This is a genomic window from Alteromonas oceanisediminis, assembly GCF_018474025.1.
Classification (GTDB): Bacteria; Pseudomonadota; Gammaproteobacteria; order Enterobacterales; family Alteromonadaceae; genus Alteromonas_E; species Alteromonas_E oceanisediminis.
In genome coordinates this window covers 192,041-307,383 of the sequence record NZ_JAHCTA010000006.1, presented here as the reverse complement: position 1 = coordinate 307,383, position 115,343 = coordinate 192,041, and the positions used below count along the sequence as shown (strand labels likewise).

Genomic DNA, 115,343 nt, shown 5'->3' with positions numbered 1-115,343 from the left:
GCGAAGCGGCGAGAGCCGATATTCTCATTGCGGTCGATCAGGAAGGTGGGTGCGTACAGCGTTTTAAGCAAGGATTCACGCGAATTCCGGCCATGGGACAACTTGAGCAGCTGGCCAATCAGGCTGCCGATGCAGGCGCATTGGCGTATGCCTGTGGTGTGACGATTGGCTTCGAACTTCGCCAGCACGATATTGACTTGAGCTTTGCGCCGGTTCTGGACTTATCCGGCGTATCAGACGTTATCGGCGATCGGGGCTTTGCCGACAATGTGGATGATGTTGTTGCGCTGGCCAGCCAGTTTATTCGAGGGTTAAGAACGGTTGGCTTAAAAAGTGTGGGGAAACACTTTCCGGGGCATGGTGCGATTAAAGCTGACTCTCACATTGCAATGCCAGTTGATGAACGCAGCTTTGCACAGATTGATCAGGAGGATATGCAGGTTTTCAGGCGCTTGATTGCCCAGTCTCAATTGGATGCAGTAATGCCTGCGCATGTTATTTACTCGCAAGTCGATAGCCATCCGGCAGGATTCTCTGCGCAGTGGCTTCAGCGTATTTTACGTCAGGATTTGGGGTTCTCAGGCACGGTATTTTCGGATGACTTGTCGATGCAGGCGGCTACCGTCGCTGGCGATGCCTGCGATCGTACAGAAGCTGCGCTATCAGCCGGTTGTGATATGGCGCTGGTGTGTAACAGCCGAGACAGCGTCATCAACGTGCTGGATAATCTACCTCAGGATTTCTACCGCACGTCACGGGCAGGGCAGTTAAAACCACAACCCGCGTTTACCGCTGCGAGATTTAACGCAGAATATCAACGCGCTAAGCGGTTGCTCAGTCAGATGAGTGAGAACGCGCAATGACGGCTTTACCGCAAACGCAAGTTAAACCAGCAATGCTTGGGGTAGCGACAGGCGCCAGTGTCGTTATGTTCGTCTGTCTGACCGTAATGGACCAACCCTATGATATTGCGGTTACGGCGGCAATAACATTATTGGTGGCCATCATGTGGGTCACCGAAGCATTACCCATCCCCGTAAGCTCTCTCGTTCCCTTTTTTGCGTTTCCGCTGGCAGGAGTGCTCACGCACAGAGAAGCAGCAGCCGCGTTGGGTAGCCACGTTATCTTGTTGCTGATGGGTGCATTTATGCTTTCAAAGGCATTGGAGAAGTCAGGCGTGCATGAACGGCTCGCGTATTCGATGTTACGCCTCACCGGTGCTCAGAGTGCCAAGCGACTGGTGTTAGCCTTTATGCTAACGGCCGCTTTTTTAAGCATGTGGATATCCAACACGGCAACGGCGCTGATGCTAATGCCCATCGCGCTGGCGCTTATCGCCAAGCTGGGTGATGCCCGTCTAGCCACCGTTTTGCTTTTAGGCATTGCGTATGCTGCCAGCTTAGGCGGCGTAGGAACGCCCATCGGTACTCCACCGAATATTATCTTTATGAGCGTTTATGAAGAGTTCACCGGTCAGCAGGTGTCGTTTGTCGAATGGATGAAAACGGGTGTGCCGATTGTTTTCATTGCGATCCCGCTGATGGCGCTGTGGTTAACGCGTGGTTTGGGCTCGTTACCCGCGCTGTCAATACCGGTGATGGGCAGATGGCGTAGCGCCGAGAAGCGCGTTTTTATCGCGTTTGCGGCCGTGGCAATGGCGTGGGTGTTGCGACCGCAGTGGACAGCGCTATTGGGTGTGGAGGGCGTCAGTGATAGCACTGTCGCACTGGCCGGTGTGGTGTTGATGTGCATTATTCCTTCGGGTGGCAGTCAATCAAAAAAAGACTATTTGCTGGATTGGGATACAGCGCGAGATATCCCTTGGGGTATGTTGTTGCTGTTTGCCGGCGGCATCTGTATTGCGAGTGCATTTAAAGCAAGCGGGTTGAGTCAGGTGCTGGGTGATGCATTGAGCGGTCTTACGGTGTTGCCTATTTTTCTGCTGGTTCTGGGTTTATGTTTAGCGGTGAGTTTTCTCACCGAAATTACGTCAAACACGGCGACCGCGACGTTGCTAATGCCGATTTTAGCCAGCGCGGCACTCGCCAATCAAATTGACCCGCGCTTACTGATGATCCCAGCTGCAATCAGTGCCAGTTGCGCGTTTATGTTGCCAGTCGCGACGGCGCCGAATGCGATCGTGTATGGCACTGGAAAAATCAGTATTCAGCAAATGGCGAAAGAAGGCGCTATGCTGAATGTGATGGTCGGTGTGGTGGTTGCCTGCGTGATAGCGATGCAGTATTAAATAGGAAAATCACGCTGTTCATAATCGCGCAATTTAGCTTGCGCGTCATCGCTCATATCGGCATGGGTTTTCACGCCCAATGGATGCTCTGAAATTTTATCCGCAATCAGGTGATTGACTTCCCTGTGTGTCATTTCGTCGGCGCGAATAACGCGGATCACATCAAGTAGTTTTGCGTCGTGGGGTAAATCCCAGTAGTCGAGTGCAACTTGTGGCGCATCAACGTTCTCCACATCACCAGATTTTACCCTGTCAGCGTACTGGCTGTAACTCACAACAGCCTCTTCTTCCAAATACCCTACCACCCGGTGCGCCGTTTTTGCAGAGATGAGGTACAACAGCAAGTAACTGACATAGAAAATCATCTGAGTAACGATCACAAGAAATCGCTCAAATCGGGTTGGTTTGGCAATTTCGATAAACGTCATTAAGTGCATTCGCTCATTTTCGGCTTCATCCAGCAACGTGTGGATCCACCCTTCATCATCGCGCAGTTTACGCAAACTCTTTAAATGCAGCATCGCACCGCCAACCATTCCCGGAACGGCTGCAACGGTTTCCAATACAACGGCCCGGTGACCGTAACGCTTGGCGAAGAATGCGTCTGCGAACACACGCAGAAATTTGACAAAATACAACGCGACTTTATCTGAAAAAGTGCGTGGTTTATGGTGGATAAGCGTTTCCTCTCTGCGTTCTTCGTCAGATTTACTTTCTACACTCATAGTGACTGAATACCCGTAATCTAAATTAAACTGTTTGTGGCGCAAGTACTAACACGTGTTCATCTATGTACTGCCGCACGCGCTGATTAGAACAAAAGGAAAAGCAAAATTAGCGCCATGACGTCGAACGAAGACGCAGGGCTCACGGCGACTGTGTTAGCGGAGACTGTGTTAGAGGAGACTGCTTAGCGAGATGGCATTACCCAGTCGGTAAAAACTACGCAGCGATTGGCAGTTTGGTTACACTGGAACATCAGCCACATCATGAAGGTGGTTTAGATAACGGGCCTGCACAAACCAATAATCTGATAATCGGTTGATATAGGCAATGGCTTTGCTGTCGACGTCATGTTGCTTGCTTAATGCGACCATGACACGTTCACAGCGTCGGCAAACAGTACGGCAAATATGCGCGTGGCAGGCCATAACACAGCCTCCTGGCAGGATAAAATGCGTTTGGGCAGGCAGCATGGCTTGTAAGTGGTCAATGTGGTTTTCCAGTGCCACTGTCTGACCGGCGTCGATTTGACTGCTGTCTGAAATACCAAAGCCAATCTGAAACAGCGCTCGCTGGATTGCCCGATTAGTGCTTAAGAGCGGTTCTAGCGCCTCTTGCTTCTGCTGAGAAAGAAGACTGCAAAGCATACCCACTTGGGCGTTGAGTTCATCTAAGGTGCCATAGCATTCCAAAATGATGTCATCTTTGTCGACACGCGTGGCTTTGTGCGTGTAAATTTGTGTGTTTCCGCCATCACCGCCGCGTGTGTAAATTTTCATCAGTCAGCACCCTGATTTAGCAAGTCGGGATCCGGGCGCTCATAGCGGCGGATCTGCACTACTAACCCGAACAACGGGTGGTCAAAATAGTGGATCTGTTGGCTGATCACGCGGCGCAACTGATTGAAAGAAACCGCTTGAAGTCGGAAGTTTCCGTCGGTGCTGCCGTCAGCGACCCTGTGCTGATAGACAAGTTCGCTGTCGATATGCAAATACGGTACGCGGTTAATGTACTGCAGATAGACTTTAAATTCGCCATCGACAGCCCACAAAGGCGATTCGTTATTGGTTTGTTGACCACTTTTCTGTGTGGCACCGCCCACCAAGTCTTGCACAAGTTGTGTCTGCTGATGGTCATCAACGTGAGCGTCAGTGGCATTAAGTGACGCATATAAATCGGCAAAAAAATCAACCGAGGGTGAGGATGTCTGCACCTCATAGCTTCTGTCTGCCAGCGATATGCCCTTACGATAATCAGGCGTCATGGATGCAGGGTCAGACACGGAAGCAGCTATGCCATGGCGATAATTATCCCCGGCGATCAGGCGCATGGCAGGCGCAACATCACGGCCAAAGACGACTTCCTGACGCCAGGCACTGTGATTGAGCACACGATGGTCACGCAAGCGGTTAATTTGCTTAGCGAAATCCGTCAGTTCTAACGAGCTAGCGGGAATAAAATGCGGATAGTTGGACAAGGGCAAATGCCGCCCGTCAATCCGTTTAGGCACTTGCGCCGGTGCTGCCTGGTGTGTGTCTGGCCAGCGCAGCTGACCTTCGTTGGTAGCAATAACCTCAGTCTCTGCGATGCATCCACGCGCAGAAGCCCGCCATTCACTGGGCTGCGTGATACGTTGTTCTGATAGGGTGTGCAACAGCTTATCTTGGCGCTGGATAACAGATTGTAACGGTGAAAGAGCAGCGCCAAATAGCGGCGGCTTCTGCGAACTAGCGGGTATCGCCAAAGGAGTGGTATCAGTTGCTGGAATGGAACTGATTGAATCGGATGTTGGCGCAGAAGGTTCAGCTGATTGTGCTAATTCCGTTGCATGGTCGGCGATTATATCGGTGAGTGTCTTGTAAGGTTGATGCGGCGAACACAATGGCAACCCGCCCAACACGCCAGTAATGTCAGGAGTGAGATAGTCTGTGAATAAGTCGTAGACATAATTCGACGGGGTATTTTCGACCGTTTCAAAGGTCTCTTTAACCGGCTCGCTGCTACTGCGCTCAAACACGATGACTTCAATATCAAACCACCATTGTTCCTGAGCGGCAAGTGGCGCTGTGAACGCCAGTAAAAATGCAGTGCAGGCCCAGCAAACGGCATTGTTGCCGACAAAAACATGCTTCATGCCGCTTTAATTTCCTTAGCCATTGACTCGAGAATAGACGATACCATATCAATACGCTGCTGAGCAGCCTCCGGAGTGTTAACCAGTTTCAACTTGGTTGGACCATCAAATCGAAATTGTTTAGATTGTTTCTGTACCAACTGAATAATGTAGCCTGGGTCGATTTTGGTGTCTGGCGCAAACTCTATACTGCCGGACTGATAGCCGGTTTCAATTTTCACAATACCGATCTGTTGCGCGATTAATTTCTGCTCGGCGATAGCCACTAAATTTTTGGCAGCGTCGGGCAATAATCCAAAGCGGTCAATGAGCTCAATTTGAAACGCATCAATATCGACTTTGGTTTTACAACTGGCCAGCTTTTTGTACAGCGAAAGCCGCGTGTTAACATCGCCCACGTAGTCCTCCGGTAGCAAAGCCGGAACGCGAAGTTCGATTTCTGTTTGCTGCGAGGTGACTGACTCCAACGATGGCTCCTTGCCATTCTTCAACGCTTCAACCGCTTTATCAAGCATGTCCATGTACAGCGTGAAGCCAATACTGGCAATTTGGCCGGATTGGTCATCGCCGAGTAATTCTCCTGCGCCACGGATTTCAAGATCATGGGTCGCGAGTTGGAAGCCGGCGCCTAAATCTTCAAGATTGGCAATGGCTTCAAGGCGTTTTTGCGCATCACGTGTCATCCGCTTGGGGTGAGGTGTGAGTAGATACGCGTAAGCTTGATGATGAGAGCGGCCTACACGCCCACGTAGCTGGTGTAACTGAGCGAGGCCGAGATGGTCAGCTCTATCCATGATGATGGTATTCGCCGAGGGCACATCAATTCCCGTTTCGATGATGGTTGTACAGACCAACACGTTGAAACGTTGATGATAAAAATCGCTCATCACCGTTTCCAATTCCCGTTCGCGCATTTGCCCGTGACCTATGCCGATGCGAGCTTCGGGCACGATTTCAGCGATTTCCTCGGCGGTACGCTCTATGGTGTCTACTTCGTTGTGCAGAAAATAGACTTGCCCGCCGCGTAAGATCTCGCGCATGATAGCTTCGCGCAATACGTCCTTGTGGCGCTGCTGTACAAAGGTTTTAATGGACAGTCGTTTCGCAGGTGGTGTGGCGATAATCGATAAATCCCGCATGCCACTTAACGCCATGTTTAACGTTCGTGGGATGGGAGTTGCGGTTAAGGTGAGAATATCGACATCAGCGCGAAGCGATTTAAACTTATCTTTCTGGCGTACGCCGAAGCGATGTTCTTCGTCAATAATCACTAAGCCCAAGTCATGATATTTCACATCGTCTTGAATAAGCTTATGAGTGCCGACGACAATATCCACTTTACCGTTTTTAAGCCCTTCCAACACGCTTTTGGTGTGTTTCGCGCCGACAAATCGAGACATGACTTCAATATTAAAAGGCCAATCAACAAATCGGTCTTTGAAATTCTCATAATGCTGTTGCGCCAGCAACGTGGTCGGGACCAGGATAGCGACTTGCTTACCCTGACTCGCGGCCAGAAACGCCGCGCGCATGGCGACCTCAGTTTTGCCAAAACCAACATCGCCACAAACCAGTCTATCCATGGCATTGGGGCTGCCCATATCTTGCATGACTGCGTTGATCGCTTGCAATTGATCGGTGGTTTCTTCAAACGGAAAACTGTCGGCAAAGCGTTGATAATCTTCCCACTCTATGTTGTAGGCATAACCCGGCTTAGCGGCACGCCTTGCGTAAACATCGAGCAATTGAGCGGCGACATCTCGTACTTTTTCGGCTGCTTTTCGTTTTGCTTTACTCCATGTATCTGAGCCTAACCCGTGCAATGGGGCATGGTCAGGGTCGCCGCCACTGTAGCGGCTGATCAAATGCAGACTGGCTACAGGCACATATAACTTGCTGCCTTTCGCGTATTCGATGGTTAGATACTCTGTGGTGACACCGCCGGCATCCAAGGTTTGTAAACCTAAATAACGCCCAACGCCATGATCAATATGTACCACCGGCTGGCCGATGGCCAGTTCTGCAAGATTGCGAATGACCGCAGATTCGTCGGTGGCTTTCTGTTTTTCACGCCGACGGCGCTGGCTGACTTTGTGCCCGAGTAATTCAGTCTCGGTAATGAACAGTAGTTCACCCTGTTTGCCACAAAAATGAAAGCTATGTTCAACGAGACCCACGACTAAACCCACGGCGTGTTCAGACTGATAAAACTCCATCACGGATTTGACCGGCGTTGGAGCAAGTTTGGCTTTTTTTAAGATGGAGAGTAGATTCTCTTTGCGGCCTTGTGTTTCTGCGCAAAACAGCACTTTTCCCTGTCGCGCCAATACGGCTTCTACCGCAGCACGAAGCTGTTGTGCAGGTTCCTTTGCTTGCGGTTTGATTGCAATATCGCCAATCGGGCGAGTGTCAAAATTAAATCTGCCCGCTTTATGTTCAACACTGCCAGACTGCAATGCGACCCGAGGCCACTGTTTAAATTCCGCAAATACTTCATCGATGCTGAGGTAAATTTCGCGCGGAGGCAGCAAGGGGCGATCAGGATCATAACGGCGCTGCTCATACCGATGATTAATGTCTGCCCATAAGAATTCGCTCGCGCCAACTAAATCACCATTCAATAGCAACAACGTATTGTCGTTTAAATAATCGAACAGCGTTGCGGTGTGCTCAAAAAATAACGGCAAATAGTATTCGATGCCCCCCGGTAGTATCCCTTTGCCCGAGGTCACTTGATGCAACAACGCATTTTTGCCGGCAGTTGCGTCGAAACGCTCTAGGTATTCGCTTCGAAAGCGTGCCAGCGCGTGTTTATCGGTTGGAAACTCCCGCGCAGGCAATAACTTGATGGCGTCCACCTTTTCGCCTGAACGCTGGTCTTCTGGGTCAAACAAGCGAATAGAGTCAATTTCATCATTAAATAAATCAATGCGGTAGGGGTGTTCGTTACCCATAGGGTACAAATCGATAATGCTGCCACGCACTGAGAACTCAGAGTGACTCATCACCTGATTGACATGCAGATAGCCGGCTTTTTCAAGCTTTCGTCTGAACGAGGCCACATCCAATTGTTGGCCTGTTTTCAATAGCAACAGGTACTGACCTAGATACTCTACCGGGCACAACCGCTGGATAAGCGTGTTAATCGGCACGATAAAAATAGCATTTGCTTTACTGGACAATGCATCCAGCGTTTCAAGCCGTTGCGATACAATATCCTGATGAGGTGAGAATGTATCGTAGGGCAAGGTTTCCCAATCGGGGAAGATATTGATTTTTTGCTGCTTGTCCTGGCTGAAAAAGGCGATCTCTTTTTCAAGACGATTCGCGCTCGGGGTGTCTGCGGTAACCAGGAGCACGGGACCATCATGTTTTTCAGCGGCCTTGGCAATGGCTAACGCGGCACTACACCCGGTAAGTTCACCCCACTGAAAAACATCTGCGCCATTGGCTTTGCGCTGCGGTAGGGTAGGGTTGAATAAAGATTGGCTCATAAATGTCGTGTGATTTCTAGGTTTGACTCATTGTTCGTTTGACGAAACAAAAGGCATGGTTACTGTACTCTATTACTTTCAGATCGTTTTCGTAGTTGCTGTGCTTGCAGGTGTAAGCTGGCGCGAACCAGTAACTCCTGATCAGATTCGCGTATGCGACTGAAAATAAACGCGATCTGATAACCGTCTTCGATAGTCTCGCAGCTGATCACTTCTGCATAGCAAAATACCGCTGCCGCTTCTTCGCTCAGGAAAATTTTCAATTCAACACTGGTGCCAGCATCAAGGGGGTGGTCGCTGTGTACTTCGATACCGCCGCCGCCAAAACGAACACTTTTATAGCGCATGGATTCGTCATCTTGCTGATGCAAAATGTACGACATCATGATGTCGATTTTACGCGCTTGGGCATTGAGAAATTCTGCCAGTTCCGCTGCATGTGAACTCAAATTTCGTAGCGGTCGTATTGCCTGAGCTTCAACACTGGCAAGCTCACCGGCAATTTTGAAGGCGTAAGGCATGTGTTCTTCAAGTTGGTCGACAGCGGGAATTTCTGCTTTATCAATGGTGCGAAAATTCACGTTCAATTGATGCTTGATCAAAAAAAACTCAGTAAATTGCTGCTGTTTTTCGTCGTTGCTCAATGCATCAAATGGTGTCGTCATTGGGTAATAACCTTGTGTCGAGATAAAGATATTCGTATCATCGCAACGCATTGTCGCATTAACGGTAACTTTCGCAACAACTAACCGCCGAGAATCTATGTTTCAGCCTCTTTTCGCGTCTATCGGATTGCGTTATACGCGAGCCTCACAGAGCAGTAGTTTTGTGTCATTCATCAATTTTTTCTCTGTCGCCGGTATTACGTTGGGGATCATGGCACTGATTGTTGTGCTGTCTGTGATGAATGGTTTTGAAGGGCAATTAAAGCAGCGGGTACTGGGGATTGTGCCGCACATCACGGTTTCAGCACCGATCGCAGAAACCCGCCGCGTGGATCATCCCGCCATCGTGACACGCAGTGCTTACTTGCAGGCCGAAGGGGTTTTGCAAACACCGCAGGCATTACACGGTGTGATGATGCAAGGGGTTGTGCCTGAAGATATGACGCAATTCTCGATCGTTGCTGCGAAGATGGTTGCAGGCCGGTTTAGTGATCTCACTGAAGGCAGTTATCGCATCATAATCGGCCAGGCCCTAGCGACTACGCTGAATCTACGACCCGGCGATCGCGTTAGGTTACTGGTCGCGGGAGCAACGCTTTACACCCCTATGGGGCGCGTGCCTAGCCAACGAGTTGCCGAAGTCGCAGGGATTTACGCGGTCGGATCTGCGCTGGATGACAAAGCGATATATTTGCATGTTAACGACTTACAGCGACTGATGCGCCAACGCGCTGAGCAGCAACATACTCGCGTCTTTCTCACCGATCCTTTTGATTACCAGCAAGTGGCCGACACATTTGAACAACAAGAATTTAGCTTCACCACTTGGCGCAGTCAGCAAGGGCCGTTATTTGATGCCGTAAAAATGGAAAAAAACATGATGTTTTTACTGTTAGTGCTGGTGATAGCCGTGGCGGCATTCAATATCGTGTCGGCGTTGGTGATGGTCGTCAATGAAAAGCAAAGTGACATTGCTATTTTAAAAACGCTCGGTATGCGCAAACGCAGTGTCATGGCGATATTTTTGTTTAACGGCGTGTTTAATGGATTTAAAGGCGCCATCTTGGGCACGTTATTGGGGCTAGTTGTGGTCTGGCAATTAAATCCGTTATTGCATGCGGTCGGCATTAACATGGGCTATTCCGATTCTGGCGGTTTGCCCATCGAGCTAGAGCTTTATCAGGTTGTTGCTGTTGCCGTGTTTGCCATGCTGTTGTGCTTTCTCGCGACTCTGTACCCAGCCTATCGGGCATTATCTACTCAGCCAGCTCGCGCCTTACAATACGAGTAAACACGCCACTCGAATGGCAATTTGCATGCAATTCTCTGCCGTTTTCACTATACTGCGGCGTTCTTAGACACAATCGGAATGTTGCATAATGCAAAAAACCTTCATTACGGCGCAGTCTTTACTGGAAGATTCTTTTCGACTCGCTTCGATGGTCTTTGACGATGGTTTTCGTCCTGACTTTATCATTGGTATTTGGCGGGGCGGCGCACCTATTGGGATTGCGGTTCAGGAATTCTTTGAATTCAAAAATACGCCGACCGATCATATCGCTGTGCGCACGTCGTCATACTATGGTATCGACCAGCAATCAAAAGAGATCCGCGTACACGGCCTGCATTACCTGATTGAGAATGCTAATGCGGATGATCGGATCCTAATCGTCGATGACGTGTTCGATTCTGGGCGAAGTGTTGATGCGCTGATCAAACAAATCAAGACCTTAATGCGTCTCAATATGCCAACAGATATGCGCATTGCGTGCCCTTGGTACAAACCGAAAAATAATAAAACTAACCTAACGCCGCACTACTATGTGAACGAAAGCGAAGAATGGCTGGTTTTTCCGCATGAGTTAGCAGGACTTACAGAAGCCGAAATTCGCGAGGGCAAACAAGAGCTCTCGGGTGTGATGGATGTGCTATTTAAATAACCCAAACCTCGACGGCGTTACTTGCCGTCGATATAAAATTTGTCGTGAAAAGTGTATACCCAATCTGGCTTGTAGATGATCAGCAGTGTCATTGTCATGCCGTTTAGCATTCCCTCAGGAAACAACATTAGGGGTATCAACACGATAAAATTGTCTTTTACGGTTAGCCAATCATAGGTGCCTTCGAGTACGTAATAGCCTCCCAGTAATGCCATTTTGGTTGCGATAACCAGCGCCCCCGGGAAGAACGCACACACAAAAATGTACACGAATAGATTTCGTGGCAGGCGATGAAATGACACACTAAAGAAAAGGTGCGTAAGAAGCAGCGGAACAGTAACGCCCAGCAACCCATTGACGCCGAGCATCTCCCAGCGCTCATAACCCAATGCCGTTACTGCCACCAACGCCGCCGTGGCGACCAGCATTGACCAGCGCAGTCCGAGCAACAGAGCCAGTGCGCTGAGCCACAGAAAATGCACGTACAGTCCCTCATAGATCCCAGCCCTGAAAATCCATAAAATGAACAGGCTGGCAGTAGCACCAAACACCAAGTGTTGCTGCTTTTTTGAAGAACACAGGTGCGACCAATCAATGTGTTTTACAACCATGGTCAACAGCAGCACCATCCCAAGTGCCGCTAGGATTTGCAACAATGTCATGCGCTATGCCTTAAACTCTGCCCAGATCGGCGCATGGTCCGAGGGCTTTTCGATACCTCTCAATTCGTAGTCGATGCCACTGTCAATCAGCTTTTCGGTCAACGGCGCTGTGGTGAGGATAAGATCAATACGCAGCCCTCGGTTATCATCAAAACCCTTTGAACGATAGTCAAACCAACTGTATTGGTCGGTCACATGCTCGTTCAGGCTCCGAAACGAATCGGTGAAACCCCAATCGATGATGGTGTTTAGCCACTCTCGTTCCTCGGGCAGAAAGCTGCATTTGCCACTGCTTAACCAGCGCTTGGCATTTACTTCGCCGATACCGATATCGGCGTCGGTGTGCGAGATATTGACGTCACCCATCAATGCGATGGGTTGGTCTTTGCGACACTGATTTTTGAGATGTTCGTTCAAATCGGCATAAAACTGGCGTTTGGCTGGAAATTTCGTCTCATGGTTGCGGTTTTCACCTTGAGGGAAATACCCATTCATGACGGTAACGGTCGTGCCATCAATATCGTAGTCGGCCATGATCATCCGTCGCTGCGCATCAGCTTCATCGCTTAAAAAACCATACTGCACAGAAACAGGGGCCTGCTTAGATAACAGGGCGACACCGTAATGACCTTTTTGACCGTGGTAAACAACATGATACCCCATGGCTTCAACGTCTTTGAGCGGAAACTGCGGGTTATCGACTTTGATTTCCTGTAATCCAATAACATCAGGATCATGCTTATCGACCAGGGCTTGCAGTTGGTGTAACCGAGCACGAATACCGTTAATGTTGAACGAAACTAATTTCATATTATTCTCACATCCTATTCTGTGCCTGATGATAGCAAGTTTCCGCGATATCGAGAACTAATGCGAAACAATTGCCCGGGGCAGAAAAGCGAGCAATAGCCAAGAATTAAACCACCCACTAAGGTTTTTACGTATAATGACGCTAAGCCATTGAATTAAAGCACTGCGTAACATGAAAATAGATGGAATACTGCAAACAGATACGACACTGAATAGCGATGAATTCGTGCGAGTCGTCAAGTTGTCTCCGGAAGAACGATTTGATTATTTTCTTCAAAGCCTTAGCCAAACACCGCATTTTTGGGGGTTGTACGGTGAAAATGGTTGGGTGATGGTCGAAAGTGACGGTGATTTGTGTTTACCCATTTGGCCCAACGACGCCTTCGTGGTGTCCTGGGAACGAGAGGATTTTCCGAAATGCGAGCCAAAACAGATCCTGCTCAACGATTTTTTAGCATTTTGGGCAGCCGGTTTAGTTAAAAACAATACATTGGTTTTGCTATTTCCTTGTGGAGAGGAAGAGGAAGGAATAGTGATGGCTGCGGATGAGTTTGCTGCCTGCATTACTGAGTCATCAAACCCCTAATGACTCCGCACTTTAGGCATTTATTTCCCTATTTCGCTGATCAGAGGCGCGGCGTTTATGCCGACAGTGCAGCCACAAGCCACAAGCTAAACGCGGTTGTTTCGGCCACTCAACAGTTTTTACAGAATGAATATGCGACCGTGCATCGCGGCAACTATTCAACAGCGTCGGCAGCGACATCACGATTTGAGCAAGTGCGCCGAGATATTAGTGAGTTTATTAACGCGCCTTCTGCTCACACCATTGTCTTTACCAAAGGTGCTACCGAGTCACTTAATCTCATCGAGGCCGGATTGCAGGCCGCGTGTTTACAAGGCGACGAAATTCTGATTTGCGGCAGTGAACATCATGCCAATTTTGTGCCTTGGCAGCGCTTAGCGTTAAGGCTGGGCTTAACGTTGTCGGTTTTTCACCTGCGTGCTGATGGTTCATTGGATCAGACTGGGTTTATCGAAGCGATAACCCAGCGCACGGCGCTTGTGGCCATTGCGCATGTCTCGAACGCGCTGGGCAACCTGTACGCCGTTGAAAAGGTATGTCGGCGCGCAGCACAGATGCAAGCCGTTTCTGTGATTGACGGCACGCAGGCAATCTCTCACCTAAGCGTTGATGTACAGGCGATGGGGTGTGATTTTTACGTGTTTAGTGGTCACAAAATGTATGCATCCACCGGAACGGGAGTTCTATACGGCAAAGCAGAGAAGTTAGCGCAGCTACGCCCGTATCAGTTGGGTGGCGAAATGGTGAGTAAGGTCGATGATTATTCCGCTGAGTATCAACCCGTACCGTATCGCTTTGAGGCGGGTACACCCAATGTGGTCGGCGTCATAGGCTTGGGTCAGGCCGTTGCTTTTTTACGAGACAATATTGCCGCGATTGCCGCGCACGAGAATGCATTGGCTCGCCACTTACGCCGATCGCTTCTTGAGCTACCCGATGTGCAGCTTTATGGTGATTGCCGAGTGGCAGACCCAACCGTGCCTATCGCCAGCTTTACAATCCACAATGTGCATGCCAATGACGTTGCGTTATCGCTTAATCAGCAAGATATTGCCGTGCGTCAAGGCCATCACTGCGCGATGCCGCTTATGCAGCAATTGGGTGTTTCTGGCACCGTAAGAATTTCGCTGGCAGCTTACAACACCGAAGACGATATAGACGCCATTGTGACCGCCTTGCGCAAAGCGATTGTGCAATTACGTGCTGGCGAGAGTGCACACCTGATTGCAAAGCACGCGGCTGACACACCACAAAGCCTCGGCGACAAAATCACGAGGCAAAAAAGCTGGGATGGTGTTCTTAGGGAAGTGATATTGGCCGGCAAGTCACTTAACGTACTCTCTGCGGAGCATCGCAATGACAGCACTCTGGTGTCAGGTTGTGAAGCCGACGTCTGGCTGGCACGGTCGTCGTTGACAGAAGGCGAAGCGCCGGTATGGCAAGCCTATTCTGGGTCAAAAATTGTGCGAGGTCTGTTGGCGGTGGTGCTCGAAAAAGCGAATTATTCATCAATCGAGCGCCACAGCCCCGCCGACTTTCATCAGTACCTTGTCGATATTGGATTGTCACGCTATTTGAGCGAGTCGCGCCGAAATGGCCTCAATGCCGTTATTGCTCAGATTTGCGCTGACGATCCTCGCTAGCGGGTCAATCAGGCGCATTCTTAGCCGCTATCCATTGTGTCATATAACGCGTCGAAGCGAGTGAATGGTGGCGCAACATGGCGCCAAGAAAATTGTTTTCGCGATGATAGGGTAGCGAAGCCATTAACGCAGTGAGCCGGTTAATCAAGGAGCGCTGGTCATCCTCAGTGTGGTTTTGGCTGTGCAAAAGGGATTGGCAGCGCGCTTGAGCGATTCCCCAAACGCTCTGATCCTGGTAAAGCTCAACGGCGGCATCAATGATCTGCTGCTCTTGATCGGCGCAGATACCTGGCCAATTTTCTGGTGTGGTAATACCCTCGCAACCGATCGAGGTGGTTACGCTGGGCGTTAATGTCTGAATAGCATCCAAAAATTTACCCTTCACACCGGCGCCGAATCGCAATGGCGCAAGACAGACTCTGGCATTACTGAGCACAGCATGGGCGCTATCAGCCCAGCCTTGAACAAAGAAGCGCCGCTTCGGTGAATGTAATTGCATCGCTTTTGCCGGTGGGTATGCGCCATAAACGTGTAATTGTGCATCGGGTAAGCGTTGGCTTATTTGCGGCCATAGTGACTGCGCTAACCACAAGACGGCATTCCAGTTTGGCTCGTGGCGAAAATTACCAATAAACACGAAATGCTGGCGTTCAGAAAACCCGCTCAATGCTTCATCCTTCTGCGACGTGATGGCACTGCGCAGTGGCCAGTGATACAGCAGGTCTGTGCTGACGTCACATCGCTGTTGTAAAAACTGTATCTCATGCGCTGATAACAGCAGGGTGAGATCACTGCGCAAAATAGCTGCAATCTCGCGATAAAATAAATCGGTGTGGATTGATAAATCAGGAGATTCCGCATGGGTTACGGCCCGGTTACTCAGTTTCTGACGGGCATCACGTAAGGCGTGAAGATCTTCAATATTCAGCACCCGCAGGGCATTAGGGCAACTGTCGACCACTCTGCTGGAAAACTGCTCTTCAACCGTAAACCGGTCAAATACGACGATATCCGGTGCGAGTGACGTCAAGAGCGTATTAGTGGAATCGCAGTTCAACTCGATGCGCTGCGATGTGACTCCCAGAGCGGTTAAATCGATCGCGTACTCAGAGTAGCGTGCGGCACACAAAAATGACACTTGCCACCCGTGCGTTACAAATGTTGTAAGCAGGTTGACCATATTCTGACCGGCTGCAGACGAATTGGGTTCTGGCCAGACATAGCCAATGACGACAACATGCATAAATAGGGCGGTGTAACCTGTCGAAAACGTTGGAATTCGTCGTATGATATAGGTTAATTTACAATGACTACAGCCATTTGGTAACTAAATACACATGACTCAGCACGTGGTTTTCGGATCAGGCTTGATTGGTAGCTTTCTTGGCGGTGTACTGTCTTTGTGCGCAAAACACGCTGATCGTGTGACCTTAGTCGGGCGACAAACAGCAGTGCAGACGTTGTCGAAAGGTATTTGCCTGACTGATTATCATGGCAATACGGTGTCAGCCAATTCGCTCAATGCTGTTGACACTCAAGCAGATATCGAAACCTGTGTGAGTGCGGCTGAGTTTATCTGGCTAACGGTTAAATGTACGGCTGTACGTTCGGCGATTGAACAGCTTAAACCGATGCTAGCACCGCAGGCTGTCATCATTTGCTGCCAAAATGGCATTGGCGTGGCGGAGTTAGTCAAACAGGATTTGCCTCGCCATCAGGTTTTGTCACTGATGGTGCCTTTTAATGTGGTCCAGAAAACTGACGGGCATTACCACCGGGGCTCAGAGGGAACATTGGCAATAGAGCGGTCGGAGCACGACGAGGTGCTAACACGGTGTTTGAGCGGTGCTGCTAACACCGGGATGGCTGATGCTATCTTGCCGTTTGCGTTTCATCAGGATATGAGGGCAGTGCAATGGGCCAAATTACAACTTAATTTAGGCAACAGTGTAAATGCGCTGGCGAATATTCCGGTGAAGGCTATGCTTGAACAAAGAGGCTTTCGTTTGGTTATCGCGGCGATGATGAAAGAATTATTGGCCGTGGTTGAACGAAACAATATTGTGTTGCCCAAGTTGACGTCGGTGCCGGCTCACCGAGTGCCAACATTGCTCAAGTTACCTGATTTCCTGTTTCGACGCATTGCCAGTAAAATGCTGGCAATCGACCCAACAGTTCGAACGTCCATGTGGTGGGATTTGCAGCAGCAACGCACAACTGAAATTGATTTTTTGAACGGCGCTGTGGTAGCGGCAGCGCGTGAAGTGGGCGTTGATACGCCCGTTACTGCTGCTGTGATCGATTTGATAAAACAATGTGAAAGCAAGTCTGTCGCGGTGCGTGAACCGATGGAAGCAAATGCGCTTTGTCGGCGGGTGGGAGTTCGTTGATTTTGGTTTGTGTGAGTAGCAAAAGATGAATGTAGTCGAGTACGCCAGAGAAGCCGCCGAGGTTTTCGTATTGCCTGATACGGTGACCACGTTAAAGTCGGTTATTGATGATGATCAGACAACGGTTGATGATATTGCAACATTGATCGCGTTTGACCCAACACTCAGCGCACAGTTGCTGAAGCTCGCTAACAGTGCGTTATACAAATTTCCAAACCGTATTGATACGATTTCAAAAGCTATCCAAATCATTGGTACCAAGGCACTGTACGATCTTGCCGTGTCTTATGGAGTGGCTAAAACCTTTGCGTTGGTGCCTGCCAATGTGATTGATTTGGATAAATTCTGGGAGCAAAGCCTAAGTTGTGCTTTGTTAGCTAAGCACCTCGCTGAAGTAAAGCGTGTTCGTGAACCAGAACGTTTGTTTGTTGCGGGTTTACTGCACAACATTGGTGAACTGGCGATGGTACAAACTCACCCTGAAATGGCAGCCCAGTGTACTTCAATCACCAGCAGTACTACGCCAAGAGTGATGCAGCAAAGTTTATGTGGTTTCACATTTGCACAGTTATCGGCTGAAATTATGACCGCATGGAATTTGCCGGATAGTCTGATTGACCTTGTGACCGGCGTGCATCACAAACTTTTTCCTGCCGATTCTGTGGATCTGCAAATTATTCAACTCGCGTATGTGCTATCGCTCGACAACATTAACCAAGATGTTTACGACAGTTACGCTAACCTGCAACCCTTCTTGCATGAGAGCTTATCGCTTAAACGAGAAGATATGGAAACCGCATTAGACACCACCAATTTGCAGTGCATTAACGTAATATCCTTGTTCAACCCAAGTGCCTTTTTAGTGTACTAATGCTTGCCCTAAAGCGTGCTAATCAAAAATCGCGACGGTTTGACGACTGATTGCGACTAAACTGCCAGAAGCATCCCAGATGTTCGCTTCTGTATGACCATAACCATCTGCTGCGTGCCGTGTATGCGCTTGATAGGCAAACCAGTCGGTTGGTTCAACGGGCTTGTGAGGATGGATAAATTCAATATTCCAACTGACAGTGCTGGCAGGTGCAGGCCATTTCAACATTTGCAGCAGGGTAGGTGGCCATGCATCAATAAGGGTAATCAAATGCACATCTGTTATCGATTCCGGCGGTTGCTTGAACCGCATCCAGCCATGATAGTGGGCGTCTTTGCTATTCAGAAAGGGGACACCACCGGCTTGGATGGACAAATCAAAATTACGTAGAAATCTCGGCGTGATCTTTGGGATCTGCGGAATGAATTTGGCTTTGGTGGGTTGCGGCATTCCGTGCGTGTCTGTATTTTCAACCTTGACGGCAGATGTTCTGGCCACACCAAAGCAGACTTGAGCGATCAAGCTCACGTTATCCTGCTGAACAATTTGAACGGAAAGTTGCGACACATTTTTGCCACTGCGCAATCGAACCGCTTTGATTTGAAAAGGAACATCGTACATTAATGGCCCAACGAAATTCACCGTCAATGAACGCAACACCCGATCATCATCAACCAGCGGTTTACACACCACGTAGGCTAGCCCCGCAGAGAGACCACCAAACAGCGTGCGCCCTTGGGCCCATTGGTCAGACACGCTAAGCTCCGCGACATTCTGATTTTCACTGAGTACCTGTGTGCGGACAACCGTATTAATGAGTTCGTCAATGTTCATGCTTTCTCTTACTGGTCAGATGTGTTGCCGCTATCTTCGACGATTCGCCGCCGCAGCGCAAACAGTTTTGCTTATGATCACAAATCATTAACAATAAGTTGTTCTTCGTTAACAAGGTTCCGTAGACTAGTTGTACATGGAAAAATTATAAGTCGTTCAATGAGCCAATCTGAGACGAGATCAACTCCCTCCTCAGACGCATCAACCGGTGTGTCAAATGGGTATCGGAATTATGTGCTGTTTATCTTAACGCTGGTGTATGCCTTTAACTTTATTGATAGGCAAATCATCGGGATTTTAAGTCCTTTCATCAAGGCAGATTTGGGTCTTGATGATGCACAACTGGGGTATCTTAAAGGGATTTACTTCGCCTTGCTGTATACCCTTGTTGGGATACCGGTGGCGTGGCTGGCCGACAAATACAGCCGTGTGAATATTATTGCGGTATCTTTGACTCTGTGGAGTGGTTTCACTGCGGTGTCAGGCTTAGCGACTAATTATCTTCAGTTGGCACTAGCGCGCATCGGTGTAGGCATTGGAGAAGCAGGCGGTAGCCCTCCTTCTCACAGTATTATTTCTGATCTTTTTCCAAAGGAAAAACGCGCGGGTGCACTCGCCATTTACTCCTTGGGTATCCCGTTTGGGATCATGGCGGCCTTTTTCGCCTCAGCCTTCTTTTTACAAGGTGGCAGTGCAGATTGGCGTATTGTGATGATCAGTGTAGGTTTGCCAGGCATCGCGCTGGCGATCATTATGAAATTGACCATCAAGGAACCTGTGCGCGTTCATAGCGTGTTAGCAGCGGCTCAGCAAGCAGCTCAACCGAGTATGCTGCATTCAGTCAAGGTGCTGTTGCGTATACCCTCTTGGTGGGGAATGTGTTTAGGCATTTCATTTGCGTCGTTCGGCAATTATGCGATATCGACGTGGATCATTGATTTTTATGTTCGCGTCCACCCAGATTATCCGATCCAAGACCTTCTTATCGCATTTGGTGTGATCAACGGCACAGCCTACGCATTGGGTGTTTGGCTGGGTGGCGTGCTGGCCGATAAGTGGGGGCGAAGCGATCGTAGGGCTTATGCGCTATTACCGGCAATCGCTTTGTTTATTGGAGTACCGGCTTTTTATTTTACATTGCAAGCGGAAAGTGTGATGTGGTCGTTAGCGTTGATTACTTTGTTTTTGTTCACTAGCGGTTCTTATCTGGGGCCGTCGTTTGCGATGGCGCAAACCTTAGCGCCAAGCAATGTTAGAGCGATGTCGACGGCGTTGTTCTTTTTTGTACTCAACATTATTGCTCTGGGAGGCGGCCCAACGCTGGTCGGCATCCTTAGCCAGTCGCTGGTCCCTGAGCTGGGCGAGACACAAGCGCTAAAAGTTGCTCTTGAGTATCTGGTCGTGATGTATGTGTTGTCGATTGGTATGTTTGTATGGACATCAACGCGGCTGAAGAAAGACTGGGAAGATGCGAGTGCAAGGGGTAGCTAATCCCTTGCACTAAGTTGCTGTGCCAGCAGTTGACGTTCCTGTTCATTGGCATAACGTACATCCCAATCGTTTAATTTGGGCTGCATGATTTTACGCCACAATGGCGGAATTAATGTCAGTAACAGTGTCGCCATATAACCATTTACCATGGTGGGCGCTTCAGGCATTGGCTGCAATCGGTCGAATGGCACTGCGCCCTGAGCATGATGATGTGAATGACGACACAGGTTAAACATGGTCCATGAGCTGACCCGTCGGTTGGTATTCCACGAATGCCGTGGTTGAACACGTTGTTTCGGGTCGCGCACAATACCGTAATGTTCCATATAGTTAACAATCTCCAGCACGGCCTTAGCAACCAGGCCTGCACCTGAAACAAACAGCACCGCATAGCCGCCCGCGATTAGATACACTGCTGCAAGCCAGCACACCGACATCGCATAACCACGCAAACAGCGATTAGACCAACTCATCGGCCGCTTTTTCTGGCGTGCAAGGCGTTTCTTCTCTATGTTCCATGCACTGATATTGCCATACCAGGTTGACAACACGATGTGGCTGTACACGTTTCTACCGCGCGGAGCCGTGGCAGGATCTTCTGCTGTCGCGACGTAACGATGATGGCCAAACACGTGTTCAATCGAAAAATTCGCATCAAAACTGAGCGCCAATATCCATCGTCCGATAGTGACGTGTACTCGGCTACCTACACGGTGAACCAGCTCATGGGCACTGATCGTGCCGACACCGCCGACCATTAATCCACAAAATAGCATGGCAAATATCACTTCATGAAAATCAGTGGCCTCACGACCGGTCATTACAGCAATGTCCAGTAAGTTCGCGCCTGACAAAACCCCATCAGAGAGTACCGACTCACCAATGGGTGTAACGAGCCAGGCACCACTGAGCATCACGAGTATTGACATTGGTAGTGCCAGCCAGAGCGCCGCTGTGAGTAAACGCGGATAGCGGTAATCCGGTGTCGAAATGTCATCGCCAAATAGTGCGTCACCGAGCACAAAGAAACTCATAAAGGTAAGATACCCAATGATCACCCAGTGATCACCGGCTAAAATAGCTAGCATACCCAGCAGTGCAAATAGGTAATAGCTAAAGAACTTAATGTGGTGGAACAACATAATACACCTCGACAGATAGTTTTATCCGCTAGGCTATCGAGTTGCGCTATTGTGCACAGTGCAATTCATGACAGGGTGGGGTCATTTACTGCCAGTGGCTGTTAATGACCCCTTTGTTGAGGCATGGTAGCCCAAGGTACTTTGTAAAGAATTAACATGAGCCACTTTCAACCGACTCTGAATAACACGCGCGTGACGCTCAACTACTTGAATCATGTGGCGGATATTTTGCGCAGTCACCACATTTCGGTCGAACACTGGTTGCAGGCCGAGGGGCTAACCGAGGCTTCATTATTGGACGCCCAATGTATGGTCTCGTTTGATACCTATTGCACATTAATCACACGCGCGATTTCGTTGTCTAAATTGCCCCACCTTGGTTTGATCGTCGGCGCGCAATTGTCGATTAACCATCATGGCGCTCTGGGTTTTGCGCTACTTAACTGTGGCAGTATCCGTGAAATGTTAAGTTTTTTTCATCGCTATTTAGTCACGCGCACACCATTGTTTGAATTGCGGGTAGAGCGAGGGAAGACAAGTACACGTGTGATACTGGACAGCAATGTGACTTCGCTTGAGATACTGCGTCCTCTCACGGAAGTGTTGGTGGCGACGCTCATTTCCACCCTGCAAACGGCCGGTGGTCGGGTAGTGAATTCCGCGCGCAAATCGTTGGCCGATAGATCAGTCATCAGCGGCGTACAGTTCAATTACCCGCAACCTGACTATGTGGAAAAATACCGCCAACTGTTCAATTGCCGCCTTCAATTCTCACGCATGACAACCGTGATTATGTTAGCGAATGAGGCGGTTGATGAGCAATTACGGGCAGTGGACCAACACAGTTTGCTGCAGGCCCGTCAGTTTTGTGAACAGGAATTAGCCAGCGTCTCAATTCATGCAACATGGCGAAGCAGAGTATTGATGGAAATCATTCGTCAACCAGATACGTACCCTGATATCAGCCAGATTGCCGCATCATTAAATTTAAGTTCGCGAACCTTACACCGTTATCTACGCGCGGAAGGAACTCAATTTAAGCACATCGTGGATGAAACGCTGTGTGCATTAGCGCAACAATATTTGCGAGAACATGGTGAGACTATCAAGTCGGTCGCCTATCGGTTAGGCTATTCCGATGTCGCCAATTTCCGCCGCGCATTCAAGCGCTGGATGGGCGTTAGTCCTCAGCAGTTTGTTCAGCAACAACCGCCACCGAAAAGGTAAACGAATGGTACAAAAAGGTATCCTGCACTTTGCGCACGCTAATGGCTTTCCAGCCGGTAGTTATCGCAAATTCTTCAATGCGCTGCCAAGCGGATACACAGTGCATGCTCACCACAAGTTTTGTCATTCCGAACGGTTTCCAGTATCAGATAATTGGCACAGCCAGGCGCGTGAACTCATTGACTACCTGTCGCAGGTAGCACCTAATGACAAGGTGGTTGCGGTAGGGCATTCGTTTGGGGCGGTGATTTCCTATATTGCCGCCTGTCTTGAGCCTGCCCGGTTTAGCGGATTGGTGATGTTAGATCCTCCTCTCGTGAGTGGTTTCAGTCGTTATCTGGTCGCATTGGCGAAACGCGGTAGGCTGATGAATAAGATTACGCCCGCAGATTTAGCGGAGATACGCAGACGAAAGTGGCCGAAGGGCACTGATCTGGTGGCGTATTTTGCCAATAAGGGACTTTTTAAAGACATGGACAGAGACTGCATTAACGATTACGTGAATGCGGTTATCGATGAACATGAACACGGCTATGAGCTAAACTTTGACCCTGATATTGAGGCAAGGGTATTTCGTACCGTGCCGCACAACTTGCATCAATACTCAGGGAAGTTGAAATGCCCAGCAACCCTTATAACAGGGTCTCATACGCAAGTGTGTTTACCCTTACTGCGAAAAGCCTTTATCAAGGATAATCATTTAACGCACATGACAGCGTCAGGCGGGCACATGTTTCCACTGGAAAACCCAAAAGAAAGCGCTGATGCAGTGGTCACTGCAATCAACGCAATGTCAGGTTCAGGGGGTTAGAAACCGACCGGTTGCCCTAACATTCCGCGAGTGACAAGCACTACGCCCTTCTCCGACACCCTAAATCCTCGCGCGCGATCTTCATCATGGTTATAGCCAATAACTGTGCCCTCTGGTAATACACAACCGCGGTCGAGTATCGCCTTTTTGACCTTGCAGTGCCGTTTGATCTCCACATCAGGTAAAATTACCGTTTCTTCAATTTGACTGTACGAATGCACTCGCACATTGGAAAAACACAGGCTACGGCGCAGTGTGGCGCCTGAAACAATGCAACCGCCAGACACTACAGAATTAATCGCCTCGCCACGCCGGTCTTGTTCTTCCCATACGAATTTGGCGGGTGGCAATTGTTCTTGATAGGTCCAGATTGGCCAGCGACGGTCGTACAGATTCAGCGCAGGAACCGGTGAAACCAATTCCATGTTTGCCTCCCAAAACGAGTCTAGCGTACCGACGTCTCGCCAATAGTTAGCACCGGCATCACCCTCTGCGAACGGGTAGGCATAAACGGGATGGTCGGCGATAATTGAGGGAATAATGTCTTTCCCAAAATCACGCTGGCTACCGGAGTTTTCAGAATCACGTTTTAGTTCTTTAAATAAAAATTCTGTATTGAAGACATAGTTTCCCATCGAGGCCAAACAGCGACTGGGATCATCGGGCAGTGGAGTGGGGTGTGCTGGTTTCTCTTCAAAACCCAATATGCGCATATTCTCGTCCACAGAAAGTACCCCAAATGCATTCGCGGCTTCCTCAACCGGCACGGACATGCAGCTAACCGTCATTTTTGCGCCACTTTCTTCATGAGCTGCGAGCATTGCGCCATAATCCATTCGGTAAATATGGTCGCCTGACAGGATCATCACGTATTTCGGTAATTCATCTCGAATAATATCGATGTTTTGAAACACAGCATCGGCTGTGCCTTCATACCAGCTTTCAGAAAAACGCTGAGAGGCGGGCAAAATCTCAATTGATTCGCCCAGTTCCTTTTTAAAATGCCCCCAACCACGCACAAGATGACGGATCAAGGAGTGAGACTTATACTGGGTGACCACACCCACTTTGCGGATACCGGAATTAATACAGTTCGACAGAGGGAAATCAATGATGCGAAACTTGCCACCAAAATACAGTGCCGGCTTAGCACGCCAGTCAGTCAGTTCGTGTAGCCTGGAGCCTCTGCCTCCGGCTAATATAAGCGCATAGGTTTCCTTTGTTAGGTTACTGATATAGCGTGTTTTCGTGTCTGACATTAGGCGGCTCTCGGTAACAGTCATATAACAACCATACTACACAGCTTGTGATCAAAGGCTAGGGTCTATTGCTCGTTGCTGCAAAATTGAACAGCCGAGATCAATAGACCCTTGCGATAAGGATTGAAAAATGAACAAAATAGCGGTGCTTTTCGATCACGATGGTGGCATCGATGATTTAATTTCTTTGATGTTGCTGCTGCAAATGCCACATGTGGAATTAAAGGCAATTTGTATCACGCCGGCAGACTGCTACGCGAGCGATGCGCTCATCAGTACGCAAAAGCTATTAACATTGACTGGCAATACGCAAGTGCCTGTTTCGATAGGCGATAAGCGCGGCGTAAATGCGTTTCCTGCTGAGTGGCGGGCGCAACCAAAAATCTGCAACTACTTACCCACAATGCTGCGCACAGATGTCAGTGATATGCCGCCCGTTGAGCCGGATGCGCTGGCCATGATGTCGCGTGTTATTGAGCAAACGCCCAACTTACATATTCTGGCTACCGGGCCGTGTAGTCATGTTATTGGGGCGTTGCAACAGTGTCGCTCAGTAGAGAATATCGCTCGGGTTGTGTGGATGGGCGGTGCCATTGAAACGAGAGGCAATGTGGTTACTTATAACCATGATGGCAGCGCTGAATGGAATGCATTTTGGGATCCCGCCGCGACGCAAAAGTTGCTCGCTGCTGACATTCCCTTGCTTTTAGTTCCCTTGGATGCCACCAACCAATTGCCCATCGGACGCGATTTTTTGTACACACTCGCGTTGAACAGCGATCAAGGGTTGTGTGATTTGGCAGGGCAGTTTTGGGCGATGACGACCAATAACTTACCTAGCTACGAATTTACCTACTATATGTGGGATGTGCTCGCGACGTTGATGCTGGATGATCAGCTTGATGGCGTTGAAATCGCGACGCTACCGTTAGCCGTATCGGTAGCTGAGCCCAGTGCCGGGCGCATCTACCCAGTCGGTGAGTCGGATCGTCAGAGTGTGCCGTATCGGGTTGTTGAGGTGGTCAAACGCGTTGACGCTGACAGCGTTTTGAGCCGGGTTATCAGTCTGCTAAGTAGAGCGCCGTAAGATAATCCGATTGGCTGTGTTAATAAGTTGTTATAAACTATTCCATACGAATTATGCGTGCATGCGAAGGAGATGAGAGAATGGCTGTGCTCAAGAAACTGGTTATTGGTATCGCACTGATATTTATGGCGTTTATTGTGGTGGGTCTGTTGTTACCGTCCTCCTTCGAGGTGAAACGAACTGTGGTGATTGAAGCAGAACCCAGTACCGTGTACGAAAATATCGTCGATTTGCAGGAATGGCAAAGTTGGGGAGTGTGGTTCAAGCGCGATCCTAACATGGTGGTGACATATGCCGGGCCAGATCGCGCGGTGGGAATGCGTTCAGCGTGGAAAAGCGAGACCGAAGGGAATGGTGAAATGGAAATTACCGCATTGGAACATAATCGCAACGTAACCTATGCGCTTCGGTTTCCTGATATGGACATGGCGTCGCAGGGAGAATTGACGTTAGAGCCTATTGATGCTGGGACACGCGTCACATGGCGAGATTACGGTGATGTCGGCAGTAACATTGTATATCGCTATTTCGCGCTATTTATGGATAGCCTGATTGGCCCCGATTTTGAAGATGGGCTCGCCAACCTGAAAACGGTGAGTGAAAATAAAATTACCTAATGGAGTTAAACAATGCAGTCTTACCAGCAACAGTTGCGTCATTTAACACTTAGACCCTTTATGCAACGCTCAGATGCAAAGGCGCTGAGTATGCTGTTGGTAAACTATGCGTTGATTGTGTTGGCGTTAAGTATTCCTGTCCTGATTGAGCAATGGTGGGCGCTGCTGGTTGCTGTAGTGTTACTGGGTAACCGCCAGTTGGGTCTTGGAATACTGATGCACGATTGTGCGCACAACGCGTTGTTTAAAACAAAGTCGTACAATACATTGGCCGGCGAGTGGTTGTGTGCGGCTCCTCTATTGGCCCAGTTTGAAGGCTACCGTACGTACCACCTCAAGCATCATGCAAAGGCAGGTACTACACACGATCCCGATTATCCCAACTATGCGCCTTATCCGGTTCAGCAGCGCAGTGTTTTGCGCAAATTTTTCCGCGATATCGTCGGGATAACGGGCCTGAAAAATATCGGAATTTTGTTGATGATGCACGCAGGTGTTGTGAATTACGACATGGCCTACAAGTCGGTTAACGCAAAACGTGGGCTGTCGTTGACCGAAGTAATTCGAAACCTTGCGGTTAATCTGTACCGCGCCGTTATGGTACACGCACTGTTTGTCAGCATCCTCCTCGTGCTCGGGCAGACGTGGCTCTATGGGGTGTGGTGGGCTGCGTATTTGACGACGTTCTCACTCTTTTCACGTATCCGAAATGCCGCTGAACATGCCGCTGTTCCCAATTTGCTCGATGCTGACCCTCGCCTACATGCGCGGACGGTAACTGCCAGTTGGTTAGCGCGTTTAACCGTTGCGCCTAATCATGTGAACTATCATATTGAGCATCACTGGCTGCCGCAGGTGCCGCCCTACAACCTTCCAGCATTACATCGGTACCTGATCGAGCACAATGCACTTGAGGGAGCCGAAATACTGCCAGATTACTGGGCGGTGATCCGAAAGTTAGCCTAATCCTTATTGATAGCAGGTGTTTATCACAGGATATTGAATGAGTCAGGCAGTGATGAGATTATTGGCGGCGCTGACCGCCAATAAAGGTGCTGACGTATTAGTATCGCCCAAAACAATCCTACCCAGCTTAGTGCTAGGTATAGGCCTGGCACCCTGGGTAGTCGCTTGGCTTGTCCCTATACGTGAAGCTTTCGCGCTGATCCCTCAGGGGTTTTTAAGTGTCTATTTACGTCGCCACCCTAATCGTTACAAAACCTGGCGATTGGGCATGCTGCTGCAAATTGCGGCAATGAGCGCTATTCTGATGACCTCATTCCTGACCTACCAAGATTTGATAGGCCGTAGTCAGGTTGATAAGGCGTTGATTGGTTTCGTGATTTTGGCGTTTCTACTGGTTTTTAGTGTGGGCCGTTCCTGTTGCTCGCTGACCTTCAAAGATATTCAGGCTGATACCGTGTCGAAGGGCCATCGAGGCGACTTAATTGGCCGAGCGAGTATGTTGTCAGGTTTGATCACGTTGATCATCGCTGCGCCAATTGTGTGGTTTCAACAAGCTCAAACCACCACCGCCGTCATGCTTATTGTGCTGACTGCAATCAGCTTCTTCACTGTCACCTTGCTGCTAATGTGGCCCGTGAAAACCGTCGTTGCCAATGAACAGAGCACTCAGTCGACCGATTATCATGCACACTGGTGGCAAAACATTATTCCCGATTTAGACAACGAAGCCTGGGTATTTATCGCCGTACGCAGCGTGTTTGTGCACAGTGCTTTGGTTGCCCCGTATTTTATGCTTACCAGCCAGTTTGAGGCGAAGCAGTTAATGGCATACTATCTCGCCGCCGAAGCATTGGCTGCATTGTTAAGTGCCAAGATTTGGGGGCGCTTAGCTGATCGCAGCGCGCGCTCAACGCTGAGATTGGCTGGTATTATGGCAATCATCGCCTGTGTCGGCCTTATGTGGCTAGTGCCTGATTCTCTCTGGCTATCGGCGTTACTGTTTTTTCTTTTATCTGTGGCGCACACTGGGGTCAGGACTGCACGCAAAACGTACACACTGGATATCAAGACGGGTCAAGAGAGAACCGAACTGGTTGGCAGTGCCAACTCACTCATTGGTGTGGTGCTGATACTGTTAGGCAGCCTATATGCTGTCATGCAAACTCAGATAGGCGAGAATGTGGTGTGGGTAATGACCGCCATGCTGGCGGTCGGTGTGGTCAGTACGTTTCTGCTCGCGCCAGAAAAAGAGTAACACGCCCTACGCTGGTGTAATTGCGTTAGCGACCTTGGATTGATTCGGCTTTCCTAACGCGGCGCTAATGCGCATACCTGCTGCGGCCACCTTATCCAGTTCAATGCCTGTGGTAATTCCCATCCCGTGTAACATGTACAGCACGTCTTCAGTCGCGACGTTGCCGCTGGCCCCTTTGGCATAAGGGCAGCCACCCAGACCGGCTGTTGCAGCATCGATGGTGGAGATACCGTGTTCTAGCGCAACTAACAGGTTTGCCAGTGCCTGACCATAAGTGTCATGAAAGTGCACTGCGACGGCGTCGCGTGGCACCTGTGCCAAAACAGCGTTCAGCATGTTTGCTGTTTTACGTGGCGTACCCACGCCAATGGTGTCGCCAAGCGAGATCTCATAACAGCCCATCTCGTAGAGTTGCTTACTCACCTGAGCAACCTTAGTACTGCTTATATCGCCCTCGTAAGGGCAGCCGAGTACGCACGAAACATAACCCCTGACACGAATGTTGTGTTTTACCGCCAGCTTCATCACGTCGTCAAAGCGCTTAAGGCTCTCTTCAATAGTGCAATTGATATTGCGTTGTGAGAATGCTTCTGAGGCAGCGCCAAAAATAGCAACTTCATCAACTCCTGCCGCCATGGCAGATTCGAAGCCCTTCACGTTTGGCGTAAGTGCAGAATAAGTCACTCCGGGTTGGCGCGAAATACTGGCAAACACGTCAGCACTGTCAGCCATTTGCGGAACCCATTTGGGTGACACAAAACTTCCACCTTCAATACGGGTCACACCCGCATCGGCAAGATCATGGATCAGACGAACTTTATCTTCCAATGCGATCACAGAAGATTCGTTTTGCAAACCATCGCGTGGGCCAACTTCGAATAGGCTGACGTGAGCGGGTAGGTCAGTGCTGGGAAAATCATTCATCGGCATTAAAATCCAGTAACGCAGCGCCACCATCAACTAATTGCCCTTCGCTGAAATAAAACTCAGCCACGGAGCCTGCCGCAGGTGCCTTAATGGTATGCTCCATCTTCATCGCCTCCATAATCACCAATGGAGTCCCTTTTTCCACCGTTGTGTTGGTTTCAACGAGTAGTGAAACGATAGTGCCATTCATGGGAGCGGTAAGACCACCGGCACTATCCTGTTCGGTATCAATTCCCAGATCAGGCAGCACTTGTGTAAATTGGAGAGAACTTTTTTCACCAAACAAATGGTAGTGATTATCAACATTGGCGACGGTCAAACGTTGCCGGTGCCCGTCAATTGTTGCATCAAGTTGCCCGTCGTTGAGCTCGCCACTGCAAAAGTACGTCTGGTCGTTGACGGTAATTTTCCATGTGTCTAAGCGGTGTTTCGGCGCATACTGGGCGATAATATCCAGCTCATCCTCCCCCTGCATAGACAGTGTGATGTGCTGAGTGTGTCGTTCATTTGCGCGCCAGCCGTCAAAGATGAGTGCGGGAGATCGCCATCCTGAGCGAGTATGTGCATTGTGCTGTTTCAACAACACTGAGAGCGCCGCAAACGGAACTAATTCGTCATTGTCCGATAGGCTGGTCGAGAATAATTTATCGTAATGTTGCTCAATGAAGCGTGTGGTAAAATCAGCAGCTTTAAAGGCAGGGAAGGTCGCGATGTTATACAAAAACTCAATATTGGTGACCACGCCATGAATATGATAATCGCGTAGCGCAATCCCCAAACGTTCCAGCGCTTTGTCACGATCTTCATCCCACACAATCAGCTTGGCAATCATTGGATCGTAGAATACGGAGACGCTGTCACCTTCCACGACACCCGTATCCACTCGAACGTAGCGATTTTCTTCGGGAGGGCGTAGGGTGGATAATGTGCCCGTTGCAGGCAGAAATTCGTTATTGGGATCTTCAGCATAAATGCGAGCTTCAAAAGCGTGCCCGTGGATCTTGAGTTCATCCTGCGCTAAAGGCAGCGGCTCACCGCTGGCAACCCGAAGTTGCCATTCGACCAGATCTTGCCCAGTGATCATTTCAGTCACAGGGTGCTCTACCTGCAAGCGCGTATTCATCTCCATGAAGTAGAAAGCCCCATCATGATCCAGCAAAAACTCAACCGTGCCTGCGCCCACGTATTGTATTGCTTTGGCAGCTTTTAGCGCTGCTTCGCCCATTTCCTGACGTAACGAAGCACTCATACCGGGAGCCGGGGCTTCCTCAATCACTTTTTGGTGGCGTCGTTGCACCGAACAGTCACGTTCAAATAGATACACCCCATTTCCATGCTCGTCGCAAAATACCTGAATTTCAACGTGACGCGGCTGGGTGAGGTACTTCTCAACCAGCATGATGTCGTCGTTAAAGCTGGCCATTGCTTCGCGTTTGGCCGCACCTAATGCCTGATTAAATTCGCTCTCTGAATGCACCTGACGCATGCCTTTCCCGCCACCGCCTGCCGCCGCTTTGAGCAGCACGGGAAAACCAATCTCTCGCGCAGATTTTAGTAGCAGTTGTTCAGACTGGTCATCACCGTGATAACCTGGAACGAGTGGTACGTTGGCCTTTTCCATAATCGTTTTCGCGGCTGACTTTGAACCCATTGCTTCAATGGCCCCGACGGGAGGCCCGACAAAAATGAGCTCATTGCTGGCGCAGCGCGACGCAAAATCTGCGTTCTCCGATAAAAAACCGTATCCAGGGTGAATCGCCTGCGCGCCGGTTTGTTTAGCGACGTCAATAATCTTGTCGGCACGCAAATAGCTGTCTTTAGATGCAGAACCGCCTATGTGTACCGCTTCATCCGCTAATTGCACGTGTAAAGCCTGCGCATCGGCGTCGGAATAAACCGCCACAGTAGCAATGCCCAACCGTTTGGCGGTTTTGATGATCCGACAGGTAATTTCGCCACGATTGGCAACAAGCAGTTTAGTGATCATGAGGAAACTCCTGTCCAGTCTGGGCTACGTTTATCTAAAAATGCACCTAAACCTTCTTGCCCTTCTGCCGAGACACGCACTTGCGCAATAATATCGCTTGTGTGTTTAAGCAATGCGTCGTCAATCGGCTTATCGTGAATGTGTTCAACTAACTGTTTGGATAGGCGTACCGCTTGAGGGCCATTTTTTAGAACGTGAACAAGGATGTCGTCAATGGTGCTATCGAGGCTATCTTCGCTGACCGCTTCGCTGATCAGTCCCAAGCGTCGCGCACGGCGTGATGAAAAGGCCTCTGCCGTCATAAAGTAACGTTTAGCAACACGAGCGCCCATGGCAGCAATGACATAAGGAGAAATGGTTGCAGGCACTAAACCAATTTTGACTTCGCTTAAACAAAATTTGCTCATTTTATTAGCCACTGCGATATCGCAGCATGCGATCAAGCCAATTGCACCACCAAATGCTGCACCTTGCACGCGTGCGATGGTCAGCACGTTAATGTCGTATAACGCTTTGAACATGGTGGCGAGTTGTTGCGCATCTTGTTGGTTTTGCTCGTAGCTGAAGGATGCCATTTCACGCATCCAGTGAATGTCGGCACCCGCACAAAAACTTTTTCCAGTAGAGGCTAAAACAACGGCGCGTACAGTAGGGTTTAAATTTGCTTGTTGAAACGCGTAGGTTAACTCTGCAATCATTTCGCTGTTAAATGCATTGTGTTTTTCTGCGCGATCCAGCGTGATCGTCATGACGCCACGAGCGTCGGTTTCTATTCCAATGTTGTGTAGTTGCATAATCAATCCACTCCCTGACTACATTCTGAAAATGCCAAATTGAGTGTCCTCAATCGGTTTATTTAGTGCCGCAGAGAGTGAAAGGCCTAACACTCTGCGCGTATCTGCAGGGTCAATGACGCCATCATCCCAAAGTCGTGCAGACGCGTAGTAAGGGTGACCTTGCTTTTCATAGGTGTCGATAATGGGTTGCTTGAATGCGGTTTCTTCCGAATCGCTCCAACTGTCACCAGCTCGCTCTTTTTGATCACGCTTGACCTGCGCTAATACACCGGCGGCTTGTTCACCACCCATCACGGATATGCGCGCATTTGGCCACATAAACAGAAAGCGCGGGTCATACGCGCGACCGCACATGCCATAATTACCGGCGCCAAAACTACCACCAATTAAGACCGTTAGTTTAGGGACTTTTGCACACGCAACGGCGGTCACCATTTTGGCACCATGCTTAGCAATGCCGCCTGCCTCGTATTGTTTGCCGACCATGAACCCGGTGATATTCTGTAAAAACACTAAAGGGATTTTTCGCTGTGCACAGAGCTCGATAAAATGTGCGCCTTTTTGTGCAGATTCTGAAAACAATATGCCGTTATTGGCGACAATGCCTACCGGAAAGCCGTAAATCCGCGCGAAACCGCACACGAGCGTATTGCCATACAGTGCTTTAAATTCGTCGAACTCTGAACCATCAACAATGCGCGCGATGACTTCGCGCACATCGTAAGGCTGGCGTGTGTCCTTGGGCACCACACCGTATATCTCTTCGGGTGCATAATGTGGCTCAATCACCGGTGCGATATCCATTGTATAGGATTTCTTGCGATTCAATCGGGCGACGGCATTGCGTGCAATCGACAGTGCATGATGATCATTGTTAGCAAGATGGTCAACCACACCTGAAGTGCGGCAATGCACGTCGCCACCACCAAGCTCTTCAGCGGTGACCACTTCACCGGTTGCCGCTTTGACCAACGGCGGGCCGCCTAAGAAGATAGTACCTTGCTGTTTAACAATGATTGACTCATCAGCCATGGCAGGAACATAGGCACCGCCAGCCGTGCAGGAGCCCATGACGACCGCAATTTGGGGGATGTTTTGCGCTGATAGATTCGCCTGATTATAAAAAATCCGGCCGAAATGCTCTCGATCAGGAAACACCTCATCCTGTTGAGGCAGGTTAGCACCGCCTGAATCCACCAAATAGATGCAAGGCAGATGGTTTTGTTCAGCGATAGTTTGAGCACGTAGGTGTTTCTTGACAGTCAACGGGTAGTAGGTCCCACCTTTGACGGTCGCATCGTTTGCAACAATCATGCATTCAACGCCGTTGACCACGCCTATGCCAGCAATCACGCCGGCACAAGGTACATAATCGTCATACACCTCCCACGCTGCGAGCTGGCCTATCTCAAGAAAAGGCGAGCCGGGATCCAATAAAACATTGATCCGTTCGCGGGGTAGAAGCTTTCCGCGGTCAATGTGACGCTGGTTAGCTTTTTCACCACCGCCTAGTTTGATCTGCGCCACTTTTTCACGCAGATCATCGACCTGTGATTGCATATGACTGACGTTGTCAGAGAATGCCTGGCTGTTGGTATTAATTTGACTGATTATTCTTGGCACCTACGTTCTCCCCAAAGCGATTAAGCGGACTCGTTGAACAATTCGCGACCAATTAACATGCGACGAATTTCTGAGGTGCCTGCACCAATTTCATACAATTTCGCGTCGCGCAATAAACGCCCGGTTGGATACTCGTTAATGTAGCCATTTCCGCCAAGCAATTGGATCGCATCCAACGCCATTTTGGTTGCCAATTCTGCTGAGTAAAGGATAGCACCAGCGGCGTCTTTACGCGTGGTTTCGCCGCGATCGCAGGACTTAGCGACCGTATACACGTAGGCCCGAGCTGCGTTCATTTGCGTATACATATCGGCAATTTTGCCCTGCACGAGCTGAAATTGACCGATTGATTGGCCGAATTGGGTTCGGTCATGTATGTAGGGCACGACCACATCCATACACGCCTGCATAATGCCTAACGGCCCGCCAGATAACACGAGACGTTCGTAGTCTAACCCACTCATCAAGACCCGCACGCCACCGCCTTCGACACCGAGAATATTCTCCTCTGGCACTTCACAGTCTTCAAACACAAGCTCACAGGTATTTGAAGAACGCATGCCTAGCTTATCCAGCTTTTGTGCTTGGCTAAAGCCCTTGGTGCCGCGCTCGACGATGAACGCAGTAATTCCTTTGGCACCGCCATTCACGTCTGTTTTCGCGTAAATAACAAAGATGTGTGCATCAGGGCCATTGGTGATCCACATTTTATTTCCATTCAGGATGTACCGGTCGCCTTTTTTATCAGCGCGCAGCTTCATGCTGACAACATCAGAGCCGGCGTTGGGTTCACTCATGGCGAGTGCGCCAATATGTTCACCTGAAACGAGTTTAGGCAGGTATTTTTCTCGCTGCGCATCGTTCCCGTTTTTATAGATTTGGTTAACACACAGATTGGAATGGGCACCATAGCTTAGCCCAATACCGGCAGAGGCACGGCTCACTTCTTCCATGGCAATGGTGTGTGCAAGATAGCCCATGTCAGAACCGCCGTATTGCTCTGAAACGGTGACTCCCAGTAAACCCATTTCACCCAGCTTCGGCCAGAGTTCGTTCGGGAAACTATTCGCTTCATCGGCTTTTTCCGCTAGCGGCGCGATCTCACCTTGAGCGAACTGATAAACATGTTCACGCAACATGTCAATGTCTTCACCGAGACCAAAATTAAGCGTTGGGTAGGGCGTATTCATGCGATTTTTCCTCGTTCTAATTCAAGTAATTCTTCTTGGCAGCGGCTTTCGACGTCGTCTAGCTCATTCATCAACATCTGGATGTCGTCAAGTTGTTGCCTAAGCATAGCGCGTTTCAGCTCAGTCATTGAGAGCATCGCTTTAAGCTGAGCCGCTGAATTTGGGTTGGAGTCATATAGCTCAAACAGGTTTTTGACTTCGGCAAGCGAAAAGCCGAGTCGCTTACCGCGCAAAATGAGCTTCAGTCGTACTTTGTCTTTGGTGTGATAGATGCGCGTCTGACCTACACGCTCAGGCTCGAGCAAGGCTTGTTCTTCGTAAAAACGGATCGATCGTGGTGTCACGTCGAACAGGCGGGCAAGCTCTCCAATCGAATAGGTCTGTTCTGACATCGCGGTGGCTTTCCTTTCGAGTTAAAACGTAGCGATTAAAAAAGCGTTTTTACGCTTGTCGATCGCTTCATTTAGCGCTAAGTTTACGTTTACGTAAACCTCTATTAACGTAAAGGTAAAGTAGCTGACTAATTTCGTCAATATTTTGTCTGGTGCGAAAGCTGGATAACACCAAAGTGGTGTGTCAAATATGGTGTACGAGTGCTACTGTCAATCAAATAGCAAACAAGTAAGGGTGAAATTTATGAGTCAACAAAACGTTGTTATCGTGTCAGCCAAGCGTACCGCGATGGGTGGATTTATGGGCGCACTTTCAGCGGTGCCAGCGACAGAGCTAGGCGCAACAGCGATCAAGGCGGTCGTTGCAGATATCAAATCAGATAGTGTCGACGAAGTGATCATGGGATGTGTGTTACCGGCGGGACAAGGGCAAGCGCCAGCGCGTCAAGCGACCTTAGGTGCTGGATTGGCGCTATCTACTGCGGCAACAACCATCAATAAAGTGTGTGGCTCAGGCATGAAAGCGGTGATGATGGCAACCGATTTTATCCGTGCAGGCAGCGCAAATATAGTGGTTGCTGGGGGTATGGAAAGCATGAGTAATGCCCCTTATCTGTTACCAAAAGCGCGCGGTGGTATGCGCATGGGGCATGGCACAGTGCTTGACCATATGATGTTGGATGGGCTGGAAAATGCCTATGACGGTAAAGCAATGGGATGTTTTGCTCAATCAACCGCTGATAGTGAAGGGATCACCCGTGAACAAATGGATGAATTTGCGCTCAGTTCGTTGTCTAAAGCTGCCAAGGCAATCGAAGACGGTACGTTTAGCGATGAAATTGTTGCTGTTACTGTCAGTACCCGAAAAGGCGATGTGACCGTTGATACTGACGAAGGCCCAGGCTCTGCGCGTCCGGAAAAAATTCCTTCACTACGTCCTGCTTTTGCTAAAGATGGCACAGTCACAGCGGCTAATTCCAGTTCGATTTCAGACGGCGCGGCAGCGTTGTTGCTGATGTCAGAAGATAAAGCACGCGAATTGGGGTTAACACCACTGGCAACGGTGGTAGCGCATGCCACCAACGCCATCAAACCGGAAGACTTCACGGTTGCACCGGTGGGTGCGATAGAAAAAGTATTGACTAAGGCCAGCTGGTCAAAAGATGACGTGGATTTATTTGAAATCAATGAAGCATTCGCCATGGTAACCATGTTAGGCATCAACCAACTTGGACTGGATGCTAACAAGGTCAATATTAAAGGCGGTGCATGCGCGCTTGGGCATCCTATCGGGGCGTCTGGTGCACGTATTTTGGTCACACTATTGCATGCCTTAAAGCAGCAAGGTAAGCGCAAAGGGATCGCCGCATTGTGTATCGGTGGCGGTGAAGCGACAGCGATTGCGGTTGAACTGTGCGCCTAACGTATTGATTATCCGAGTGCGACAGGGTAAAAAGAGGCACAGTGCGTGCCTTTTTTTATTGAGAAAAAATAGTGACGATTCATAACAAGAAAAATACCAGGTTGAGTCAATTGTGTTCTGCCCTCATCGGGATGACTCTGACGGTCGCCGTGGTTGCGCAGGAAACGGGGTCCTCCTCGACAGAGACAGTGGTTGATAACAACGTCAGTTTTTCTGCGGTGCTGGCCTTAACGTCATCACCTAAAACGACGACACTGCATTATGGAGAAAGTGCTGAACAGCGTATCGATATCTGGGCCGCAAGCGGTCGTGACGATGTGCATGCTTATATGCCTGGTATTTTGCTGGTGCATGGCGGTTGTTGGTTAGCTCAGTATAGTGTTGACCACGTCAAGCCGCTCGCCAGCGCATTGAGTCAACAGGGCTTTAATGTGTTTGCTATTGAATATCGGCGTACAGGGCAACCAGGCGGTGGTTGGCCCGGTAGCTTAGATGACGTCCGCAACGCAATGAAACTGGTGCGTGAGACCTATCCCAAAATGGCGCTGACAAGCGTTGGTCATTCTGCCGGTGGGCATCTCGCCTTATTGGCAGCGACCGATGCATCCCTGCAACTCGCTGCCGTCATTGGCATGGCGGCGATTACCGATGTGACGGCGTATTCGCGTGGTGACAACAGTTGTCAACAAGCTACTGTTGAGTTTATGGGAGGCACCGTTGACGAAAAACCCGACGCGTATCGGCTGGCTAATGTGACCGACAAGCGAATTGTGGCTCCCCTTTATTTGCTGGGCGGTAAAGCCGATAGCATCGTTCCAATTACCCAAAATACCCACCGTCAGGCGCGTCGATTCAGTGGTGATGATATCGGTCACTTTGACTGGATCCACCCCCAAACCCAAGCGTATCAACATTTGCTGAATACCTTGGCGCAGTTATATGACTGAGCCTTTGCAGCATCTATTGACTGAATCCAAGCGGCGTGATCGCAGCGATATCCTGTTCGAAAAACGACAGGCATTTGATTTACCGGCAGACCTTGTGTACCTCGATGGGAATAGCTTAGGGCCGCTGACACTGGCCGCAAAACAACGCATTGAGCAGGTTGTCAGTAAAGAGTGGGGCCACGATTTAATTCGCAGTTGGAATACGGCAAATTGGATTGATCTACCCGTGTCTGTTGCGGAAAAAATTGCACCACTTATCGGTGCTGCACCGCATCAGGTGATTTGCTGTGATTCCATTTCGGTTAATCTTTTTAAATTGCTTGCAGGTGCGCTCCGGCAGTGCTTAGCGCTAACGCCTGTGCGCCGGCGCATTGTGACCACGGTAGATAATTTCCCAACAGATGGATACATCGCGCAAGGACTTGCTGACTTGTTGTCTGAACACGATGTGAAAGTTGACTGCGTTGCCGAAACAGATATTGAGCAGGCATTATCTGACGATGTCGCCGTTTTGCTATTGACGGAGGTTAACTTTCGCACAGGCTATCGATTCGACATACAAAAGATTACCGCATTGGCGCATCAACACAATATATTGGTCATTTGGGATTTGGCGCACAGTGCAGGTGTGATGCCGCTTTCTTTGGATGAGTGGCACGTTGATTTTGCGGTTGGATGTGGTTATAAATATCTTAACGGTGGCCCCGGAGCACCGGCATTTATGTATGTGGCCGCTCGTCATCAGGCTCAATTCAGGCAGCCGTTGCAAGGTTGGATGGGGCATGCAAAGCCGTTTGATTTTGACGCTACCTATCAACCGCAATCGGGCATAAAGCAAAGCCTTGCTGGCACACCAGGAATATTATCAATGGCAGCACTCGATGCATCATTGTCGGTGTTTGACTCGGTGAGCGTTAATCAGTTGTACGAGAAGGCAATGGGGCTAACCGAGTGGTTTGTCGAATTACTAGAGGCACATCAGCTCCACACACAATTCACCAATATATCACCCCGCCAGCGAGCGCAACGCGGCGCACATGTCGCGCTGGCTCATGAGCATGCTTACGCCATTTGTCAGGCCTGGATTGCCGACAATGTTATTGCTGATTTCAGAGCGCCAAATATTCTACGCGTTGGCTTTTCGCCGTTGTTCTTGCGCTATGAAGACGTGTACATAGCGGTCAAAAAACTGCACCGCATTGTCACGCAACAACAGTACCTCAATGCTGAATTTAACGTTAAGCAAGGTGTCACCTAATATGCGTTTTATTGTTCTGGCCCTGATGATACTGATGAGTGCATCCAGTGTGGCACAGGATACACCACCGATTGAGCATCCGCGCCCTGTGCTACATTACTGTGTTGACCCAGACTGGATGCCCTATGAGGCGATCCGCAATAACGTTCACGTCGGTATCTCTCACGATTATATTCGCCTGTTTGAACGCACCATGCCCTACCAATTCAAATTGATTGTGACTGAATCATGGGCGCAAACGCTGGAAAAGGCCAAACTGGGCGAGTGTGACTTTGTTCCTTTACTTAATCGCAGCCCGTCACGAGAAGATTTTTTAGTGTTTACTGATAGCTACTTTACGTCGCCGAATGTGCTGGTGTCCACGATAGGGTCCCCCCACATCCAAGGTTACGAAGGTATAGAAGACCAAGTCATTGGTGTAGTGAAGAGTTATCGGCACGGTGAATACATTTCACGCTATTACCCGCATATTGCCTTACGCGAATACGCTACCGAGAATCAAGCCTTGCAAGCGTTAGCCGATGGTCGCGTCGACTTAACCGTTGGCTCACTTTTATCGGTCAATACTTACGTTAAAAACAAAGGCTTCGAGAACATACAGGTCGTCGGATTAGCACAACCGCATGATCACCTTAGGGTCGGGGTGTCTAAGCGCCTAAGTCAGGCAGCAGAGCAAAACCTTTCCGCTGACACTCTGGTTGAGCAATTTAACCAAACCATTGATCGTATTCCTGAGCAAAGTCATGTAGAAATCTATAAACAATGGAACAACATCCGCATCGTTGAGCATCGAGATTATCAAATGATGATCTGGCCGATTGTGGTGCTACTGGTCTTTTTAATGATGTTGCTATGGCGTACACGGTCAGTTGACACCGTCAATAAAGACCTGATAGCGACTAACGAGCGTTTGGAATCGCTGCGTAATGAACTGCTGGAAAAAAACGCCAAGCTCGAATTTTTATCGATGCATGATCCTCTTACCGGCTTGTACAACCGTAACTTCATGATCCAGCGCGCTGAAGAGGCGGTGAATGCGTTTGAGCGATTCCAACAGCCCGTGGCGATCATGATTATTGACGTTGATTTTTTTAAAGCCATTAACGACAAATACGGGCATGCCGTAGGGGATAAAGTGCTAAAACGAATCGCACACAGCGTTCAGCAATGCTTACGCGAGGTTGATATTATTGCCCGCTGGGGCGGCGAAGAGTTTTTGGTACTTTGCCCTAACAGCGATTGCGCCGATGCGAAAGTGCTCGCTGAGCGAATGCGTAATGCGTTGCGCGGCACACCGATGGGGATCGATGATCAAGTGACCTGTAGCTTTGGCATTGCGCAAATGGTGACAGGAAATGATTTTAATGCGTGGTTTGAAGCCGCAGATAGCGCTATGTATCGCGCCAAAGATAGCGGTAGAAATCGAATCGAAGTGATTCAGTATGGTGTCTAGAATGCTTCTGCTAGGTGTCGTCTTTGTTTTACTGCTGAGTGGTTGCAGCGATTCCACGTTACCGACGATTGGCCGAACCAAGGGTAATTTCGCCATGCAAACACTGCTTAAAGAACAACAGGACTGTTTTCAGGTTGAGCGGCCGATTTATTTTGAGGCGCCTTTCGCTACCGGTATGTCATTTTCTCCGCCTGACTGTTTAGACAAACAACGAAAAATCGGCAGAAAGTCCGTTGCCGAAGTGGCGCAACTGCGTGTCACGATAACCTATGATGGTGACTACTACATCATCAAGCATGGGCACTAAGCGCGCCGTTACACGATAGGCTCGCAGGTCCATTGATGATCATCATAACTCACCTTGGATCTGCCGTATTCACGCTCTGAGCGCCAGTTTCGATTGTTTAGCTTGGCCGCGACGCCAGAATAGATACGTTTATTGGCGATGAGTTTGATGTCTTCAGTATAGGCTTTCTTCGCTGTTTTCATCTCAAGCGCTTTTATTTCAAGCCAATTGAGCATTTGCGATTCATTTTCAAACAATTCAATGGCGTCATCCACTTTGCCGCGTAAGTTTTTGGGGATCAGTTTTGCTTTGATAAAATCAATTTTTTCTTTGTGCTTTGAGTTACTTTTTCGTAGATGTTTAAGCATCTCATCCAGTGCCTCTTTACGCTCCATAAGCTGCTCAAAACCTCGTGAGAAATCGATGGTTAGGTGGCTGCCGGATACGGCACCTAACGTGCCTGCAACAATCGATTTTTGACTGATAATGTCGCAGGCAAACAGATTGCCCATCGGATTATCAATCTGACCCACGATGATATCGCCCTTACAGTCGAGTTTACTGTACGCCAGTTGACGGCCTATCGTGATGTTGCCGCCACATGTTATGTCGATCCCCTGACCATGTTGAACATGAACGCTACCGCTCGCTTGCAAGTTACAACTAAACTCGGTGGCTTCGTCATTCACTTTGCCCATTGCACCTTCGGTGATCACAATATCACCACCGGCATGTATGGTGGCGGACTCTACAAAGCCGTTGACGGTGACGTCACCCGTGGCAGTGATCACCATTTTTTCCGTGACATCGCCGTTAACTAACACGGCGCCGTCGTAATTAATATTGCCAGTACCCACGTTAACCCCCTGACAGGTAAACGTGTCATCAACAGACATGATCAAATCTTTAAACTTAGGCATTCCCGCTATGGTGGCAACCACGATGTTTTCGTTGCTGTCACTGACGGCCGTGCCGTCACCGAGCTTAATCGGCTGCCAATCACCGGGTTTGGACTCCAGTACTTTACCCTTGACGGTGAAGCCAGAACGGCCTTTGCCCGGCGCTAGGCGCTCAAGAACCGGCGTGTTTGCTTTGACGCATATCACATCACCCAGATTGCGCATATCGACGCGCGATGACCCGCTGGCTTGCGGGCGTAGCACACGCTCTAATGCATTGGGAACCAGCGGTTTCAGCTTGGATGAAACTCCGTCTCGAGCCGGAAGGCCTTTTGCCACCACGGTTTCAATGACTTCACCCGGTGCTGTGTTGGATAATTTATCCAGCGCGTTTGCAATATGTCTTTTACCCAGACCGCGCACAATCCCCTGAGATTCTGCCATTTTTTGGATTGCATCAGTGCTGGGCACAGCGCCGCCAAACGGTGCGGTTAAGCGAAGCAACGCCGTCATTGCGTCTTCCGACACGGTAAATTCAACCTCGGCGTTGCGTTTTTCACCAATATTGCTGCTCACCACATCGGATGATTTAGATTTGAAGTGGTGATTGGCTTTCTCTGTGGCAGATTTTATTTCAGTTTCAGAACTGTATAGGTGGCTGTATTCGCTGGTGCGAACAAACTGAAGAACCGCCTTGCTTTCAATCGCTTTATTAAATTGACTGGGGTTCAGAGTCAGCACTAACGCGTTTGAACTTTCATCGTACTTGAGAGAAGCACCTTTCATATCGTAAATACCACGCTATTGTTAACAAGTTTGTATCGGCAGCACTTAAATAATCTTTTACCTTACTATGATGGCTAATTACAAGTTTTGTGCGTATTCGACAAGTGCACGTAAGATCGCTTGCTTATTGGCATCGCCCTTTGTGCGCTCAGCCAATAGTTCGATTTCCTGCATGTATTGGCCTGCATTAATGCCATTGGGTGAGTCTGGTTCGAACAGGCGAGCTTGCCGGAATGCTTGCCACCGCTCCAGTTCCGACGCTGTTAACGTTTGCGGGTAATTACGTGCTCTGTAGCGAAACAGTTTATGCTTCAAACGGGCAGATGGCGCGTCATCAGACAGTAAATGCAATGTCTCTGGTGGAGCGTCTATGACCTGTTGCGCCCAGTTTTTTTCCTGAGTACTGGCAAACCCATCAGAATACAGGCTCTGATCGATATCTCTAGGTTCTTCATCACGATGAGTGTCGGCCTCGAATACACGGGTTAATGTGGCGACCAGGCCATCCACTGTACTCAGTTGAGTCGCACGCTCAACCGCGGTATTGATGTCGATACCCAATGCAGTTGCACGTGCTTCGCTCAGCGTGTTTAAAGGCGCAATAAACGGGCTCTTGTTGATGTGTAACGTCCTTATACCGGGACGTTGATTAGCGTGCTCCAAGTCTTCCGTTTTGGTGTAGAGCCGCTGACGAAGGGTGTCTACGTCGACATTGATGATAGATTCGATCGGTTGTAGCAAGTCAACACAAATCAGCGCATTGTTATTTTGCGGATGAAAGCCAATCGGTAGAATAATACTGCAACAACCTCTGTCGGCTTTGTACATGCCGCTAATATGCACCAACGGTTGCATATTTTGCAGTTTAAGTCGCGCTAATACGGTTTGCTTGTGCCGCATGGCAAACGCGTATTCATACAGTTTTGGTTGTTGCTGTTCAATTAATCGGGCTAACGCGATGGTGGCATGTACATCCGACAACGCATCGTGTGCGTCGCCATGGTCAAGCTGGTTCGCCTGGGTCAGGTGTTCAAGCTTAAATGATGGAGAACCCTGTTCATTTTGAGGCCAGACCACGCCGTCGGGTCGTAATGCATAACACGCTCGCACAAGATCGATGATATCCCAGCGGCTATTACCATTTTTCCATTCGCGTGCGTAAGGGTCATAAAAATTTCTGAACAGTGCGAAACGCGTCACTTCATCATCAAAACGAATACTGTTATAGCCACAAACACAGGTTTCAGGTTGGATCATCTCAGCGTGAATTTTGGCCACAAAGTCGGCTTCAATGTAACCGTCCCGCAATGATTGCTGAGGGGTTATTCCGGTCACCAAACAGGCTTCAGGATGCGGAAGCTGGTCGTTGGGAATACGGCAAAACCAATTCATCGGCTTTTGTGCGGCACTTTTCAATTCATTCAGAGATAAATCGGTACGCACGGCGGCGAACTGGCAGGGCCAGTCCTGACGAGGGCTGACACCCCAGCACTCGTAATCGTGCCAGAGCATTGTGGGTTGATGATGTGCTTGCAAAGTACCTGCTTATTCTAGCGATTCCGCTTCCATATCCAGACCCAGTTGCTTAGCGTAAGCATCACGCTTGGCTTCCTGAGCGGGGGATAACGACGCAGAATTGATTAAACTGATGGCTTTTAACGCTTCTTCGTGTTGTTCAGGATTGAGCCTATCACTCTTGGCTATCTGTGTTAGCACTTTTAACAGGCTCATGGCAACCTGCTTATTCTGGGGCGACAATTTCAGCGCTTGTTTAAGATTTTGAAACGCGGGGCCAAAACGGTTTTCTTTATAATTGACGGCTGCCATTTCTTTGAGTTCTTTGGCGGTAAAGTTGATTTCCCTGCGTTCGATGGATTCTTGCTTTAAGTATTCATTGACCACATGACTGGAAAATGAGTCACCGGCAATTTGTTTACCGAGTCGATCTAATATCGCCAGAGACTTTTCTTTTTGCCCTAATTCGTGAAATGCCTTCATCTTGTCTAAGTTGTCTTCCAATGACGCATTGTCACGAATATTGACTTCGTTTTCCATAACCTTCTCTGCGCCTTTTTTGTCATCACGAACACACAGCATTCGGGCTTTTAATACCGCTAACTGCTCATTATCGACCGCCATGGCTCCGCGCTGATTCTTTAATATCTCAATATCTCTGTCGGCTTTCCTGAGAAAGGGAACAGCCTCTTCCTGGCTCAAACTGGTGGCTAGGTCGATTCCCGAACGGATAACGTTGAGTGAAAGCTCTGGAGAATCATGAATCGAGTTTTTGGCATACTTTGCCATATTCTGCGTCGCCAGATATTGCCCCATTTTGTCGTGATTCAAGCGGGCTAAATCCCACAATTTTTTATTTCGGTTAATGTTGCGCGGCGCCAGTTTACTGGCTTGCTTCATCTGCTCATAAGCTTCTTCATACTGCTCATGCTCAATATGATACTGCGCTAGCAAATCATAAGCGGCAAATCGTGTGTCGTCACGCTCGAGCATTTCATCAATAAGCAGGTCGGCTTCTTCTTTTTTACTCTGTTTCAGTAGGGCTCTGGCCATACCAATCGATACCCAACCGTATTTGTAGGTTTCGAGTAGCTGAGTAAAGTAATGTTGTGCTTCTGAAAACTCGTGAAGATTGATCAGGCACTCGCCAATAATCCGCTTAATTCGAGGCACTAAATCTTTCATGCTGGGATCAAGCAGTTGGCGTTCAGCGTGATAGATTGCCGCAGCATAATCTTGCGTATCAAGACAATGGAGTAGTTTGTGTAACTTGCTGCGGATGTTAAGCAAATAGCGCAGTCTGGTTTCAACTTTATTGCGATCCAACGGCTTCACCCAAAAGTCGTCTGGTTGCAATTCGATAATGCAATTGACAAGTTCCGGGCTGGTCTCCGCGCTGAGAAATACCACGGTGGTTTCTCGATTGATATGGCCTTTCATTTTCAACTCTTCATAGAGATGAAAACCATCTTTATCACTGGCTACATCAAACGCTACCATCACCATATTGAACTGGTGTTGTTCGCACAGTCGCAACGCGTAAAACGCGTTCTGCGCGTTTTTCACATTACGTATGCCCACTTGATGAAAGGCATTTTTAATGCTGTCTTGAACAAGACTCTGGCCGTCAATAATCAAGACGTTGATTTCTTCGGGGCTCAATGGCGGTGGTATTTTTTTCAATCCAATCCTCGGTTCTTAATACGCGACAGCGTGGAGGCTACCGATGTTTTTGTTCATTGGTGACGTGAGTCACGTGCGCCTTATTCCTTTAAGTTTACGATAATAGCTACATTCTCTGGTTTCGACAATAGCCTTACACGGTCGGGTAAACCAAAGCCATTGCTCTGGCGTACAAATCGTTGCGTCATTATTGATGTTGATGACAGTAGATTACCCTGACGTTTATCGGTATGTTTGTTATACACACATTATGGGTTGGTTATTGTATGAAAAATGTTATTCAACGGGTTTCTCGCATCGCATTGATGGTTGCCGCTGTCGGTTGGCAGTCGTCGGTACAGGCGCATCAAGCACATCCGATCGCCATTGCGTTACACGGCGGTGCTGGCACAATCACCAAAGCTGACCTTAGCGAGTCTCAGGAGCAGGCATACAAGAATGCATTGTCGCTAGCTTTAAATACGGGCTACCAACTTCTGGAAAACGGCGCGAACGGCGAAGACGCAGTGGTTGCTGCTATACAGATTATGGAAGAGTCTGCACTGTTTAATGCCGGTGTTGGCGCGGTTTACACGTACAACGAAGAGCACGAGTTAGACGCATCAATTATGCACGGTGCGTCGCGCAACGCAGGCGCAGTTGCCGGCGTTAAAACGATCAAGAGCCCCATAGCGGCAGCGCTTGCGGTGATGAATCATTCTCCTCATGTGATGTTGACGGGCGAGGGCGCTGAACAGTTTTCTGTGGAACAGGGTTTAGCACAGGTTGAAAACAGTTATTTCAATACGCAGCGTCGTTTGGATGCGCTTAAAAAAGCGAAAGCGTCGTTGCAAACGTCTGTTACCTACGACCATTTATTCAGCGCTGATGCCGAGTATAAATTTGGCACCGTCGGTGTTGTTGTGCTCGATAAGGCCGGGAATTTAGTCGCAGGCACATCAACGGGTGGCATGACGGCGAAGCGTTACGGCAGAGTGGGAGATTCGCCCATTATCGGTGCAGGTACGTTTGCCGACAATCAAAGTTGCGCGGTGTCTGCGACAGGTCATGGTGAATATTTTATCCGCTACAACGTGGCTGCTGATATTTGTACACGTATGGCCTATCAGGGGGTATCACTTAAAGAAGCTGCCGACACAGTCATTCATAAAGTACTTAAGCCTGCCGGCGGAGATGGCGGTATTGTTGCTGTGGATAAATTTGGCAATGTGGCCATGCCATTCAATACTGAAGGGATGTATCGGGCGAGCATTGATGCCATGGGCACGCAGGTGATTGCAATTTATACTGATGAGAAGATGTAAATTGATGGCTTTCCATCTACGCTTAAGATGAGACACAGGGTAGCCAGTAAAGTCGAATAAGAAACCGCGCTAGGAGAAAAGATGGAGTCGTTATTAGTATCTGATTATATGAACAATCGTCCGGTCAAGCTGCACATCGATATGCCCGTGGCCGAAGCGGTAGAATTGCTTGTCCAGAGCAAGCAAATTGGCGGTGCGGTAGTTGATTCGCACATGAAGGTTGTGGGTTTTTTGTCTGAACAGGATTGCTTGGCGCAAATGATCACATCCAGCTATTATCGCGAACAGGTTTGTCGTGTGGCTGACATCATGAAATCCGAGGTATTGTCGGTGAAACCGTATTCTTCGGTATTGAATCTCGCCCAGCAAATGTTAAAAGCGAAGCCGAAGGTTTACCCGGTTGTGGATGATGACGGTATTTTGGTCGGGTCAATTAATCGCACCGAAGTGCTCAATGCCATCGACGTGCAGCTACGCTCAGGGTATTCCGCCAAAGCAAGCTAGCAATTTTGCGTCAGTTCCCCTACGATCGCGCACCTTAATGTTTGATAAGGTGTGCTCGTTTGTCGTTACCGTCTGAACCGTCTACGTTTTTAACGCGTCAGCAGGCGCTTGATGCGCTGCCCAGTGTGATGAAACGCGATGAATTTCGTTTTTCACGGCAAATTAAGCGATTTAACGAAAAAGCGATTTCTTCCTCAAACGATAAGTGGCTGGCATTGTGCGAACACATTGCAGCCTCGCAGGCACACGTGTCACGCCGTCACAGCGCGATCCCAGCAATCACGTATCCCGACCTGCCCGTCAGTAGTGAAAAAGCCACTATTCAGCAAACGATTCAAGAAAATCAGGTGGTTATCATTGCCGGTGAGACCGGCTCCGGTAAAACGACACAGATCCCGAAAATGTTGCTGGAACTCGGGTTTGGTTGTCGAGGATTGATTGCACATACTCAGCCGCGCCGTCTTGCCGCCAGAAGTGTGGCAAATCGAATTGCTGACGAATTAGACACCACGCTGGGTGATACAGTCGGGTTTAAGATTCGATTCAGTGATTCGGTCAGTGATACGACGTACATTAAACTGATGACCGACGGCATTCTGCTCGCTGAAATGCAGAATGACCGATTTCTGAATCAATATGACACCATTATTATCGATGAGGCGCACGAGCGCAGCTTGAACATTGATTTCATTCTGGGCTATCTGAAGCAACTGCTACCTAAGCGGCCTGATCTACGCGTGATTGTGACGTCGGCGACCATTGATCCCCAGCGTTTTTCCGAACACTTTGACGGTGCGCCGATCATTGAAGTCAGCGGGCGTACTTTCCCGGTGGAGATACGTTACCGCGATTCAGGCAGTAGCGACGATGACCAAACCCAGCAGATTATCGATGCGGTTGATGAATTGAGTCGGGAAAAGCCCGGCGATATTCTGGTTTTTTTAAGTGGTGAAAGAGACATTCGTGATACGCAGTATGCGTTGGAACGCCAGCAGTACAGGCACACTGAGATTGTTCCGTTGTACGCACGGTTATCCGCCAGTGAACAAAACCGTATATTCCAATCCCATTCCGGTCGGCGGATTGTGTTGGCCACTAATGTGGCAGAAACCTCTTTAACCGTGCCGGGCATCAAATATGTGATTGACCCCGGTACGGCGCGCATCTCGCGCTACAGCGCGCGCAGTAAGGTTCAACGACTTCCTATTGAAGCCATTTCACAGGCGTCTGCAAATCAACGCGCAGGTCGTTGCGGACGAACATCTGACGGTGTGTGCATTCGACTGTACAGTGAAGAAGATTATCTGGGCCGCCCCGAATTTACGGACCCAGAAATTCTCCGCACCAATCTGGCCTCAGTTATTTTACAAATGCTCGGGCTGGGGCTTGGCAGTATTGAGGCCTTCCCTTTTGTCCAAGCGCCTGATGGGCGTAATATTCGTGACGGTTTTTTATTACTGGAAGAACTTCAAGCGGTTTCTCAGGACAAACGAGGCCCTGTTTTAACTGACGTAGGCAAGCGCCTTACGCGTCTTCCCATTGATCCTCGTTACGCCAGAATGATTGTCACGGCAGGTGAGTTCGATGCCGTCACTGAGGTTGCCGTGATTGCTGCCGGACTGTCTATTCAAGACCCACGTGAGCGGCCACAGGAGTTTCGCCAAAAAGCGGATGAGGCGCACAAAATGTTTGAGGATCCAGTCTCCGATTTTATCGGCCTACTGAATCTTTGGAACACGTTCAAGCAGCAACAACGAGCGCTTAGCAATAGCCAATTGCGCAAGTGGTGTAAAACACACTTTGTGCATTACTTACGGATGCGTGAATGGCAGGACATCGTCAGCCAAATCAAGCACTCGCTCGTGAGTTGTGGGTTGCGTTTAAATAGCCAGCCTGCCGATCCTGACAACGTGCACAAAGCGATAGCGAGTGGATTACTCTCTCAGATAGGGCAATTGGATAGCGATCGCCAATATCTGGGGGCCAGAAATACTCACTTTATGATTTTTCCGGGATCAGGGCTGGCGAAAAAAACACCGAAATGGGTAATGGCCGCGGAGTTAGTGGAAACCAGTCGATTATTTGCAAGATTGGTGGCGAAGATTGACCCCAGTTGGCTTGAACCATTGGCGCGCCATTTGACCAAATCAAGTTATTCTGAACCGCGATGGTCGAAAAAACGGGGTGCAGTGATGGCTGATGAAAAAGTGCTGTTGTATGGACTCCCTATTGTGCCAAAGCGTGCAATTAACTATGCCAGTATTGATCCCGTCACCTGTCATACCTTATTCGTGCGAGAAGCTTTGGTGAATGGCGTGACTCAGTTAAATTATGCTTTTTTGCAGCGCAATCAGGAGCTGCTGGCTGAAATTGATGAGTTAGAACAAAAGACTCGGCGACGCGATTTATTGGTCAGTGAGGATGAGCTGGCGGACTTTTATTTTGCGCGTATTCCCGATCATATTGTGAGTGAAGCCAGTTTCAAGAAATGGATTAAAACCCAGTCAAAATCGCAGATTGACGAACTCATATTCAGCCGTGACGATGTCACAAAAGTCGACGTGGCCGCGGATGCCGCCATATTATTTCCTGAATATTGGCGTCAGGACAATGTGACTTTGCCGTTAACGTATCACTTTGAGCCTAGCGCTGAGGATGACGGCGTCAGTGTGATGGTGCCATTACCGTTATTAAATCAAATTAACGATATCGGGTTTGAATGGCAGGTGCCGGGTTTGCGTGCTGAACTCATCGTGGCGCTGATAAAGTCTCTACCAAAACGTTTGCGCCGACATTTCGTGCCTGCACCTGATTTTGCGAATGCGTGCCTTGTGAGTTTTAAAGATGACCAAGTAAGCACAAGTGTACCGCTGACTCAGGCATTATCCGCAAAACTGCATAAAATGACTGGCGTAGCAGTGGAAGATTCGGAATGGCAGTGGCAGGATGTGCCGCGCCATCTTCGTATGACATTTAAGGTGGTTGATACTCGGGGTAAAGTGATCAGTAGCGGCAAACAATTGCTGGCCTTGCAAAATGCGTTACAGGGGCGGGTTCAAGACACCTTAAATCAGGCTGCTACGCCTGAATTCGAACGCAGCGGTTTGACCGAGTGGGATTTTGAGCAGCTACCGGATAAGTTTGTTCAGCGTACTGGTCAGTTTGAGGTTAAAGCCTTTCCGGCACTGAAAGCGCAAAAAAACGCCGTGGATATTCGTTTATTTGACTCTCCGCAAGAAGCCGATGCCGCCCATGCTGAGGGAGTACGCACCTTGGTTCTGCTTGCGATCCCGTCACCCATTAAATACTTACAGAATGCGCTACCGAACAAAGCCAAGCTGGGTTTGTATTTCAATCCGTTCGGCTCCATTCAAAGCCTTATTGAAGATTGCGTCAAGGCGGCCATCGATCATTTTTGCCATGCTCAGTTCGACGGGTACACTCATGTACGGTCAAAAGCGCAATTTTCGCAGCTGTGTGAGTTTGCAAGGGCTAATATCAATGACGAGGTTTTCCAAATAGCCCTTAGTGCAGAAAAGGGGCTCGTCATTGCTGCGGCGATCCAGAAAGCGTTAAAAGGCAAAATCGATATACGATCTATTAACGCGATGGCAGATATTAAGTCTCATCTGCAACGCCTGGTGTATCCCGGTTTTGTGAGTGATATCGGTGCTGGACGACTAAATGACTGGCAACGGTACTTAAGTGCATTGCAAAAGCGGTTAGAAAAAGTCCATATCGATCCCAATCGTGATCGCCTGCATGCGCTGGCAATAGAAAAAGTAACGACGCTGTTTCAGCAAAAATGTGATGCCTATCGCCTGCATGCAGAAATACCGCCAGCGCTGCTTGAAACTCGCTGGATGATCGAAGAGTTTCGGGTTTCGTTGTTTGCGCAGCAATTGGGCACTCAATATCCCATCTCGGCAAAGCGGATTGAAAACCATCTGGCAAATTTCTAGATTGACAACGGCCGCATAGCGCCCTATAACTTGAACAGGAATTCGACCACGGTTTTGGAGATGCAGTAATGCTAGGATATGACGACAAGCGTAATTTCTTCCGGATGATGATTAATTCGCCGTGTGAAATGACCATCAACGACAATGAATCGAGCCGCACATTACAGGCTATCTGTCGCGATATCAGCGCTACCGGAATGTCGTTAGAAGTGGCAGAAAGCTCAGTCGAACTGGGCACGCAAGTGTCAGTGTCGATTGAGTCAACCAGCAGTCAAATTCCGTCACTGTCAGCACGTGCCAAAGTCGTGCGATGTGTGCCTGAGGGTGACGACGCCTGTATCGTTGGCGTCGAAATCACCGAGATGAAATAGCGTTACCACACCTGGCAGAGTAGCCCCTTTAGATAGTACCCTTCCGGATAGTTGCTTGATACGGCGTGATCAGGCGCTTGCTCCAGTCGCTGCAATATCTTGACGTCTCGTTTTGCATCAAGCGCCGCATCGGCAACAATTTTAGCGAATAAATCCGCAGGCATGAGTCCTGAACAACTAAAAGTGGCTAAGTAACCGCCGGGTTCCACGGCTTGAATGCCGTAAAGATTGATGTCTTTATAACCACGCGCTGCGCGTTTCAACGTGGCTTTACTATCAACGAATTTTGGTGGGTCCAGCACCACCACGCCAAATTGACGCTTTTCATCGCGGAAGTCACGCAATAAATTAAACACATCTTTTTCAACAAATTCTGCCTGTTCATCGCTTAGATTATTGATGGCTAAGTTGCGTCTGGCTGTGGCTAATGCATGCGCTGAAACATCGACGTTCGTCACATGTGTCGCGCCTGCTTTCAGTGCATGACTGGCGAAAGTGCCGGTGTAGCAAAAGCAATTCAGCAGTGTTTTACCGGTTGCGTATCGGCCAACGATGGCACGATTTTCGCGCTGATCAAGGTAAAAGCCGGTTTTGTGACCATCAACTAAATCAACGATAATCTGGATACCGTGCTCTGATATAGTGACCTCGCGTGGCAGTTCACCCTGATGAGTTTCGACGACAGGCGATAAACCTTCTTTTTCACGCACCGCGACATCGCTTCGCTCGTGGATCACGCTATCAGGAAAAAACCGTTTCAGCGCCCAAAGGATTTTTCCGCGCTGCTTCTCTGCGCCGGCTGAGAGCAGTTGCACAACCACAACATTGGCGTATACATCCACGGTGATACCCGGAAGATCGTCTGACTCTCCAGCAACTAAGCGATAACCCGTGGTTTGCGATAAAGCGACCACGGCTGCCCGCTGAGCGATGCAACGTTCAATTTTTCGGCAGAAAAATGCATTGTCGACACTTTCATTCTTGTCGAACGTCCACACACGAGCGCGTATCTGCGATTGAGGCGAAAATGCGCCTCGTGCTAACCATTTGCCTTTCGACGACACAATATCAACCGTATCACCGACCGAACATTGACCTTTGATTCGGTTAACTGCACCTTCAAAAACCCAGGGATGGCGGCGCAGCAGCGATTTTTCTCGCTCAGGGTGTAACACTAATGTGGCAGACATAGACTTTGTTTTTGATGATAGAATTGTGGCGTGATTATACGCAAACCCGACGTTAAGCACAGTAACCTTCTGTGCCGCGCTCTCAACTATCTGCACGGGAGGGAATGATTATGCGCTACATAGATTTCGATCCGACTGACCAAACGACCTTGCGTGATTCAAGTCTTTTCTTGCAAGCGTGCGAAATGCCTGTACCTGATAAGAATGAACTGCGAGTCAACGTTCGTGCGTTCGGGATTAATCGGGCAGACACGTTGCAACGACAGGGCAAATACCCGGCGCCGCCCGGGCACAGTCACGTGTTAGGTCTTGAAGTATCTGGCGTGATTGATGCGGTTGGCGCTGAGGTGAGTGACTGGAACATCGGCGATCCGGTGTGCGGGCTTGTTGATGGAGGCGGGTACGCGGAGTTCGCCATCATGGACGCCGCACACGCAATGCCAATACCCACATCACTGTCATTTGAACAAGCCGCAGGTTTACCGGAGGTATTTCTAACGGCTTATCAGAGCCTTTTCGGCTTGGGTCAATTGCGCCAAGGGCAGCGAGTACTCATTCATGCTGGCGCCAGCGGCGTTGGATTGGCCGCAATCCAACTGGCAAAAAAGCGCGGATGTGAAATCGCCGTCACCGCATCAAGTGCGGAAAAGCTGTCGCTGTGTGAGGCAATGGGGGCGAGTCATCTAATCAATTATCGGCAAAATGACTTTGCTGATGAACTTACGCGTAATCATTTTGCCGCTGATGTTGTGCTTGATTTTGTTGGCGGAGATTACCTAAATCGAAACCTCTCAGTGTTGAACACGGACGGAACCATTATTTATCTCGCCATGCTAGCGGGGCGCTACGCCGATGCGCTGGATATGGCGAAGCTGCTATCCAAGCGGGCAACCTTGCGGGGTTCCACTTTACGCAATCGTTGCAAAGCGTATAAGCGTGATCTCGTAGCCCAATTCATGCAGGCGTTTCATGCTGATTTTAATTCTGGCGAACTCGTCGTCAATCTCGACACCATCTACGCTGTCGAGCGCATCGCGGAAACTCATCGACGCTTAGAGGCGAATGACAGCATGGGGAAACTGGTGGTGACGTGGTAAGTAAAGGCATTATGCAACGTAGCCGGTATCGTCGATACGATTAGCCGATTCTGCAGCGGCACGAGCTAACGCGTCGCAGCGTTCGTTTTCAGGATGGCCAGAATGACCTTTAACCCAACGCCAGTCGACATTGTGCGCTTGAACAGCCTTATCCAGCCGTTGCCATAAATCAGCGTTTTTGACAGGTTGCTTGGCTGCGGTGCGCCAACCATTGCGTTTCCAGTTATGGATCCATTGATTGATGCCATTCTTTACGTACTGGCTGTCGGTGGTGAGCACAACGTCACAGCGCTGTGTCAACGATTGTAAACCGACGATGGTGGCCAGCAATTCCATGCGATTATTGGTGGTCAGGGTATAGCCCTGAGAGAGCTCTTTACTGTGTTGATTAAAGACCAAAACCACACCGTATCCGCCGGGGCCAGGATTGCCCAGACATGATCCATCCGTAAATAGTTGTACTTTTTTCATCCTTTGCGGCCTCTTCTGCATGGAGTCATTTTCAGGGTCGGGTATACTAGCGTAAATGTAGAGTAAATGACGAGTTGAATACGATGCGACAAATAATTTTAGATACAGAAACAACCGGTATCGATCCGAAAGAAGGGCATCGCATTATTGAAATCGGTTGTGTTGAGCTACTTGATCGAAAGCTAACGGGTAATCATTTTCACGTTTACATTAATCCACAGCGTGAAATTGAACAGGAAGCAATTGACGTGCACGGCATCACCAACGAGTTTTTGCGTGATAAGCCACTGTTCGAAGACATCGCACAGGATTTTGTCGCCTTTATTCGCGGTGCCCAACTGGTTATTCACAACGCGCCGTTTGACGTGGGGTTCATGGATTTTGAGTTTGCTATGACACCCAGTGTCACCGATATTCGCACCGCGGATATTTGTGATGTGTTAGATACACTCCAACTAGCGCGGAAAATGCACCCAGGTCAAAAAAATAACCTTGACGCATTGTGCAAACGTTATGGCATAGAGAATGGCCACCGAACCCTGCACGGCGCTTTGTTGGATGCAGAAATTTTAGCCGACGTTTACCTCATCATGACCGGTGGTCAAACCAAACTCAACTTAGCCGGTAAGCAGTCAAATGACAGTGCTCAGTATGATGAAGATGAGAAGCGCGCCATTGACCGCAGTGCATTGACCTTTAAGGTTATTCGAGCAACGGCCGATGAATTAGAACAACATGAAACTCGCTTAAATGTGGTTGAAAAAGAGGGGGGCAGCTGTTTATGGCGGTCGCAACCCGCGGACTGAGGGTAGAACACGCTTGAACATGCTTAGACAAGGTTACTCATTGTGCCTGTTGTACTTGTGCATTGCAGTATTGCCTCTGCGACTCGGTGCTCAGCAAAATGAGGATGTCGCTGAGAGTCGACCCAGCCCTTTGACTGAATTGGGCGGGGAATATCACAACAGTATTAAGTTATTGCAAAATCGCTTTCGCATCGACTACAAGGTTGATGAAATCACCTTGGTGTTTTTCCGTGAATTTGGTTCAGCCCCTGTGGTTTTGGTTAGACCGGACGGCTCAAAGATATTTCAATCGCAGGCGGATGAACAAGACATCTTTTGGTATGACTCGAACACCTACGATATGATCAATATCAAGAATCCTACGCCCGGGCCGTGGCAGGCGGTCGGACAAATTCTGCCGAATAGTCGTGTGATGGTGCTGTCCGATATCGTATTGCACGCTGAACCCTTACCGTCAATGATTTTTTCAGGTGAGATCCTTAAGCAAACAGCCTATCTGACCAACGGCGAAGAGCCGATCAACTACAGTCAATTTCGTGACGTAGTGACACTGTCTATCGAACTGGCCAGCAGTAATAATCCAAACTTTGACAACTTCGGGGCAAGCAGCGAAATCGTTGCTACCTTTGAAGACAATGGTTTGGGCATGGATGAAGCGCCATTGGACGGCACATTTACGGGGCAGTTTAATCTCGCTATCGCAGCGGGGGAGTGGCGTCCACTGTTCCGCGTGACAACGCCAATGTTTACGCGAGAACAAGTCGGTGAACCGCTGATCCTTCATCCCAACCCTATCCGTATTGATGTTGAAAAAGACGGTGGTGGGGAGGGGTATCATAAATTGTTGATTGACGCAGAACGCGAACTGGTCGATATGTCATCTCTCCTGATCGACGGCAAAGTTCGCTTTCCAAACGGTGATATTCAAAACTTCTCGTTAACTGAACTCTCAGCTGACACACGAGAGCACCTTGTGGTTAACTACGAATACGGGGTTTTTCGGGTCAAAGTGACGGCCTATGGCAAAACGGTTGACGGTCGGGACTTTATTTTAGACGTGCCTGAATATACTTTTGCCACCACTGAACCCGAACCTGAACCCGTTGCAACAGGCGTCGACGACGGTACATCAAGCGAAAGCACTGATGGAATGACTCAGCGTGCACAAGGCCCTACGCACTCAATGAATGCAGATGCTCAGACAGTGATGAAGCAGCCCAGTGCAAATGCCGATGAATCGCCAGACCTGCTGTTTTGGATAGTGGTAGTGAATGGCTCGATTATAGGCGTAGGTATCATCGTGGCTGGCGTGGTGGTGCTGCTTAAACGCCAAAAAACGGCAAGCGGATTGAGCCCGAATAATCTCGAGCTAAACAGCCTTGAGGATGCACAGAAAAAAGGGGTCTTTGCGCGATTGATATCAAGATTGCCGTTTAAAAAGTAAACGTTGGTGACGTGGATCGCTGGAAATAGCAGCAATCGAGCGCTTTGGGCAGAGTTTGCACCAAAAAACCGTTGACTCGTTTGTGCCTAACCCGTATCATCTGCGCCGCAATGAGGGAAGCACATCTAGCATGTTGAATAACTTATTGTTTTTGTTGATAAATGTGGAGCGGTAGTTCAGTTGGTTAGAATACCGGCCTGTCACGCCGGGGGTCGCGGGTTCGAGTCCCGTCCGCTCCGCCATTATTTGAATCCCCTGTGCGGAGTGGTAGTTCAGTTGGTTAGAATACCGGCCTGTCACGCCGGGGGTCGCGGGTTCGAGTCCCGTCCACTCCGCCATTCATTTGCAATTTTCTATTGATCTTACGCTAGGGCAGACCCTAAAAAGCACCGTTATTTTTTCGTGTTTAAGCTGCTTACTGCGCGTCAATTGCGGTATCATTTAGCAAATCAGTTTGTTCCGGTATCTTATGTCATCACTGTTGCAGTGCCGCTCAGTTAGCAAGCGTTTTCAGGACGGTAAATCCACGGTCAACGTACTCAACAAGGTTAGCTTTTCAATCCATCACGGGGAGCAGGTTGCCATTTTAGGCAGTAGCGGCTCGGGAAAATCCACACTTCTGCATATTTTGGGCGCGCTGGATAGACCCAGCGAGGGCGACGTTTTGATTGATGGAGAAGCACTTTTCTCATTGGCAGATGCAAAACAGGCCGCGTTTCGAAATAAGCATTTGGGCTTTGTCTATCAATTTCATCACTTGCTACCTGAGTTTTCCGCGGTAGAAAATGTCGCCATGCCCCTTTTGATAGCAGGCTTAAAGCCGACTACAGCGTTGCAACAAGCCGCCACTATGCTTGACAGAGTGAATCTGTCACACCGCCAACATCATAAACCCAGTGAATTATCCGGGGGAGAGCGGCAACGTGTGGCTATTGCACGAGCGGTGATCAACGAGCCGAAGTTGGTTCTGGCCGATGAACCAACCGGCAATTTAGACAAATCCACGGGTGAGTCGATCGCTACGCTATTATCTGAATTACGTGACTCATTGAATACCGCGTTCATCGTTGTGACGCATGACACACAAATGGCGCAGCAATTTGATCGCATCATGACGTTAAGCGATGGCTTTTTGAAAGAGGCGCCATAACGCCATGATTTTTAGTTCATTACCACTCACCATTGCGCTGCGTTTTCGAAAAAGTAAACAGTCACAAGGTTATGTGTCATTTATTTCGTTGTCTTCAACCTTCGGAATTGGTCTGGGTTGTTGTGTTCTGATCTTGCTGCTGTCGGTAATGAATGGATTTGAGCGTGAGCTGGAACAGCGGTTGTTAGCGTTGATCCCTCATGGTGAACTATACGCCGTCTCGCCAGACGGTATTGAGAATTGGCAGGTGGAAGCAACGCAGTTAAGTGAGCTAGCGTCAGTGAAGTCCGTTCAACCCTACGCCACCTTAACGGGGATGCTACAACAAGCAGACAAGATGAAAGCGATCGAACTGACTGCGCTTGACCCACAATATGCTGCTCAAAACAGGCTATTTGATTACTTGGACGATACCACCATTGCTCAATTCTCTCGGGATCCTCGAGCGTTGATACTCGGCAAGGGAATTATGCAGCAGTTGTCGTTGCAACAGGGGGATAAAGTTCAGCTACTCATCCCTTCAATTACCGATGACTTGTCTTTTAAAGCGCCTCAGAGTGTCTGGTTGAATGTGGTGGGTCAGGTGTCGATTGGCGGTGAATTAGACAATCAGCTGGGATTCGTACCACTGTCGTTAGTTGCGGATGAATTATCAATTGACCACGGTGCTCAGGGGTTGCGTTTTGAACTGGTTGAGCCATTTAATGCCCGTGCAGTGATGCGTGAAATTGGTTATTCATTTCAGCAAGCGGTGTTTATGTCAGATTGGACACGCACACAAGGTCACCTGTATCAGGATATTCAGTTGGTTCGCGTGATCATTTACATCGCGCTCATTCTAGTGATCGCTGTGGCCTGCTTTAACATTATCTCCGGGTTGGTAATGACCGTTGAAGAGAAGCGTAGCGCAGTGGCGATATTGAAAACCATGGGGATGAATAATCGCGCGATTAAGGTCGTATTTGTTTTACAGGGCTTGTTTAATGGTGTGTTGGGAATTTTCGCCGGTTCTCTGTTGGGTGTGATATTGGCGCTGAATTTGTCTGACTGGATCCGTGCGCTTGAACAGACACTGGGCGTTTCGTTGCTCTCCGGCGATATTTATTTTGTGGACTTTCTCCCCTCTCAACTTGAATGGCTGGATGTGGTCGTGACCGTGTCAGTTGCGCTGGTCTTGTGTGTGTGGGCGACATTGTATCCGGCGGCAAAAGCCGCCAAGATACAACCCGCCGAAGCGTTAAGTCACTAACGCTTAACAGGTCTTAGTAGGGTAAACCTGAGCTGGCAAATTCAGATTCACTGATAAAGCCATCAGCGTTCGTGTCCACCATGTCGAACATTTCACTTAAGGTAGAATGAGCTTTTGCCTCAGTTTTCGAGATAACGCCGTCGGCGTTAGTGTCTAAACTTGTGAATAAGTCATCTTCTGCGAAGGCAGGTGATGAGGATAAAGCGCAGGCAAAACAAACGGCTGTGGTCAGTATCATGCTATTTCTTTTTAATGAGTTCATGGTCAATTCCTCGCAAATTTTTATTCTGCCATCAGGCTTGATGGCTGCGTAGACTTCCGTCTTACTACCGCTATTCCATAAAGCATGCCACATTGTAAACTCACTATTTTACAGGCGGTTATCGCTACGTGAGGGTGTATATCCCACAAAATTGGTGGTGAAACTGTCGCAAAGCATCTTCACCGTGGTGTGACAAAGGCTGTTTTTAGGATAAATCCAACTAACCTGAATTTGGGATAAAAATATCTGCAATCCTATGAATTTATTGCATATTTTGATTGACGCTATCCAGTGGTGGCCGAAACCTCGAGATCAAGGTACTCACGTGAAGGAATAACGGGTTCTTTCGAGCTCGAGAAACGCAGAATATCGAGGTCTAGGGCGCTGCTGGACAGCGATACTTATCCCAAATTCAGGTTAACTATTTCAACGTGATAAAATGTACCCAATCCGAAACACAGCGATAGACCTGCTGGTAGATTTAACAGGGGTATAAAAAAGGCCGCGACAAAGTCAGCGGCCTCTGTGTGGGCTATTCAGTACTGTACCAGAGCTTTATGGTTCATTGTGTTTGAAATCTTTAAAATCAACTGACTCTTTTTTAGCACCTGCATCCGGATCATTGTACACCTCGTAGTCAAGTTCCTTCTCGCTGTGAGCAACGATACAGGCCACCGTACAATCGCCGGTTATATTGACGACAGTGCGAGTCATATCTAGCAAACGGTCAACCCCAATAATCAAAACAATGCCTTCAACCGGTAAGTTAACCTGCTGCAACACCATCGCCAGCATGATTAATCCGACACCGGGTACGCCAGCAGTACCAATTGACGCTAGCGTTGCGGTAAGCACGACCATCAGAAGATCCGTCGTACTGAGATCGACGCCGTACACCTGAGCAATGAACACGGTAGCAACGCCCTGCATAATGGCAGTACCGTCCATATTGATGGTGGCACCTAGAGGAATAGTAAACGAGGAAACACTGGGTTTGACCCCAAGCTTGAATCGCGCTGTTTCTAGCGTAACAGGTAAGGTTGCGCTACTGCTGGATGTGCTAAACGCAAACAGGGCTGCGTCACGCATTTTGCGAAACAATACTAACGGATTGAGCCCCGTAAACAATTTCAACAACGTAGGATACGTAATCACCGCATGACCGATGAGGACAAAGAAGACTAAGAAGAAATAGGATGCCAGGCTTTGCAACATATCGGCACCGACGGTGGAGAACAATTTTGCCATCAGTACGAATACCCCATACGGAGCCAGATTCATAATGATGGTCACCAACTTCATGATCACCGTGTTGATATCTTCAAAGAAATTGGCGATCCGCTTTCCCGCGTCACCCGTCATCGCCATGGCGATACCAAATAGCACCGCAAACACGATGATTTGCAACATATTGCCTTCTGCCATCGAATTGATTGGGTTGGACGGAAACATATTGATAAAGACTTCTGATAACGGCGGGGCTTCCTTTGCGTCAAATACTGCATCAGTGGGTCTTTCAACCCCGGACCCTGGCGTGATTAGTAACGCCATGAACATGGCTAAGCTCACTGCAATACTCGTGGTAAGTATGTACATACCGATCGATTTTCCACCAAGTCGCCCCAGTTTGCTGGGTTCACTCAAGCTGCTGGTACCACACACCAGCGACACAAAAACCAACGGCACAACCAGCATTTTCAAACTGGCTATAAAGATAGTACCCAAGGTCGAAAATATACCGTCTACTAGAATCGTATACGTGGATACGCTCAACCCAAATAGGCTAAAGGTGAAATCTCCGTTATCATCAAACAGTAATTGAAGCAGACTTCCCGTCACGATCCCGGCAATCATGCCGATAAAAATGCGTGCGGTTAGGCTATATTTAGTAGAATCGTCAGACATGCAATATCCGAGTGTTATTGTTGTTGTAGCGGATAGCCTAGCAAGTTTGCTTGTTAACCTGAACCTTTTAACACACCAAACTGTGGTATTTTGATGCTTATCACAGCGGGGAAAACGGAATGAACGATATGTTGCCATCGGTTGTTAGATCTTTTTTATTCATTTGCACTCTGTTTCTAGTCAGTGCGTGCGGCGGCGGTGGTGGAATTACCGACGGCAGTAACGGTGGCGGCGGTACGCCAAACCCACCGCCGACCACGGTATTGAGCTTGAGTGTCAGCTTGGTTGACGCCAACGGCCAACCCGCCAGTGATCTAAGTGCTGAGTCTTCATTAACGGCGCGTGCATCAGTCACTGATCAAGATGGTAATGCCGTAGAAGGCGAGTTAATCAACTTCTCATTCACGCCAGAGGGGCTTGCAGCATTCAATAATGACAGCGGCACTGCCGTGACCGGCAGTGATGGGGTTGCATCGATAGGCATTACGGTAGGCGATGACTCAGGCGGTGGCGTGGTTGTAGCCTCCTTGGGTGACCTAACTGCGCAAGCAGGCTTCACCTCCAGCGGCACTGTGGTTGAGCAGGACTTGCCTGCCAGCCTACAACTTTTCGCAGATTCTCCGCAACTCTCCTCAAGTGGTTCAGATGAAATCGAATTGACCGCGATTGTTAAAAACGATCGCAATGTACTACTGGAAGGGGTTACCGTTGATTTTTCTGCCAATGCAGGTGCTGCCGTCATGCGCAGTCAACCGGTGACCGATGTGGATGGTGTTGCTCGGGCGACTCTGCGAACTGGCGGGAATCGACAGAATCGTACGATTATCGCCACCGCAGAAATTACGGATGGCGTATTTTTGCAGGAAACGGTCGACGTTGCGGTTGTCGGCACTGAAATTACCGTCAACAGTGCAAGCTCGGTCATTATTGATGATACGGTTGACGTTACCATCCGTTTAGAAGATTCGGATAATCAGGGTATCAATGCTCAAACGGTTACGGTAAGTGCATTTAATAGTGCGGGTACCGATGTCACCGCTGATGTGTTGAGCACCACGTCTGTGCTGACTGATGTGGGTGGAGGCGCCACGCTGCAATTTAGTAGCTCGACCAGCGGCACCTACACTGTTGTTGCATCGGCGCTGAACGCGCAGGAAACGTTTGATATCGCGGTGCAGCAAGACCAGTTTACCTTTGTTAACCCACCTGACATTAGCGACGTTAATGATGACATTCCACTTAACTCAGACTTTACCCTGACGGTTCGTTGGTTAATCGATAGCGTGCCATTTGCCGGAGGAAATATCGATTTCGCCACCTCACGTGGAACCATAGTGAGTGCGTCCACTGATACGTCCACGGATGCGAATGGTCAGGCAGATGTTACCATCCGCAGCACCAGTGCCGGGCAAGCCGATATCATTGCAACCGGAACAGATGCGCAGAACCGTCAGGTATCGGCGAGACTCAAAGTGGCGTTTATCGCAACGCAAGCTAATGCAATTTACGTGAACGCGACCCCCGATGCGATTGGCCCGGATGGTCAAACGGCGACAATTTCAGCAGTGGTTCGCGATCCGGTGGGTAATTTGGTACGCAATAAGTTAATCAACTTTAATGTGGATGATGTCAGTAATGGCAATCTGACCAGCCCTCAAGGGCGTACGGATCGACGCGGCATCGCAACCACGGTGTATGAGTCCAATGCGGTGTCTGGGTCCGAGATGGTTATCGTTACCGCGACGGTGGATGACACACCCAGTGTATTCTCCAGTACAGAACTTACGGTGGGAGATCGTCCGTTTGATATCTCCATTGGTACAGGTAACCTGATCCGAAACGACGACGACTCAACCTACACCAAAGAGTTCTCAGCTTTCGTGACTGACCCTGATAGCAATCCTATTGCGAATACCGCATTAACCTTCCGCGCGCCGCCTAATCCAACAGCAAACGATGGTGTGTACCGGAAGGGAACATGGCGCTGGGTAGATGATCCAGGTATTTGGGTACCTGTTGTCAACGCAATCTGCCCTAACGAAGATGTTAACGGTAATGGCATTCTTGACCCTGAAGATGTGGACACGAATGGTGATGGCATGCTGACGCCGGGCAATGTGGTGTCAATTACTGAATCTGCGGCAACGGACGAAAATGGACAGGCCATGGCGTTTGTGCGCTACGCACGTCAATTTGGCTTCTGGACAGAGGTGTTGATAGAGGCATCCGGTGAGTCAGCCGGCAGTGAGTCGAGTGAAAATATGTATTGGCGCTTAGTGGTTGCTGCTGATGACCTGCAAGATGAAGCCTCGCCGCCACCGGATAGTCCTTATGGTGTATCAACCAGCTGTAGCGATACGCTCTAACGTATATCGCAGAGATTAAGGCCTGACCCCGGCGACGGGCTCAGGCCTTTTTATTATTGTTGAAAGGGATAGACCGAGCCGAGCTTCATGATTTGTGTCAGCTCATCCAACGCGGTACGTGACTCAATCAGCAACTGAGGATCGCACAGATCCTGCACGCTTAATGTGTCGCGGTAGTGTTTATCGACCCAACGATTGAGGCGCTCAAATTGTGCATCGTTAATCAATGCGGATTGATTGACTGCATCCAGTTCCTGATCATTCATCGCAACCCGCAGTCGCAGACACGCCGGACCGCCGCCGTTTTGCATGCTTTGCTTCACGTCAAAATACTTAACTTCCTTGATCGGCGTTCCCTGGCTGACCAAACGGTTAAGATAGCTTGCCACAGCGTCGTTTTCCTGGCATTCCGTTGGCGCTACTATCGCCATATCGCCACTCGGTAACGTGATGATCTGGGTGTTAAATAAATAGGTTTTCACGGCATCGGCCACACTGACGTCAGCGGTATTCACTTGAATTAAATGCAAAGGACTGTCGCCAAATTTACGTTTAATCTCATCCAATGTTTGCTGCGTATTGGTGAAGGCTTGCTCATGGAAAAACAACACATTCTGATTGCCTACCGCAATAACATCATTATGAAACACACCCTGATCAATGACGTCGGGGTTTTGCTGGATGTACACGACGCTTTCTTCGCTTAAACCGTGCAGTCGGGTGACAGCCTGACACGCTTCAAAAGTATGTCTGGCGGGGAATTTTTTCGGGGCAGGTTTACTGCTGTCAAAGGCGTGCCGGCCATACACGAAAAGCTCTAGGCCTGCGTGCCCATACTCACTGCATAAGCGGGTATGGTTCGCCGCACCCTCATCACCAAAGTGCTCGTTGTCGGGTAAATGCAGGTGATGCGCGAAGTATTTCTCATTGGCAAAGATAGCTTTCAAAATATTGCCGGTTACCGTTGGCTCAAGCGAACGGTGGTATTTGTTAGTGAGATTGGCAGGGGTGAAATGCACTCTTCCGTCCTGCGTGTCTGCGCTCGGCGAAACGGTCGCTGCATTGGCGGTCCACATACTTGAGGCTGAGCAACAGGCTAAGAAAATGTGCGGCGCTTGTTCAAACGCATCTTTCAGCACCCGAGCATCACTGCCGGTAAACCCTAATCTGCGCAGCGCATAAACGTCTGGACGTTCCTGAGGTGCTAGCACACCTTGCACCATGCCCAGATCGGCCAATGCTTTCATTTTTTGAAGGCCTTGCTTCGCCGCTTGCTTTGGATTACTACTTGCGTTTGCATTGTTCAGCGAGGCGACGTTACCATAGGATAGACCCGCGTAATTATGGGTGGGGCCGACGAGGCCATCAAAGTTAACTTCAAAGTGCTGCATATAAAGGATTTCCTGTGCCGATGTGTTCCTAATGCGAGGCATTATACGCATTTAAGGATCGCTGCCAATCGCACTGGTTAAAAAGCGACCAGTTTGAGTGGTGGTTAAATAGCCAATAACGGTTATCTATTAATAAGAACTTGTTTTCTATTCACTTTGCCGATATATGTTAAAAAAGCTTTATTCATATAGCGTTTGTTGGTTTTTCATTCAACGCTGTGTAAACCTCATTTAAATCAAAGGTTTAATTAAATTTCATGACGAAATCACTGGTCATTGTGGAGTCGCCAGCCAAGGCAAAAACAATAAATAAATATTTAGGTAAAGATTTTATTGTTAAATCAAGTGTTGGCCATGTTCGCGACCTCCCGACAAAAGCATTAGGTAATGTAGAACCCAAAATGCCCGCCAAGGAGCTGAAAAAGCTTCCCGAGAAAAAACAGCAGGAATACCTTAGAAAACACGAATACCTGAAGTTAGTCGATCGCATGGGTGTTGACCCTGAAGATAACTGGCATGCTCATTATCAGGTACTACAGGGTAAAGAAAAGGTTGTCACGGAGCTAAAAAAGCTAGCCAAGAACGCCGACACCATTTATCTCGCAACGGATTTGGATAGAGAAGGGGAGGCTATCGCCTGGCATTTACAAGAATTGTTAGGCGACAAAGGCAAACATTATAAGCGCGTTGTCTTCAACGAGATTACCAAAAACGCGATACAGGAAGCATTCCAGCAGCCCTCAGAGGTTAACCTTGCTCGTGTTAATGCACAGCAGGCCAGACGCTTCTTGGATCGTGTCGTTGGCTTTATGGTGTCGCCACTGCTGTGGAAGAAGATTGCACGGGGCCTCTCTGCGGGGCGTGTTCAATCGGTAGCGGTAAGGCTGGTGGTAGAGCGTGAGCGCGAGATCAAAGCGTTCGTACCGGAAGAGTTTTGGGACGTGCATGCCGATCTGACCGCCAAAGGCGATACGCCACTGCGCATGTTGGTCGCCAAACAAGCAGACAAGGCGTTTAAACCGAAGAACAAGTCACAGACCGATGCCGCTGTAGCGGCATTGACCGCGGCAGATTACGAAGTGTTGCAACGTGAATCAAAGCCGACCTCCAGTCGGCCGTCAGCGCCATTTATTACGTCAACGCTGCAACAGGCTGCCAGTACACGGTTAGGGTTTGGGGTTAAGAAAACCATGATGATGGCACAACGCCTTTATGAGGCTGGGCACATCACCTATATGCGAACCGATTCAACCAATCTTAGCCAAGAGGCAGTGGGCGCTTGCCGCGACTTTATTCAGAACGAATTTGGTGCCAAGTATGTACCCGACTCACCGCTTAGTTATGGCAGTAAAGAGGGGGCGCAGGAAGCTCACGAAGCGATACGTCCTTCAAATGTGAATGTTAAAGCAGCGTCGCTTACGGATATGGAACGTGATGCACAACGTTTGTATGAGTTGATTTGGCGTCAGTTTGTGGCCTGCCAGATGCCGCCCGCTAAATATGATGCAACAACCATTCGGGTTAAAGCGGACGATTTTGAACTCACCGCAAAAGGCCGTGTGTTGAAGTTTGATGGGTGGACGCGGGTTCAATCACAGTTGCGTAAAAAAGGTGAGGAAGACCTCAGCTTGCCAGACGTCAAAGTGGGCGATAAGTTAACGCTCAACAAACTCGATCCAAAACAGCATTTCACTAAGCCAGTTGCACGATTCAATGAAGCTTCATTGGTTAAAGAACTTGAAAAACGCGGTATCGGGCGCCCGTCAACTTATGCGAGTATCATTTCTACCATACAGGATCGCGGTTATGTGCGACTAGACAATAAGCGCTTTTACGCTGAAAAAATGGGTGAAATTGTTAATGATCGTTTGATGGAGAATTTTGACGATCTGATTGGCTATGATTTTACAGCCAACATGGAACAACAATTGGATGAAATCGCGCAGGGCGAGAAAAACTGGAAAACAGTTCTCGACGAATTCTACGCGGATTTTTATCAGAAATTGCTGCAAGCAGAGCGCGACGCCGAAGAGGGAGGAATGCGCCCAAATCAGGCAGTTCCTGCTGGCATTGAATGCACAACCTGCGGGCGTGAGATGAATATTCGCACTGCCAGTACGGGGGTTTTCTTAGGGTGTTCTGGGTACAATCTACCACCCAAAGAACGTTGCACGAAGACCATGAATCTGACGCCGGGTGATGAAGTTGTTAAGGTTGAAGATGAAGAAGAGTTGGAAACCGAAGCGCTGCGCTCCAAACGTCGTTGCGACATTTGTGGTACCGCGATGGACAGCTATCTGGTCGATGAAACGCGTAAACTACATGTTTGTGGTAACACGCCAACGTGCCCTGGTACCTATATCGAATCAGGCACGTTTAAACTGAAGGGCTACGACGGCCCGATCATTGAGTGTGATAAATGTGGTTCAGATATGGAGCTGAAAAACGGCCGATTTGGAAAGTATTTCGGGTGCACTGCAGAAGATTGTAAAAACACCCGAAAATTATTGCGCAGCGGCGAGCCAGCCCCGCCTAAAGAAGATCCGGTCGATTTACCGGAGCTACCGTGTGCAAACTCAGACGCGCACTTTGTATTACGCGATGGTGCATCGGGTATTTTTATGGCGGCGCACAATTTTCCGAAATCGCGGGAAACACGCGCACCATTAGTCTCTGAATTAGCCCGTTTTCGTGATCGTATTTCGCCCAAGTTCTATTATTTGGCCGATGCTCCGGCAAAAGACCCCGATGGGAACGCCACACTGGTTCGTTATAGCCGGAAAACCAAGCAGCAGTATGTCATGTCTGAAGATGAAAACGGTAAAGCCACAGGTTGGTCTGCTTGGTATGATAAAGGCAAGTGGTCTGCCGATGATAAACGTAAGAAGAAGTCCTAGTTTATGGCGCCGTCATTACAAGAACAATTGCTAAAAGCCGGTGTTGCGAATAAAAGTGCTGCCAAGAAAGCGCGCGCTGAGAAGCGTAAACAGCAAAAAGCAAAACAGCCTCAGTCAGCAGAAGCGAAACGTGCTGCTGAGGAAGCTTTGCAGGCTAAAAAACAGCGTGATCGTCAGCTCAATCAGGAGCAACAGGCTCAGAAAGAAGCCCGTGCGATCAACGCTCAGGTTAAACAGCTTATCGATATGAATAAGCAGTCGCGCCGCAACGGCGATATTGTGTTTAACTTCACGCATGACAATAAAATCAAGCGACTTTACGTTACACAGGCGCTGCATAAAGGTGCGCTTGCCGGAAAGCTTGCCGTGGTTGATGACAACGGTGAGTACGAGTTGGTTCCCATGCAGGTTGCCGAGAAAATCCTTCAGCGTCGCCCAGAAGTCGTGGTGTATATTGCGTCGCAGCAAGACAAAGATAGTGTGACTGATGACGATCAGGATGATTGGTACGCTGACTTTGATATTCCCGATGATTTAACGTGGTGATGTATTGGCGGGCACCATATGCAGGTTGATACGCTACTGCGGGTTCGATTTGGTGAGTGCGATCCACAAAATGTGGTGTTTAACGCGCGGTATGCGGACTATGTCGATATTGCCAGTACGGAATATCTGCGTTTTTTGTGTAACGGCTACGATAGCCTACAAAACGCGGGCTTGATGACGCAAGTGGTTAATTTAACCATCAATTGGAAAAATGCCGCTACATTTGATCAGGTATTGCTGTTAGAGATGACGTGCGAGCGCATTGGTACCACGTCTTTCACCCTCAACTGCAACATTACCCATTACGAGTCGGCTAACCCGAGTGTACGCGAGATTGCCACTGCCTCAGTCACTTATGTGGTGATGAGTGAGAAAACAGCGTCTGCAGTGCCAATCCCAGAGGCCATTAAGGAAGCGCTAGGCGCTTCACATCGGGTAGGGCCAATAAACTATGCAGGCCACGTTGGATTAACGCGGTAGTATCGAGCCGCTGTTTTGATCTTTAATCTGCTCGTTCCAAAATGCCTTCACAGAGAAGTTTCCTTTTGAGGAGGCCGGCTTTTTGGATTTCTTTGCCGCAGGCTTGGATGCTGGCTTAGCCGTTGACTTCTTGCTGGTTGCCTGATTTGTACCAGCCAGTTCATCAGCTAATTCGTCAAGTTGGGCCAAACGGATGTTTTTCCCGCCATCAACGCTATACCAACCACCTTTTGCTTCAATCGAAGGGGCCTTGCCGTTAGCTTTGGTATAGGCAAGGGTAAATTTTTCAATAACCTGTTCTTTATCTAGCGACGCCATAACGGATCGTTTTCCTTATCATTGTTTTCAGTAAGAATCAGATGCTCAGCGACTGTGCTTGCTTTCACAGTATGATATTTCTGGTATTAAGCATCTCTGCGTATGCGTTACACTATGGGTATGCAATACGCGAATAAATTTATACCGATTTTTTGAAGCAAAGTCTAATTTACAAGGTTTTAACATGGCTACAACGCAAAAAGCGATAGTTCAATACCTAGCGGACTATCTCAATGTGAACAAAATTAAGGATTACTGTCCGAATGGACTTCAGGTTGAAGGTCGTGAATCAATCAATCGTATTGTGACGGGTGTCACCGCGTCGCAGGCGTTAATCGACGAAGCCATTAAGCGTGGCGCAGACGCTATACTGGTCCATCACGGGTACTTTTGGAAAGGCGAAGAGCAATGTGTGCGCGGAATGAAGCGCCAGCGTCTGAAAGCATTGTTGAGCCACGACATCAATTTGTTGGCCTATCATTTGCCACTCGATGTGCACCCTGTGGTGGGCAATAATGCCCAGTTAGCTAAGCGATTAAGTATCGACGTCGGCGTTGGTCTCGAACCAGCAAACCCATTCAGTGTTGCGATGCGGGGGCGTTTTAGCCAGCCATTGACACATGCCGATTTGCATCAGCAGTTGACAGATTCTTTAGATACACGTGTGCTGAGCGAAGGCGAGCCCGAGGGCATTATTAACACGGTCGCGTGGTGCACTGGCGGTGGACAAGGCTATATTGATGCCGCAGCAGAGCAGGGCATTGATGCCTTTATCAGCGGCGAAGTGTCTGAGCAAACTATCCATACGGCGCGCGAGATGGGGATCCACTTCTTTGCGGCCGGTCATCATGCCACTGAGCGTTATGGCGCCAAGGCGCTAGGCGAGCATCTTGCTGCGCACTATGACGTTCAGGTCGAATTCGTTGATATTCCTAATCCAGCATGATTGATCCGAATAACCTGACGGGTCGGGATCGCAGCTTTGATGGGTTAGCTGATAAGTTTGAGCGAAATATCTACGGCACCAGCAAAGGCCGGCTACGGCACGAGTTGCTTCAGTATCAATTGCGTCCATGGTTACCAGAGCAAACTGTATTGGATGTGATTGATGTGGGTGGTGGAACCGGAGAAATGGCTCAGGTGATGCTACGTGCAGGGCATAACGTATTGCTGAATGATATCTCTGAGGATGTATTGAGATTGGCGCGTGCGAAACTCACAGACAGTCCGCGCGTTCGGTTCCACCAAGGCGATCTCAATAGCTTGCTTGACGCAAATGAACGCGCAGCGCTGGTGATATGTCATGCGGTATTAGAATGGACGCATCAACCCAGAAAAATTGTCCATTCTCTGGCGCAATTGATTCGACCAGGGGGCTTACTGAGTCTGAGTTTTTTCAATGCCGATGCCGCGCTATTCAGCAATGCGGTGTACGGAAACTTCGATTACATTGAACGCGGACTCAAGGTAAAGCGACAAGTTAAGCTTAATCCGCAGAATCCGCAGCGACCCCAAGAGGTTCTGCAGTGGGTCAGCGAAGCGGGGTTGAGCGTATACGCGAGCGCTGGCGTGCGCTGTTTTCATGACTATTTAAGAGATAGAACGCATCAGGTCGAAAAGTATGATGAGCTGTTCGCGCTGGAGAAGCGCTTGGGTGCTATCGAACCGTATAAATGGCTAGGACGTTATTTTCACATCATTGCTAAGGCACCGGAGTCCTGATCATTGGTGGTATTGACAAACGCTTTAAAGAAAGCGCGAGTTTGGATGGCCGTTGGCTGCCGCGTACATGTTTTTAATCGTTATCTGAGCAATCTCACTTACGGCTTCCTGAGTAAAAAAGCCTTGATGGCCTGTTATCAGCACATTGTGAAAGGTTGATAACCGTTGGAATGTATCGTCTTGAATGACCTCACAGGAACGATCGCGAAAGAAAAGATCTGATTCCATTTCATAAACATCCAATCCGACATAACCAAGATGTCCTGTCTTCAGCCCACTCACCAGCGCATTGGTATCAACAAGCCCGCCACGTGATGTGTTGATCAACATGACACCCTGCTTCATGCGCTGTATCGCATCGTGATTGATTATGTGTGCGGTCTGCGGCGTCAACGGGCAGTGTAAACTGACTATATCGCTGCCCGACAACACCACGTTAAGCGGAGCATAGCGAACCTCGCTGTCGGTAATATCCTGGTCGGGGGCAGGGTCGTAGCATAGAATGGAGCAACCAAATCCACGCGCAATCTTGATAAATGCTTTACCGATTTTACCCGTACCGATCACGCCAATTGTTTTGCCAAACAGGGTAAATCCGAGCAGCCCTTGCAGCTCAAAATTGCCCTCTTTAACGCGATTGTAGGCTTTGTGCATCTTCCGGTTGAGCGTCAGAATAAGTGCCATGGCGTGCTCGGCGACGGCTTCCGGTGCATAAGCTGGCACGTGGCTAATGCTGATACCCGCAAGGTGGCACGCTGACACATCGATGTTGTTGTAGCCCGCACAACGCAGCGCAATGTGCGACACACCGTATTGACTCAGGGCTCGCGCTGTCGATGCGTTAACCTCATCATTCACAAAGAGGCAAACACAATCATAGTCGGCGGCGAGTGCTACCGTGTCAGAACATAGCCTGGGCTCAAGATAATTGATGTCAAGCCGCACAGGACCAGTGGTATGCAGGCTTGCCGCTGTTGCAAGAGCCTCTTTGTCGTAAGGTTTATGGCTAAACACTGCAACGCGGTAAGTGTCTGTTGGCATCACGGCACCTTGTGGTCAGGCTGACAGCAGCTTCTTCACTTCACTTTTCAGCGCTTCCGGTTTTGTCGTAGGAGCAAAACGCCCAACGACCCGACCATCACGGTTGATTAAAAACTTGGTGAAGTTCCATTTGATCCGCGTACTTCCGAGTAAACCGGGAGCTGCTTGTTTAAGCGTATTGAATAGCGGTGCCGCATTGTCACCGTTGACCTTTATTTTTTTAAACAACGGAAAGCTGACATTGAAGTTGAGACTGCAAAATTGCTTGATCTCACTGTCTTCGCCAGGTTCCTGATGGCCAAATTGATCACACGGAAAGCCTAATACCTCAAAACCATCATCTTTAAACTCGTCGTAAAGCGCTTGCAGCCCTCCGTACTGAGGGGTAAAACCACACTTGCTGGCGGTGTTGACCACCAGCAAAACGTTGCCTTTATAATCACTCAGAGATTTTAGTTCGCCATTGTTCAATGGCATTTCATAGTCGTAAATTGTTTGAGACATTGTGCTAACCTTTTATTATTCTTCAAACCACTACGCTACACCGCCGATATCATGCTCGCAAGTGTTGTGAGCATGATCAGGCGATTGAATCAAAAGAGGCAAACATGTCAGTGAAAAAAGTCGCATTTATTGGTCTGGGCGTAATGGGGTTCCCCATGGCGGGTCATCTTGCGCACGCAGGGCTTAGCGTGAATGTTTTTAATCGAACTGAAGCGAAAGCTAAGCGGTGGGAGAGTCAGTATCCCGGTAGCGCTCACGCGACTCCAAAAGAGGCAGCCACCGACGCCGATGTGGTATTCATTTGCGTCGGGAACGACGATGATGTTCGGTCAGTGATGTATGGTGATGAAGGTATACTGGCGGGCTTGAAGGAGGGGGCGATTGTGGTTGATCACACCACCGCTTCTGCTGAGCTAGCCAATGAACTCGCTGAGGCGTGTTTAGAGCACGGTACTGGTTTTCTTGATGCGCCGGTTTCCGGTGGGCAAGCGGGTGCTGAGAACGGCGCACTGACTGTCATGGTCGGCGGCGATGCTGCCACATTTGCGATCATCGAACCGGTGTTAAAGCACTACGCTAAGTGCGTTCAGCATATTGGCAGCGTAGGCTCGGGCCAGCAAGCCAAAATGATGAATCAAATTTGCATCGCCGGGGTCATTCAGGGCTTAGCCGAAGCACTCCAGTTCGGACAGAAAGTGGGCGTTGATTGTGAAGCCGTCGTGGCAGCAATTTCGCAAGGCGCCGCACAATCTTGGCAAATGGATAATCGCGCTAAAACGATGTTGTCTGGTGAGTATGATTTTGGCTTTGCCGTTGATTGGATGCGTAAGGATCTTGGCATTGCGCTTAATGAGGCGCGGCATCGAGGCGTTAGTCTGCCATTAACCGCGTTAGTCGATCAGTTTTACGCTGATGTGCAGCAACTAGGCGGCGGTCGCAACGACACATCCAGTCTGTTACGACGCTTTTGTGACGAATAGATTTGTGTCAGTGCAGCGCAGAAGGGAGTAAATCTGCATTGCCTTTGTCACTCTCTTCAGCTCCCACATCAGGCAAGCCGGTGTCGTCCGGCTTGGGTGTGAAGGCCGTGGGGGCGCTGGCTATCTGCCGTTTGATTTCGTTGAGACGCTGCCGGTTAGATTGTGACAGAGGATACTCTTGAAGGTCTTCGACCAGCGACAATGTATAGGTTCCGCGGTAGCTTGAGAGCCCATGTTTTACCATACATTGCAATAAATTGATGGCAAACGCGGGTATAGACGCAGCCAATCGATAAGCTTTATAGAAACAGGCCAGTGCCTCGTGATGTCGCCCAGCGATAAATGCATCATTTCCGCGCTGATTGTATTGCATGGCTAAATCGTCGGCATTATTAAGCTGTTTCTCATTGCTAATAAGCAGTGTTTGCAGGATTGATTGCTCGACCTGATCACCTAACCCCGCGATTTTCGACTCACATTCCTGCAGAATTAACTGCGCACGTTCCGCATCACCAACGCCTTGCCATACCTGCGCTGCAATTAACATCGTATTGACTTCACTGCGGGAAAAATTGTGCATCCAGTCATTTTCAAGTAAACGCTTTGCCCGCTCGGTTTCTCCTTCCAACAGGTTGGCTAAACTGAGCATGTAGTCCCGACGTTGATGGATTTGCCGGTCACCCGTACTGCGGCCGGCATTACCAATCAAACATCGGGCTTTGTACAAATCTTCTTTGCGTTGTTCCAAATTCACCGCTGCCGCATTTTTAATATGATAATCAGCAAGCTCGAAGGTAAGCTCTTCCCGATGCTCTCGCACGCTCAAGGCGGTTTGGCGCTTTTTTTCCAATAACGCAATGGCATCATCAATGCGTTCTAGCATTTCATAGGTCATTGATTTTAGGCGCACCGCCTGAAGCGTTAATTCGCTGAGTTTGATGTTGTCCAGCCAACGCTCAGCCTGCGCGTAATTGTGTTGTTCAAACTCAATGCACGCTAACCATTCATACGCTTTGTTTTGCGTTAACTGAATATCCAGTAAATGACTGATTTGTTGCTGGCATCGTTGCCAGTCGCCACGCATGAACAAACTTTTTACCAATCCCCAACGTGCCCAGATGACACGATCTGAACGCTTTAACACCGATTGATATAAGGCGAGCGCTTTGTCGTACTGTTGGTTTTGGAGTAACAATTTGCCAGACAGTTTTAATAAATGAACCTGTTGTTTGACGTATTTGGGATTGGCAATTAAATCATCAAGCTCTCGCAGCGCCTCCGCTAACTCACCTTTATCAATGCGTTCTAAAATACCCAGAGTCAGTCGACGGATGGACAAATACTGCTGCATTATCTGCTTGATAGTGCGGATCGTGTATGGCTTGATGATGAGAAAATCGGGTTGTAAATCAATGATTTGACCAATGGTCTGTGGCGTCTGATCAGACGTCACGAAAATCACACCGGTTGAAGGCTTGAGCAAACCGGCTTTCTGTAAGGATTGAACCCACTCGACACCATTCTTGTGTTGCCCAAGGTGAAAGTCAAATACCACAATATCCATTGACTGCGTGCGCAATGCAGATTTCAGCTCCTGACCATTGCTGAAGCTAAAGATGTCTAGATTCCCCAATGCCAATAGGTGGCTGCGCAAGTGAATACGTGCACTGGCATTATCTTCAACGATGGCAAGGCGAGTTTTTACGGTCATTGTTTTGGCACGCTTCCAAGCCAAATGAGCACTTAATAACAGCATAACAACTGCATAAATTTTCGTCACATAAACTTTGCGTCGAGGTTATCTATTTTGATAACTGACTCTGAACCTAGCCTCTGCTGAACGCTCTTCAGCGAGGAAGGAGGAATGAGATATTGAGCGGTCGACGTTGTATAGTACAAAAGATAAACAGGCGGCAGAGCGTCACAAAATTTTTACAAGTGACTGCTCGGTCCACTCAGTTTCACAATGGGTTAACGTTTACGTAAAGGGAAGTTAATTGTAAGGTTAGCGACTATAAATCGGCATCAACACAAAAGGCATTTTATGCAGACTGTACCCTTACTCATTGACGGCAACTTCGTTGGGTCAAAATCCGAGCAGTATATTTCCGTGACTAATCCTGCCAATAATCAGGAAATCGCGCGCGCACCTAAAGCACTCGATTCAGAAGTAGAAGCAGCGATTGCTGCGGCTCAAGCAGCATTTGAGACATGGAAAAAGGTTGCCACGCCAGAGCGCGCGCGGGTAATGATGCGTTATCAGCATTTACTCAAAGAACACCATGATGAACTGGCAACCATTCTGGCAGGCGAAACGGGTAAAACCTTTGACGACGCCAAGGGGGATGTATGGCGCGGTATCGAGGTGGTAGAACAAGCTATGAACGTGCCCTCACTCATGATGGGTGAAACAGTCGAAAATGTCGCACGCAATATTGATACGTACTCCTATACCCAGCCGCTTGGCGTGTGTGTAGGCATAACCCCGTTCAATTTTCCCGCTATGATCCCACTATGGATGTTCCCATTGGCGATTGCCTGCGGAAACACGTTTGTGCTTAAGCCCTCTGAGCAAGACCCGTTGACGCCCATGCGTTTGGCCGAGTTGTTCATTGAGGCAGGTGCACCAAAAGGCGTGTTGAATGTGGTTCACGGCGGCAAGGAGCAAGTGGATATTTTACTGAATCATCCAACCGTAAAAGCGGTTTCATTTGTTGGTTCGGTGCCGGTGGGGCAATACATTTACAAAACGGCAACGTCTAACATGAAGCGTGCACAGTGTTTTGCAGGCGCAAAAAATCATACGGTCATTATGCCTGATGCCAACAAAGAACATGTGCTAAACAACATGGTTGGGGCATCAGTGGGTGCTGCTGGGCAGCGATGCATGGCGATTTCTGTGGCTGTTTTTGTAGGAGATAGCAGTGAGTGGATCGACGAGCTAGCGCAGCGCATCGGTGAAGTTAAGCCGGGGCTCTGGGATGACAAAGACGCTGGTTTCGGCCCGTTGATCAGCCCTCAGGCAAAAGCGCGAGTGCTCGAACTGATTGCATCGGGTAAAGAACAAGGCGCTACTTGTTTGGTCGATGGCAGTGATGTGACTGTGGAAGGTAGCGAAGATGGCAACTGGGTAGGGCCGACCGTGTTTTCGAACGTAAAAGCGGATATGCGCATCTATCAGGAAGAGATATTTGGGCCGGTACTGTGCTGTATGTGTGTTGATACATTGGAACAAGCGCTAGAAATTGTAAACGCTAACCCTTATGGAAACGGAACGTCTATCTTTACCAACAGCGGTGCTGCTGCTCGCAAATACCAGAGCAATGTTGAAGTGGGTCAGGTGGGGATTAATATCCCTATTCCCGTGCCGTTACCGTTCTTCTCGTTCACTGGCTGGAAAAACTCCTTCTACGGTGATTTACATGCTTATGGGAAACAGGCGATTCGTTTTTATACTGAAACAAAAACCATTACATCGCGCTGGGTTGAAGACGATATTCCCAGCGGCCCGAACATGACAATTTCTTTACGCTAGCGACGAGGTGTGTATGAATTTTGAACTCAGTGATGATCAACTGGCGTTTGCCGAAACGGCTAAGCAGTTTGCTGATCAGGAGCTAGCGCCTTATGCCGCTCAGTGGGATCGCGAACATACCTTTCCAACAGAAACCTTTCGAAAAGCCGGGGAGCTTGGGTTTTGCGGTTTGTATTCACCCGAAGAAGCGGGTGGACTGGGACTCTCCAGACTGGATTCCTCGATCATTTTTGAGCAGTTGGCAAGCGGCTGTACAACCACCACGGCGATGCTGACTATTCACAATATGGCAACATGGATGATTGCGACGTGGGGAACCGACGAGATTAAGTCGCAATGGTGTGATGAACTTATTAGTGGCGCTAAATTAGCGTCGTACTGTTTAACTGAACCGGGGTCTGGTTCGGATGCTGCCTCGATGAAGAGCAGTGCAAAACGTGAAGGTGATAATTACGTACTGAACGGCTCTAAAGTGTTCATTTCAGGCGCTGGTTCAACCGATGTGCTGGTTGTGATGGCGCGCACAGGTGATGCAGGTGCCGGTGGAGTCTCAGCGTTTGTAGTACCGGCGAATGCCGATGGTGTCGGGTATGGCAAGCCAGAAGAAAAGATGGGCTGGAACGCGCAACCGACTCGCATGGTCACTTTTGACAACGTAACCTTGCCTAAAGCCGCCTTATTGGATCAAGAAGGCAATGGTTTTAAATTGGCAATGCAAGGGCTCGACGGGGGGCGTATTAACATTGCCACTTGCTCAATTGGTACTGCCCAGCAGGCTTTGGAAACTGCCACCGCTTACATGCATGAGCGGCAGCAATTTGGTAAACCGCTCGCGGCGTTCCAAGCACTCCAATTTAAGCTAGCTGACATGAATACTGAATTGGTTGCGGCGCGTCAGATGGTGCGTTTAGCCGCTTGCAAAGTGGATACGAAACATCCCGATCGTTCGACTTATTGTGCAATGGCCAAACGGTTTGCCACCGACGTGGGCTTCAAAGTATGCAACGAGGCACTACAAATTCACGGCGGCTACGGCTACATTAAAGAGTATCCGTTAGAACGCTATGTGCGAGATGTTCGTGTTCATCAAATTCTGGAAGGCACTAATGAAATCATGCGCGTGATCATTGCGCGACGTCTTCTTGGGGACATGACGGCCGTACTGTGACCGATAAAGAGGAAACCATGCAAGAGCAAAGCGTATTATGCGAGACGTTTACCGCAGAGAATGGCGCACTCATTGGCCGTATTCAACTGAATAAACCGAAGGCACTGAATGCCATCGATCTGTCGATGGTGAAACGCATCGACGCACAACTCATCGAGTGGCAAAGCGATCCCAACATTGTGTGCGTTATTCTGGATTCAAGCGGCGATAAAGCATTCTGTGCTGGTGGTGATGTTGTGTCAATGTACAAAGCGATGCAAGCAGAGCCGGGCCGGACGCCTAAGTTTGTGGAAGAATTTTTTACTTTTGAGTATCAATTAGACTATCGCATTCATACTTACAACAAGCCGATTGTTGTGTGGGGGAAAGGTATCATCATGGGCGGTGGATTGGGGCTGTTCAACGGCGCCAGTCATCGGGTTGTGACAGCCGATACCCGTATCGCGATGCCAGAAATCACCATTGGTCTGTATCCCGATGTAGGCGGTAGTTGGTTTTTGAATCGAATGCCGGGGCATTGTGGTCTCTTTCTGGGCCTTACCGGTGCCAGCATCAACGCCACCGACGCTCTATACGCTGAATTGGCGGACTTCTACGTCGGTAATTACGCCGTCTCAAGTGCGATAGAAGCGTTACGCAGCCAACCTTGGCCCGTTGATCGGAAGACCCGCAACAGCGCGCGAGACGCGCACATGCTGGTAAATGATGTGCTTAAAACATTGTCCGATGTCAGTCGTTCTGGCATGCCTGAAGGGCAGTTGGAAGCTCACCGTGATTCGATCGACGCCGCCTGCGCAACGGGCTCAATTAGCGATATCGTCAGTGCCATTGTTGATCTCGATGCAACCGACGACAAATGGCTGCAGCGCGCACAAAAAGGCCTTGCGTCGGGATCGCCTATCACGGCGCATATTGTCTATGAACAGTTGCGCAGAGGAGGTGATAAAACACTGGCTGACTGTTTTAGAATGGAGCTTGATCTGTCGTGTCGTTGCGGAGAGTTTGGTGAATTTGCCGAGGGTGTCCGAGCGCTGTTGATCGATAAAGATCATCAACCGCAATGGCGCTATGCCTCAGTGGAGGATGTGCCCGCCAGCACGATAGAGTGGTTTTTTAATTCACCATGGGAAATGCATGAGCATCCTTTAGTGTCGCTAGGAGAGTCATTGTGAACAAAGTTGCGTTTATTGGACTAGGAAATATGGGCGGCCCCATGGCAGCTAATTTGGTCTCAGCAGGGTTTGATGTCTGCGTTTTCGATTTGATGGAAGACGCTGTAAATCAGTTAGTTAATCAAGGTGCGCGCTCGGCAGCGACTGCGGCCACGGCTGTTGAAGGCGCTGACATCGTCATCAGTATGCTACCCGCTGGAAAGCATGTGCGGGGATTATACATTGAGAATACAGAACTGCTGGCGTCACTGACCGAGAAAGCCTTGGTGGTAGACTGCAGTACCATTGATGTTGAATCTGCACGCGCTGTGGCTGAAAATCTGGCGTCTCAGGGTAAACGATTTATCGATGCACCCGTGTCGGGCGGTGTTGCTGGCGCTAAAGCCGGTACATTGACTTTTATTGTTGGCGGAGACGCTGATGACTTGGCTCGTGCCCAGCCAGCATTGTCAGCGATGGGTAAAAATGTGTTTCACGCTGGAGCGCACGGTGCCGGTCAAATTGCGAAGATCTGCAATAACATCTTGTTATCTGTCCTCATGGCAGGTACGTCTGAAGCGTTACAGATGGCCATCGACAATGGGCTCGACCCGAAAGTGATGTCAGATATTATGCTGCAAAGCTCTGGTCGAAACTGGACACTCGAAGTGTACAACCCCTGTCCCGGCGTGCTTCCCGATGTTCCCTCGTCGAATGAGTACAAGGGGGGCTTTATGGTTGACCTTATGAACAAGGATTTAATGCTAGCAATGCAATGTGCTGCGCAATCTCAGTCATCGGTACCGATGGGAAACCAAGCTCAGGCACTGTACAAACAGCACAGTGAAAATGGTAGCGGTCAATTAGACTTCTCCAGTATTTTCAATCTGTTTGCCAGCAAATAGGGTGGAGAAAGCACTTTTTCTAGACCGTGATGGCATTATTAATGTCAATCACGGCTACGTTTACAAAATTGATGATATCGACTTCGTAGAGGGTATTTTCCATCTCATTAAGCGATTCGTCGCAGCAGGTTACCAGCCTGTTATCGTCACTAATCAGTCAGGTATTGCTCGCGGTTTTTACAGCGTCGATGAGTTTCATGCTGCGATGGCCTATATACAGCGAGTTTTCACCGACAATGGCTTACCACAAATACCGGTCTATTTCTGTCCACATCACCCAGATTACGGTGCAGACAATGAGCGAAATTGTGCGTGTCGAAAACCTCAGCCGGGAATGCTATTGAAAGCGCAGCAGGATTTAAACCTCGATTTAACCAGCTCGGTGTTGTTAGGGGATAAATCGTCAGATATCGCGGCTGCGCGTGCGGCTAACCTAAACAGAGCCATCTTATTCGACCCCGGCTCAGACGAAATCAATAAGCTGACTCCTCAGCAGTTAACTCACCATCGCACGCAGGTTGAGTGCGTGCACGCGATGCAAGATATCAACCCGTAACCTGACACCTCAGCGCGATGAGAATCGACTCAGGTGCTTTATTGCCTGACTGAGTAAATCAGTATTAAGATTCTGCGTACTCCGATTTCCGGTGCGTAAATCAATGATCTCATAACTGCCATTACTCATAATTTCAGTACGCGTGCCGTTGTGTAGCAGGATAATTTTTTCTCCACTGGTACTGACCAGCCAATTGCGCTCAGGTTTAAACAGGTTCTGACCGGTAGAATACAATCCGGCATTGGCTTCACAGCCAAATAAGTTGAGTAACGTGGCAAGTAAATCCTCTGTGCCTGCCACCGTCGGTTGAATGTCCATTGAGGAGTACAAACGGCCTGCTTTGAGCGAGTTATCAGGATCAAAGCCGGTTGCGATGAGTAAGTTTGAGCGAGAAATCATGGGCAGTGTTAACCACTCGTCTATTTCCGCAGCACTGGCAAACACAACCGTTAATTTACCACCGACGGTGCCGTTGAACGTGGCGAGGGCGTTCTGCGTGACGGTGGCATGTGAATTTTCAATGACTAACGCGGGATCCGTGTCTACGATAACGGGTAATGAATATGCCTCGGCAATTTCGAACAAAACAGGTGTTTTGTTTTGCAAACTACTCGCATAAATTTCAGGAACACCATAGAGCACTGAATGTACCAGCGCACCCAAATCTGACGCTGCGACATAAAAGTTTTCATTCACACGCAAGTCGAGATTGTCTAATCCGGTAAGGGGGCTTGTGTCTGTTTGCACCAGCAGCGTGGCAGATAAGCTGTTATCGATGCCGCAATAGAGTGAAGAAAGCGGGTAATTGACTGTTTTGAGCTCAGCATCAAACTGCAACTGTTTGCGCTGTTGATAGCTCTCTAAATCGAGTAATTCATAACGTGATAACAGTGTTTTTGCTGTAGCCGGGTAGGACAGTGGGAACATGTTATCCTGCTTGATAATCGGCTGGTATAACTTTGCATCCGCCCACACGTGCATGGCGTGACTGGATATAAAACACACCACAAAGGCCGCAGTGACAGGAACACCGACTTTGTGCTTCACGAGGCGATCGATACGTTTCCAAATTGCGTTGGCTAAGATCAACTGAAAACCAAACCACACTAAGAACAATGCGAGTAGATAGCTCCACTCACGCCACGTGAAAGCGCTGATCTGATTTTGCGTTTCTGAACGCACAAGCTCAGCGGAGCTGAGGGTAATGTGAAAACCTGTGCGATTAAATATCAGCGCGTCAAGTGCCAGAAGTGCGAGACCAAAAGCGGCGATAAACGAGCTACTGCCTTTAACGACACGGGCGCTTGTTACCCAATAGCACTGCGGCAAAATGAAAATGACAAAACCGCAAAATGTTAAAAAACCAATGTGCCCCAACCAGTTCGCGAATAAATATACGGTGCCCAGTGGCGTGCCTGAAGCGGGTGAGGAGAAAACAAATATCGACGAAATAACCAGTGCAAAGATAATGTTGGCTAAAGCAAACCAATGCCCCCAGTTGACTAATTTAGTGACTCGTTGTCGGCGCGGAGATTCAGCTAAAATCATGTATTACGACTTCACGCTTTTTAACATGACATCGGCAAACTGTTGTGCCACAGCTGTGCGTTGTTGCGGATCGAATTGCTGCGTGAGCACTTCCGTGACCGTATTTCCCAATACCATCAGCGACAGTTGTTTATCGCATTGATGTTGGTTTAACACATCAATCACGTCGCGCATAACGTGTTCGATTTGAGTATTGGAATAGCGAGACTGTATTGGCATGCAAAACTCTATTATGGTTGTTTTGGTCAAAAGGCATGGTTTTTCAAACAATTCGATTATAATCCCTGCTTTGATGATAACAATGCTTATCGTAAAGTTTATTACCCTTAAATCCTCACACTAAAAGGTTTGTTTCTCATGAGTGCCGTTATTCACCAGTTCATCGTGCATCAGCTTCGCATCAATAAGGACAAGGCTATTCAGCTGATGCCCAAAGCTCAGTGCCTCTCCGTAACACCGTCAATCGAGGCATTGGTAGAACAAATTAATCATGCTTTCAACGCCAAACCGGGAAAGGGTGTCGGCGGATTTCAGGTTGACACGTCGCCTACTCAGGAAGGCGATTTTCAGTTCGAAGCCGCGTTAAACAAGCTACTCAAGGTTGAGCATGCCGATGATGATACGAATGCGGCGTTTCAGCAATTTAGCGCCAGTAGTGCGCAGCATTTAGTGGAAACACTCGCCAACATGCAGATGGTCGAAACCGGGTTTCTGGTGTTTTGTCGCTATGAATTTCTGGCTACTGAGTATTTGATCGTTACGTTGCTGAACACTAAGCAACATGTTCACGTGGATGACCAGCTGGAGTTATCGGTGAGTGAGCATCTCGATTTAAGCAAAATGCAACTCGCTGCTCGTATTGATTTAACACAATATCAGATACAGCCTGAGCAGCAGCGCTATGTGAGTTTCGTTAAGGGGCGAATGGGACGCAAGGTTTCAGATTTTTTCATGACATTTTTAGGCTGTGAAGAGCTAATGGATGTGAAACAACAGAATGCGCAATTGATCAACAGCGTTGATGCCTATCTTGCCACCAATACATTAGATGTGGCCGAGAAACATGAGCATAGAGAGGCGGTTCAAGATTATTACAAAGAGAAAATTGCCACAGGTGCACCCGTTAAATTCAGTGAAGTGGCTGAAAAGTTGCCAAAGCATGAAGACACTAAGTTTGATTTTAACCAGTTCGTGCAATCGGCTGAAGTGACAATAGACGAGGCGTTTCAACCTGACAAAGGCGTACTGAAACAGCTGGCTAAATTTTCAGGGCAAGGCGGAGGGGTGAGTCTTAGCTTTGATCGAAAATTATACGGCGATCGAGTTCGATACGATGAACAAACTGATACCTTGGTCATCCGCGGTATTCCGCCAAACTTGAAAGACCAACTGCTGCGTTCTAAGTGATCGCTCTGGAATTGTTAGCAGAATTGGGCGAAGTAGTCGCATCTATGCGATGAAGCCAGTTATACTACCCAATGAAACAAGTGAATAACTAAAAATAAGGCGCTATGCAATTATTTGTTAATGATTTAACGGTTATGGACTTCTCCTACCTCTGTGCTCAACGGGGCATGGTGGGGGAAAGCTGGATCGTGGACGTTATCCTCGACGGTGAACTGAACGAAGAAAGCATGATCCAGGATTTCAGCAAAGTTAAAAAGAATCTCAAGCGACTGATAGACCAATACGTTGATCACAAACTGTTAGTGCCGGTTGAATCACCATGTACCACTATCCACCATGTTGCCGACTCTGATATCGTTCAGGTGAATTTTGAACGTCAACGTCAGGGAGAGCAAGAAGGCGAGCTGTGTGAGCACGATGGCAGTATTTATTTGCGCTGCCCAGACGAAGCCTACGCGTTCGTGTATGCCGGCGAAGTGGATATGCAATCTGTGAGTCAATATTTAAAAGACATCCTTGCAACTCATTTGCCAGAGAACGTAGATGACATCACATTACTATTGCGTTGTGAAGATATTGCTACCCCTTATTACCATTACACGCATGGGTTAAAAAAGCATGACGGAAATTGTCAGCGTATCGCACACGGTCATCGCTCAAAAATTACCATTTATGAAGGTGACGAGGAAAGCACCGCAAGTGAGCTCTACTGGTCTACACGCTGGAGCGACATTTACATTGGTACACAAGAGGATTTGGTACCTGTCGACGCGCTGTCCCTGAATGGTGTGAGCAAAGATTTTGAGTACGCCTACTGCTTCGCGTACGAAGCATCGCAAGGGCGCTTTGAATTGGTCATTCCTAAAGCTGAGAGTGAGCTAGTCACTACGGATTCGACGGTTGAGTGCCTTGCACAATATGTCCTGGAAGAACAACAACGTTTAGAACCAGGAAAATCATTTACCGTTGTCGCCTATGAAGGAGTGGGGAAAGGTGCTATCGCAAAAGGATAAACACACTGGCGAACCCTTTTTGGTACGATTCGCCAGACGCTGCCTGAGTGTCGTACTTATGGTATCAATGCTATGCATCAGCGCTACATCAATAGCAACAGATGATGTGCCCTACGTCTTGATGGACAACATTCAACCGGGAGCGCTGGTACGAGGAAAAGTTGAACCAGGATATTCAGTGATCTATCAAGGCGAGACACTACCGTTGACTGAGAACGGTCATTTTGTGTTCGGGTTGGGCCGCGATGCATCAGGTGAAGTCGAGTTAGCGTGGCAATCGGCTCAAAGTTCAGGCTCGAAACGTTACGCGTTACCCCAGCGGGAGTACGATATTCAGCGGATCAATGGCCTTAAGCAGAATTACGTATCACCTTCTCAGGCGACGATTGACAGGCTTCGCGAGGATAATCGCAAAGTGGCATCTGCTCGAGCAGTGCGCTCCGAGCATGCTTTTTTCAGTCAGTCTTTCATCTGGCCAGCACAAGGGCCAGTCAGTGGCGTTTACGGTAGCCAGCGCATACTGAATGATGTGCCTAAAAGGCCTCACTTTGGGGTTGATGTTGCGGGCCCGGTTGGCACACCCATTATCGCGCCAGCAGATGGTATTGTTGTGCTGTATGTTCCCGATATGGTTTATTCAGGTGGAACGCTACTGCTTGATCATGGGCACGGTGTCACCTCGACATTTTTGCACTTAAGTGACGCTTCAGTGCGTGTAGGGCAGCGTGTTACCCAAGGTGAGCGTATTGCCTCGATGGGCGCGACAGGGCGCGCAACCGGATCGCATCTGGATTGGCGGATCAACTGGCGCAACCAACGCGTTGACCCGCAGCTACTCGTTCCTCCGCGCTCTTAGCAAGAGGGTGCCAAACCTAACCAACGTTCAAATTTAGCGGGGTCGCTGAGCGTCAGTTCGCAGGCATCTAAAATAGGCGCTGATGCTTGGACGGGCAATTGCAGTAATCGCCCATCCCGCACTACCGTCAATGTGCTTTTGGTATTGCTATCGCCATCAGTGATGACACTCTTGAATAAATCAAAGCAGTGAGTTGCTGTGACCACCCATTGATCAACAGCAATAATACGGTCGTTCACTTGCAAGCCACTTTTACAACCTGCTTGCTGTTCTCTCACTTGGGTGACAGTAACACCCAGGTCGGCCTGCTTAATACCAATGCCGAGCGTCGCTGAACTGGCGTCTGCATGTTGCTGGCCACCGACATCAGTGAAGCTCGAAGCGGATCGTTCCTGATAGGTAATGCCGATCACATCAAGACTTTTTGCCAGTGGCAGTGTGCCAGGACGATGCACTAATTCATGGAGAAATGCGCCGCAATCCTGACCGGTTAAACTAAGCACAATCTTTTCGATAACATCATCAGGGGTGCCTTGGTTCTGCTTGCCATATTCACGCCACAAAACACGCATCACATCATCCAGGCTGATTTTGTCGTCGCTGATTGAGCGCAGGTGAATGTCCAGACAAAGCGCGATTAGGCTGCCTTTGGTATAGTAACTGACGATATGATTTATTGAGTTTGCATCTTGTTGGTAAAAGCGTGTCCACGCATCGAAGCTTGATTCTGCTACCGACTGTTTGAACTGACCGGGCGAACGCAGTACGCGAGTGATGCTTTTTGCCAGCACCGACAAGTACTGTTGAGGCGTGATGATGCGACTGCGGGCTAGCGCAAGGTCATCATAAAAGCTGGTGAATCCTTCGTAGATCCACAGTTGTTCGGTATACACTTCTGCGCCCAAATCAGGCTGTAGAAATACCTCTGGTTTAGTGCGCTTTACGTGCCACGTATGCAAGAATTCGTGGCTGCACAGCGCTAAAAAGTCTCTGTAAGCATTGCTGCGCTCGACACTGGAGCCGATTAAAGGGAGATCCCATCGGGGAAACATCAGTGCGGTAGAATCGCGGTGCTCCAGACCCCCGTAACCGGCTTCCGCTAATAGCGTGATAAACACATAGCGTTTGATGGGGGGCGTATCGTCAAAAAGTTTCACCTGTTGATCGAGAATGGGCATCAGATCGCGGCTAATTCTGTCAACATCAATCGGCGGCGTGCCATTAAATGCCAGTGTAAATTGAATATTGCTCGTAACAAAAGTGTGAGTCAGAAGGGTACCCATTAACATGGGATAGTCGATCAGCGCGGTATAATTTTCACATTCAAATACGCCAAATCCATCTTCATCAATGTTGACACTGGGCATTGACGTCACTAGCTGCCAATCCGCAGTACTGTCAATGCCGCCCCGTTCAATACAGACTCGGCAAGGACTTTTGGATAATTCCGTGACTTCAACAAAAGTGCTGGTGCCATTGAAAAAGCCATATTCATCGTTTAGGTAAGCACTGCGCACAGATAAATCAAACGCATACACGACATACTCTATCTGGCATGCCTGACCTTGAGTGTGAACGTGCCACTGCTGCTTATTTTTCTTTTCAAACGGCACCGCTTCGCCGTGGCGATTCTTCACATTAAGCTGCCCGATATTTTTCGCAAAATCCCGGATCATGTAACTTCCCGGTATCCAGGCTGGCAATGAAAGGCTCAGCGTATTCGACGCATGCGCAGGAACCTGCAGCGATACGTGGAAAAGGTGTTGGCTAAGCGACAGCGGGAAAAGTGTATATGTTAGTACGGGAGCAGAGGACGACATGCTGCATTTACTCGATGATTGCTTTGTGAATGGATGCAGATTATCCTTTGATTTACTCAGATTACAAACCCATTACCGTGACCAACAAAAACAATAACGCGGGTATTGCCGCCGCCGACCTCGCCAGTTTGCGTGCATTGCAGCCAGGTACAACCGTCGATTTACAAATATCGACACCCACTAGCCCCAAGCGGGTTAAAACGGTGTATGTCGGCATGGATTATCCGCGCTGTATGATTTTCCAAACACCCAATATCAATAAATATGGCATCACCAAAGATCTGCTGTATTCAAATAACACAGTGATCATCCGCTATGTGTTGGAAGGATCGGCAGGCCAGGTGATTGCCTTTAAGGCCAAAATTAATCACATCCAAAGTAGTCCCAGTCAACTTTTTTTCACCACAGTACCCACATCTTTGCAAAGCCTGGGGTTGCGGTCTGAAAAGCGGGCATCGCCCGGCATAGCCTCTGAGATCACGTTTTCCAGCGTAGGTTCGAGCAAGAAGTCGCTGATTGTGGATGTGTCACAAAGTGGATGTCGGATCGCGATCGATGAGGATGAGCTCAAGTCTCTGGATGGTTCGGTACTCGATGCAGACAGTGATATCAATATTTGCGTCGATCTTAGTGAAAAAACGTTGATATTGGACGGCATTATTCGCAACAGCAAGAGTGAAGATGGTTATGTCTTTGTCGGTGTGCAGTTTAAGTCAATCAGCAACGACATTGACGTGTTACTGAAACGGCATATTATTAACGTGTGAAATGAACGAGAGAAATTATGATGCGTCAGATTGAAGTCATGATGAATAAGTACAGTGAAAGTCATCAAAATAAAACCAATATCGCAATCCACGCGATTGCTGTTCCGAGTATTTTCTTCGTCACACTGGGCTTGCTATGGTCGATACCGGTGCCCGAATTTATGCAGCATTACAATGTGAATTTCGCCCACCTTTGCGCCATTCCCATACTGTATTATTATTTCAAGCTGTCGGGCCCAATTGGTGCTGCAATGACGCTGATGACGCTCGTTTCGTTTGGCGGAATTAAACTGCTTGAGCGCGCCGATATTTCAGTATGGCAATTTAGTTTGGTGCTATTTGTCGTCATGTGGATTTTACAATTTGTGGGTCATAAAATTGAAGGTAAGAAGCCCTCATTTTTAGAAGATGTTCGCTTTTTGCTCGTTGGCCCGGCGTGGTGGTGGGGGCACTGGCTCAAGCGCATGAACATAGGTTACTGATCCACCTATACTGTTAACGTTCTCTACGACCAGAGCGTCGACAATCGCGACCAGTGAATACTGGTCACCATCTTCTCACTTTATACTATGGCTATGGTGTGTCTGAAGATATTTACGTGAGCCGCTGGCAAAAACTGTTCGATCACAACGAGCGATTGTTCTGGGCGTTGCACTCAATTGGTTGGGTTGGCTTCGCGCTGGTCTATTACATCGGCTCGTTTCTGCACGATATGCGCTCGATTTGGTTTTTCATCATCATATTAAACGCCTACGCGGGCTGGTTGCTCACCATTCCATTGCGCTATATTTTCCGCTGGGCCCGACAACAATCACTGCTGAAAATGCTCTGTGTTATTTTTGCGTCCTGCTATGCGATTGCGTTGGTTTGGGCTATCGTCAAGAACGTTAACTACTGGGAAATTTACAAACACGGCTACCGGCCAGATGAATGGTATATGTATACCACCAACACGATAAATTCTTTGCTGATGATCATGTGCTGGACCGGGTTGTATTTTGGAATTAAAAACTTCCAAATGCTGCAAAAAGAAAAGCAAGCGGCCCTGAAAGCAACAACGATGGCGCATCAGGCGCACATTAAAATGTTGCGCTATCAGTTAAATCCGCATTTTTTGTTCAATACCTTAAATGCTATTTCCACGTTGATCCTGATGAAAAATAATCAGACTGCAGAAGCTATGGTAACTCGGCTGAGCCATTTTTTACGCTATTCGCTCGACAATGATCCGATTAAGCGTGTACCGCTCGCGAAAGAAATTGAAGCGCTCAGATTGTATTTAGACATCGAGAAAGTCCGCTTTGACGATCGGTTGCAAGTGGTGTGGGAAATAGAACCACGGTGTGAAAAAGCACTGGTTCCGAGCATGATTTTGCAACCGCTGATTGAAAATTCGATTAAATATGCCATATCCAAGCTCACGCAAGGCGGTACGATCAGCATCAGCGCAAAAGTGTTCGCCAGTGATTTGCTGATTGATGTTGCTGACAATGGCCCCGGCGCAGAAATTGATGCCGGAAAACTGGTAAGAGAGCATGGCGTTGGTCTACCAAATATTCGCGAGCGACTACAATCACTCTATGGGCGTGACTTCTCGTTTGTGATCGCTAATAATCAGCCCACTGGATTACGCATTAGTATCCGCATACCCTATGAGTTAAAGGAAGCGTCCAATGACTGAACAATCTATTCGTGTACTCATTGTTGATGACGAGTCGCTGGCACGGCAAGGGCTGCGACTTCGCCTGCAAAATCATGCGGATGTCGACGTTATCGGCGAGTGCCCAAATGGTCTTGACGCCGTAGCCAAAATTCCTGAACTACGCCCTGACGTGGTGTTTCTAGATATTCAAATGCCTGAATTGAACGGTTTTCAGGTGATCCAGAAATTGCGTGAAGCCGACTATCCGCTGCCGCTGTTTATTTTTGTGACAGCCTACGACACTTACGCGATTAAGGCCTTTGATATACATGCCCTGGATTATGTGCTGAAACCGATTGACGACGTGCGGCTAGAGCAAGCACTGCAGCGAGTCAGAGCGACGTTGTCTCAGCATCAAAGCGAATCTACGACCAATAAGCTAGCAAATTTAGTGGCGGATTTGACCGGCGATGATTGTGAAGACATTTTGCGCAAGCTTGCAGCCGGGGAGCCTGTCGCCGCCTCGCCGTATCCTGATGTACTATCAATCAAGGATGGGTCTGAGGTGAGTAGGGTACCCGTTGTTGATATTCAGTGGGTAGATGCCGCGGGAGACTACATGTGTGTGCACGCCAAAGAAGGCATGCATATTATGCGCAAAACCATGAAAGAGTTAGAGCAGTCTTTAGACCCTAAAACTTTTATTCGGGTACACCGCTCTGCGTTGGTGAACATCAACTTTGTTAAAAAGCTTGTTAGTCATGTAAGCGGTGAATATCACTTGATACTGCATAACGCCACTGAGCTTAAAGTGAGCCGCAGCCATCGCGACCGTGTTAAGGCTGCGATGGATTTGTAGCATTTACCAAGACATGCATGGTATCGACACTGAATACCTGCAACGGTTTATGCTGCTCACCCAGTGCTTGCAAGGGAACTTCAACTGGCTGGTGATTAACCTCACCAATCATGACACCTGAAACCCCTTCTTTAATGGCTTTTATGGCATGAGCTCCCAGTTTGCTGGCCAGTAACCTGTCTTGAGGCACGGGTGAACCACCGCGTTGAACATGCCCTAATGTCACCGGTCTAACATCAATGCTGGTGCGCGCTTCCAATGCACTGGTGAGTGCGGGTAGGCCGCCAGGCCATACATTTTCAGCGACAACAACAATGTAACTGACACTACCATGAGCATCGCGTCGATGATTGATTTCAGCAAACATGGTATCCAACGAAGCTTGTTCTGAAACAAATAATTCGGGCACGATAACGTGGTCAGAAGCAGACGCAAGCGCCGCATTGAGGGCAATGAAGCCTGAATGTCGACCCATCACTTCGACTAAAAATATGCGCTCGAAGGCATCGGCGGTGTCACGCACTTTGTCAATTGAGCTCACAGCAGTTTCGATCGCAGTGTAACAACCGATGGTTGCGTCGGTACCGCTGATATCGTTATCAATCGTACCCGGAATGCCGATGACTTGGCCTTGCCAATAATGTGAAAGGTGTTCGGCACCTCTGAACGAGCCGTCGCCGCCAATGATAATGAGTGCATCCACGCCCAGCTGGTCAAGATTTTGGGCCGCAAGGCGGCCGGATTCAGCAGATTTAAATTCAACACAGCGAGCACTTTGCAACACGGTACCGCCGCGTTGAATTAAATTGTGTACGTCAGCGTTGTGCAACACCTTATGATTTTGCTGGAGTAAGCCATGGTATCCGTGTCGATATCCCACACACTCATAGTGATAATACTCACACGCAATCACAATGGCTCGAATACAGGCGTTCATGCCAGGTGCATCGCCCCCTGAGGTCAAGACAGCGACTCTTTTATCTGATTTTTTTGACATAATGGGAATCCTTTTCGTACACCAAGGTCGTAGTGTTGCTTACGCTACGTTTTACGCTGCAATATCGCAAGCCAAAACTGATGAGACAAAAGGGAGTTCTAAATGCGAAAATTACTGATGCTCGTGCTTGCTGTGATGGCGATAGCTGGGTGTTCCTCGAAATTGGCGTATAACAATCTGGATTGGCTTGTCTATTGGTATATCGATGACTACATCGAATTTACCGACGCACAGGAGCAGCGTTTCGATCAGAAACTTGGTGTGTGGCTGACGTGGCACCGTGGCGACGAGTTAGGCCGCTATGTTGAGCACCTCAAAGTGGTTAAACAGAAAGTCAATCAACCCGAATTAACGGCCGCAGAGATTGAGCTCGAACTCGACAGAGGGCGAGCACATTGGGAGCGGTTACGTGATCGCCTTAGCCCCGAAATCGCAGCATTAGCGCCGGATTTGTCGGAAGAACAGGTGATTTACTTGTTTGCGGAACTGGAGGCTGAAAACGCTGAACGGGAAGAGGAGCGCGAAGAGAAGTTTGGTGGGAAAACACCGGCCGAACAGGTCGACATGCGCGCCGAAGAGCTGTCTGAAGAGGTGGAAGACTTAATTGGCACGCTGAATGACCAACAACAAGCGATTATTCAAGCAACAGCACCTCAGCTTCAGTCTACCTACGAATTGTGGATGGAATATCGTCGAAATATTCAAAATGAGGCGCGTCGATTGTTTGCATTACGCGACCAATCATCGAATTTTGTTGCTCAGTTAACGGCGTTAATGACCAACCCAGATGTCTATCGCTCCGCTGAGTATGTGGCGCTGTCTGAGCAGAATAGAAGCCACTTTGTCAACATGATAGCTGAGTTACACGGCACGCTAACCGATAAACAAAAACGCAAGCTAAATAAGCAAATTGACGATATTATCGAGGACCTGACGGATTTAATGAGTGACACTTAGTTGCAAACAGTTGAGGCACAATCTCGGCCTGGCTACGGCCTTTTTTTAGCCTTAGTCACTGCGGTACTGTGGGGTATTTTACCGGTTTTTCTGAAACTGTGTTTAAGTGTGATGGACAGCGTTACGATCACCGCTTATCGATTTTATACCGCGGGGATTGTGGTTTTTTTACTGCTGCTGTGGCGTCGAAAACTACCGACTGTCTCAAGTTTTTCTGGCCGGCGGTGGCTTTTATTCCTCGCTGCCACCGTTATGTTGGTCGTCAACTATGTTTCCAATGTGCAGGGGCTGCTGTACCTCAATCCCGCAACCACACAAGTACTCATGCAAATTGCGCCATTTATGTTGATGTTGGGGGGCGTGTTTTTATTCAAAGAAGTGTTCAATCGACAGCAAACCCTCGGCGCGATACTTCTCATCGTGGGCTTGCTACTTTTTTTTAATCAACGCTTACCCACAATCCTGAATTCAACCCACGAAAATCCCATTGGTATCTTCTTCATTGTCATCGCGGCACTGTTTTGGTCAGCATATGCGCTATGTCAAAAGCCGCTGCTCAAGCATGTGAGTGCAAAACAGCTAACGTTTTTGATATACCTCGTTGGTGGTAGTCTACTGCTGCCATTTAGCTCGCCATCGTTGCTTTTAGAGATGAACGCACTGCAGCTATACTCATTGGCTTTTTGTTGCGCGAATACATTAGTCGCCTATGGCGCATTTACACAGGCGTTGCATGTGTGGGAAGCATCCCGTGTGAGTGCTGTGATCGCCAGTGCCCCGTTATTTACGTTTATTGCCAATGACGTCGCCATCGACGTTTGGCCCGATGTGTTTGTCGCTATTGAATTAGATTGGGTCGGATACACCGGTGCTGCCATCGTGATCCTAGGCAGCATGCTCGCGTCGCTGGGGCGTGCCCGCTAAGGTTTCTTTGGCGCACCGATAGGCGTTTGCTGGCCTTTGCAGATGGTGTCGTAGTCATCGCGATAGTAACGTAATTCCTCGCACTCGGCTTCAAACCGCTTGCGCGCCGTGAGTGCTTGTTGAGGATTTTTGCTGTCACTCATGATCCTATTAAGTTGTCGGCACTGCTGATCTTGCCGTTGAACCTCCAGAATATCCTCGCAAATGTCTGTCGAACTGCAGCCTACCAGTGTCATGCTGACAACTACCGTTGCGAATAAAGCGCGCTGAACGTAGAGTGAGTTCACGATGATTTCTCCAAAAAAGGTGCCACTTGCGGTGCTAACTCAGCCCATTTTTTTTGATGTTGCTGACGCAAAGGCATGGCATTAAGTAATTTATAGACCTCTCTGCTCTGATCCACCAATTTTGTTTCGGGTTTACGTTGCATTTCCATTAGTTTAAGTAAGCATTGCATCAGGTTTAATGCGACGCCGATGTTCACTGGTGCAAATGTTTGCGCGTTGTAAAACGCATTTAGCGCCATTTCAAATTTACCTTCGCGATACGCCTCGATACCTTTTTTATTATGAGTTTTATACGCTTCCAGGCGCGATGCTTGCTGCTTCTCCTCACTCGACAATAAATAGGCAATGTGGGGATCATGGGCATCTTCACTTTGAGCAATTTGGGCAGATAACACCGCCGCATCCTCAAAATCGCCGATGTCATTCATCACTTTCAGGCTGTCAGGGGCGAGCTTCATGGGAAACTCTGGATAGCGCTCTTCAATGGCTATTTGTGTTTCTTCCAAAAGTTGTTTAGCAGCCAGCGTCTTACCATCCAATACACTAATGCGTGAGTGAACCAAGTTTTCATAGAGCGTAAATTCAAACGGTTGTTCCGAGCGACTGAAAACCTCATCGTTTCGGTTGCGCTGCAACGTGATCAGGGCCTCTTGCTGGAATCGATTACGAAGTTTCTTGTCGTCACTGTGCTCAGCAACGTCCAATATGCTTCGTATATAATTACACAGGTGGGTGACATCGCGGTGCATCGATCGCTTACTCAGTTGCCAGATTGACAAGCAACGGTCTTTCGCGAAGATAAAGTCGCGGCTCTCACGGGCGATCTGGGTGGCATGATATTGACGTTCCAACGACAGTGGCGCAATTTCAATGGCTTTCTTAATGTAATCCAGCGCTTTTTCAGCTTCACCGGTTTGCCGCAGACTATTCGCAATAACATCATACGCATCAACATTAAAGCGGTTGCTTTTCAATAGCGTGCCAGCCAATGATTTGGCTTGGTCAAACTGTTTGTCTACCACAAACGCTTTGGCAAGATTGGTTTGTGCCCACTTGACTGAGCGCTCATTCACGATCCGCTGGGTTAGCTCAATGGCAGATTTGCCATCACCAATGCGTAAATACAGTTCTGATAATAACTTCAGGCAGTGCTGACGATAATGTAAGGGCTTCTTAAGTAGCTCTAGGCATGCTTGCACTGCCTCAGAGTCATTGTGCTTAGCAATGAGACGATAAATAGGTTCGAGTTCGACCCGCCGATGGTACGCACGATTGAGCCGGGTTTTTAGCTGAATTTGCGAAAAAGGTTTAATCAAATAATCGTCTGGCTCTCGTTCAACCGAACCGATAACCAGTTCTCGTGCGCTGTCGGCGCTGATCACTAAAATAACGGTTGTCGGCTTAACCAAACGGCGAGAGCGTAGCTCCTCAGCCAGCTCCAAACCGTTTTTTTTATCTGCACCCAGATGGATGTCGCTGACAACAAAATCGAACTTCTCCTTGCGGCAGAGATTCAGCGCTGTCTCAGCATTTTGTGCCACAACGACGGACTGTGCGCCCATAGTGTTGAGCAGCCCGCGCAACATCACTAAAAAGGGTCGTTGATCTTCCACCACCAGAAAGCGCATTTCTGAGTAATTGATTATGTCCATTGATCATCGCTGTTACTGCTTAGGCCGTACATAGTTAATCATCAAACCGTTGAAAGCAAGATCAAGGAAACAAGTTGATGGCCGATAACGACATTACCTGAACTGACGACGTCGCTATGCAAACAAACGCCACGCAGCAAGCACAATTTGACCACGATCTTGAACTGACGGGCCAGATCGGAAAAGCACTCAATCATGGCCACGATTTTGCGTATTACTTGGCGGCATTTGCCAATGATGCTAGTGAACGCCCGCGTTTTCTAGATACCGCGCAAACGCAGCACGGTGTCAATGATGAGGGAAGCGTTAGTTTTTATCGACACAGTCCTTTATCTGCTCAGTCCGATGACTTTGAAAAAATGCAGGTCAGCGCACAATTCCTCCACCAACAGCAATTAACCAGCCTGCGCCTGTGGCAAAGTATGCATCCAGAACCGTTAGCGCACTACAACAACCCGCAGCGAATCGACGATGAAGTGCTTGATAACTGTGAATGGCATGTACGGCAACGCAACAAGCAATCTGCTCATCAGTGGGTGAAATCACAACCGACCGAATTGGAACAGCTCATCCCCGCTGAAAGGGCAATGCTAGCCTAATCCAGGGTTTCTCAACGTGGTGAACTTTGCTATTATCCGCGCCGCATTTTGCCCTGGTTTTACGTTCCAATTCGCAAAGGATAAATTATGAGCACCACTCTCGTGTGCGCGATGTACAAATTCGTCGCGCTAGATGATTACCAATCACTTCGCCAACCGTTGACGGACGTTATGTTAGATAACGCCATCAAGGGCACGTTGTTACTGGCTGAAGAAGGTATTAACGGCACTGTTTCGGGCAGTCAGGAAGGTATTGATGCCCTGTTAGCATGGCTGAATCAAGACGAGCGCGTCAATCCCATCTCTTACAAAATCAGCGTTCATGACGAACAGCCGTTTTATCGCACCAAAGTGAAGTTAAAGAAAGAAATTGTCACCATGGGCGTTGAGGGGATCGACCCGCGCAGAACCGTTGGAACTTATGTTAAGCCCACCGACTGGAACGCATTGATCGCTGATCCAGAGGTGACTGTGATCGACACTCGCAATGACTATGAGATAGAGATTGGTACTTTCGAACACGCTGTGAACCCGCACACTGGCTCCTTTCGGGAGTTTCCTCAGTACGTTAAAGCGAATCTCGACCCGAATAAGCATAAGAAAGTTGCCATGTTTTGTACCGGTGGGATCCGCTGTGAAAAATCCACTGCTTACTTAAAAGAACAAGGTTTCGACGAGGTGTACCATCTTGAGGGCGGAATATTGAAATATCTCGAAGAGGTGCCGAAATCAGAGTCCTTGTGGAAAGGGGATTGTTTCGTGTTTGATAATCGGGTTGCAGTCGACCATGATTTGAATAAAAGTCACTATGACCAGTGTTATGCCTGCCGGTTACCGATTACGGCGGAAGACAAATTGAGCGAGCAATTTGAACCCGGTGTAAGTTGCCCACAGTGTTTTGGTAAACACACTGAAGAACAGATAAAACGCTTTAGAGAGCGCGAAAAACAGGTCAATTTGGCACAGCAGCGTGACGAGGCTCATGTTGGCAGTGACGCCCGTGAAGCGACCAAGAAGCGCCGACAGGAAAAAGCCGCTGCACGCCGGGCGCAGAAAAAGGCGATGGGTAAACCGTATTGATAATACAGAAATCATTCCTTGCGTAGACAGTTAGGCACCATAAGCGATACACTGACAATACAAAAAGAAACATGTTAAAGATTAAGCGAGAAACGAGTGACTGATAAACAGCTTACTGAAAGCCAAATAGCCGAGGTTCGTAAAGAATTCGATTATTTTGATAAAGATAAAAATGGTCAGATTGATATGGCCGAATTTGTCGAATTGTTGACCATCCTTTCCCCTAAAACTAAGGCCAACCGTGTGCAGGAAGGCTTTAATCTCATTGATGATAACCACGACGGCTACATCGATTTCGAAGAGTTTTTAGAGTGGTGGCAGGAAGGTTGGTGGGAATACTGATCATTGCAACATTCAAAAAAAGCTGCGTTTGCGCAGCTTTTTTTGTGAATGACCATTTCTCGATAAGCGCTCATCCGCCAATCAATTTTTCGTTACTCTCTGCCAAATGTGTATTTACCACCAGCTTGGTTGAGTTCTAACACTGAGTAGTCAACTTTTCCTTCATCAGTTTTAAAAAGCAATACAATCCCGGCTGGCTCGAAACGAAATTCTGAATCAGCGTAACCACATGCAGCATCACTTCACTCAAATGCGCTGAATACCAAGGCGTTGCGTGGCGCCTCCTAACGGTGGCTCCATAAACTCAAATCAATACGCCATTGAATGCCAAGCTGGGCATGAAAAACACCCCGGCAAAGGCGATGGACCCTGTGGTGACAAAAGCCAAAGAACAAAACGCAGCTTGCACAAAGAATACTTTGGGCTTCGCTGATGCACTATTTTGGTAACTCGCGGCGGCGATCTGAATTTTGGTCAGGAATACTTGTATTTGACTGAACAGGGGGGAGAAATAATAAGCGATAAAGGCAAACACAACTTCTATACCGCCAAAATGAAGTAACAAGGTAATTTCGGGCGCAAACAAAGTCGCGAATACGATGGCATTCCAAAAAGCAGCTTTTTGATAGCCGCGTAAATCATTCCATTTCAACAGAAGATTTCCTTTGAATATGTAAACCTGATCAATAGGTTAAGGTATGCACTGACTGCGTAAAAACCAACACTATCGATCCGCGCTACGAGCAACTCAGCCATGGGCAACAGCAAACACCACCGTATTAGGGCAGTGTTTGCTGAGATCATCCTAATTACAGGTTGACACGAACACCCACGTAAAAACGTTGGCCTATCGGATCGTAGGTACCTGCGTCAGTTTCGGTACCCGTGCTGTTACTTGGTAGCCCCGAAATAATCGGTGGTGGCTCATTGTCGAACAGGTTGTCGACACCCGCATAAACAGAGATTTGGTCGGTCAGAAAGTAGTTTGCCTGAAGGTCGACAATGGTCTCAGAACCAACACCGACTGAGCCAGGATCTAGGTTGAATCCGGCTAAAAACTGATCATCCAGATCCGCGCTGCCGATATAGGTAATTCCCGTAGTGATGGAAAAGTCTTGCAGCGTGTAAGCGATGTTCAGGTTTCCACGGTGTTCAGAGGCACCGATTTCACCGACAAATGGGTTTTCGGCGGCGCCCGGTAATGGCACGGTAAAGCCATCGATTACATAAGTATAGGCTAGGCGTGTTGTCAGACTGCCATTGCCTATCTCGCTGCGATAATTGACCGTGAGATCGACACCTTCGGTGCCCAATCCACCACTGTTTGATACGCCGCTGTCTATAAACTCAATCGAACCCGCATTGTTGCTGCCGATGGCGGCAGGGCGGCGTGTAATAAAGTCACAAAAGGAGACGTCAGCACCGCTGTAGCACTGGTCAAGGATAAATTGCCTGCCTGTACCGACTATCGCGTCTTCGATGTCAATGTCAAAGTAATCTACCGTTACGCCTAGCCCATCGAGTTCGTCGGTTGGCGACCACACTAACCCAAGCGTTGTCGAGCGTCCTTTTTCTTCAATGACGTTCGGGTTGCCGCGGTTAAATCCGCTGATCCCCTGAATGTCGGCTTGGGTCAGTACGAAAGAGCCGTTTTCAGCGATGTTGGCGGCTACACCGGGATCGGCCAAGCATTGTGCGGTAACGTTAGCGGCGCAGGGATCATTCAGCCCAGACGGAAAAGTCTGCGAAGGTGGTGAGAACAATTCGTTAATATTAGGTGCTCTTGTCGACAAGGCCTCTATTGCGCGAAAACGTAGTGTGTCGGAAATTTCCCACTCCAAGCCAATGTTCCAACTGGTTGTACTACCCACCGTAGAGTAATCAGAGGCTCTCACTGCGCTGCGAATATTCACATTTTCAATGATCGGGATATTCGCTTCAATGTAACCTTCCGTCACATCAAATTCACCAAAGGTGGCAGGTATGGCGTTACCTCCATTAAGACCTGCTTGCTGAAGCGGATCAAACTCACTGCGAGAGGTTTCCTCTCGATATTCGAATCCTGCCGCGAATCCAATCGGTCCAGCCGGCAAGTCAAATAAGTCGCCGGTTATGTTCCCACCAATAAGTTCCTGGGTCACGGCGGTACTCAACAGTGCAGGTGCGGTTACGTATTTAAGAGCATCCTCAGAAATAGAATTAAAACCATAAATATTAATCGGTACACAACCGAATGACCGCGCCGTTGCGTCTACGCACACAAAATCGCTTGTCTGCCCATCACCGTCGAAATCCAGTTCATCAACCACTGCCTCCAAAGCAAATCGAAAGTTCTGTACATTGACTAACCCGCTGGACACTTGCGCTTCTTTGGTTTTGCCGTAGACGTAATAAACCTCGTAGAAATACTCATCGAACACTTCTCCCTCGATACCGGTCACAAAGCGGAATGTATCTCGCTCTGCTGTGGCACCACGATTGCCTACGTCCAACAAGCGTTTCGCGAAGAAGTCTAATTCTTTAAGCCCGCTTGAGTTCACAGTCGCGTTGTTCAAAATATCGTCGGGTACAAATGGATTGGTGAGAATTACATCGTTGCCGTCAGCATCCTGTGCGCGAAACTGCAGAGGCACTACACCGTCTGCATAAATGTTGTCCGAAGCAAAAGGGAAGGGCTCAAGCTCTGAAATGGTTGAGGTTGACGCGTACTGACTCTCAAAAAAGAAACTATGGTTTTCATGCAGCTCGTAATCGCCTTTAGAAGCAATTAGGTATCGTTCGGTAGGAATAGCGATTGTTCGGAACGCACTTCTATTAAAGCCATCGGGTCCGATCTGACCATTGCCATTAGTACTAAATCCCGCCTGCAATTCATTATTCTGGTTAAAAGTATACCGGGTACCTCCCGCATCGAATCTACCTTGTGGTGGAAACGATGAAAAGAAAGGCGAACGAGCCACGAAAGCGTCGCTGGGATCACCGGAGAAAATGAACTCACTGAAAATGTCGGTATCAGAGCGATCCCTATCTCTGGAGTATACCGCGCCTTGATCAGTGTAGCCCAAGTGAAACATGATGTTGCCTTTGCCTGAGGCGGTCTCGCCCCCGGTCGTCATTGACAGTTGTGTTTGTTGGTTATCGCTTTCAGCACTTTCGCCGTATTGAGCTTCAAAGTTGAAACCTTCGAAACTGTCTTTTAGTACCAGATTCACCACCCCTGCCACGGCGTCAGATCCGTAAACCGATGATGCACCGCCCGTTAAAATTTCTACGCGTTCTATGAATTGAGCCGGAATCGTGTTCAAGTCGACCGCACTGGTTCCTGGTTGCCCGGCAACTGAGCGTCTACCGTCAACAAGGACTAACGTTCGAGAAGTATTTAAATTTCTCAGGTCCACCGTCGCAATACCGGCGCTGGCAGTATTGAAGTTTGAGTTGGTTCTACTGATGGCCGGGGTGCCAAAGGTCGGGTTGTCGAGCAATAGCTCCTGTATGTTGGCGATACCAGAGGCATCAATATCGACAGCGTTAAGAATTTGTAATGGTGATGCAGAGCTCAGTTCCGCGGATTTGATACGTGACCCCGTAACGCTTATTTTTTCAATGGCTTCTTCGCTCGCATCTTGAGCGGAAAGCTGTGGTGCTATGCTCAAACTCACGATTGAACCGGCAATTGCGCACCTGATGCACCGTGCTATTCGTTTTTGTTTAATTTGTGTTGTGTGATACATGCATGTCTCCGTTGAGTCTTCTTCTCATTGATTTCGCGCGAATGTACTCGCGCAATCTCAACGCTATGCTCAGCACGTTGACTTCTCTAGTGTCTATCCATAAACGGGTTTTTCTGTGTCGCTACAGGGTGTCTTTTTAAAATCATTGGGAATTTATGCGTAAGCAGGGGGGCTCAAGAGCAAGCTCTATATTGCCACGCCGTTATCTTCGTTATCGTTTCTATGGTGCGCTGATTTCAAATCGCATTCTTGCATCCTTGAAAGCGCAATCGGCTGCTTGCGTGTCACGATTCACAAGGTGCCCAAAACCAAGCGCTGACAGTGCGGCATCCATTGCTTGATTGCTATCTGAGTTCGAGTCAACAACCTCAAAAGTGGTCGATTCAATATCAACAGGCACGCCAACCACTTCAAAAGCTTGTCCAGTGTGATCGTAGATAACCATGTTAGATAAGCCTAACCTTGCACCTTCTGCCGGCAGCTGCTTATCCAAAGGTGCTGAAAGGATCCCGTCTGATCGCTCACCAATAAAACAGACAGGATGTTTCAGCGCGCGCATTGATAGTAGAAAATGCTCTGCTGCACTATAGGTATTTGGTCCGGAAATTGTGGCAATCGGACGGCTATACGAAACGCGATCGGTTGGCGCTAGTTCGCGCTGAACCCGAGGACTTTGTTGTGGTGTGTTAGCATCATCATAACCAAAGGCCTCATAAGCGCTAACCGTTACTGTTTCAGTAGAGAAACGACTCGCAATTGCATCAGCAATCGCTAAGTCACCACCACCATTTACCGCAACATTGATAATTAAGGCTTCTGTATGCGCTAGATCAGTAAGCACTTGGTCCATTAGGTCTTCAGCTGCTGCGAGGTCACTAACCGCTGAATTTGTAGAGATACCGCCCATACCATTGATTTCAATATAGCCAGCAACACCGTTCCCAATCGTGGCCCACTGAATAACATCCTGACTTTCACCGCCAGCATTCGCAAAACTTCCGGGGTCAAAATAGCTATCAAGAATTGCAAACATTCGTGCAAACTGATCATTTACATAAGTATCGAAATCAGTAGTTTCTGATTGATTCTGAAAACCTTGCGCCAAAACGTCTGCTATTTTGCCTTCTTGATTAAGGGGAATAAATTCGAAATCATCGCCTGCAGTTAAACTCACATGACCGTCGCCTAAGTCAGCAATAAGCTCGATAAGCGTAGCTAACAACTCTTCATCTGTTGTTTGGCTATTCACTTGAGATCTCGCAATTTCCATACGCTCTTCCCAGTCTACTATTCCTCGTTCCTCAAAAAATGGATAATAGTCATTGAAGTTATGTAACGTATGTTCAAGGGTTGATACGGGGCTGTTATCAGTGATCAATCTATCATCAAGACACGCTGCCGGTATGGAATCTCTTGCAGAGTACACTAGCTTTGCGCCATCGTCGGTTGCGACGAATTCTTCTGCTTCAATTGAGTCTATGGTTAACGTAGTAGCAAACTCCGCTTGAGACGTGCTACCCACCATCAAACACGTTTGACGCGTAAAGTCGTACATGTCGATGCTGTCGCCTGAGACATTAATGGCTCTTCCAAATCCAATCCACTCCCAGACGCCATCGGGGATTTTAACAACCGGTGGATTTTGGTCCGGAGGAGGATCATTTGGTGGAGGACTAGGCAAGGCATTGTCATTGCTCCCACAACCGAACAAAATAAGGACTGACATAAAAACTGTGAATCTTAGACGATGGCGATTACAAAAAAGCATTTTTTACCTTCAATAGTTTAATTAAACAACGTCAATAGCCTAACCATTTGACGGTGCTTAAAATGTCAGGAAGTAAATAACATTTGTAACAACGGAACTGACATTCCCAATCTTAAACTTCAGGCGAAGGTTGGTACTTCGACAATTCCCTCTTAACGTCGAAGTGTCTGGCGTTTCAGTCTCAATGACTTGTCGCTTTATACGCCGGTACTTCCTCATGCTACTGAGCCAGCTTTCTCGGCATCACCTAACAATAGATTACAATTTGCAAACATATTTTCTCTATTAAGGCATGTACATTTCGTTTCAGTTATTTGGAGAAAACCAATATTAAAAATGTATTTGTCGCATGTGTAGTGAGTGCGCTAGCAGCATGTAAAGTAACTCCTCCAGAACCGCAAGCCAGATTGGTTACGTTAACAACAATTGATCTGCGCAGTGAAGGTGAATCTCTCGGCGACATTACGGGAAATCAAGGCGATTTCGTTGCGGCGCAGTTCACTTCAAACAACAATCTAGAAACCAACGCAAACCACGATCTGAAGAATAGAGCGCTCAAGCTGGGTTAAAATGTAATTTTTTGCTAGCAGGCCTAAGTTTGAAAGGGATTCATTGATGAAAGTACTAATTGTAGACAACGAACAACTTGCTATCGACAACCTGGCTTCTCTATTGCGGGAGCATTTTCCTGACTGCGAGATTATCGAGTCTGATACGCCATCAAAAGCAGTAGACATGTTTTTTAACGAGCGTCCTGATGTCACGTTTCTCGACATAGAAATGCCAGGGATAAATGGTGTTGAACTGGCAAAGATATTTTTGGGCAAATCAGTGATTGTTTTCGTTACCGGACATAAAGGTTTCGCAATTGAAGCGTTTAATCTGGGGGCGACAGACTACCTGCTTAAACCCTTCGAACACAATCGCTTCGCTGATTCTGTTGTCAGGATCAACGACAGCTTAAGCAATGGTGTGCCAGGCCAGGAACTCAGTTCTATCAAGCATGCACTTGACAGTATATGCCAACATATTAGCAAAGCTGCGCATAAGATAGTCCCTATCAAAGAAGTCGGTAAAATACGCGTTATTAGTATTGAAGATATTGTATATCTGTCTGGGAGTGGGAATTATGTTGAGATCTTTTTGAAAAACGGACAAATGATATTGCACCGAGAAAAGATGTCTACAATGGAAGACAAGCTCAACGAACAAGAATTTATTCGCATTCATCGCTCGTCTATTGTGCGTTTTAGCGCCATCTCAGAGCTAACAACCAGCAAACGGGGAGACTACACGGTTAAATTGAAAAATGGCGCTGAATTACCTGTTTCAAGACAGTTCAAAGCCGAAATCCTCAGCCATTTCCGATAAGCAAGCTTGTCCTGATAAACTTCAATATTTTAGTCTGGCTTTAAAGGTTGGTTGAGAGACTCTGGCTAACTATGGTTGATTCCTGACCTTGTCGCTGAACTAACTGCACCATTACCGCAAACAACTCAATATCACCAAAGCGCGAACGACCTAGAAAAGCCTGACGTAAAAATACCATCCTGACCGATGCCTTGGCAAAGGCTTTAGCTTAGTAGCATCAAAGCTCCTTGATAACCGCAAAATTAAAAAGCCCAATATCGGCTAGCAGTATGTGACGTGTTACAGAAATCAAGCCGAAGAAGCACCAGCTGGAACGCAGATAATGCAATAATTTAGGAGGTTGGAAAGGCGGAGCATGTTTTCCCCACCTTTCCAGGGAGACAGCACAAAGTGCTGTGCAGGTTCACTACGCCTGCACAATTAATATAACTATTCCGCGAACAGAATGAATCCCGAAAGGGACGATATGAATGATTGGTGATGTAAATTACAGGTTGGTTCTGCAGGGCTATTTTTCCGATACAAAACCCTGAATAAGACGGCGTGCCATTGCCTGATTAGAAGATCCGCGATAATGCAGCAAGTGACTGAGTTAGTGCTGCTGAGCAAGAATAATAGTAGGACACAGAAAAAAACCGATGAACTTTGTTCATCGGTTTTTTGTACTCAATCACTAAATCCGAAATCCATCTCAAGTCATTAGTGAAATGTCCACCGCAACAACTTAAAATGAATACGTTGCGTTCACGTAGTACATACGACCAAATACATCATAATAACGAGGGTCGAAACCTTCCTGGTGCCCGCTGTTCTCACCGAAGGCAAGAGGCGGCGCTTTATCGAATAGGTTATTGATACCAAAGGTAACATCCAGATTTTTAACCATGTCATCAAAGTTGTACGTGGTCAGATAATCAACCGTTGTATAGGACGGAATATCTAACTGCACGCCACCCTCATAGACTCGGCCTAAATCAGACGCCAGACGGATGCTTGAGTCGCCGCCAGCGAAGTTTTCATCAGTCCAACCACTCTGGTAGTTGATGTTGACAGAGTGAGCGAAGTTACCGTGTACTAGGGTGTTAACAATACGAATACGATTTCTGAATACTACATTATCGTCAGGACCTTTCTGACCCAGGCTGCTATCAAAAATTGCAGCAACATCACCTGTACCTGTGCCGGTACGCAGATAGTTGTTTGTAATCATGTAAGTACCAGCAATGTTAGTGTTAAGTTCAGCAAAACCAATTTGGTTAGAGAAAGACACACTGTAATCAATACCTTCAATATTGGCTTCACCAACGTTAGCACTTGCAGAAATCATCGCCAGTTCCTGCTCACCAGTACCCGGGTTAACCTGTGTAGTAAACAAGTCGCGGAACTGTTGAGGATTTCCGAAGATTTGGCCTTCCGTTGCCGGTAATACCTGATTGGTCAATTCTATGTTGAAATAGTCAACACTGAACTCGAGCTCATCACCGCCATAGACAACACCGAATGAGTACTGCTCTGATTCTTCTGGCTGCAAAGCCTGATTGCCCTGATTAACGACCGAGTATTGGGATTGTGGATCTAAACAGAACTGTGCCAGCGGATCGCTACCTGTAAACGGACAATCATAAACGTTACCCGTTACACCAAAGGGTGTTCTTGGACGCGCCACTTGCAACATAGTCGGTGCCTTAAAGCCAGTACCCGTTGAAGCGCGAATCAACCACTCGTCAGTTGGGCGGTAAGCCAGACTTAGTTTGTACGTTGTATCGTCCATATCAACACCGCGAGTTTCAGCGCTTCTGGTAGGATCATTAGTTCCGTCGCCATCCAGATCACTCCAAAGTGTGTCAGAGGCGTCGATGTCGCTGATGTCGTCATAACGCAAAGAACCGGTAATTTCTAGATTGTCAGTAACAGGAGTGACCATTTCTAAGAATGCTCCGTAGGACGTTCGGTCAAGGTCAAACTCAGGAAGTGGTCTTACGAACAAAATGGTCGCTTGCTGATAAGCGTCAGACGCAGTTTGTTCAAACGTCATTTCGCGATAATCAAAGCCGCCACCTAAGTAGACTTCACCACCCGGCAACTCAAATACTGGCGCAGAGAACGAACCCTCGAACATGGTTAACCCCGTGTCTGTTTTCTGACGCAGCCCGTTATACATCGTCGCCTGAACCGCAGCACGATCCTCATCGCTCAACTCCTCTGGAGCGGCGAATACGTTCACCGCACCTGACGATACCAGTGGCACAAACGCTGATGTAATGGGGTAACCCGTAAGGATATTATCGCTACGTTCGTTGTCTGCGTGAGTGAAAGACAGATCGTACGAAACCTCGCCGAATTCACCGCGTACACCAAAGTTTGCCCACAGAGAATCAGTAGAAAACTCATTGGTCCGATTGCCACCAGGAAGTACACGCCAGGCAGCGGCCACATCCGCAATGTTGTCAATGATTTGCTGTGGAGTGAAACCAAGCACATTGCTGGGCAGGTTAGGGAGAACTTCGTTTTGTACCAAAGCAGAATCCGTTGGGATTAGAAAGTTTCCCGTAGGATAGGGGGCGATACGAGCAATTGTTTCAAAGTTCGAGTAGTTAACTGTACCATAGGCTTCCGCTGAGTCACCCAGCTCCAACGTGCCGTTTAAAATGACGTTGTCGCGAACAAACTCAGGCAGAATTTCTAGCGTAGAGGTAAAATCGAATACACACGTTTCGACCTGTGATGTTGCAGTGGAGCTGTTTGACGGCGCGCTGTTAGGGCCACACTGGCCGTTGGCAAAACGGTAAGGGTTAAAAGTAGCCGTCAGACGATCAGGCGTTCCATCACCATCACTGTCTACGCCATCTGGATGCCAGAAACGAACTCGCGCATTTCCAGGAATGGCATTTGACGAAGCAGCAACGAACATTAGGTCGTCACCGTTATGAGTGAACGGAATAAAACCGGTTTTGGAAAAATCGCGGTCTACGCTGCGCAATTGTGTTTGATCTTCACGAGAAGCAGATAAAGAGATGTTGAAACCATCTTCGTACAAATCACCAAACCCCGTGGTAAGACTGAAAGTCAAGTTCTCACCGCCGGTGTCCTGTGGTTTGTCGTAACGCACCTGAACAGTTGTTTCCTGTACGTCTTTTTTCAAGATAAAGTTAATGACACCTGCGATAGCGTCAGCGCCGTAAAGTGCAGAAGCACCATCGGTTAGTATCTCAACGCGCTCTATAGCTGCAAGAGGTATGGTATTTACGTCGATGGAACTACCCGATCCTGAAGCAGCTAAGCGGCGACCATTTAGTAGTACCAGCGTATATTCACCACCAATGCCGCGAAGTGAAGCAGTTGCAACACCGCCACCACCGCCACCCACACTTTGAGAAGGTGCTGTGAAACCTTGCATTGAAGGTAGTTGTTGGATTAAGTCAGGGACAGAAGTAACACCTGTTCTAACAATGTCTGCCTGAGTCAGCGTTGTAACAGGTAACGCTCCTTCCATATCAGTTCTTTTAATACTAGAACCTGTCACCGCGATGCGTTCAAAACCCTTATCAGCATCAGCCTCCTGTGCCACTGCTTGTCCAGATATTGCCACGCTGGCAATCGATGATATAAGCGCAAACTTAACTGCTGTTGTTATTCTATTATGGGTGTGCATTTTAAACCTCTTTTATACTGTGGATATGCATTCCTGGTCTCTGGCATGGTGACACCACGCCTGAACTATGGTGGAATTTAGCGGGTAAGTTCACTGAGCAAAATGCGGTTTCCACGAACAGAAGGAGACGCGGTTTAAAACGGTTGAAATCCGGTTTAGATACTCCCATTGATGTAACCCGTTGTTCTTGAGTCGGGTACAAAATAAGAAAATGCTGTACTTTTAATCAACCCAATATACGAAAAGCACTTTGGAATAGATAAGAGTGGGGTAACGTGGCGCAATGTGATGCACCGTGAGCGAGAGTGTTAGACAAATAGCTGGTTGCGTGCGTACTCAAAGGTTAATAGCAACCCTATTGCGTTCCGAGGAGACTGTGACCTTCGCGACGGTGACGCTTTTTAACTTTGGTGCTACGCTGCGCTAATGATCACATCAGGGCAATTTTTCCAGTAATTCGCGATTTCTACGTGACATCAGCAATTTTGCTCCCGTTTTGAGATTCAGCCAGTAATCCCCCTTTGGCGTAGGACCCAGCTCGGTAATCAGATCGTTGCGCACGATGGTGGATTTATGAATACGAGTAAACCTGTCAGGCGGTAGTTTATGATATATCGATTTCAGCGTTTCCCTGTGCAGTAAGGTCTTGTCGGATACAAAGACTATCTCCACATAGTTTCCAGCGCCTTTGATGTATTGAATATCATCAATATCGATCAGTTTTATTCGCCCGGTTTCTTTCAGAGCGATTTTATTCGCTTTGTTGTTGAGCGGTTTAAATAGCGAACCGATAGTGTTTGCAATATTATCGACTTGTTTAAATCGCTCTTCGCATTGCGTCACATGGATGGCTTTGTTAACCGATTGGTGAAAGCGGCTATCGTGGAACGGTTTAAGAAGGTAGTCTACCGCGTTAACATCAAATGCGTTCACGGCATGCTGATTGAATGCGGTTACGAAGACGATATGCGCGGTGATCTGATGTGAGCAGATAAGGTCGGCAACTTCCAATCCATTTAACTTTGGCATCTGAATATCGAGAAACACAATATCAAAATGCTCGCTTTGCAGAAGCTCAAGCGCTTTTTCGCCGTTATCAGCTTCAGCAACATACGAAATATCGTCACGCTCACCTAATAAAATGGTGATGTTGTTGCGCGCAATTGTCTCGTCGTCTACCACTAGCACTTTAAACATGCATTTGCTCCGCCGGTAAGTTGATCACTGTCAAATACTGATTGTTTGCGCATTGGTTCGAACGCAATTCAAAATCATCATGGTAGAGTAGCTCTAACCTCTTTTTGCAATTTAACAAACCAATGCCAAACCCTTCATGTTTTTGTTCAGTCGCCATGGTATTGGCCAACTGAATGTGTAAGCGTTTGTCTAAGAGAGTCGCTGATAAATGGATAGTATTAACGTTTCCCTCTTCCTGAGCACCGTGTTTGATCGCGTTTTCAACCAATGTGTGCAGTAAGAGAAAAGGGATTTTCATATTCTTGGCGTCTTCGCTTATCTTGATTTCGGTTACCAGTCTTTTTTCAAAACGCAACGTTTGAAAAAAAATGTACTTTTCAATGAACTGGACTTCTTCTCTCACACTTACAACATCTTCTTGCCGCTCTAAAATCGAACGCAACATGTAGCTGAGTTCCGCAATGGCAGAAGTTGCTGTATCACTCGATTTCATGCGCATCAGGCCTGAAATGGTATTCAGTGCATTGAAGAGAAAGTGCGGATTCAATTGCGATTTCAATGCATCTAGCTGCACTTTGTAGAGTTGCGTTTGCAGCATCAGGTTTTCTTTTTCCTTGATACGGATCTGTTGCAAGTACGCGGATACGTATGCCCCAAGCATGATACAAACGTAAATGGTGAAGTCCTCTGCCCAGTAGTTTTGGGAAAAATACCGTGTTAATCCCTCAGCAAAATTGGTGGACTCAACGAGTTCACCGTTTGCCAGAAAAACACTCAACCCGAAAGAAAGGAAGTAACAAGGGAAAAACACACAAAAAAGCGCCAGATGCTTTGCCATGAAAGCGAAACCTGTTGTGCGCTCGGTAATGAACATTTTGACTACAATTACCAGTAGTGGCGTAAACCAGAACCAGGAGATATACCAAGGCCACACGTACACTAATTGATCCATAAAAGTGCTCGTTTGACCGACCTGTGTTATCAGCCGGTATCGACTCAACGCGGATATAACGAGGATCAATGACCAAATTGCCACGCTAAACGAGACAATAGCCACACTATGCTTAAAAGTAACTTTCATTCACGTTTCGTGTTGGCTTGAGGTGAATTATTAATATCCCAAAAAACACAGCAGTACAAACCAGTGGGCAGATTACCGGTGCGATACACCACTGAAGAGACGACTATTGGCAGCGAGAACACGCCTGGATCAGGTGATTTTGATGAATTTATGCTCGAATTTAGTCGATTTTAGGGGGTTACCTCTGTTGGATACACCATTACTCCGTTCATCACAAAGTGATTTTGGCGCGCTTTTAGACCTGTTTTGATGTCCATTCTTACAGGATAAATTCAATGAGCGAGTGGTTATGTTTCTAGCATCAATTATCGGGTTTTATCAAAAGCACATTTCCGCGCTAGCCAGTGCACAGGCCAATCGCAACGCTCGTTTCAAACGATGTAAGGTTCGATTTTGTGTTTTTGTCGGCATGCTGATGTGCTCAATTGGGCAAAGTTACGGTGTGCAGCAAACTAGCCCCAGTGCGGCGCCACTCAGCGCGATGCAGCGCTTGGCACTGTTAAAAGGGCAATGGCAATCGACGATGTCGATTTCCTACGATAAGGGCAAAACATGGCAGGCACAGTTACCCAACGAGGTTGAGGTTAGCCAGCGCCTTAACGGAATGCTACTTGAGCAGAAAAACGTCACCCAGAGTCACAACGGTTGGAATATTGTGGTTCACACAGCCTATGATCAATATCGAGACAAATACCGCTATCTCGTGTCAGATGATACGTGGGGAATGATGGATATCTACGAAGGTGATATCGTGGAGAATGGCGATTTGGTTGTCACAAATTTGAATAGCAAAACCTTTTTTCCAGCAATGGATGGTCGTTGGCTCGCATTTCAAATCAGAGTGGAAGTTAAGGCATGCCAGAGAAAGACACACATTGAAGCGTCGAACGATCGTGGAAGAACCTGGATACCGTATATTATTTATGCATACTCACAACCTGAGAAACCACAGTGTCGTGAGTAATGCGGTATACAACGAGTAGATTAAAGCAACATGAATCAATCTTCCGTATCAGGATCATCATCAACCACAGGTGCTCTGGGCTTACGTTTTATGGGAGCATCCCCAACTTCAACGCCTTGCATGGATTTCACGCGCTTTTTGGGTTTTTCAGGGTCAGTCTTCGCTGACTTTTTCGCTCCGGCATTCGATGCCGGCACAGCTTTAGCTATCGATTTTCTATCGTCATGACCGGCGAACTTGGCTGTAAAGCCGGGCACAACCATGGTGTCTAACGTGTAATCAAGCAATGCGCGAATATTGACAAAACTTGCCCAGTCGCGAGGGCCTACCAGCGAGATAGCTTTGCCTGTTTTACCCGCTCGACCTGTTCGCCCAATTCGGTGGATGTATTCTTCAGACTGCTTCGGCAAATCAAAATTAACGACCAGCTCAACATGAGGTAAGTCGAGCCCGCGCGACGCCACGTCTGTGCAAATAAGCTGCGAGTGCTGGCCACGCATAAAGGCATTCATCACGTTAGAGCGCTGGTTCTGTGCCAACTCTGCGTGTAAGGCAATGGCATCAAACCCCTGCTTATTTAGCGCCGATGCTAGCCGTTCTGTGTCGCTGCGTGTTGCAACGAAAATGATCGCCTGATTATGTGGCTGGTCTTTTAACAGGGCAGGTAAAAGGGCATCTTTTTGCTCCACGTGATCGACGTACATCATGTGTTGTTGTATATCACGATGCTGTTCGTTGTCACTGCCCACGGCCACTCTGACGGGAGAGGAAAGTAAAGTGTCGGCGAGGGCATCCACGGCTACTTTACCGATGGTGGCAGAAAACATCATTGTCTGGCGCTTGCGATGATCGGCGTACCGGTTGATTAGGTTGAGTTGATCGCTGAAGCCTAAATCCAGCATGCGATCCGCCTCATCAAGGATCAACAGCTCCAACCCATTAATAAAAAATGACTTATTCTCTAAGTGGTCTGCAATTCTTCCCGCCGTGCCCACGATGATGTGCGGGTTTCGGCGCAGCGCTTTAATCTGATCGTTGTAGTTTTCGCCGCCGACGATCAACTGACATTGAATACTCATGTTCGCGGTCAGCCATCGCGCCTCGCCAAAAACTTGTTTTGCGAGCTCTCGAGTTGGTGCCAGAATCAGAACACGGGGATCTTTTTTTGTCAGCGCTCTGCTGGTCAGAAGCCTGTGCACGCAGGGCACTAGGAATGCTAACGTTTTACCCGAACCGGTTTTTGACGACGCGACGACATCGCTGCCTTTTAGGGCGGGGGCAATCACTTTTTGCTGAATTGCGGTCAATTCACTAAGTTGCTTTGCATCTAGCGCTTTCTTAACGCGATGATCAATGGGCAGATCTGAAAATAACACGTGCTTTGTTCCTCACAACAATCAGCGCTAATTATCGCTGATTTTGTGTGGAAACGACAGGAAAGGATCTGCGCTGGTCGTTTTAACCAGCGCTATCACTTAAGTGTTTTACAGCTTCATTTCCGGCACAGAGTCTGGCACCACCAATTTCCCCGCCGTTTTTTCCCGGATTTCATCTACCGAAACGCCCGGTGCGCGCTCAGTAAGGTGAAATGCGCCGTCTTTCACCGCGAGTACAGCCAAGTCGGTAATAATCCGCGTGATGCAATTAACACCGGTTAAGGGCAGGGTGCATTCCTGTAACAATTTGGAGTTTCCGTGTTTGTCTGCGTGCGTCATGGTGACGATGATATTCTTCGCGCCGGCAACCAAATCCATTGCACCCCCCATGCCCTTGATCAATTTCTTCGGGATCATCCACGACGCAATGTTGCCATTCACATCCACTTCAAATGCACCCAGTACGGTAAAATCTACGTGACCGCCACGGATCATTGCGAAACTTTCCGCACTGGAAAAAATAGACGCGCCGGTGATCGCCGTCACCGTTTCTTTTCCAGCGTTAATCATGTCGGCATCAAGCTCTGCTTCGGTAGGGTAGCGGCCCATTCCGAGCAAGCCATTTTCGGATTGCAACATGACTGAGATGTCGTCAGGAACATAGTTTGCCGCCAACGTGGGAATACCAATGCCTAAATTCACGTAATCGCCGTCTTTAAACTCTCGGGCGACACGCATAGCGATTTGCTCTCTGGTTAATGCCATGGGGTAAACTCCTATTTGCTGACGACGCGACGTTCAATACGTTTTTCAAACGTACCTTTTATCACGCGATTAACGTAGATTCCGGGGGTGTGAATATGAGCAGGATCCAATTCGCCTGGCTCGACAATTTCTTCAACTTCAACCACGGTAATTTTTCCTGCGGTAGCCGCCATGGGATTGAAGTTCTGAGCAGTGTGGCGATAAATACAGTTACCGTATCGATCCGCTTTCCACGCTCTGACAATGGCAAAATCACCCGTGATGGATTCTTCCAATATGTAAGGACGACCATTAAATTCTTTGACTTCTTTTCCTTCGCCAACCGGCGTGCCATAGCCTGTGGCGGTGTAGAAAGCTGGAATACCTGCACCACCTGCACGCATCTTTTCAGCGAGGGTTCCTTGTGGGGTTAGTTCAACTTCCAGTTCGCCGCTGAGCATTTGCTGCTCAAACAAGGCGTTTTCACCGACATACGAAGAAATCATTTTCTTTACCTGCTTGTCTTCTAGCAGGATCCCCAGCCCGAAATCATCCACGCCACAGTTGTTTGATACGAAGGTTAAATCTTTCGTGCCCATAGTTTTAATTTGAGCAATCAACCCTTCTGGAATGCCGCACAGGCCAAATCCGCCTGCGATAACCGTCATACCATCGCTTAATCCCGCCATGGCTTGCTCATAACTTTGGACTACTTTGTCAAATCCAGCCATTGTTAGCCTCACAATCTATTTACAAATGAATAACCTGTAGTATTAACGAAGCTCGTCACAAAGTTAAATTAATTTAATCATTTAAATGATAAATTAAATTAATGAATTCGGCGAAGGAACAAGCGACGGGTCTACGGTAGCCGCGACAAGGCGGTAACGATGACATACCGGCGTATTGGATTGGGGCAGAATAAACAGCGTAAAGCATAAGGTTCTAAGCGGCCTGCTGATGCGACAAATGATACGAGTTTTGGCTCACATTGGCATGGATGAAGAGACAACCCATGTCGGATTGGCTATGCAATAGCCTTATTATTTCAACTCAATGAAAACTGTTCTAGAAGACAGATTCTTTGTTTAGCTAACGACCCCATACTGAGTTCGGCTTCGGATTTTCTGAAGCAACTACTTAATTAAAAGGATATTGATATGTACGAACTTAATGGTAATGAAATTGAAAATGTAAGCGGTGGTCTCGCTCCCTTTATTGTACTTGTTGCGCTCATCAGTGGTTCTGGCTACGCCGGATATGAAGCTTCTAAGTAATCAGGGAAGACAAATGAAAACGTTAAATGATTCTGAAATTGAACAAGTAAATGGTGGCTTGGTACCTCTCGCTATTGGCGTAGTTGGCGGCATAATCGGTATTTATGAATTGGGTAGATCAATCGGACGTATGGCG

General features: G+C 48.4%; 102 protein-coding genes and 2 tRNA genes (1 of these 104 cut by a window edge). 60 read left to right on the top strand and 44 right to left on the bottom strand.

Annotated features, from left to right (window positions below; all coding sequences use genetic code 11):
- Both nagZ and KIU71_RS12655 read left to right on the top strand, forming a co-directional pair.
- Positions 1–863, top strand: the 3' portion of a protein-coding gene (gene nagZ / locus KIU71_RS12660; protein ID WP_214131644.1) for a beta-N-acetylhexosaminidase. Its footprint begins 136 nt before the window's first position; 863 of the gene's 999 nt are visible here — the last part of the coding sequence; its start codon lies off the left edge, out of view; its stop codon occupies positions 861–863.
- Positions 860–2,248 (top strand): SLC13 family permease, encoded by a 1,389-nt coding sequence (locus KIU71_RS12655; RefSeq protein ID WP_214131643.1) that lies wholly within the window; start codon positions 860–862, stop codon positions 2,246–2,248. The genes nagZ and KIU71_RS12655 overlap by 4 nt, the downstream gene beginning before the upstream one ends.
- On the opposite strand, the gene KIU71_RS12650 is transcribed toward KIU71_RS12655, so the two are convergent.
- The 5 genes from KIU71_RS12650 to KIU71_RS12630 all read right to left on the bottom strand — a co-directional run bounded on the left by KIU71_RS12650 (position 2,245) and on the right by KIU71_RS12630 (position 9,264).
- Entirely contained in the window at positions 2,245–2,973 is a 729-nt protein-coding gene (locus tag KIU71_RS12650; protein WP_214131642.1) for an alternative oxidase, read from the bottom strand. The genes KIU71_RS12655 and KIU71_RS12650 overlap by 4 nt on opposite strands.
- Before the next feature lie 240 nt (positions 2,974–3,213).
- The gene (locus tag KIU71_RS12645) at positions 3,214–3,750 is read right to left on the bottom strand and encodes a cob(I)yrinic acid a,c-diamide adenosyltransferase (protein ID WP_214131641.1); all 537 of its coding nucleotides are present in this window, start codon (positions 3,748–3,750) and stop codon (positions 3,214–3,216) included.
- Positions 3,750–5,105 carry a CsiV family protein gene (locus KIU71_RS12640; protein ID WP_214131640.1) on the bottom strand — a complete coding sequence of 452 codons (1,356 nt, stop codon included), beginning with the start codon at positions 5,103–5,105 and terminating at the stop codon, positions 3,750–3,752. Before KIU71_RS12640 ends, KIU71_RS12645 begins: the two co-directional genes overlap by 1 nt.
- A complete protein-coding gene (mfd, locus tag KIU71_RS12635; protein WP_214131639.1) occupies positions 5,102–8,599 on the bottom strand; it encodes a transcription-repair coupling factor in 3,498 nt (1,165 codons plus the stop codon). Before mfd ends, KIU71_RS12640 begins: the two co-directional genes overlap by 4 nt.
- Before the next feature lie 59 nt (positions 8,600–8,658).
- Positions 8,659–9,264, bottom strand: coding sequence for a PilZ domain-containing protein (locus KIU71_RS12630; protein ID WP_214131638.1), 606 nt, complete (start codon positions 9,262–9,264; stop codon positions 8,659–8,661).
- A gap of 97 nt (positions 9,265–9,361) precedes the next feature.
- Here KIU71_RS12630 and KIU71_RS12625 point away from each other — a divergent pair, with 97 nt between their 5' ends.
- Positions 9,362–10,555: a lipoprotein-releasing ABC transporter permease subunit gene (locus KIU71_RS12625; protein ID WP_214131637.1), complete on the top strand. Its 1,194-nt coding sequence runs from the start codon at positions 9,362–9,364 to the stop codon at positions 10,553–10,555.
- Positions 10,556–10,643: 88 nt separating this feature from the next.
- Positions 10,644–11,204: a phosphoribosyltransferase gene (locus KIU71_RS12620; protein ID WP_214131636.1), complete on the top strand. Its 561-nt coding sequence runs from the start codon at positions 10,644–10,646 to the stop codon at positions 11,202–11,204.
- 17 nt (positions 11,205–11,221) lie between these two features.
- On the opposite strand, the gene KIU71_RS12615 is transcribed toward KIU71_RS12620, so the two are convergent.
- A complete protein-coding gene (locus tag KIU71_RS12615) occupies positions 11,222–11,866 on the bottom strand; it encodes an energy-coupling factor ABC transporter permease (protein WP_214131635.1) in 645 nt (214 codons plus the stop codon).
- 3 nt (positions 11,867–11,869) lie between these two features.
- The gene (gene xthA, locus KIU71_RS12610; RefSeq protein WP_214131634.1) at positions 11,870–12,676 is read right to left on the bottom strand and encodes an exodeoxyribonuclease III; all 807 of its coding nucleotides are present in this window, start codon (positions 12,674–12,676) and stop codon (positions 11,870–11,872) included.
- Between the two features lie 172 nt (positions 12,677–12,848).
- Here xthA and KIU71_RS12605 point away from each other — a divergent pair, with 172 nt between their 5' ends.
- Positions 12,849–13,262 (top strand): DUF2750 domain-containing protein, encoded by a 414-nt coding sequence (locus KIU71_RS12605; protein WP_214131633.1) that lies wholly within the window; start codon positions 12,849–12,851, stop codon positions 13,260–13,262.
- The gene (locus KIU71_RS12600) at positions 13,262–14,905 is read left to right on the top strand and encodes an aminotransferase class V-fold PLP-dependent enzyme (RefSeq protein ID WP_214131632.1); all 1,644 of its coding nucleotides are present in this window, start codon (positions 13,262–13,264) and stop codon (positions 14,903–14,905) included. The genes KIU71_RS12605 and KIU71_RS12600 overlap by 1 nt, the downstream gene beginning before the upstream one ends.
- A 4-nt stretch (positions 14,906–14,909) precedes the next feature.
- Here the strand turns inward: KIU71_RS12600 and KIU71_RS12595 are convergent, their stop codons facing one another.
- Positions 14,910–16,148 (bottom strand): glycosyltransferase, encoded by a 1,239-nt coding sequence (locus KIU71_RS12595; RefSeq protein ID WP_214131631.1) that lies wholly within the window; start codon positions 16,146–16,148, stop codon positions 14,910–14,912.
- A gap of 94 nt (positions 16,149–16,242) precedes the next feature.
- Here KIU71_RS12595 and KIU71_RS12590 point away from each other — a divergent pair, with 94 nt between their 5' ends.
- Positions 16,243–17,295, top strand: a complete 1,053-nt coding sequence (locus KIU71_RS12590; RefSeq protein WP_214131630.1) for a 2-dehydropantoate 2-reductase — start codon at positions 16,243–16,245, stop codon at positions 17,293–17,295.
- A gap of 25 nt (positions 17,296–17,320) precedes the next feature.
- The gene (locus KIU71_RS12585) at positions 17,321–18,166 is read left to right on the top strand and encodes an HDOD domain-containing protein (RefSeq protein WP_214131629.1); all 846 of its coding nucleotides are present in this window, start codon (positions 17,321–17,323) and stop codon (positions 18,164–18,166) included.
- Positions 18,167–18,184: 18 nt separating this feature from the next.
- Here KIU71_RS12585 and KIU71_RS12580 read toward each other — a convergent pair whose 3' ends face one another.
- The gene (locus tag KIU71_RS12580; protein WP_214131628.1) at positions 18,185–19,000 is read right to left on the bottom strand and encodes an acyl-CoA thioesterase; all 816 of its coding nucleotides are present in this window, start codon (positions 18,998–19,000) and stop codon (positions 18,185–18,187) included.
- 159 nt (positions 19,001–19,159) lie between these two features.
- Between KIU71_RS12580 and KIU71_RS12575 the strand changes: the two genes are divergently transcribed.
- Entirely contained in the window at positions 19,160–20,491 is a 1,332-nt protein-coding gene (locus KIU71_RS12575) for a spinster family MFS transporter (protein WP_214131627.1), read from the top strand.
- Here KIU71_RS12575 and KIU71_RS12570 read toward each other — a convergent pair.
- Positions 20,488–21,633, bottom strand: coding sequence for an alkane 1-monooxygenase (locus KIU71_RS12570; protein ID WP_214131626.1), 1,146 nt, complete (start codon positions 21,631–21,633; stop codon positions 20,488–20,490). The genes KIU71_RS12575 and KIU71_RS12570 overlap by 4 nt on opposite strands.
- A 156-nt stretch (positions 21,634–21,789) precedes the next feature.
- Here KIU71_RS12570 and KIU71_RS12565 point away from each other — a divergent pair, with 156 nt between their 5' ends.
- Positions 21,790–22,860, top strand: a complete 1,071-nt coding sequence (locus tag KIU71_RS12565; RefSeq protein ID WP_214131625.1) for an AraC family transcriptional regulator — start codon at positions 21,790–21,792, stop codon at positions 22,858–22,860.
- 4 nt (positions 22,861–22,864) lie between these two features.
- A complete protein-coding gene (locus tag KIU71_RS12560; RefSeq protein ID WP_214131624.1) occupies positions 22,865–23,671 on the top strand; it encodes an alpha/beta fold hydrolase in 807 nt (268 codons plus the stop codon).
- Here KIU71_RS12560 and glgC read toward each other — a convergent pair.
- A complete protein-coding gene (gene glgC, locus KIU71_RS12555; RefSeq protein WP_214131623.1) occupies positions 23,668–24,930 on the bottom strand; it encodes a glucose-1-phosphate adenylyltransferase in 1,263 nt (420 codons plus the stop codon). The two genes, KIU71_RS12560 and glgC, sit on opposite strands and share 4 nt — an antisense overlap.
- 130 nt (positions 24,931–25,060) lie before the next feature.
- Here glgC and KIU71_RS12550 point away from each other — a divergent pair, with 130 nt between their 5' ends.
- The 4 genes from KIU71_RS12550 to KIU71_RS12535 all read left to right on the top strand — a co-directional run bounded on the left by KIU71_RS12550 (position 25,061) and on the right by KIU71_RS12535 (position 28,855).
- A complete protein-coding gene (locus KIU71_RS12550; RefSeq protein ID WP_214131622.1) occupies positions 25,061–26,017 on the top strand; it encodes a nucleoside hydrolase in 957 nt (318 codons plus the stop codon).
- Between the two features lie 80 nt (positions 26,018–26,097).
- Positions 26,098–26,634, top strand: coding sequence for an SRPBCC family protein (locus KIU71_RS12545; RefSeq protein WP_214131621.1), 537 nt, complete (start codon positions 26,098–26,100; stop codon positions 26,632–26,634).
- 12 nt (positions 26,635–26,646) lie between these two features.
- On the top strand, positions 26,647–27,600 hold the full coding sequence (locus tag KIU71_RS12540; protein WP_214131620.1) for a fatty acid desaturase family protein: 954 nt from the start codon (positions 26,647–26,649) through the stop codon (positions 27,598–27,600).
- Positions 27,601–27,637: 37 nt separating this feature from the next.
- Positions 27,638–28,855: an MFS transporter gene (locus KIU71_RS12535; protein ID WP_214131619.1), complete on the top strand. Its 1,218-nt coding sequence runs from the start codon at positions 27,638–27,640 to the stop codon at positions 28,853–28,855.
- A 6-nt stretch (positions 28,856–28,861) separates the two neighbouring features.
- Here the strand turns inward: KIU71_RS12535 and KIU71_RS12530 are convergent, their stop codons facing one another.
- From KIU71_RS12530 to KIU71_RS12505, 6 genes are read right to left on the bottom strand one after another with little or no spacing between them, the layout of a single operon-like run.
- Positions 28,862–29,779 (bottom strand): hydroxymethylglutaryl-CoA lyase, encoded by a 918-nt coding sequence (locus tag KIU71_RS12530; protein ID WP_214131618.1) that lies wholly within the window; start codon positions 29,777–29,779, stop codon positions 28,862–28,864.
- The gene (locus KIU71_RS12525; RefSeq protein WP_214131617.1) at positions 29,772–31,769 is read right to left on the bottom strand and encodes an acetyl/propionyl/methylcrotonyl-CoA carboxylase subunit alpha; all 1,998 of its coding nucleotides are present in this window, start codon (positions 31,767–31,769) and stop codon (positions 29,772–29,774) included. Before KIU71_RS12525 ends, KIU71_RS12530 begins: the two co-directional genes overlap by 8 nt.
- Positions 31,766–32,563, bottom strand: coding sequence for an enoyl-CoA hydratase/isomerase family protein (locus KIU71_RS12520; RefSeq protein WP_214131616.1), 798 nt, complete (start codon positions 32,561–32,563; stop codon positions 31,766–31,768). Before KIU71_RS12520 ends, KIU71_RS12525 begins: the two co-directional genes overlap by 4 nt.
- Positions 32,564–32,581: 18 nt before the next feature.
- Positions 32,582–34,189, bottom strand: a complete 1,608-nt coding sequence (locus KIU71_RS12515) for a carboxyl transferase domain-containing protein (protein ID WP_214131615.1) — start codon at positions 34,187–34,189, stop codon at positions 32,582–32,584.
- A gap of 20 nt (positions 34,190–34,209) precedes the next feature.
- Entirely contained in the window at positions 34,210–35,379 is a 1,170-nt protein-coding gene (locus KIU71_RS12510) for an isovaleryl-CoA dehydrogenase (protein ID WP_214131614.1), read from the bottom strand.
- Entirely contained in the window at positions 35,376–35,771 is a 396-nt protein-coding gene (locus KIU71_RS12505) for a MerR family transcriptional regulator (protein WP_214131613.1), read from the bottom strand. The genes KIU71_RS12510 and KIU71_RS12505 overlap by 4 nt, the downstream gene beginning before the upstream one ends.
- Positions 35,772–36,015: 244 nt before the next feature.
- Between KIU71_RS12505 and KIU71_RS12500 the strand changes: the two genes are divergently transcribed.
- The 5 genes from KIU71_RS12500 (at position 36,016) to KIU71_RS12480 (ending at position 41,159) form a co-directional block, all read left to right on the top strand.
- A complete protein-coding gene (locus KIU71_RS12500; protein WP_214131612.1) occupies positions 36,016–37,194 on the top strand; it encodes a thiolase family protein in 1,179 nt (392 codons plus the stop codon).
- A 71-nt stretch (positions 37,195–37,265) separates the two neighbouring features.
- Complete coding sequence (locus tag KIU71_RS12495; protein WP_214131611.1) at positions 37,266–38,141, top strand: alpha/beta hydrolase family protein; 876 nt, start codon at positions 37,266–37,268, stop codon at positions 38,139–38,141.
- Positions 38,134–39,399, top strand: a complete 1,266-nt coding sequence (gene kynU, locus KIU71_RS12490) for a kynureninase (RefSeq protein ID WP_214131610.1) — start codon at positions 38,134–38,136, stop codon at positions 39,397–39,399. The genes KIU71_RS12495 and kynU overlap by 8 nt, the downstream gene beginning before the upstream one ends.
- Position 39,400: 1 nt before the next feature.
- Positions 39,401–40,852 carry a transporter substrate-binding domain-containing diguanylate cyclase gene (locus KIU71_RS12485; protein WP_214131609.1) on the top strand — a complete coding sequence of 484 codons (1,452 nt, stop codon included), beginning with the start codon at positions 39,401–39,403 and terminating at the stop codon, positions 40,850–40,852.
- Between the two features lies 1 nt (position 40,853).
- On the top strand, positions 40,854–41,159 hold the full coding sequence (locus KIU71_RS12480) for a hypothetical protein (RefSeq protein WP_214131608.1): 306 nt from the start codon (positions 40,854–40,856) through the stop codon (positions 41,157–41,159).
- 8 nt (positions 41,160–41,167) lie between these two features.
- Here the strand turns inward: KIU71_RS12480 and KIU71_RS12475 are convergent, their stop codons facing one another.
- From KIU71_RS12475 to KIU71_RS12465, 3 genes are all read right to left on the bottom strand, one after another.
- Complete coding sequence (locus tag KIU71_RS12475; protein ID WP_214131607.1) at positions 41,168–42,823, bottom strand: DUF342 domain-containing protein; 1,656 nt, start codon at positions 42,821–42,823, stop codon at positions 41,168–41,170.
- Positions 42,824–42,901: 78 nt separating this feature from the next.
- Positions 42,902–44,359, bottom strand: coding sequence for an exodeoxyribonuclease I (gene sbcB / locus KIU71_RS12470; RefSeq protein ID WP_261348342.1), 1,458 nt, complete (start codon positions 44,357–44,359; stop codon positions 42,902–42,904).
- A 9-nt stretch (positions 44,360–44,368) separates the two neighbouring features.
- Positions 44,369–46,021 (bottom strand): response regulator, encoded by a 1,653-nt coding sequence (locus KIU71_RS12465; protein ID WP_250207476.1) that lies wholly within the window; start codon positions 46,019–46,021, stop codon positions 44,369–44,371.
- Between the two features lie 305 nt (positions 46,022–46,326).
- On the opposite strand from KIU71_RS12465, the gene KIU71_RS12460 reads away from it, so the two are divergent.
- The 4 genes from KIU71_RS12460 (at position 46,327) to KIU71_RS12445 (ending at position 52,162) form a co-directional block, all read left to right on the top strand.
- The gene (locus tag KIU71_RS12460; RefSeq protein ID WP_250207491.1) at positions 46,327–47,325 is read left to right on the top strand and encodes an isoaspartyl peptidase/L-asparaginase family protein; all 999 of its coding nucleotides are present in this window, start codon (positions 46,327–46,329) and stop codon (positions 47,323–47,325) included.
- A gap of 81 nt (positions 47,326–47,406) precedes the next feature.
- Positions 47,407–47,829 (top strand): CBS domain-containing protein, encoded by a 423-nt coding sequence (locus KIU71_RS12455; protein ID WP_214131605.1) that lies wholly within the window; start codon positions 47,407–47,409, stop codon positions 47,827–47,829.
- 59 nt (positions 47,830–47,888) lie between these two features.
- Positions 47,889–51,791 (top strand): ATP-dependent RNA helicase HrpA, encoded by a 3,903-nt coding sequence (hrpA, locus tag KIU71_RS12450; protein ID WP_261348341.1) that lies wholly within the window; start codon positions 47,889–47,891, stop codon positions 51,789–51,791.
- A 68-nt stretch (positions 51,792–51,859) separates the two neighbouring features.
- Positions 51,860–52,162 (top strand): PilZ domain-containing protein, encoded by a 303-nt coding sequence (locus tag KIU71_RS12445; protein ID WP_214131604.1) that lies wholly within the window; start codon positions 51,860–51,862, stop codon positions 52,160–52,162.
- 2 nt (positions 52,163–52,164) lie between these two features.
- Here KIU71_RS12445 and KIU71_RS12440 read toward each other — a convergent pair whose 3' ends face one another.
- Complete coding sequence (locus KIU71_RS12440; RefSeq protein ID WP_214131603.1) at positions 52,165–53,352, bottom strand: class I SAM-dependent rRNA methyltransferase; 1,188 nt, start codon at positions 53,350–53,352, stop codon at positions 52,165–52,167.
- Positions 53,353–53,462: 110 nt separating this feature from the next.
- Here KIU71_RS12440 and KIU71_RS12435 point away from each other — a divergent pair, with 110 nt between their 5' ends.
- The gene (locus tag KIU71_RS12435; protein ID WP_214131602.1) at positions 53,463–54,449 is read left to right on the top strand and encodes an NAD(P)H-quinone oxidoreductase; all 987 of its coding nucleotides are present in this window, start codon (positions 53,463–53,465) and stop codon (positions 54,447–54,449) included.
- A 9-nt stretch (positions 54,450–54,458) separates the two neighbouring features.
- Here KIU71_RS12435 and rnhA read toward each other — a convergent pair whose 3' ends face one another.
- The gene (rnhA, locus tag KIU71_RS12430) at positions 54,459–54,920 is read right to left on the bottom strand and encodes a ribonuclease HI (protein ID WP_214131601.1); all 462 of its coding nucleotides are present in this window, start codon (positions 54,918–54,920) and stop codon (positions 54,459–54,461) included.
- An 83-nt stretch (positions 54,921–55,003) separates the two neighbouring features.
- On the opposite strand from rnhA, the gene dnaQ reads away from it, so the two are divergent.
- The 6 genes from dnaQ to KIU71_RS12400 all read left to right on the top strand — a co-directional run bounded on the left by dnaQ (position 55,004) and on the right by KIU71_RS12400 (position 59,569).
- Positions 55,004–55,726: a DNA polymerase III subunit epsilon gene (gene dnaQ, locus KIU71_RS12425; RefSeq protein WP_214131600.1), complete on the top strand. Its 723-nt coding sequence runs from the start codon at positions 55,004–55,006 to the stop codon at positions 55,724–55,726.
- A gap of 19 nt (positions 55,727–55,745) precedes the next feature.
- Positions 55,746–57,170, top strand: coding sequence for a TIGR03503 family protein (locus tag KIU71_RS12420; protein WP_214131599.1), 1,425 nt, complete (start codon positions 55,746–55,748; stop codon positions 57,168–57,170).
- Between the two features lie 165 nt (positions 57,171–57,335).
- Positions 57,336–57,412, top strand: a tRNA-Asp gene (locus KIU71_RS12415).
- Positions 57,413–57,431: 19 nt separating this feature from the next.
- A tRNA-Asp gene (locus tag KIU71_RS12410) sits at positions 57,432–57,508 on the top strand.
- Positions 57,509–57,639: 131 nt separating this feature from the next.
- A complete protein-coding gene (gene lolD, locus KIU71_RS12405) occupies positions 57,640–58,320 on the top strand; it encodes a lipoprotein-releasing ABC transporter ATP-binding protein LolD (RefSeq protein WP_214131598.1) in 681 nt (226 codons plus the stop codon).
- A 4-nt stretch (positions 58,321–58,324) separates the two neighbouring features.
- A complete protein-coding gene (locus tag KIU71_RS12400) occupies positions 58,325–59,569 on the top strand; it encodes a lipoprotein-releasing ABC transporter permease subunit (RefSeq protein WP_214131597.1) in 1,245 nt (414 codons plus the stop codon).
- 13 nt (positions 59,570–59,582) lie between these two features.
- On the opposite strand, the gene KIU71_RS12395 is transcribed toward KIU71_RS12400, so the two are convergent.
- Together KIU71_RS12395 and KIU71_RS12390 are read right to left on the bottom strand one after the other, a co-directional pair.
- Positions 59,583–59,831 (bottom strand): EF-hand domain-containing protein, encoded by a 249-nt coding sequence (locus KIU71_RS12395; protein WP_315853290.1) that lies wholly within the window; start codon positions 59,829–59,831, stop codon positions 59,583–59,585.
- A 555-nt stretch (positions 59,832–60,386) separates the two neighbouring features.
- Positions 60,387–61,736 carry a dicarboxylate/amino acid:cation symporter gene (locus KIU71_RS12390; protein ID WP_214131596.1) on the bottom strand — a complete coding sequence of 450 codons (1,350 nt, stop codon included), beginning with the start codon at positions 61,734–61,736 and terminating at the stop codon, positions 60,387–60,389.
- 119 nt (positions 61,737–61,855) lie between these two features.
- Between KIU71_RS12390 and KIU71_RS12385 the strand changes: the two genes are divergently transcribed.
- On the top strand, positions 61,856–64,102 hold the full coding sequence (locus KIU71_RS12385; protein ID WP_250207475.1) for an Ig-like domain-containing protein: 2,247 nt from the start codon (positions 61,856–61,858) through the stop codon (positions 64,100–64,102).
- Positions 64,103–64,155: 53 nt separating this feature from the next.
- On the opposite strand, the gene astB is transcribed toward KIU71_RS12385, so the two are convergent.
- Positions 64,156–65,493, bottom strand: a complete 1,338-nt coding sequence (gene astB / locus KIU71_RS12380; protein ID WP_214131595.1) for an N-succinylarginine dihydrolase — start codon at positions 65,491–65,493, stop codon at positions 64,156–64,158.
- Positions 65,494–65,750: 257 nt separating this feature from the next.
- Between astB and topA the strand changes: the two genes are divergently transcribed.
- The 3 genes from topA to KIU71_RS12365 are packed head-to-tail and all read left to right on the top strand — an operon-like array spanning position 65,751 to position 69,416.
- Positions 65,751–68,390: a type I DNA topoisomerase gene (gene topA / locus KIU71_RS12375; protein ID WP_214131594.1), complete on the top strand. Its 2,640-nt coding sequence runs from the start codon at positions 65,751–65,753 to the stop codon at positions 68,388–68,390.
- Between the two features lie 3 nt (positions 68,391–68,393).
- On the top strand, positions 68,394–68,936 hold the full coding sequence (locus KIU71_RS12370; protein WP_214131593.1) for a DUF2058 domain-containing protein: 543 nt from the start codon (positions 68,394–68,396) through the stop codon (positions 68,934–68,936).
- Positions 68,937–68,954: 18 nt separating this feature from the next.
- Positions 68,955–69,416: an acyl-CoA thioesterase gene (locus KIU71_RS12365; protein WP_214131592.1), complete on the top strand. Its 462-nt coding sequence runs from the start codon at positions 68,955–68,957 to the stop codon at positions 69,414–69,416.
- Here KIU71_RS12365 and KIU71_RS12360 read toward each other — a convergent pair.
- Positions 69,405–69,734 (bottom strand): hypothetical protein, encoded by a 330-nt coding sequence (locus KIU71_RS12360; protein ID WP_214131591.1) that lies wholly within the window; start codon positions 69,732–69,734, stop codon positions 69,405–69,407. The genes KIU71_RS12365 and KIU71_RS12360 overlap by 12 nt on opposite strands.
- 184 nt (positions 69,735–69,918) lie before the next feature.
- Between KIU71_RS12360 and KIU71_RS12355 the strand changes: the two genes are divergently transcribed.
- Positions 69,919–70,680, top strand: a complete 762-nt coding sequence (locus tag KIU71_RS12355; protein WP_214131590.1) for a Nif3-like dinuclear metal center hexameric protein — start codon at positions 69,919–69,921, stop codon at positions 70,678–70,680.
- Positions 70,677–71,456, top strand: coding sequence for a methyltransferase domain-containing protein (locus tag KIU71_RS12350; RefSeq protein ID WP_214131589.1), 780 nt, complete (start codon positions 70,677–70,679; stop codon positions 71,454–71,456). The genes KIU71_RS12355 and KIU71_RS12350 overlap by 4 nt, the downstream gene beginning before the upstream one ends.
- Positions 71,457–71,480: 24 nt before the next feature.
- Here KIU71_RS12350 and KIU71_RS12345 read toward each other — a convergent pair whose 3' ends face one another.
- Both KIU71_RS12345 and KIU71_RS12340 read right to left on the bottom strand, forming a co-directional pair.
- Positions 71,481–72,497, bottom strand: a complete 1,017-nt coding sequence (locus KIU71_RS12345; protein WP_214131588.1) for a 2-hydroxyacid dehydrogenase — start codon at positions 72,495–72,497, stop codon at positions 71,481–71,483.
- Positions 72,498–72,512: 15 nt separating this feature from the next.
- On the bottom strand, positions 72,513–73,001 hold the full coding sequence (locus KIU71_RS12340) for a glutathione peroxidase (protein ID WP_214131587.1): 489 nt from the start codon (positions 72,999–73,001) through the stop codon (positions 72,513–72,515).
- Positions 73,002–73,015: 14 nt separating this feature from the next.
- Here KIU71_RS12340 and KIU71_RS12335 point away from each other — a divergent pair, with 14 nt between their 5' ends.
- Positions 73,016–73,981 carry an NAD(P)-dependent oxidoreductase gene (locus KIU71_RS12335; protein ID WP_315853292.1) on the top strand — a complete coding sequence of 322 codons (966 nt, stop codon included), beginning with the start codon at positions 73,016–73,018 and terminating at the stop codon, positions 73,979–73,981.
- A gap of 7 nt (positions 73,982–73,988) precedes the next feature.
- Here the strand turns inward: KIU71_RS12335 and KIU71_RS12330 are convergent, their stop codons facing one another.
- Entirely contained in the window at positions 73,989–75,737 is a 1,749-nt protein-coding gene (locus tag KIU71_RS12330) for a response regulator (protein ID WP_214131585.1), read from the bottom strand.
- Positions 75,738–76,025: 288 nt separating this feature from the next.
- Between KIU71_RS12330 and KIU71_RS12325 the strand changes: the two genes are divergently transcribed.
- Genes KIU71_RS12325 through KIU71_RS12305 form a run of 5 tightly spaced genes read left to right on the top strand, consistent with a single transcriptional unit; the run spans position 76,026 to position 81,296 of the window.
- The gene (locus KIU71_RS12325; protein ID WP_214131584.1) at positions 76,026–77,516 is read left to right on the top strand and encodes a CoA-acylating methylmalonate-semialdehyde dehydrogenase; all 1,491 of its coding nucleotides are present in this window, start codon (positions 76,026–76,028) and stop codon (positions 77,514–77,516) included.
- A gap of 13 nt (positions 77,517–77,529) precedes the next feature.
- Positions 77,530–78,684 (top strand): acyl-CoA dehydrogenase family protein, encoded by a 1,155-nt coding sequence (locus tag KIU71_RS12320; protein ID WP_214131583.1) that lies wholly within the window; start codon positions 77,530–77,532, stop codon positions 78,682–78,684.
- Positions 78,685–78,701: 17 nt separating this feature from the next.
- Positions 78,702–79,856, top strand: coding sequence for an enoyl-CoA hydratase/isomerase family protein (locus tag KIU71_RS12315; RefSeq protein ID WP_214131582.1), 1,155 nt, complete (start codon positions 78,702–78,704; stop codon positions 79,854–79,856).
- On the top strand, positions 79,853–80,740 hold the full coding sequence (mmsB, locus tag KIU71_RS12310) for a 3-hydroxyisobutyrate dehydrogenase (protein ID WP_214131581.1): 888 nt from the start codon (positions 79,853–79,855) through the stop codon (positions 80,738–80,740). Before KIU71_RS12315 ends, mmsB begins: the two co-directional genes overlap by 4 nt.
- A gap of 1 nt (position 80,741) precedes the next feature.
- Positions 80,742–81,296: a D-glycero-alpha-D-manno-heptose-1,7-bisphosphate 7-phosphatase gene (locus KIU71_RS12305; RefSeq protein ID WP_214131580.1), complete on the top strand. Its 555-nt coding sequence runs from the start codon at positions 80,742–80,744 to the stop codon at positions 81,294–81,296.
- A 9-nt stretch (positions 81,297–81,305) separates the two neighbouring features.
- On the opposite strand, the gene KIU71_RS12300 is transcribed toward KIU71_RS12305, so the two are convergent.
- Both KIU71_RS12300 and KIU71_RS12295 read right to left on the bottom strand, forming a co-directional pair.
- Positions 81,306–82,844, bottom strand: coding sequence for a DUF3413 domain-containing protein (locus KIU71_RS12300; protein WP_214131579.1), 1,539 nt, complete (start codon positions 82,842–82,844; stop codon positions 81,306–81,308).
- Positions 82,845–82,847: 3 nt separating this feature from the next.
- Entirely contained in the window at positions 82,848–83,063 is a 216-nt protein-coding gene (locus KIU71_RS12295; protein WP_214131578.1) for a YejL family protein, read from the bottom strand.
- Positions 83,064–83,201: 138 nt separating this feature from the next.
- On the opposite strand from KIU71_RS12295, the gene yejK reads away from it, so the two are divergent.
- From yejK to KIU71_RS12280, 3 genes are all read left to right on the top strand, one after another.
- The gene (gene yejK, locus KIU71_RS12290) at positions 83,202–84,251 is read left to right on the top strand and encodes a nucleoid-associated protein YejK (protein ID WP_214131577.1); all 1,050 of its coding nucleotides are present in this window, start codon (positions 83,202–83,204) and stop codon (positions 84,249–84,251) included.
- A gap of 104 nt (positions 84,252–84,355) precedes the next feature.
- Entirely contained in the window at positions 84,356–85,264 is a 909-nt protein-coding gene (locus tag KIU71_RS12285) for a 6-carboxytetrahydropterin synthase (protein WP_214131576.1), read from the top strand.
- Positions 85,245–86,120, top strand: a complete 876-nt coding sequence (locus KIU71_RS12280; RefSeq protein WP_315853289.1) for a M23 family metallopeptidase — start codon at positions 85,245–85,247, stop codon at positions 86,118–86,120. Before KIU71_RS12285 ends, KIU71_RS12280 begins: the two co-directional genes overlap by 20 nt.
- Here KIU71_RS12280 and KIU71_RS12275 read toward each other — a convergent pair.
- Positions 86,117–87,940: a M61 family metallopeptidase gene (locus tag KIU71_RS12275; RefSeq protein WP_214131575.1), complete on the bottom strand. Its 1,824-nt coding sequence runs from the start codon at positions 87,938–87,940 to the stop codon at positions 86,117–86,119. The genes KIU71_RS12280 and KIU71_RS12275 overlap by 4 nt on opposite strands.
- A 29-nt stretch (positions 87,941–87,969) precedes the next feature.
- Between KIU71_RS12275 and KIU71_RS12270 the strand changes: the two genes are divergently transcribed.
- From KIU71_RS12270 to KIU71_RS12255, 4 genes are all read left to right on the top strand, one after another.
- On the top strand, positions 87,970–88,707 hold the full coding sequence (locus KIU71_RS12270; RefSeq protein ID WP_214131574.1) for a flagellar brake domain-containing protein: 738 nt from the start codon (positions 87,970–87,972) through the stop codon (positions 88,705–88,707).
- Positions 88,708–88,727: 20 nt separating this feature from the next.
- Positions 88,728–89,189, top strand: a complete 462-nt coding sequence (locus KIU71_RS12265; RefSeq protein ID WP_214131711.1) for an Mpo1 family 2-hydroxy fatty acid dioxygenase — start codon at positions 88,728–88,730, stop codon at positions 89,187–89,189.
- Between the two features lie 116 nt (positions 89,190–89,305).
- A complete protein-coding gene (locus tag KIU71_RS12260; protein WP_214131710.1) occupies positions 89,306–90,388 on the top strand; it encodes a sensor histidine kinase in 1,083 nt (360 codons plus the stop codon).
- On the top strand, positions 90,381–91,208 hold the full coding sequence (locus tag KIU71_RS12255) for a LytR/AlgR family response regulator transcription factor (protein WP_214131573.1): 828 nt from the start codon (positions 90,381–90,383) through the stop codon (positions 91,206–91,208). Before KIU71_RS12260 ends, KIU71_RS12255 begins: the two co-directional genes overlap by 8 nt.
- On the opposite strand, the gene KIU71_RS12250 is transcribed toward KIU71_RS12255, so the two are convergent.
- Complete coding sequence (locus KIU71_RS12250) at positions 91,186–92,205, bottom strand: ATP-dependent 6-phosphofructokinase (RefSeq protein ID WP_214131572.1); 1,020 nt, start codon at positions 92,203–92,205, stop codon at positions 91,186–91,188. The genes KIU71_RS12255 and KIU71_RS12250 overlap by 23 nt on opposite strands.
- Before the next feature lie 102 nt (positions 92,206–92,307).
- Here KIU71_RS12250 and KIU71_RS12245 point away from each other — a divergent pair, with 102 nt between their 5' ends.
- Positions 92,308–93,162 (top strand): DUF6279 family lipoprotein, encoded by an 855-nt coding sequence (locus KIU71_RS12245; RefSeq protein ID WP_214131571.1) that lies wholly within the window; start codon positions 92,308–92,310, stop codon positions 93,160–93,162.
- Complete coding sequence (locus KIU71_RS12240; protein ID WP_214131570.1) at positions 93,163–94,086, top strand: DMT family transporter; 924 nt, start codon at positions 93,163–93,165, stop codon at positions 94,084–94,086.
- Here KIU71_RS12240 and KIU71_RS12235 read toward each other — a convergent pair.
- Together KIU71_RS12235 and KIU71_RS12230 are read right to left on the bottom strand one after the other, a co-directional pair.
- The gene (locus KIU71_RS12235; protein WP_315853288.1) at positions 94,083–94,373 is read right to left on the bottom strand and encodes a hypothetical protein; all 291 of its coding nucleotides are present in this window, start codon (positions 94,371–94,373) and stop codon (positions 94,083–94,085) included. The genes KIU71_RS12240 and KIU71_RS12235 overlap by 4 nt on opposite strands.
- Complete coding sequence (locus KIU71_RS12230) at positions 94,370–96,025, bottom strand: response regulator (RefSeq protein WP_214131569.1); 1,656 nt, start codon at positions 96,023–96,025, stop codon at positions 94,370–94,372. Before KIU71_RS12230 ends, KIU71_RS12235 begins: the two co-directional genes overlap by 4 nt.
- A gap of 116 nt (positions 96,026–96,141) precedes the next feature.
- On the opposite strand from KIU71_RS12230, the gene KIU71_RS12225 reads away from it, so the two are divergent.
- From KIU71_RS12225 to KIU71_RS12215, 3 genes are all read left to right on the top strand, one after another.
- Positions 96,142–96,624: a VC2046/SO_2500 family protein gene (locus KIU71_RS12225; RefSeq protein ID WP_214131568.1), complete on the top strand. Its 483-nt coding sequence runs from the start codon at positions 96,142–96,144 to the stop codon at positions 96,622–96,624.
- 87 nt (positions 96,625–96,711) lie between these two features.
- The gene (gene trhO / locus KIU71_RS12220; RefSeq protein WP_214131567.1) at positions 96,712–97,704 is read left to right on the top strand and encodes an oxygen-dependent tRNA uridine(34) hydroxylase TrhO; all 993 of its coding nucleotides are present in this window, start codon (positions 96,712–96,714) and stop codon (positions 97,702–97,704) included.
- A gap of 96 nt (positions 97,705–97,800) precedes the next feature.
- Complete coding sequence (locus KIU71_RS12215; protein ID WP_214131566.1) at positions 97,801–98,046, top strand: EF-hand domain-containing protein; 246 nt, start codon at positions 97,801–97,803, stop codon at positions 98,044–98,046.
- A 304-nt stretch (positions 98,047–98,350) separates the two neighbouring features.
- Here KIU71_RS12215 and KIU71_RS12210 read toward each other — a convergent pair whose 3' ends face one another.
- From KIU71_RS12210 to KIU71_RS12200, 3 genes are all read right to left on the bottom strand, one after another.
- Positions 98,351–98,698 (bottom strand): hypothetical protein, encoded by a 348-nt coding sequence (locus KIU71_RS12210; RefSeq protein ID WP_214131565.1) that lies wholly within the window; start codon positions 98,696–98,698, stop codon positions 98,351–98,353.
- 157 nt (positions 98,699–98,855) lie between these two features.
- Complete coding sequence (locus KIU71_RS12205) at positions 98,856–101,705, bottom strand: TonB-dependent receptor domain-containing protein (protein ID WP_315853287.1); 2,850 nt, start codon at positions 101,703–101,705, stop codon at positions 98,856–98,858.
- Positions 101,706–101,997: 292 nt separating this feature from the next.
- Positions 101,998–103,503 (bottom strand): S41 family peptidase, encoded by a 1,506-nt coding sequence (locus KIU71_RS12200; protein ID WP_250207473.1) that lies wholly within the window; start codon positions 103,501–103,503, stop codon positions 101,998–102,000.
- Positions 103,504–103,901: 398 nt separating this feature from the next.
- Between KIU71_RS12200 and KIU71_RS18125 the strand changes: the two genes are divergently transcribed.
- Positions 103,902–104,114: a DUF4156 domain-containing protein gene (locus KIU71_RS18125; protein WP_390881874.1), complete on the top strand. Its 213-nt coding sequence runs from the start codon at positions 103,902–103,904 to the stop codon at positions 104,112–104,114.
- A 46-nt stretch (positions 104,115–104,160) separates the two neighbouring features.
- The gene (locus KIU71_RS12190; RefSeq protein ID WP_214131561.1) at positions 104,161–104,916 is read left to right on the top strand and encodes a LytR/AlgR family response regulator transcription factor; all 756 of its coding nucleotides are present in this window, start codon (positions 104,161–104,163) and stop codon (positions 104,914–104,916) included.
- 724 nt (positions 104,917–105,640) lie between these two features.
- Here the strand turns inward: KIU71_RS12190 and KIU71_RS12185 are convergent.
- The 3 genes from KIU71_RS12185 to KIU71_RS12175 all read right to left on the bottom strand — a co-directional run bounded on the left by KIU71_RS12185 (position 105,641) and on the right by KIU71_RS12175 (position 110,846).
- The gene (locus KIU71_RS12185; protein WP_214131560.1) at positions 105,641–108,568 is read right to left on the bottom strand and encodes a TonB-dependent receptor; all 2,928 of its coding nucleotides are present in this window, start codon (positions 108,566–108,568) and stop codon (positions 105,641–105,643) included.
- 435 nt (positions 108,569–109,003) lie between these two features.
- Positions 109,004–109,765, bottom strand: a complete 762-nt coding sequence (locus KIU71_RS12180; protein ID WP_214131559.1) for a LytR/AlgR family response regulator transcription factor — start codon at positions 109,763–109,765, stop codon at positions 109,004–109,006.
- Complete coding sequence (locus KIU71_RS12175; RefSeq protein WP_214131558.1) at positions 109,758–110,846, bottom strand: sensor histidine kinase; 1,089 nt, start codon at positions 110,844–110,846, stop codon at positions 109,758–109,760. Before KIU71_RS12175 ends, KIU71_RS12180 begins: the two co-directional genes overlap by 8 nt.
- A 289-nt stretch (positions 110,847–111,135) precedes the next feature.
- Here KIU71_RS12175 and KIU71_RS12170 point away from each other — a divergent pair, with 289 nt between their 5' ends.
- Complete coding sequence (locus tag KIU71_RS12170) at positions 111,136–111,810, top strand: DUF1579 family protein (protein ID WP_214131557.1); 675 nt, start codon at positions 111,136–111,138, stop codon at positions 111,808–111,810.
- A gap of 35 nt (positions 111,811–111,845) precedes the next feature.
- On the opposite strand, the gene KIU71_RS12165 is transcribed toward KIU71_RS12170, so the two are convergent.
- The 3 genes from KIU71_RS12165 to KIU71_RS12155 form a co-directional block, all read right to left on the bottom strand.
- The gene (locus KIU71_RS12165; protein WP_214131556.1) at positions 111,846–113,186 is read right to left on the bottom strand and encodes a DEAD/DEAH box helicase; all 1,341 of its coding nucleotides are present in this window, start codon (positions 113,184–113,186) and stop codon (positions 111,846–111,848) included.
- Between the two features lie 108 nt (positions 113,187–113,294).
- Positions 113,295–113,951 carry a CoA transferase subunit B gene (locus KIU71_RS12160; protein ID WP_214131555.1) on the bottom strand — a complete coding sequence of 219 codons (657 nt, stop codon included), beginning with the start codon at positions 113,949–113,951 and terminating at the stop codon, positions 113,295–113,297.
- Between the two features lie 11 nt (positions 113,952–113,962).
- Complete coding sequence (locus tag KIU71_RS12155; protein ID WP_214131554.1) at positions 113,963–114,661, bottom strand: CoA transferase subunit A; 699 nt, start codon at positions 114,659–114,661, stop codon at positions 113,963–113,965.
- Positions 114,662–115,090: 429 nt separating this feature from the next.
- On the opposite strand from KIU71_RS12155, the gene KIU71_RS12150 reads away from it, so the two are divergent.
- Together KIU71_RS12150 and KIU71_RS18120 are read left to right on the top strand one after the other, a co-directional pair.
- The gene (locus KIU71_RS12150; RefSeq protein WP_214131553.1) at positions 115,091–115,207 is read left to right on the top strand and encodes a class IIb bacteriocin, lactobin A/cerein 7B family; all 117 of its coding nucleotides are present in this window, start codon (positions 115,091–115,093) and stop codon (positions 115,205–115,207) included.
- The coding region (locus tag KIU71_RS18120) for a class IIb bacteriocin, lactobin A/cerein 7B family (protein ID WP_214131708.1) at positions 115,191–115,343 on the top strand (153 nt) is incomplete at its 3' end. The genes KIU71_RS12150 and KIU71_RS18120, both read left to right, overlap by 17 nt.

Bases quoted from the DNA above. Each gene is read 5' to 3' on its own strand.
- KIU71_RS12655 (WP_214131643.1), top strand. From the start codon at position 860: ATGACGGCTTTACCGCAAACGCAAGTTAAACCAGCAATGCTTGGGGTA.
- KIU71_RS12650 (WP_214131642.1), bottom strand. From the start codon at position 2,973: ATGAGTGTAGAAAGTAAATCTGACGAAGAACGCAGAGAGGAAACGCTT.
- KIU71_RS12645 (WP_214131641.1), bottom strand. From the start codon at position 3,750: ATGAAAATTTACACACGCGGCGGTGATGGCGGAAACACACAAATTTAC.
- KIU71_RS12640 (WP_214131640.1), bottom strand. From the start codon at position 5,105: ATGAAGCATGTTTTTGTCGGCAACAATGCCGTTTGCTGGGCCTGCACT.
- mfd (WP_214131639.1), bottom strand. From the start codon at position 8,599: ATGAGCCAATCTTTATTCAACCCTACCCTACCGCAGCGCAAAGCCAAT.
- KIU71_RS12630 (WP_214131638.1), bottom strand. From the start codon at position 9,264: ATGACGACACCATTTGATGCATTGAGCAACGACGAAAAACAGCAGCAA.
- KIU71_RS12625 (WP_214131637.1), top strand. From the start codon at position 9,362: ATGTTTCAGCCTCTTTTCGCGTCTATCGGATTGCGTTATACGCGAGCC.
- KIU71_RS12620 (WP_214131636.1), top strand. From the start codon at position 10,644: ATGCAAAAAACCTTCATTACGGCGCAGTCTTTACTGGAAGATTCTTTT.
- KIU71_RS12615 (WP_214131635.1), bottom strand. From the start codon at position 11,866: ATGACATTGTTGCAAATCCTAGCGGCACTTGGGATGGTGCTGCTGTTG.
- xthA (WP_214131634.1), bottom strand. From the start codon at position 12,676: ATGAAATTAGTTTCGTTCAACATTAACGGTATTCGTGCTCGGTTACAC.
- KIU71_RS12605 (WP_214131633.1), top strand. From the start codon at position 12,849: ATGAAAATAGATGGAATACTGCAAACAGATACGACACTGAATAGCGAT.
- KIU71_RS12600 (WP_214131632.1), top strand. From the start codon at position 13,262: ATGACTCCGCACTTTAGGCATTTATTTCCCTATTTCGCTGATCAGAGG.
- KIU71_RS12595 (WP_214131631.1), bottom strand. From the start codon at position 16,148: ATGCATGTTGTCGTCATTGGCTATGTCTGGCCAGAACCCAATTCGTCT.
- KIU71_RS12590 (WP_214131630.1), top strand. From the start codon at position 16,243: ATGACTCAGCACGTGGTTTTCGGATCAGGCTTGATTGGTAGCTTTCTT.
- KIU71_RS12585 (WP_214131629.1), top strand. From the start codon at position 17,321: ATGAATGTAGTCGAGTACGCCAGAGAAGCCGCCGAGGTTTTCGTATTG.
- KIU71_RS12580 (WP_214131628.1), bottom strand. From the start codon at position 19,000: ATGAACATTGACGAACTCATTAATACGGTTGTCCGCACACAGGTACTC.
- KIU71_RS12575 (WP_214131627.1), top strand. From the start codon at position 19,160: ATGAGCCAATCTGAGACGAGATCAACTCCCTCCTCAGACGCATCAACC.
- KIU71_RS12570 (WP_214131626.1), bottom strand. From the start codon at position 21,633: ATGTTGTTCCACCACATTAAGTTCTTTAGCTATTACCTATTTGCACTG.
- KIU71_RS12565 (WP_214131625.1), top strand. From the start codon at position 21,790: ATGAGCCACTTTCAACCGACTCTGAATAACACGCGCGTGACGCTCAAC.
- KIU71_RS12560 (WP_214131624.1), top strand. From the start codon at position 22,865: ATGGTACAAAAAGGTATCCTGCACTTTGCGCACGCTAATGGCTTTCCA.
- glgC (WP_214131623.1), bottom strand. From the start codon at position 24,930: ATGTCAGACACGAAAACACGCTATATCAGTAACCTAACAAAGGAAACC.
- KIU71_RS12550 (WP_214131622.1), top strand. From the start codon at position 25,061: ATGAACAAAATAGCGGTGCTTTTCGATCACGATGGTGGCATCGATGAT.
- KIU71_RS12545 (WP_214131621.1), top strand. From the start codon at position 26,098: ATGGCTGTGCTCAAGAAACTGGTTATTGGTATCGCACTGATATTTATG.
- KIU71_RS12540 (WP_214131620.1), top strand. From the start codon at position 26,647: ATGCAGTCTTACCAGCAACAGTTGCGTCATTTAACACTTAGACCCTTT.
- KIU71_RS12535 (WP_214131619.1), top strand. From the start codon at position 27,638: ATGAGTCAGGCAGTGATGAGATTATTGGCGGCGCTGACCGCCAATAAA.
- KIU71_RS12530 (WP_214131618.1), bottom strand. From the start codon at position 29,779: ATGAATGATTTTCCCAGCACTGACCTACCCGCTCACGTCAGCCTATTC.
- KIU71_RS12525 (WP_214131617.1), bottom strand. From the start codon at position 31,769: ATGATCACTAAACTGCTTGTTGCCAATCGTGGCGAAATTACCTGTCGG.
- KIU71_RS12520 (WP_214131616.1), bottom strand. From the start codon at position 32,563: ATGCAACTACACAACATTGGAATAGAAACCGACGCTCGTGGCGTCATG.
- KIU71_RS12510 (WP_214131614.1), bottom strand. From the start codon at position 35,379: ATGAATACGCCCTACCCAACGCTTAATTTTGGTCTCGGTGAAGACATT.
- KIU71_RS12505 (WP_214131613.1), bottom strand. From the start codon at position 35,771: ATGTCAGAACAGACCTATTCGATTGGAGAGCTTGCCCGCCTGTTCGAC.
- KIU71_RS12500 (WP_214131612.1), top strand. From the start codon at position 36,016: ATGAGTCAACAAAACGTTGTTATCGTGTCAGCCAAGCGTACCGCGATG.
- kynU (WP_214131610.1), top strand. From the start codon at position 38,134: ATGACTGAGCCTTTGCAGCATCTATTGACTGAATCCAAGCGGCGTGAT.
- KIU71_RS12485 (WP_214131609.1), top strand. From the start codon at position 39,401: ATGCGTTTTATTGTTCTGGCCCTGATGATACTGATGAGTGCATCCAGT.
- KIU71_RS12480 (WP_214131608.1), top strand. From the start codon at position 40,854: ATGCTTCTGCTAGGTGTCGTCTTTGTTTTACTGCTGAGTGGTTGCAGC.
- KIU71_RS12475 (WP_214131607.1), bottom strand. From the start codon at position 42,823: ATGAAAGGTGCTTCTCTCAAGTACGATGAAAGTTCAAACGCGTTAGTG.
- KIU71_RS12460 (WP_250207491.1), top strand. From the start codon at position 46,327: ATGGTTGCCGCTGTCGGTTGGCAGTCGTCGGTACAGGCGCATCAAGCA.
- KIU71_RS12455 (WP_214131605.1), top strand. From the start codon at position 47,407: ATGGAGTCGTTATTAGTATCTGATTATATGAACAATCGTCCGGTCAAG.
- KIU71_RS12445 (WP_214131604.1), top strand. From the start codon at position 51,860: ATGCTAGGATATGACGACAAGCGTAATTTCTTCCGGATGATGATTAAT.
- KIU71_RS12440 (WP_214131603.1), bottom strand. From the start codon at position 53,352: ATGTCTGCCACATTAGTGTTACACCCTGAGCGAGAAAAATCGCTGCTG.
- KIU71_RS12435 (WP_214131602.1), top strand. From the start codon at position 53,463: ATGCGCTACATAGATTTCGATCCGACTGACCAAACGACCTTGCGTGAT.
- rnhA (WP_214131601.1), bottom strand. From the start codon at position 54,920: ATGAAAAAAGTACAACTATTTACGGATGGATCATGTCTGGGCAATCCT.
- dnaQ (WP_214131600.1), top strand. From the start codon at position 55,004: ATGCGACAAATAATTTTAGATACAGAAACAACCGGTATCGATCCGAAA.
- KIU71_RS12420 (WP_214131599.1), top strand. From the start codon at position 55,746: ATGCTTAGACAAGGTTACTCATTGTGCCTGTTGTACTTGTGCATTGCA.
- lolD (WP_214131598.1), top strand. From the start codon at position 57,640: ATGTCATCACTGTTGCAGTGCCGCTCAGTTAGCAAGCGTTTTCAGGAC.
- KIU71_RS12400 (WP_214131597.1), top strand. From the start codon at position 58,325: ATGATTTTTAGTTCATTACCACTCACCATTGCGCTGCGTTTTCGAAAA.
- KIU71_RS12395 (WP_315853290.1), bottom strand. From the start codon at position 59,831: ATGAACTCATTAAAAAGAAATAGCATGATACTGACCACAGCCGTTTGT.
- KIU71_RS12390 (WP_214131596.1), bottom strand. From the start codon at position 61,736: ATGTCTGACGATTCTACTAAATATAGCCTAACCGCACGCATTTTTATC.
- KIU71_RS12385 (WP_250207475.1), top strand. From the start codon at position 61,856: ATGAACGATATGTTGCCATCGGTTGTTAGATCTTTTTTATTCATTTGC.
- astB (WP_214131595.1), bottom strand. From the start codon at position 65,493: ATGCAGCACTTTGAAGTTAACTTTGATGGCCTCGTCGGCCCCACCCAT.
- topA (WP_214131594.1), top strand. From the start codon at position 65,751: ATGACGAAATCACTGGTCATTGTGGAGTCGCCAGCCAAGGCAAAAACA.
- KIU71_RS12370 (WP_214131593.1), top strand. From the start codon at position 68,394: ATGGCGCCGTCATTACAAGAACAATTGCTAAAAGCCGGTGTTGCGAAT.
- KIU71_RS12365 (WP_214131592.1), top strand. From the start codon at position 68,955: ATGCAGGTTGATACGCTACTGCGGGTTCGATTTGGTGAGTGCGATCCA.
- KIU71_RS12360 (WP_214131591.1), bottom strand. From the start codon at position 69,734: ATGGCGTCGCTAGATAAAGAACAGGTTATTGAAAAATTTACCCTTGCC.
- KIU71_RS12355 (WP_214131590.1), top strand. From the start codon at position 69,919: ATGGCTACAACGCAAAAAGCGATAGTTCAATACCTAGCGGACTATCTC.
- KIU71_RS12350 (WP_214131589.1), top strand. From the start codon at position 70,677: ATGATTGATCCGAATAACCTGACGGGTCGGGATCGCAGCTTTGATGGG.
- KIU71_RS12345 (WP_214131588.1), bottom strand. From the start codon at position 72,497: ATGCCAACAGACACTTACCGCGTTGCAGTGTTTAGCCATAAACCTTAC.
- KIU71_RS12340 (WP_214131587.1), bottom strand. From the start codon at position 73,001: ATGTCTCAAACAATTTACGACTATGAAATGCCATTGAACAATGGCGAA.
- KIU71_RS12330 (WP_214131585.1), bottom strand. From the start codon at position 75,737: ATGCTGTTATTAAGTGCTCATTTGGCTTGGAAGCGTGCCAAAACAATG.
- KIU71_RS12325 (WP_214131584.1), top strand. From the start codon at position 76,026: ATGCAGACTGTACCCTTACTCATTGACGGCAACTTCGTTGGGTCAAAA.
- KIU71_RS12320 (WP_214131583.1), top strand. From the start codon at position 77,530: ATGAATTTTGAACTCAGTGATGATCAACTGGCGTTTGCCGAAACGGCT.
- KIU71_RS12315 (WP_214131582.1), top strand. From the start codon at position 78,702: ATGCAAGAGCAAAGCGTATTATGCGAGACGTTTACCGCAGAGAATGGC.
- KIU71_RS12300 (WP_214131579.1), bottom strand. From the start codon at position 82,844: ATGATTTTAGCTGAATCTCCGCGCCGACAACGAGTCACTAAATTAGTC.
- KIU71_RS12295 (WP_214131578.1), bottom strand. From the start codon at position 83,063: ATGCCAATACAGTCTCGCTATTCCAATACTCAAATCGAACACGTTATG.
- yejK (WP_214131577.1), top strand. From the start codon at position 83,202: ATGAGTGCCGTTATTCACCAGTTCATCGTGCATCAGCTTCGCATCAAT.
- KIU71_RS12285 (WP_214131576.1), top strand. From the start codon at position 84,356: ATGCAATTATTTGTTAATGATTTAACGGTTATGGACTTCTCCTACCTC.
- KIU71_RS12275 (WP_214131575.1), bottom strand. From the start codon at position 87,940: ATGTCGTCCTCTGCTCCCGTACTAACATATACACTTTTCCCGCTGTCG.
- KIU71_RS12270 (WP_214131574.1), top strand. From the start codon at position 87,970: ATGGATGCAGATTATCCTTTGATTTACTCAGATTACAAACCCATTACC.
- KIU71_RS12265 (WP_214131711.1), top strand. From the start codon at position 88,728: ATGCGTCAGATTGAAGTCATGATGAATAAGTACAGTGAAAGTCATCAA.
- KIU71_RS12255 (WP_214131573.1), top strand. From the start codon at position 90,381: ATGACTGAACAATCTATTCGTGTACTCATTGTTGATGACGAGTCGCTG.
- KIU71_RS12250 (WP_214131572.1), bottom strand. From the start codon at position 92,205: ATGTCAAAAAAATCAGATAAAAGAGTCGCTGTCTTGACCTCAGGGGGC.
- KIU71_RS12245 (WP_214131571.1), top strand. From the start codon at position 92,308: ATGCGAAAATTACTGATGCTCGTGCTTGCTGTGATGGCGATAGCTGGG.
- KIU71_RS12230 (WP_214131569.1), bottom strand. From the start codon at position 96,025: ATGGACATAATCAATTACTCAGAAATGCGCTTTCTGGTGGTGGAAGAT.
- KIU71_RS12225 (WP_214131568.1), top strand. From the start codon at position 96,142: ATGCAAACAAACGCCACGCAGCAAGCACAATTTGACCACGATCTTGAA.
- trhO (WP_214131567.1), top strand. From the start codon at position 96,712: ATGAGCACCACTCTCGTGTGCGCGATGTACAAATTCGTCGCGCTAGAT.
- KIU71_RS12200 (WP_250207473.1), bottom strand. From the start codon at position 103,503: ATGTCAGTCCTTATTTTGTTCGGTTGTGGGAGCAATGACAATGCCTTG.
- KIU71_RS12190 (WP_214131561.1), top strand. From the start codon at position 104,161: ATGAAAGTACTAATTGTAGACAACGAACAACTTGCTATCGACAACCTG.
- KIU71_RS12185 (WP_214131560.1), bottom strand. From the start codon at position 108,568: ATGCACACCCATAATAGAATAACAACAGCAGTTAAGTTTGCGCTTATA.
- KIU71_RS12180 (WP_214131559.1), bottom strand. From the start codon at position 109,765: ATGTTTAAAGTGCTAGTGGTAGACGACGAGACAATTGCGCGCAACAAC.
- KIU71_RS12175 (WP_214131558.1), bottom strand. From the start codon at position 110,846: ATGAAAGTTACTTTTAAGCATAGTGTGGCTATTGTCTCGTTTAGCGTG.
- KIU71_RS12170 (WP_214131557.1), top strand. From the start codon at position 111,136: ATGTTTCTAGCATCAATTATCGGGTTTTATCAAAAGCACATTTCCGCG.
- KIU71_RS12160 (WP_214131555.1), bottom strand. From the start codon at position 113,951: ATGGCATTAACCAGAGAGCAAATCGCTATGCGTGTCGCCCGAGAGTTT.
- KIU71_RS12155 (WP_214131554.1), bottom strand. From the start codon at position 114,661: ATGGCTGGATTTGACAAAGTAGTCCAAAGTTATGAGCAAGCCATGGCG.
- KIU71_RS12150 (WP_214131553.1), top strand. From the start codon at position 115,091: ATGTACGAACTTAATGGTAATGAAATTGAAAATGTAAGCGGTGGTCTC.